Below are 111373 nucleotides of genomic sequence, written 5' to 3'. Positions count from 1 at the left end.
GCCTGATGGCGTCGGAAAGCTTCACGCTCGCCTCATCCGCCGAACTGGTCGTGGTGCCGCTCTTTATTCTGATGGGAAATGTCGCCAGCGCCACGGGCATGAGCCGCGCGCTCTACGATGCGGCCTATGCCATCGTCGGGCCGATCCGGGGCGGTCTTGCCTCGGCCACGGTGATTGGTTGCGGCGGGTTTGCGGCGCTTTCGGGGTCATCCGTCGCCTCGGCCCTGACGATGGGCAAGGTCTCGATGGCCGAGATGGAGCGGTTCGGCTATGACACACGTCTTTCCACGGGGGTCGTGGCGGCGGGCGGGACGCTCGGCATCCTGATCCCGCCATCCACCGGTTTCGTAATCTACGCGATCCTGACGCAGCAATCGATCGGACGGCTGTTCCTTGCGGGCGTTCTGCCGGGGCTGATGCTGCTGGGGCTGTTCATCCTGACGGTGACGATCCTCTGCTGGATCAAGCCGGAGCTTGGGCCGCGCGGACCGCGCAGCAGCCTGCATCAGCTTTTCACCGCGCTTGCCCGTGCGATCCCGATCCTTGCGATCATCGTGCTGACCATCGGCGGCATCTATGGCGGGATCTTTTCGCCGGTCGAGGCCGCGGCGGTGGGCGCGGGCCTTGTCGTGATCGCGGGCGCACTGATGGGTCGCCTGTCGCTGCGCGTCCTGTGGGAGGCCGGTCGCGATTCCATCATCACCACGGCGACGGTGATGCTGATCCTGATCGCGGCGCATATGATAAACCCGTTCCTTGCGCTCAGCCATATTCCGCAGGCGGTGGGCGGCTTCCTTGCGGGGCTCGACATTCCCGCGGTGGGTGTGCTGGCGCTGATCCTGCTCTGCTACCTCGTGCTCGGCTGTTTCCTCGAGGGGTTCGCGATGCTCGTCCTGACGCTGCCGATCTTCTTTCCGGTCATCATCCAGTTGGGGATCGACCCGATCTGGTTCGGCGTCCTCGTCGTGCTGACGCTGGAAATGGGCCTGATCTCACCGCCCGTGGGCGTCAATATCTTCATCGTGAAATCCGTGGCGCGCCATGTGCCGCTGGAAAAGATCTTCGTCGGCGTCGCACCCTTCTGGGTCGCCATGCTGGTGGCGCTGCTCTTGCTGGTGGCCTTCCCGCAGATTGCGCTGCTGCTTCCCAACACCATGATACGCTGAGAGGCCCGAGATGACGGAACCCTGCTACGATATCGCCCATCTGGGGCATGTGGAAATCTACACCGACCGTTTCGAGCAAAGCCTCGACTTCTTTACGCGGGTCTATGGGCTGAAGCTTTCGGCGCAGGACGGCGACAGCGCCTGGCTGCGCGCCTGGGACGATTACGAATTCCACTCGCTCAAACTGACCCGCGCCGCCACGACCGGGGTGGGCCATATCGCCTATCGCGCCGCAAGCCCCGAGGCGCTGGACCGGCGCGTAAAGGCGATCGAGGCGTCGGGCTACAAGACCCATGGCTGGGTCGAGGGCGACCTGGGCCACGGCCGCGCCTTCCGGTTCGAGGATCCGTTCGGCCATGTGTTCGAGATCTATTACGACACGAACCGCTATGTCGCCGAAGCGGCGGATCGCGCCGCGCTCAAGAACACGGCCTCGGCCTTCACCGGTGCTGCGCCCCGGCGGCTTGACCATGTGAACCTGCTGGCCGCGGACGTGACCGAGTTTCGCCGGTTCATGGAGACCTGTCTGGGCAGCCGTGTGACCGAGATGATCCAGCTCGATAACGGGCGGATCGGGGGCTGCTGGTTCACGATCAACAACAAGACCTATGATCTTGCCTGCACCGAGGAACATGGCGGCGGCAATGCCCGGCTGCACCACGTCACCTACGCCACCGACCAGCGCGAGGACATCCTGCGCGCCGCCGACATCTTTCTGCAGAACGGGGTTCATATCGAGACCGGGCCGCACAAGCACGCCATTCAGGGCACGTTCTTCCTTTATGTCTGGGAGCCCGCCGGAAACCGGGTCGAGCTTGCCAATGCCGGCGCGCGGCTGATCCTTGCCCCCGACTGGGAGCCGGTGATCTGGACCGAGGCCGAGCGTCGCAAGGGCCAGGCCTGGGGGCTGAAGACGATCGAGACATTCCACACGCACGGAACGCCGCCTGTCGCGGCAAAGGAGTAAAGACCCATGGCAAAAACCGCACTTGTCGTCAGCGCCCATTCCGCCGATTTCGTCTGGCGCTGCGGCGGCGCCATCGCCCTGCATCAGGAAAAAGGCTATGAGGTGACGGTCGTCTGTCTCTCCTACGGCGAGCGGGGTGAGAGCGCGAAGCTCTGGAAGCAGGACGGCATGACGCTGGAAAAGGTCAAGGCCGCCCGCCGGACCGAGGCCGAGAATGCCGCCGCCGCCCTGGGCGTGCATGACATCCAGTTCTTCGACTGTGGGGATTATCCGCTGGAGCTGGACCGGGAAGCGAAATACCGGCTGGTCGATGTGATCCGCAAGGTGCAGCCCGCCTTCATGATGTCGCATTCCCAGTGGGACCCCTATAACACCGACCACATGTATGCGACGACCGTCGCGCTTGAGGCACGGATGATCGCGCAGGCCTGGGGCCACAACCCGGGCGAAAAGGTTCTGGGCGCGCCGCAACTTTACCTGTTCGAGCCGCATCAGACCGAGCAGATGAAGTGGAAGCCGGACGTGTTTCTCGACATCTCTCCGGTCTGGGAAAAGAAGTGGAACGCGATCAAGTGCATGGAGGGGCAAGAGCATCTCTGGCACTATTATGAAAACGTCGGCGAGAACCGGGGCAACCATTTCATGCGCAACTCCGGCGGCCAGTCCGGCGGGCGCAAGGCCACCCACGCCGAGGGGTTCCAGTCGATCTTTCCGCGCACGGTGGATGAACTCTGATGGGGGTCGTCGTTCAGAATATCGAGCGCGCCGATGCGGAGGTGATCCGTGCCCTTGGCGAATGCGGCGTCGCGACCGTGCATGAGGCGCAGGGGCGCCGAGGGCTGATGGGGCCGTCCATGCGCCCGATCCAGATGGACCGCGCGATCGCCGGCAGCGCCGTCACGATCTCGGCCCCGCCCGGGGATAACTGGATGCTGCATGTGGCGATCGAGCAACTCCGTGAGGGGGATGTTCTGGTGCTCGCGCCGACCTCGCCCTGTTCGGACGGGTATTTCGGCGATCTGCTGGCAACTTCGGCGATGGCACGCGGCTGCGGGGCGCTGATCATCGACGCCGGCGTTCGCGATACGGCGGATCTGCGCCGGATGGGTTTCCTCGTCTGGTCGAGCGCGGTTCACGCCCAGGGCACGGTGAAAGAGACGCTGGGTTCGGTCAATGTCCCGGTTGTCTGTGCCGGCGCCCATGTGCGCCCCGGCGACGTGATCCTGGCCGATGACGATGGCGTCTGCGTGGTTGCGCGCGAGGATGCGGCCGAGGTGCTGAAAAAGGCGCAGGCCCGTATCGCCGCCGAGGGGGAAAAGCGTGACCGACTGGCGGCGGGGGAACTGGGCCTCGACATCTACAAGATGCGCGAGAGGCTGGCGGAAAAGGGCCTGAAATATGTCTGACGGCGTCCGGGCGATGTGGATGCGGGGCGGCACGTCGAAGGGCGGATATTTCCTGGCCGGGGATCTGCCCGCCGAACGCGACGCCTTTTTGCTGCGGGCGATGGGGTCGCCCGATCCGCGCCAGATCGACGGAATGGGCGGGGCCGACCCGCTTACCTCCAAGGTGGCGGTCGTGCGGAAATCGGCGCGGCCCGACGCGGATGTGGATTATCTGTTCCTGCAGGTTTTCGTCGATCAGGCCGTGGTGACGGATGCGCAGAACTGCGGCAATATTCTGGCCGGTGTCGGCCCTTTCGCGCTGGAACGGGGGCTGGTTCAGGCGCAGGACGGCCGGACCGAGGTGCGGATCTACATGGAAAACACGGGCCAGCTTGCCATCGCGACGGTGGAAACGCCGGGTGGCCGGGTGGCCTATGACGGCGCGGCGCGGATCGACGGGGTGCCGGGGACGGCGGCGCCCGTGCCCATCGTCTTTGCCGATACGGCAGGGTCGTCCTGCGGGGCGCTGCTGCCGACCGGGAATGCGGTGGATGTGATCGAGGGCGTGGCCTGCACGCTGATCGACAACGGGATGCCCTGCGTCGTGATCGCCGCGGCCGATCTGGGTGCTTCGGGGTATGAGACCCCGGCCGAGCTGGAGGCAAACGCAACGCTCCGCCAGCGGTTGGAGTCGATCCGGCTTGCGGCAGGTCCCATGATGAACCTTGGCGATGTGCGCGAAAAATCGGTGCCCAAGATGACGATGGTGGCGCCGCCGCAATCGGGCGGGGCGATCATGACACGCACCTTCATCCCGCATCGCTGCCACAAGGCGATCGGCGTTCTGGGCGCGGTCAGTGTGGCCACCGCCTGCCTTTTGCCCGAAGGTCCTGCGGCCCGGCTTGCCGTCGTGCCCGGGGGGGACGAAAAGCTCTTGTCGGTGGAACATCCGACCGGCGAGATGAGCGTGGTCGCCACAATGGAGGGCGATCAGGTCGCACGGGCCGCCGTCCTGCGGACGGCCCGCAAACTGTTCGACGGCGAGATATTCGTCTGAAAGGGGCGTGCCATGAAGATCGGGTTTATCGGGTTCGGTGAGGCCGCGCGGGCCTTTTGCGATACGCTGCGGGTTGTCGAGCCTTCGCTTCGCTTTGCCGCCTGGGACCGCTTGTCGACCGAAGACGCGATGCGCGCCGCCATGGCCGAGCGTGGGGTTGCCCCTGCATCGCCCGACGGTCTTTCCGACTGCGACTGGATCTTCAGCGCCGTGACCGCGGATCAGAGCCTTGCGGCGCTCGAGGCGCAGCGCGCGCATCTGCGCCCGGGCCAGGTGGTGATCGACATCAACTCGGTCTCGCCGGGGCGTAAACGCGACAGCGCCGCATTGGTCGCGCAGGCCGGCGCGCGTTATGTGGATATGGCCGTGATGGCGCCCGTCCATCCGCGCGGCCACCGCACGCCGGTTCTGGTCGCCGGGGATACGGGTGTGATGCCCGATCTCCTCCGGCTCGGCTTCGACTGCCGCGAGGTGGGGGCGCAGCCCGGCGACGCGACCGCGATCAAGATGGTGCGGTCGCTTTTCGTCAAGGGGTTGGAGGCGATCACGGTGGAATGTCTTCTGGCCGCCGAGGCCTCGGGATGCCGGGACGAGATCATCGCCTCGCTTTCGGCCAGCTTTCCGGGGCTGGGTTGGCCGGACTTTGCCGCCTATCAGTTCGAACGGACCCTGCGGCATGGCGCCCGCCGCGCCGCTGAAATGCGCGAAAGCGCCGAGACATTGCGCGCCCTTGGCCTGCGCGGCGCCCTCGCGGATGAGATCGCCGAAGTGCAGGAGCGCATGGCAGCCTGCGACCTGAGGGCAGGGGAGGCGCCGCTGCCTACCTTGCTTGCGCCGGTTCTGGCTGCACGACGCAGGGTCTGAGGCCCGTCTGAACGCATCGCTCTGGTTTTTGCCGCCGTCTTCTGCTTATGTATACATGACAGAGCAGGAGAGACCCCATGCAAGGCGTGGAAGCCAGAACCCATGCGCGTCGCGCGCTGACCGAACTCAGAGCCCGCATCCTGAGCGGCGAGCTGCCCGGCGGAACCCGGCTTCTGGAGGTGCCGTTGGCCGAGATGCTCCAGATCTCCCGCACGCCGGTGCGCGAAGCGATGTCGCGCCTTGCCGAAGAGGGGCTCCTGGAACGGATGGCGAGCGGTGGTTTCGCGGTCCGCAGCTTCAGCTTTGCCGATGTCACCGACGCAATTGAACTGCGTGGCGTGCTGGAGGGCACCGCCGCCCGCCTGGCGGCGGAACGGGGCGCCTCGGCCGCCGAACTGGAGGAGCTGGCCCGCGTGGTCGGCGCGCTCGACGCCTGTTTTGACGGGGCGGAGATTGATTTCGAGACCTACTCGGAGCTGAACGCCGACTTTCATGCAAGGCTCGCCGCGATGTCCGGCAGCCGTCTGGTCGAGGCCGAGGTCGCCCGCGCCACGCGGCTGCCCTTTGCCTCGCCTTCGGCCTTTCTGCCGGACAAGGCGGATATCACGGCCTTCCGCCGCTCGCTCCATATTGCGCAGCAGCAGCATCGCCTAATTCTGGAGGCGATAGGCAATCGCGAAGGGACGCGCGCGGAATTTCTGGCGCGCGAACATGCGCGGATCGCGCGACGGAACCTCGATTATATCCTTTCCGAGGATCGCAGCCTGATCGCACGGGTTCCGGGACTGGCGTTCGTCGTGGATTAGGCCCCTGCGCTGGATCATGTATGCGCAATCATGCCGAAAATCGCCGATCTGCGGGAAAACGCTTGCGTTGCGCCACAAAACCCGTAATCAATGTATACAGTCCTGATGAGTCATGGGAGGATGAACATGACGAAGAAAACCCTCGCCGAACTTTTGAAACAGCAAAACCCGGTGGAGATGCTCCGCAACTCCCGCATCGGCATGTATGTATACCCGGTCGTCGCGCCCGAGTTCACCAACTGGCGCAGCGAACAGGCTGCATGGCGCAACTCGGCCGTGCTGTTTGACCAGTCGCACCACATGGATGAGGTCGTGGTCGAAGGTCCGGACGCGGCGAAATTCCTTGAAGGCCTCGCGATCAACAGCTTTGCGAATTTCGGCACGAACCGCGCCAAGCACTTCGTCCCGGTTTCGCCCTCGGGCCATGTGATCGGCGACCACATCATGTTCCGCGAGACCGAGAACAAGTTCATCTCGGTTGGCCGCGCCCCGGTCTCGAACTGGCTGCTCTACAACGCCTCGCTGGGCAAGCATGACGTCAAACTGACCCACAGCCCCCGTTCGCCCTCGCGCCCGGATGGCAAGGCGGTTAACCGCATCCACTACCGCTTCCAGATCCAGGGGCCGGATGCGCCGAAGATCTTTGAAAAGATGAACGGCGGCCCGATCCCGGACATCAAGTTCTTCCACGTGGACTGGGTCAATATCGGCGGCCGCAAGGTGCAGGCACTGCGTCACGGGATGGCCGGCGCGCCGGGTCTCGAAATCTGGGGCCCCTATGCCGAGAAGGACGAGGTCCGCGCAGCGATCCTCAAGGCGGCCGAAGATGCCGGTGTGGACCTGCATCAGGTCGGAAGCCGCGCCTATTCCACCAACACGCTGGAATCGGGCTGGATCCCGTCGCCGCTGCCGGGCATCTACACCGATCCCGAGCTTGAGGGCTATCGTGAGTGGCTGAGCAACGAGCATTACGAGGCTTCGGGCTCGATCGCCGGCAGCTATGTCTCGGACAACATCGCCGATTACTACACCAACCCCTATGAACTCGGCTACGGCATCTACGTCAAGTTCGACCATGACTTCGTCGGTCGCGAAGCCCTTGAAAAGATGAAGGGCAACGTGAAGCGCCGCAAGGTCACGTTCGAGTGGAACGCGGAAGACGTGATGAAGGTGATCTCTTCTTCCTTCCAGCGCGACGAACTGCCCTACAAGTGGATCGACTTCCCGCAGCCGAACTATGGCTCGTCCAGCTTCGACATGGTGATGCATGGCGACAAGATGGTCGGCCTGTCGATGTTCAACGGCTACAGCTACAACGAGCGTTGCGTGCTCTCGCTGGGCATGGTGGACGAGTCGGTCAAGGAAGGCGACGTGCTGACCATGATCTGGGGCGAGCCGAATGGCGGCAGCGGCAAGACTTCGGCCGAACCGCATCGCCAGACGGAAATCCGCGTCCGTGTCTCGGCCGTGCCCTATGCGCGCGAAGCCCGCGAGAACTACGCCGAAAGCTGGCGCACCAAGAAGGCGGGCTGATCCCGCCATGCCCGCCGGGTTGGCCCCGGCGGGCAATATGCACTGATGCGCCCCCCGTCCGGGGCGCACCCGTTTCGCGGTGAAGAGGAGGATAAGCCGTGGCCCTGATGAACCTGTTCGGAGGCAAGGACCGGTCCGCGCAGCCTGCGGATTTCAGCGACGTTCTGCGCGGCTATTCCATCGAGGTCATGCCCCGCACCGCTGAGAAGGTCGAGGATTTCCGCCAGATCCTTCCGCCCGGCACGCTGGTCTACATCGCCCATATCGACGGCACCCCGATTGACGACATGGTGGCGACCGCCGCCCGCCTGCGCAACGAGGGCTTTCCGGTCATGCCGCATTTTCCCGCCCGCATCATCCGCGATGCGGCGACGCTGGAGACCTGGATCAGGCGCTACCGGGATGAAGCGGGGGTGGAAAACGCGCTCCTCCTCGCTGGGGGCGTGAAAGAGCCGCAAGGCGATTTTCACAGCTCGATGCAGTTGATGGAGACGGGGCTCTTTGACAAGCATGGCTTCCGCCGCCTGCATGTCGCGGGCCATCCCGAAGGCAACCGCGATATCGACCCGGACGGCGGAACGGCCGAGGTCGAGGCCGCGCTGAAATGGAAGCAGGCTTTTTCCGAGCGGACCGATGCCGAAATGGCCATCGTAACGCAATTCCTGTTCGAGGCAGAGCCGGCCATTGCTTGGGCGAAGGCCCTGCGCGAAGCCGGGATCACCTTGCCCGTGCATCTGGGCATCGCGGGGCCGGCCAAGCTCCAGACCATGATCAAGTTCGCGATTGCCTGCGGTGTCGGTCCGTCGCTGGGCGTTCTGCAAAAGCGGGCCAAGGATGTCACCAAGCTCTTGCTGCCCTACACGCCCGAGGAATTCCTGCACGGGATCGCCGCGCATCAGCGGCAGGATCCTGCGAGCCCGATCGCAAAGATCCACGTCTTCCCGCTTGGCGGCATCAAGACGGCAGCCGAGTGGATGGCCGAGCATGGCGCCGAGGAAGCCGCCGCACGCGCAGGCTGACGCGCCCGACACTTTGCACCCCCCGCTTTGCACCTGCGCCTCGCGCACTATGCTATTGCACTGGAAACCCGCTGCGCGCCGTGACACCCTGCGCAGCGGGGCGCGGGAAAGTGCTGGATGAAGCTTGGCGATCTCTTTGAGCGCGTGATGGAACGGATTCCGCCGCTTGGCGGGATCGGGGCCGCTGCCGAAGGCGGGGCCGCATCTGCCGATGACCCGACGCCTGCGGACCTGCCGGTGCCCGTTCTGTGGCTTCTGGGCAAAACCGGGGCGGGCAAATCGTCGCTGGTGCAGGCGATGACCGGCGAGGATGCGATCGCAGTCGGCAACGGTTTTTCTCCCTGCACCCGGACATCTTCGGTCTACGATCATCCGCCCGGCGCGCCGGTGGTCCGTTTTCTGGATACGCGGGGGCTTGCGGAAACGGGATATGACGCGGCCGAGGATCTGGAGGTCAGCGAAAGCGGCAGTCACGCCATCCTCGCCGTCGCCCGGCTTGACGATCCGGTGCAGCATGAACTGACCGCCGCGCTGCGCGAAGTGCGACGCAAGCGACCGAAATTCCCGGTGCTTGTGGTTCACACCGGCGCCGATCTTGTGCCGGATGCGGGAATGCGCGGCCGCGCGCGCGGGCAGGTGCAGCAAGCGCTGGAAAAGGCCGCCGGAGGGCCGCTGCCCTCGGTCGAGGTTGCGTTGCAGCCGGGACGGCCCGCACCCCCCGCGCTGATCGACAGCCTGGCCGGCGTTCTGCCCGAGGTCGCACTGTTTCTTGCCGCCGAAAGCGCCTCGGACGCCGAGGGGCAGCAGTTCCTGCGGCATCGCGCGCTGGTCTTTCGTTATGCCGGCGCGGCGGGGGCCAGCGATGTGGTGCCGGTGGCCGGGGCCGTATCTGTCCCGGCCCTGCAGGCGGCGATGCTGCGCCAGCTTGCCCGCGCCTATCGCGTGACCTGGGGGCGCGACGATCTGCGCCGGTTCGCGGCGGCGCTGGGGGCAGGGGCGGTGCTGCAATACGGTGCGAGCTTTGGACTGCGGCAATTGGCCAAGCTTGTGCCGGTCTATGGCCAGACGCTGGGCGCCGCTGCAGCCGCCACGCTGAGCTTTTCAACCACGCTCGCGCTCGGGCGGGCTGCGGCCTACTGGCTCTATCACCAGAGCCGGGGCAAGCCGGTCGACGCCGCCGCGCTGCGCGAGAAATATGCCGAGGCGCTGCGCCGTGCCTCGGACAAGGCGGGCTGATGGCCAACCGTCGCGCCCTGCGCCGCGCCTTCCTGCGCTGGGACAGGGTGTTCCGGCTGGCGCTCATCTCTCTCTCGGTGGCGCTGAGCGCGGTTCTGGGCCTTCTGTGGCTTTACGAACGCGGCTGGCTGCTCGGCTTCCTTGTCATCAACGTCGTGCTGATCGGTGGCTCGCTTTTGCTGATGGTGGTCCTGCGGCGGTTTGTGCCCCGGCCCGCCACGCCTGTGGTGGATCTGGAGGCGGTGCCGGCCGATCCCGACTGGGGCGAGACCGAGCGCCACGCCTATCTCTCCGCCTGTGCCCGGATCGAGACCGAGCTTTCCGAGCCGCGCGACTGGGGCGACATGCCGGCGCTTGCGCAGGATATCCTGGGCCGCGTCGCGACCGAGATTTCGGGTGGCCGCAAGGGCGCGCTCTCGTTTTCCCTGCCCGAGGCGCTCTTGCTGATCGACCGGGTCGCGATCCGCTATCGCAACTTTCTGCGGCGCAACGTGCCCTTTTCCGATCAGGTGTCGCTGCAGACGGCGGCCTGGCTCTGGCGGCACCGGATGACGATGCAGATGGGCTGGGAAAACGCGGACCTCTTGCGGCGCGCGATCCGGCTGGCGATCAACCCGCCGGTGGGGGTCGTGCGCGAGGTCGAACGCTGGATGGCGGGCGGTCTGATCGACCGGCTGACCGACGAGACCCTGATCTGGGTCCAGTCGGTGCTGCTGCAAGAGGTCGCCCATGCGGCGGTCGAGCTTCATTCGGGGCGGCTGCGCTTTACGGATGCCGAACTGATGGAGATCCGGCTGGGCAGCGAGATCGCCGACCGCCAGCGGCTTGTTCAGCCTGACAGCCCCGTGCGCATCCTGCTGGTGGGGCAGGTGAGCGCGGGGAAATCGACGCTCATCAACGCGATGATGGGCCATGACCGTGCGGAAACCGACATGGCGCCAACCACCGCCGCGCTGGCCGCCCATGAGACCGAGATCGAGGGCGTGCCCTGCCGGCTGATCGACGGTCCCGGACTTGACGGGACCGAGGCCGTGACCGCGCGCGCGCTGGAGGAAATGTCCGATTGCGATCTGGTGGTCTGGGTGTTTCGCGCCAACCGTCCTGGCCGGGCCGTGGACGCCGCGCTGAAACGGGCGTTCGAGGCGCGCTTTGCCGCCGATGCGCGGCGCAGGCAGCCCCCCGTCGTGGCCGTGGCGACCTGCGCCGATCTGCTCTTGCCGGGCTGGCCCTGGCCGGAAAACGCCCTGCCAACCGCGGCCCGCAAACGGCTGGCCGAGGCGATGGCCGCGATCGAGGCGGATACCGGCCTTGCCCCCGTGCCGGTTCAGGCCGAGGCACCGGGCTGGAACATCGACCTCGTGTATGAACGGATCGGCGATGCGCTGGGTGAGGCGCTGATGACCCAGCGCAACCGCCGCCGTGTGCAGGGCCAGCGCGAGGGCGGCATCGGCGGGCAGGTGGGCCGCGCGGCGCGTGGGCTCCGGACCGGCGTCACGGGACTTGGGCGCAACGTCTGGCGGCGTCACGGGCCGGTAAAAAAAGAATGACGCCGGATCGGCGGGAAGGTGCCTTAGCACCGGAAATCCGCAATATCTGCATGGACTTGAAACATCAGTGACATATTTTGCGGGTAGGCGCAGGAACGGCCACGTCAGGAAAGGACAGGTTGATGCGGATTGCGGTTTTGGGCGGCGACGGTTTTGTGGGTTGGCCGACCAGCCTTCACCTTTCGGATCTGGGGCATGAGGTCCATATCATCGACAACCTCTCGCGCCGCTGGATCGACGCAGAGCTTGGGGTGCAGTCGCTTACACCCATGGATTCCATTCAGGAACGCTGCCGCATCTGGCATGAGGTGACGGGCCGCAAGCTGCATTTCCACCTGCTGGACATCGCGCAGGAATATGAACGCCTGCGCGGCTGGCTGAGCGAAACCCGCCCCGATGCGATCATCCACTTCGCCGAACAGCGCGCCGCGCCCTATTCGATGAAGACCGACCGGCACAAGGTCTACACCGTCAACAACAACGTCAATGCGACGCATAACCTGCTGGCCGCGCTGGTCGAAACCGGGATCGACGCGCATCTGATCCATCTGGGCACGATGGGGGTCTATGGCTACTCGACGGTCGGCGCCGCGATCCCCGAGGGCTATCTGGAGGTCGGGATCGAGACGATGGACGGCCGCAATGTAAGCCAGGAAATCCTCTACCCCACGCGGCCGGGCTCGGTCTATCACATGACGAAAAGCCTCGATCAAATCCTCTTTCAGTTCTACGCCCAGAACGATGGGTTGCGGATCACCGACCTGCATCAGGGCATCGTCTGGGGCACCCATACGGACCAGACGCGCCGCCATCCGCAGCTTATCAACCGGTTCGATTATGACGGCGATTACGGGACGGTGCTGAACCGCTTCCTCATTCAGGCCGCGATCGGCTACCCGCTGACGGTGCATGGAACGGGCGGGCAGACCCGTGCCTTCATCCACATCAAGGACAGCGTGCGCTGCGTCGAACTGGCGCTTGGCGATGCTCCCAAGGCGGGCGAGCGGGTCAAGATCTTCAACCAGATGACCGAGACCCACCGCGTCCGCGATCTGGCCGAAATGGTCGCCCAGCGGGCAGGGGGCAGCGTCGCCTATCTGCCGAACCCGCGCAAGGAGGCCGCTGAAAACGACCTCGTGGTGCGGAATGAGCAGTTCCTCGCGCTGGGGCTGGAACCGACGACCCTTGCCGAGGGGCTATTGGATGAGATCGTCGAGGTGGCGCGCAAATTCGCCCATCGCATCGACCGCAAGCGCGTGCCGGCGGTGTCGGCCTGGACGCGAGAGCTTGCCAAGCTGGTCGATACCGACCCCGAACGGACGCGGCTGCGGTCGGTTTCCTGATGCGGCATGACGGTGCGGCGGGCGCAGGGCGCCATGCCTATGTGACGCTTGTCACCAATGCCGATTATGCCTTGGGGGCGCGGGCGCTGCTGCGCTCGCTCCGCCTTGCGGGGACACAGGCCGATCTGGTGGTGATGCATACGGGTGGGGTTGACACGGCGGCGCTCGGGCCGCTGCAGGGCTTTGGTGCGCGTCTGGTGGCCGTCGACCTGCTGCCGACCTCGGACGCGTTCAACGAACGTCACGGTCGGGCGCGGCTGCACGGGGCAGCCCCTTTCACCAAGGGGGGCAAGCCGCCGTTCCATACGCCCCTCGACAATTTCGCCAAGCTGCGACTCTGGCAGATGACCGAGTATGAAAAGGTCGTCTTTCTGGACGCCGACACGCTCGTCCTGCGGAATTGCGATCGGCTGTTCGCCTATCCCGAATTTTCGGCCGCCCCGAATGTTTATGAAGGGCTTTCGGATTTCCACCGGATGAACTCGGGCGTGTTTGTCGCGCGGCCTGACGCGGCCACCTTTGACGCGATGATGCAGGCGCTGGACCGGCCCGATGCGTTCTGGCCGCGGACCGATCAGACCTTTCTGCAGGCCTTCTTTCCCGACTGGCACGGGCTGCCGGTCTTTTGCAACATGCTGCAATATGTCTGGTTCAACATGCCGGCGCTCTGGAACTGGCAGCAGGTCAGGATCGTGCATTACCAGTACGAAAAGCCCTGGCAGGATCACGATAAGGCCGACCGGCTGCGTCCCCTGATCGACCTCTGGCGGGCCTATGCGGGGGACGGGCCGGTTCCGGATCTCGATGACTTGCCCGGCCCGCAGCCCAGCGACCCGAACACCAGCGATCCACAGCCCAGCGGTGCCCCATGAAAATCGCGCTGACGGGTGGCACGGGATATGTGGGGCAGTTCATACTGGCGGCAGCGCGGGGCGCGGGGCATGACGTCACCCTGCTGACCCGGCGAGGAACAGGCGCCGACGACCACATCCCGTGGTCGCTGGGCGAGGCGCCGCCGCTGGCCGGGTTCGATGCGCTGATCCATGCGGCCTTCGATCATGTTCCGGGCAAGTACAGGAGGGGTGAGGGCAGCGACCCTGCCGGTTTCCTTCGGCGCAATCTGAACGGCACGCAGACGCTTTTCGACGCGGCCGCGCGCGGCGGGGTGGGGCGGATCGTCTTTCTGTCCTCCCGCGCCGTCTATGGCGATTATCCCCCGGGCACCACGCTGGACGAAGACATGCCCCTGCGCCCCGATACGCTCTATGGCACCGTCAAGGCAGGCGGAGAGGCGGCGCTGGCCGACCTCGCCCCCGGTCTCGACGTTGCCGCGAGCCTCCGGGCCACGGGGGTTTACGGGCGCGCAGGCCCCGGCCTGCCGCACAAGTGGGAGGGGCTTTTCGCTGATTTCCTCGCCGGACGCCCCATCAGCCCGCGCGCCGGGACCGAGCTGCACGGCGAGGATCTTGCGCGCGCGATCCTGCTTCTTTTGACCGGGCGACACCATGGGGTGTGGAACCTCTCGGATATCCTGATCGATCGCCACGATCTGCTGCGCGAGGTCGCGCGCGTGGCCGGTCGCGACCTTCCCCTTCCTGCGCGCAGCGGTGCCCCCGTCAGCGCGATGACCACCGGGCGGATGGGCCGGCTGGGATGGGTGCCGCGCGGATGGGACGGGCTCTGCCGCACGCTGCCGGATCTTGTGTTCGCAGGATCGGGTCGTCCCGGTTGACAGCACCCGCGCGGCAGGCGAGGTGAGTGCATGAACAGCAAAGGCCATGAGAAGATGCGCGACGGCGGCGTAGACGAGGTTCCGAGCGAGCTCTGGCTCCTTCTGGGGGCGATGGCGCTGGTGGAATGTGTCCTCTTCGCCTCGGACAGCGGGTTCGCGCCCGAGGGGCTGCGCCGGCTCGCGCTGCTTTACGGGGCCTTCTGGCCGCAGCTTCTGCAGGATGTGACGCCGGTCTGGCAGGGGCAGCAATTCGCGATGTTTGTGACCCACGCCTTTCTTCATGGCGGCTTCGCGCATATGGCAATGAACGGGGTGATCCTGCTGGCGCTTGGCAAGGACATCGCCTCGCGCGTGGGGCCCGGCCGCATGCTGATCGTCTTTGCGCTCAGCGCGATTGCGGGCGGCGTGGCCTATGCGCTCCTGTCCTCGGACATGGCACCAATGATCGGGGCCTCGGGGGCCGCCTTCGGGTTTCTGGGCGCCTGGCAGTTCCGTGAGGCGCGGACGCGGCTTCGGTTCCGGCTGACGCTCCGGCCGGTGCTGGCCGCGATGGTGGCGCTGGTGGTCGCCAATATCGCGCTGACCATGGTTATGGGGGGTGCCATCGCCTGGCAGGCGCATCTGGGCGGGTTCATCGCCGGCTTTGCACTGGGTCCGATGACCGTGGGACGTGGCCTGCGCTGAGCCCCGGCAATAGTGGCAAGGGAACGATCCCGCACCCAGCTTTGTTCTTCCTGCGACAGAACATTGGAGGTTCGGACATGAGTTTCGGAAACATCATCGGCGGCCTTCTGCGCGAGGGCCGGTCGGGCCAGTTGCAGGAGCGTCTGCGTCAAGGCATCCAGAATGCCGACCCGCAGGGCGGGCTTGACCGGATGCTCGGACCGCTGCTGGGGGGCACGGCCGGATCGACCGCCGAGGGCGGGCAGGGCAGTTTTGCTGACCGCGCGCGCGCGTTTCTGGAACAGGAACAGATCGCGGGAATGAGCGGCGCCAAGATCGGCGGCATCGGCGCGGTGGTCGGTGCGCTGGCGGGCGGGGGCCTCGGCGGGGCTGCGCGAGGCGGGGCGATGGCGGTGCTCGGCACGCTCGCCTGGCAGGCGTGGAAAGGCCAGCAGGCAAGCGCCGGTCCGGGCGCCGAGGCGCCGCCGCAAGACGCGGTGGACGCGCTGACCCATCCCGAAACGGAACGGCTCGTCCTGCGAGCCATGATCGGCGCCGCGCAGGCCGACGGTCAGGTCGATGAGGCCGAGATGGGCCGGATCCTCGGGCATCTCAACCCCGATGAGGTCACCGAGGGCGAACGCGCCACCGTGATGGCCGAGATGCAGCAGCCCGTGGATATCGAGGCGCTCGCCCGCGGCGTGACGCGCCCCGAGGTTGCGACCGAGGTCTATCTCGCCGCGCTTTTGACAGTAGACGACGCGAATGAGGCAGAACGCGACTACCTGCGGCGCCTTGCCTCTGCGCTGCGGCTGGAGCCGGGCATCGTGCAACGGCTGCATCGCATGACGGGTGCGGGCAGCGCCTGATAATGGACGGCGCGGGTTTTCCGCCCGCGCCGCTATCCGCTCGGTCGAACGCTCAGTCGGCGGGCATATAAAGGTCGCCCCCCGCGCGATAGCGTTCCGCCATTTCCAGCATCCCCTTGCTCTTGGCCTCGGCCCGAATGTCGTGGGATATCCGCATCGAGCAGAATTTCGGCCCGCACATCGAACAGAAATGCGCGACCTTGTGCGCCTCTTTCGGGAGGGTCTGGTCGTGAAAGGCGCGGGCCGTATCCGGGTCGAGCGAGAGGTTGAACTGATCCTCCCAGCGGAACTCGAACCGCGCGCGTGAGAGCGCGTCGTCGCGGAGGCGGGCGGCCGGGTGGCCCTTGGCAAGGTCCGCGGCATGGGCGGCGATCTTGTAGGTGATAACCCCGGTCTTGACGTCGTCCCGGTCCGGCAGGCCCAGATGTTCCTTGGGCGTGACGTAGCAGAGCATCGCGGTCCCGAACCAGCCGATCATCGCGGCGCCGATGCCGCTGGTGATGTGGTCGTAGCCCGGTGCAATGTCGGTCGTCAGGGGCCCGAGCGTGTAGAATGGCGCCTCGGCGCAGACCTCCAGCTGGCGGTCCATGTTCTCCTTGATCTTGTGCATGGGCACATGGCCCGGCCCCTCGATCATCACCTGGCAGTCGTGCTTCCACGCGATCTGCGTCAGTTCGCCCAGCGTTTCCAGTTCCGCGAATTGCGCGGCATCGTTGGCATCGGCGATGGAGCCGGGGCGCAGCCCGTCGCCAAGGCTGAAACTGACGTCGTAGGCGCGCATGATCTCGCAGATCTCTTCGAAATGCTCATAGAGAAAGCTCTCTCGGTGGTGGTGCAGGCACCACTTGGCCATGATTGAGCCGCCGCGCGAGACGATCCCCGTCACGCGGTCCACCGTCAGCGGGATGTGGTGCAGCCGCAGCCCGGCGTGGATGGTAAAGTAATCCACCCCCTGTTCCGCCTGCTCGATCAGCGTGTCCCGATAGACCTCCCATGTCAGGTCCTCGGCCACGCCGCCGACCTTTTCCAGCGCCTGGTAAAGCGGCACGGTCCCGATGGGGACGGGCGCGTTCCGGATGATCCATTCGCGGATGTTGTGGATGTTGCGGCCGGTGGACAGGTCCATCACCGTGTCGGCGCCCCAGCGGATCGCCCAGACCATCTTTTCGACCTCTTCCGCCATCGAGGATGTGACGGCGGAATTTCCGATATTCGCGTTGATCTTCACGAGGAAGTTGCGGCCGATCACCATCGGCTCCAGCTCCGGATGGTTGATGTTGGCGGGCAGGATCGCACGGCCGGCGGCGATTTCGTCCCGCACGAATTCCGGGGTCACGAAATCGGGGATGGCCGCACCGAACGCCTCTCCATCACGGGTGGCGGCGGTGCTGCGGCCGAGGTTCTCGCGGATGGCGGCATATTCCATCTCGGCGGTGACGATCCCGGCGCGGGCATAGGCGAGCTGCGTGACCGCGCCCTTTGTCGCGCGGCGGGGGATGGGGAGCGCGGGGAATTCGGGCGTCAGCCGGTCGCCTTCGGCAAAGCCGTTATCCTCGGGGCGGACGCGCCGGCCCGCATAGGTCTCGGTATCGCCGCGCGCTGCGATCCAATCGGCGCGGGTCCGGGGCAGGCCACGGGCAATGTCGATCCGCGCCGCCGGGTCGGTATAGGGGCCAGAGGCGTCGTAGATCGTGACAGGTGGTTCCGCCGCGGTCGGGTGCAGCGCGATCCGGCGCATCGGCACCCTCAGGCCCGGATGACGTTCGCCCGCGACATGGATCTTGGTCGAGGCGGGAAGGGGGCCGCAGGTCACGGTCGGGGTGGGATGGGAAAGTTCGTTCATGGCAGGCTCCTCTGCAAGCGCATGGAGACCCAGTTCGGCAGCGGAGAATGGATGCCCTTTCGCGGAAGGCCCGCGGGCGATCGCACCGTCCCTACGCCAGTGTTAACTGGATCAGGTTCAAAGGGTCCCCTGCGCCACACGCCAAAGCGTTCAGCAGGATCTCAGCCCCTTGCCGGGGCACCCCTGGTCAGCAATCCGATGATGCGGGAGGCGGGCGTCGCCTGTCAACCGTCATTCGCGGTCCGTGGTGGCCCCGGCCGGCGCGATATCTTCCGGCGTGGCGCCAAGGTCCATGTCGGCATCGACGGCGGCGGTCTGGCTGCGATCCTGCCGGCGCGCGCGGGCCGCGCTGACCAGCGCCGCAAAGATCGCACGCTGGCGGCTTGCATAGAACAGATGCTCCGGATGCCATTGCACACCCAGCGCGAAGGGGTCCGATATCCGTTCGATCCCCTGAATCATCCCGCCTTCGTCCAGCGCAGCCACCCGCAGGTTCTCGCCCAGATCGGCGACTGCCTGACTGTGGAGCGCGTTGACCATCATCGGCGCATTGCCCGCGATTTCATGCAGGCGCGTTCCCGGGCAAAGCGTCACGCGCTTGCGCGGCAGGATCGTGCGGAACTCCCGGCTTGTCGTGAAGAATCCATAGGCGTCCTGATGCAGCGTTCCGCCAAGCGCGATGTTCAGCATCTGCGAACCCCGGCAAATACCGAGGATCGGCATGTTGCGGTTCAGTGCCCCCGTCACCAGCCGGTGTTCGAGCGCATCGCGGTCGGGGTCCAGTCGCGCCGAGGTCACGACGCTCATGCCGTAAAGATCGGGGGAAATGTCGTCGCCGCCCCCCACGATCAGCCCGTCCACCCGGTCGAGATCGGGCGGCCGCGCCGTGTCCCACCGCACCGATCGTCCACCGGCCAGCCAGACGTTGAGCGCCACGAGCGGGAAGATCCGCCAGCCGGACCGGCGCGAGGTCGTGACGGCGATCAGGGGGCGGTCCATGTGGCCTCGGCAATCCCTGCGTCGTGCAGGACTTCTTCGACATGAAGCCGCCAGTCGCGCCGCAGGCTGGTCAGATGCTGGCGATGGTCCAGCCAGTCCGACGAAAGCCGCGCCAGAAGGCGGGGGGAGGCCGCCACCCGTTCCACCATCACCCAGCGGTTATGTTCATAGGCGATGGACCATCCGGCCTCGTCTATCCGGGAATCCGGCAGGCGATAGTGATAGGCGGGGCGCGCGCTCAGCTTGCCAAGCTGGTCCTGCAGGGGCAACAGCAGCGCGGGCGCAAGTTCGGCCATGATCGGCAGCAGGTCGAGCCCCCGGTTCCGCGAGGGATTGTGATCCAGATAGGCGGGCCAGAGGTCCTCAAGCCCCCAGGCCGCCCCGTCGCGCGCCAGCGCATCGACAAAGGCGCGCGGGTAGCGGTGGACAAAGGGCAGCACGCGCCGCGTGAGGTCGATGGGATCGGCCATCCGCAACCAGTCTTCCAGCAGGGCAAAGGACCGGACCACCGGCAGGATGTCGGCGGCGCTGGTTCCCGCAAGGGCGGGGTTCAGATGCACGCCAAAGCCGTGGCCGATCCCCGTGCGGCTGCCTGCGGCGCCCCCGTCGCGAAGGGCGATCCGCAGCCGCTCGATCTCCGGCAGGCTTTCGGGTGGCAACGGGTCGGTCACGATCTCGACCGGGACGACATTGCGGGCAAGATCGACGCCGAGCCGGCCCATCCTTGCCATGCTGTCCCGGTACGCGGTATCGAGGTAGATGCGCAGCGTTCCTACGGCGCTTTGCGTCAGCCGGAACTTATGTGGCGCGCGGTGTTCGAGATCGCCGCCCAGCAGGCGCTGAGCGATTTCGGAGACCTCGGCCTCGGTCAGACCGCCCATCTCGATCTCGATACCGATCCGGCGCGGCGCCCCGTCGGGCCCGCAGGCGCGGGGCAGGGGCCAGAACCCCGTCGTGGCAATCTGATCGGTAAGCCGGGACATCGCAGGCAGAACGCGGCAATTATATGCCTGTTCCGCCTCAACTTCGGGATATCGGGCAAAATCCCGGCATCCCGCGCGAACGCGGGGCCGGGCGGGATGGACAAGCGGGGCGGTGATTGGCATAGCTTGGCGGCATCAGGCTCAGGGAACCGGGATTTTCTGCATGTTTCGATCGATCGCGCCACGTCATCCGCCATATTCATCGATGCGGACGGGACGGGGCGACTGACGATGCTGCTGCTTCACGTCGGCACCCAGAAAACCGGGTCTTCCTCGGTCCAGCACTTCCTGCGGCAGAACGCGGGCGCGCTGCGCGAACGCAGCATCAACTTCATTTCGGCGTCGCGTCCCTGGATCGACCACAATTCGGTGGCCTATGAGCTGCGCAGCGACCGGACGGATACGCCGAAGCTCGACGCGGTGGTGGCCGACATCCGGAAGTCCGAGCATGAGGTCAACATCGTTTCGGGCGAGATGCTGTTTCACCCGCGCGTGCCCGGCCGGCTGGCCGAGCGGCTGCCGCCCGAAATCCGCCAGAACGCGATGGTCGTCATCTATCTGCGCCGCCCGGACAAGTATATGGAGGCGCTCTACAAACAGCGGCTCAAGACCGGCGCGATCAATCCCAACCCGAACAAGTATCTGGAGGAGAACCAGTGGGAATGCGCCTATAAAGAGGTGATCGAGGGGTTCCGGCGCGTGTTCGGCAAGGACTCCATCGTCATCAAGCCGTATGAACGGTCGCTGCTGCAGGCCGGCGATATTGTTGCGGATTTCTGCAGCCTGCTTGGCATCACGGACCTGTCCGGCTTTCAGCGCGAAAAACCGCAGGACAACCCGACCTTTTCGGTGGCGGTGTCGGAACTCATGGGGATGGTCGCGCGGAAATCATCGCTCGAGAGCGCCAAGATCAACGAACGGATCGCGGCCGAGAACATGCCTGGCATCTTTTACGGCAACGACGTCTATCCGCTGCAGTTGCGGCGTGACCTGCTGTCGGGGATGAAGGACGATCTGGATTACATCGCCCGGGAATATAACGAGCAGCTGCACAAGGTCTTTGCTGTCGAAGATCTATACTCCGACGACCCGCCGCGGCTGCCGGGCAAGGACGAGGTCCTCAAACGCTATCGTCAGGGCGCGCGCGCGGTGATCGGCGCCGTGGCGGCCTTTGTGGAAGAGAAGAAGAAGTAACATAAGATCGCTTATGAGGTTTTTTCGTCACCAGGGATGCGCGCTATTGAAATCCGACTCCCTTGCCAGCGGGTTACGCCATAAGTGGCGACCGCTGAACCAGCCACCACCGATCCGCGGGTCCACCGCAAAATAAGGATGCCAGCCGTGGGGCGCGCGCCCTGACGGAACCCGCGGGAATTTCCGCCCGGCGGTGACGAACAAGGTTCCGCCCTTTGCACGCTTGCCGGGAAACTGTTCCGGTATCAACGCTTTTCGCATCGGTGCCGCGGCTTGCGAGGTGCCGTCGCGCGCTCTAGGTCTCGCCGGAAACGCCCCTCTGGCCCGCGCTCGTGGCCTGCGCCGTGGGGCCGATGACACGAGGGCCGGAAATGTCGATCCGCATACGCCAGATGATGAAACGCTTCGGCAGCACCGAGGTGCTCCGCGGTGTGGATCTCGACGTGGCGCAAGGTGAACTGGTTGCCCTTCTCGGCCCTTCGGGATCGGGCAAGACGACGCTTCTCAAGATCATCGCGGGGCTCGAATGGCCCGACGCGGGTGAGTTGCGCGTCGAGGGCGAGGACTGGCTTCAGCTTGAGGCGCAGCGCCGGCGGATCGGCTTTGTGTTTCAACACTACGCCCTTTTCCCCCATATGACCGTGCGCGACAACATTGCCTTCGGGCTCAGCGTCCGTCCCCGCGCGATCCGGCCCGGCAGGGACCAGATCGCGGCCAAGGTCGAAGAGCTCTTGTCCTTCCTCCAGATCGGTCACCTTGGCGGGCGCTACCCGGCCGAGCTTTCTGGCGGTCAGCGCCAGCGCGTGGCCCTTGGCCGGGCGCTTGCCATCGAGCCGAAGCTTCTGCTGCTCGATGAACCGTTCGGGGCGCTCGATGCCTCGATCCGCCGCGATCTGCGCCGCTGGCTCCGGTCGGTGCATGAGGCGACGAACTCGACGACGCTTTTTGTCACGCATGATCAGGAAGAGGCGTTCGAGCTTGCCGACCGGGTCGTCATCATGGGTGCCGGCCGGATCGAACAGGTGGGCACCGCCGAGCATATCCATGACTATCCCGCGACCCCCTTTGTCGCGCGCTTCATGGGTGCGACCGTCGAACTGCCGGTCACCCTGCGGGCCGGCCGCGCCGAACGCGCAGGCTGGGACCTGACAGCCCTGCCCCGCGCGGCCCTGCCCGAAGGGCGCGGCACCCTTTTCGTGCGCCCCGGCGATGTGGAGGTGCGCCCCGATCCGGCCGGTGAGGCGCGTATCCTTTCGGCCTTCAGCACCGGATCGACCTGGCGGCTGGAGCTGGAGGATGCGGGCGGGATGCGGATCGAGGCAGAGCTTCCGCGCCGCGGCCAGCCCGAACTGCAACAGGGCGCCTCGGCCCGGCTGCGCGCCACCGCCGGGCGGGTATTTCCCGGCGGAACCGATGATGGCGCAGCCCAACCGTCGGCACCCATTCCCCTTTCCAAGGAGATCAGACGATGAAAACCAGATTTCTGCAGGCGGCGGCGCTCGCCGGCGCGCTTGCGGCCCCTGCTGCCGCCTCGGCGCAGGATGCGATCCTGAACGTGAGCTACGATATCGCACGTGAGCTTTTCGAAGCAATCAACCCGGCTTTCGTCGAGCACTGGCAGGCCGAGACCGGTCGCAGTGTGACGATCGACCAGTCGCATGGCGGGTCTTCGCGGCAGGCGCGCGCGATCCTTGAGGGTCTGGCCGCCGATGTCGTGACCTTCAATCAGGAAACGGATGTCGACGTTCTGGCCTCTGGCGGTCTCTTGCCGGAAAACTGGCGCGAGTTGCTGCCGAACGACGCCTCGCCCTATTATTCGACGATGGCGTTTCTGGTGCGGGAAGGAAACCCGAAGAACATCCAGGACTGGGACGATCTGGCCCGGGACGACGTGGCACCGATCTTCCCGAACCCCAAGACCTCGGGCAATGCGCGCTATACCTATCTTGCCGCCTATGCCTATGCGCTGGAAACCAATGGTGGCGACGAAGAGGCCGCGCAGGAGTTCCTGCGCCAGATCTTCGCCTCGGTCCCGGTCTTCGACACCGGCGGCCGTGCCGCAACGCAGACTTTCGCGGAACGCGGGCTGGGCGACGTGCTCGTGACCTTCGAGGCTGAAACCGGCGCCATCGCGCAGGAATATGCCGCGCAGGGTCTGGAACGGGTCACGCCCTCGATCAGCCTGTTCGCGGCCTTCCCCGTCGCTGTGGTCGAGGACGTCGCCGCGCGCAAGGGCACGACCGAGGTGGCCGAGGCCTATCTCGAATTCCTCTATACGCCCGAGGCACAGCGCATCCTGGCCGAGAATTTCTATCGCGTGCATGACGAAGCGGTCGCGGCCGAATTCGCCGAGCAGACGCCCGAGGTGCGGCTTGTGACCGTGGATGAGATCTTTGGCGGCTGGGAACGGGTGAACGCGGAACATCTCGCGGACGGCGCCATCCTCGATCAGGTCTTCGTCAACCAATGACCAGCATCCCTGCCCCCATTCGGCCACGGCGCGTTCTGCCGGGCTTCAGCCTGACGATGGGCATCACGCTCCTCTATCTGACGTTCATCGTGCTGATCCCGGTTCTCGCGCTGGTGCTGCGGGGGGCAGAGATCGGGCCCGAAAGGTTCTGGGCCATCGTGACGGCGCCGCGCGCGCTTGCGGCCTTTCGGGTGACGTTGACGGCGGCGCTGATCGCCACGATCTTCAACGCGCTTTACGGCCTGCTGATGGCCTGGGTCCTGGTGCGCTATGAATTTCCGGGCAAGCGGGTGCTCGATGCGCTGATGGATGTGCCCTTTGCGCTGCCGACAGCGGTTGCGGGCCTGTCGCTGACGGCGCTCTTTTCCGCCAATGGCTGGTTCGGGGCGGTGCTGGAGCCTGCCGGGATTTCAATTGTCTACACGATATGGGGCGTCGCGCTTGCGATGGCCTTCACCTCGGTCCCCTTCGTCGTGCGCAGCGTCCAGCCGGTGCTGGAACAGCTTGACCCCGCGCTGGAACAGGCGGCGGTGACGCTGGGCGCCCGGCCCTGGACGATCTTTCGGCGCGTGGTCTTTCCGGCGATCCTGCCGTCCTATCTCGCGGGATGCACCATCGCCTTTGCCCGCAGCCTGGGAGAATTCGGCGCCATCGTCTTCATTGCCGGCAACCTGCCCTTCCGGACCGAGATTGCGGCCCTTCTCGCCTATATCCGGCTGGAGGAATATGACTATACCGGCGCCTCGGCGATTGCGCTTGTCCTTCTGCTTTTCGCACTTCTGCTGCTCGGGGTGTCGAACCTCTTGCAGGCGCGCGCCATGCGCTATCGGGGGAACCGCCCATGACGGCCCTTGCCCTGTCCGCAAATGCCGGGGCCAAGGGCGCCCGGACCGTGCCGCGCATCCTGATCGCGCTGGCGGTGGTTCTGACACTGCTCTTTGTGGTGGCGCCGCTCGTCTACATCTTCGCGCGGGCGTTCAGCATGGGATGGGCGGTCTATCGCGACAACATCCTGCATCCGATGACGCTTCACGCGATCTGGCTGACCACGATCACGGCTATCATCGTCGTCCCCATCAACATCGGCTTCGGGATCGCGGCGGCCTGGGCGATCGCCAAGCATCGCTTTCCGGGCCGCAAGCTGTTGATCACGCTGATCGAGATCCCGTTCTCCATCTCTCCCATCATCGCGGGCATCTGCTACCTGCTGCTTTACGGGCGGCAGGGACTCTTGGGGCCCTGGCTTGCGGCGAACGAGATTCAGGTTCTCTTTGCCCTGCCCGGCATCGTTCTGGTGACGCTGTTCGTCACGGCGCCCTTCGTCGCGCGGGAGGTTCTGCCGCTGATGCAGGCGCAGGGGAGCGAGCAGGAAGAGGCCGCCGTGACGCTTGGCGCAAGCGGCTGGCAGATTTTCCGGCGCGTGACGCTGCCGAATATCCGCTGGGCGCTGCTTTATGGCGCGGTGCTGTGCACCGCCCGCGCGGTGGGTGAATTCGGGGCTGTGTCGGTCGTGTCGGGCAACATCCGGGGGCAGACGAACACCCTGCCCCTGCATGTGGAGCTGCTCTTCAACGATCTGAACGCGGTCGGGGCCTTTGCCGCCGCTTCGACCCTGACGATCATCGCGGTCATCACCTTGGGCATCAAGGCCGTGCTGGAAGGCCGTCGCTAACCGAGCAGCCGGGCCGCGAGGATCAGCGTCAACGGCATCGTCGCAAAGGCCGCGATGGTCTGGAAGGTGATGATCCCCGCCATCAGCGGCGCGTCGCCGCCCAACTGCCGCGCCAGCACATAGGAAGACGAGGCCGTCGGCAGGCACTGAAACAGCATCACCACGAGCGCCGCCGTCCCTCCCAGCCCCGCCCAGAGGCAAAGCGCGAATGTCAGCACCGGCAGCAGGCCGAATTTCGCAAGGCTGGCTAAGGCGACGGGCCGCGTGCCGGTGCGCAGCGCCGACCAGTCGAGCGCCGCGCCCACGCAAAGAAGTCCTATCGGCAGCGCCGCCTGTCCCAGCGCGCGCAATCCGCCATCAAGGCCCGGCGGCAGTGGCAGGCCGGTCGCCTGCATCGCGAAACCCCCGAGACAAGAAAGGACCAGCGGGTTCACCAGAATACGCTTTACCGTGGCCCCCAGCCCCGCGCGGGCGGTGCCATAGCGGGAAAAGACAAGGATCGACAGGATGTTGACGGTCGGCACGATCACGGCGTTGGCGAGGGCCGCGATGCCGAGGGCGGCGGGGCCGAATAGCGCCGTCGCCGCGGTCAGCCCCACATAGTTGTTGAACCGCACCGATCCCTGAAAGACCGAGGTAAAGGCCGCCCCGTCCTGCCCCGATACCTCTTGTACCAGAACCAGAAGCAGTGCCGCGCCAAGCAGCCCGGCGATCAGCACACCCGCGATTGCCAGAACCGGAACGCCGGTGAAATCCGCGTTCGCCAGCGCGGAAAAGAACAGCGCGGGGAGAAGTACGAAATAGGCGAGCCGTTCTGCCTGCGGCCAGAAGGCCGGGGCGATGAAGCCGCTGCGGGCAAGGACATGGCCCAACCCGATCAGAAGCGCGATCGGAAAGAGCGAGATGAAAACCGCTGCGGCCAAAGGTGCCCCTCGTTCCCTGTTTGCCCTTGCATAACCGGCGGACGCGGGAACTACCAGACGCCGGGCGCGGGATTGCCGAGCGGACCTCGGGCCTTGGCGGCGCGGCGATCTATCCGCTCGCCTGTCTTTGCGGGCCGGGCAATGGGCCTGCCGCCGGGCGGGCGTCGCTATCCGAAAACCTCACCCGGTTCCGTCCTTCGAACTTGGCCGCGTAAAGCGCGCGGTCGGCGGCGCGCACGGCGTCGGTCAGATCGCCTTCGCCGGACCGAAAGACGCCGCCGATGCTGACCGTGACGTGCAGCGCGGCCTGCCCCGCCTCGAAGGGCCGGGCCTCGATCGCGCGCCGCAGCCGTTCCGCGATTTCGGCCGCGGCGGCGGCAGTGACGGGCGACAGGACCATGGCAAATTCCTCTCCGCCGAAACGCGCAAGGATATCGCCCCGCCGCGCCAGTTCGCCGATGCGCGCGCTCAGCCCCTGCAGGACGATATCGCCTACGGGATGGCCGAAACTGTCGTTGATCTGCTTGAAGTGATCCACATCGACGATCAGCAAGGCGCGCGGCTGGTCGGGTGGCAAAAGGTTCAGCGCGTGTTCCAGCCCGCGGCGGTTCAGAAGGCCGGTAAGCGGGTCCTTGTGGGCGGCGGCGCGCAGCACTTCTTCCCGACGTACCTGCCGGCGCGCGGCGGCCATCATCGACCCCAGCACCACACTGCCGATCATATAAAGCCCCACGGTCACAAGCCCCGTCTGCCGCAGGACTGCCGCGCGCGCATCGGCAGGAAGCAGAAGCGTGGCGCAAAGCGAAAGCGAGATCATCAGCCCCAGCAGGGCGAGCCTGCGCAGGCTGCCCCGCTGGTCGGGCGGAATGAAGGCGTGCCAGACGAGCCCCGCAGCCGTCGCGATCGACAGCACGGCGACCCCGGCGATGCTGCCGATACCGCCGATCCAGATCCGGACGGACGCGGTAATGGCAAGCGTCGCCGTCGCCCCCAGGGGCCCCAGAAAAGCGCCCGAGAGGCCCGCGAAAAGCGCCCGCGCATCGGTGATCACGCCATCGGTAATGCGGATGGGGTCCAGCATGCTCGCCGCGCCGCCGAGCCCGAAGGCTGCGCCCATCAGCAGGCGGAACTGCCAGCGCGGGACGCCCTTGCGCGACAGCCAGCCGAAAAGAAGCGTCAGCAGGGCCATCAGACCCATGCCGTTCACGAAGGGAATGATGACGTCGAGCATGCGGCCGCAAGCCTTTTGTTATCTCCTTCAGTTAATCGGCTTCTGCAGGGAATTAAATGGGGAACTCAGGCAACCCCTGCCTCGGGATCTTCTTCTTCCATACGGTCCGGGTCGGAAGGGACTTCCTTGTCGTCCGTCAGCCAATGCGCGCGCTGCGCCGCGTAGCGCCGGATCAGCGTGGCGATGGTCGCGGCGACGTCATCGCCGGGACGGAGCGCGCCATAGCCGGGCGCGTTTGTGTCCCAGGCATATTCGACCATGGGCCGGTGCGCGGCGATGGCGTCCCGCGCAACCCATGCCTTGCGCAGCGCCGCCGTCCGCAGCGCCGCGGGAACGCCCGCGCGCATGAAGACCCGGTAATCGCTGTCGGGGCCGAGCGTTTCGATGTCAGGCAGCTCGGGAAGGTTGAGTTCGGGATCTTCGGGCGTCGCCTCAGGATGCGCGGCCTCGTCCTCCTCGGCGGACGGGGTCGGAGCGGGGTGGCCGTCGGGGTCGTCCGGTGGAGGTTCGCCCGTCTCACTGGCGGCCTCCGCGCGTTTGGTGCGGGACCAGCGGGTCAGAAACGGCTCCGTCGCCATCAGACTCCGCCTTCCCGGCGCGCGGCCATGGCCTCGGGGTCAACCCGATCGCGCTGACGTTTCCAGACGGTGCGCGGCGTGTAATGACGCTGCACAAAGGCGGCAAGCGTCGCCGCGATCCCCGGCGGCATCGACAGCGCCTCGACCAGATCGGGGCCGACATCCACATAGGCATGGGCAACGGTCGGGTCCGCCGTGACGAGGTGGAGCATCAGGTCCGTTCGCGGCCCCACCCCTTGATCCGTCCCCCGCCCCGGGCGCAGGACGACCCAGACCGAGGGCTGCCGCGCCTCCAGATTTTCCTTGTAGAGCGTCGCGGCCGAAGGGTGGAATTCAAGCGGACGGTTCCCTGCGTGAAAGCGCTGCCGACCCTCTGAGTCGTGCAGCAGGGTCCAGTCGGCCAATGCTTCCTGCGGCGGAGTTATGGCGACAGGCTGCCAGACGGTCGCCTGCCAGCGGGTCCGTCCCGGCCTGCATTCGACCTCAACCCCCACAGGGATCTTTACGACCTGCCCTTCGGTCATTCGATATAGCCGTCGGGAAAGAGGTAAAGGTCCTCGGGCTGTTCCGGGGGCATTTCCAGGGCCGGTTCGCTGGCAAGGGCGTTCGGGCGCGGCATGGGGCGGCCGTCAAGACCGGGGGGCGCCATGCGCACGGCAGAGAGGATCGAATAAAGCGAGTCCTCGTTCCCGGCACCGGGGGTCGCCATCGGGTCGCGCAGGCCTTGCTCATCAGGCTCGGGCGCCTGGCTGTTTTCGATGGCGAGGGAGTCGAGATCAAGCTCTTCGGTGCTCTGGCCTTCGGTCGGCTGGTCCGTCTCGCCTTGGGCTGCGCCCTGGGTCGCGTCGTCTTGTGCGTCCCCAGCCGCGTCGTCTGCCGTCGTTGCATCGGCGCCAGTCGCCTGGGGAAGTGCGGTGGCGGGGGGTTCTGCCCCGTCGCCCTGCTGCGCGAACAGGACGGCCGGCATCGCGCCTTGCACGAACACCGCCAGGGCAAGGGCACGAAGTGACGTCATCATCATGGGAAGCTCCCCTTTCACTCCGCCTCAACCAGCCCGACGCGCCTCTGTTCCCCGGGCTATCCACTTTAGTTGCCGCTTTCGGGATCACCTGCGGGAACAAGCAGGGGCATGGGGGGTTGAGGCCCGGCACAGGAGGTCACGCATGTCGCAGGCGGAAATGCGCGTAACGCAACAGCCCGACGTGGCAGAGATCGCGCGGTCCCAGGCTTATATGCTGCTCTCGGTCCTGCTCGCGGCGCCGCCCGATGCGGATCTGCTGGCGCGGCTGCGCGGGCTGGCACCGGACGGATCGCGATGGGGTGCGCACCTTGCGGATATTGCCCGCGTCGCAGCGATGTCGCCCGCGGATGTGGAGCGTGAGTTCAACCGTCTTTTCATCGGTCTCGACCGGGGCGAGCTTGTGCCCTACGCATCCTGGTATCTGACCGGGTTTCTGCAGGATCGACCGCTGGTGGCGCTGCGGGATGACATGGCACGCCTTGGCATTGCCCGATCCGGCGGGGCCGCCGAACCGGAAGATCACGCAGCCGGCGTGCTGGAAATCATGGCGGGGCTGCTTGCCGGGCGTTTTCCGGCCGCCAGCCCATCAGACGCCGCAGCCTTTCACGCCCGCCATATCGCGCCCTGGCTGCCCCGCTTTCTCGACGACCTGCAAGGCGCCGAGGCTGCCGTTTTCTACCGCCCCGTGGCGGCGCTGGGGCGGCTGCTGATGGAAATCGAAAAGGAAACCATGGTGCCCGCGACGGCCGGCACCCGGGTCACGAAAGGAACCGCCCATGTCTGAGGCACATGAACCGAACCCTGCCGCCGAGCCGGCCAGCCGCGACGCTGATCGGACGGCCGAGCCCGGGCGCCGCCGTTTCCTCAAGCTGGGGCTGGGCGTGACGGGCGCAGCCGCAGCCGGCGGGGCGGCAGTTCTCGCGCAGGATGTGGTGCTGCAAGAGGATGAACGCGGCAAGGCCCGGTACCAGGGCGGCCCGCATGTCGAACGTTTCTACGCCCTGAACCGGCTCTGAGGGGTCCCATGCTTACCAAACGCAAACCCGCCACTGCCCAACGTCGCCGTCTTTCGGACATCGCCGCCCCGCGTGAAGCCGCAATGGACCGACGCTCGTTCCTGCAGGCAAGCGGCCTTGCGGCGGGTGGATTGGCGGGGCTTGGCGCGCTCTCGGGACGGTTCGTCAAGCCCGCCGAGGCCGCACCTCTGAACCATCAGGCGCCGAAAGAGCTGCGCAAGAACATCTGCACCCATTGCTCGGTCGGCTGCACGGTTGTGGCCGAGGTTCAGAACGGCGTCTGGGTCCAGCAGGAACCCGGCTGGGACAGCCCGATCAGCCAGGGCACCCATTGCGCCAAGGGCGCGTCGGTCCGCGAACTGACCAAAGGAGCACGGCGGGTCAAGTATCCGCTCAAGCTGGTGGACGGGGAGTGGCAGCGCGTAACCTGGGAACAGGCCATCGACGAAATCGGCGACCATCTGCTGACGATCCGCAACGAACAGGGGCCCGACAGCGTCTTCTGGCTCGGGTCGGCCAAGTTTTCGAACGAAAGCGCCTATCTGATGCGAAAGTTCGCGGCCTTCTGGGGCACGAACAACATCGACCATCAGGCCCGTATCTGCCATTCAACCACCGTCGCCGGCGTCGCCAATACCTGGGGCTACGGGGCGATGACCAACAGCTATAACGACATCCAGAACGCGCAGGCGCTGCTGATCATCGGCGCGAACCCGGCCGAGGCGCACCCGGTCGCCATGCAGCACATGCTGCGGGCCAAGGAACATAACCGTGCCCCCTGGATCGTGATCGACCCGCGCTTTACCCGCACCGCCGCCCATGCGACGCAATTCGTGCGCATCCGCCCCGGCACCGACATACCGGTGGTCTGGGGCATCCTGTGGCACATCTTCGACAATGGCTGGCAGGATGACGACTATATCGCCCAGCGGGTCTACGGCATGGATGAGGTGCGCGAGGAAATCGCGCGCTGGACCCCTGAGGAGGTGGAACGGGTCAGCGGCGTGCCGGGCGCCCAGCTGCTGGAAGTCGCGCGGGCCATTTCCCAGAACCGGCCCAGCACGCTGGTCTGGTGCATGGGCACCACGCAGAAATCCACCGGCACGGCGAATGTGCGGGCCTTTTCGATCCTTCAGCTTGCCTTGGGGAATATCGGCGTCGCGGGCGGCGGGGCGAATATCTATCGCGGCCACTGCAACGTGCAGGGCGCGACGGACATGGGCCTCGATGTGACCTCGCTGCCCTCCTACTACGGGCTGGACGAAGGGGCGTGGCGCCATTTCGCCCGGGTCTGGGATGTGGATTATGAGGTCCTGGTGAACCGCTTCGGGCTGGAAGGCATGACCTTCAACGAACGCAAGGCGCTGATGGAGGCCAAGGGCATCCCCACCACGCGCTGGTTCGACGGCGCGAATGCGAGCCGCGAGACGCTGGACCAGCCCAACCCGATCCGTGGCATGTTCGTGATGGGCCATGGCGGCAATACCGTCACGCGGATGCCCGAGATGCTGGAGGGCCTCTCCAATCTCGACCTGATGGTGGTGGTCGATGCCCATCCCACCACCTTTGCCGCCCTGCCGGAGCGCCCGAGGAATTTCTACATCCTGCCCGCCTGCACCCAGTTCGAGCAGGACGGCAGCCGGTCCTGTTCCAACCGGTCCGTCCAGTGGGGGCAGAAGGTGGTCGAACCCATCTTCGAATCCAAGAACGACCGGGAAATCCTTTATCTGCTGGCACAGAAGCTCGGCTTTGCCGACGACCTCTGCAAGCATATCCTGGTCGAGGACAACGTGCCCCTGACCGAGGATATCCTGCGAGAGATCAACCGGGGCTGCATCTCCACCGGCTATACCGGCCAGTCGCCCGAGCGGCTCAAGCTGCATATGCGCTATCAGCACACCTTTGACCGCATCACGATGCGCGCGAACGAGGGCCCGCTTGAGGGCGAATATTACGGCCTGCCCTGGCCCTGCTGGGGCTATCCCGAATGGCAGCATCCGGGCAGCCCGATCCTTTACGATACCTCCAAGCATGTAATGGAGGGCGGTGGCACCTTCCGCGCCCGTTTCGGCGTGGAACGGGATGGCGAGACGCTGCTGGCCGAGGGGAGCTATTCGCTCGGCTCCGAGATCGAGGACGGCTATCCGGAATTCACCATGGCCGTTCTGCGCACGCTTGGCTGGGACAGCGAGCTTACTCCCGAGGAACTGCGCGTGATCGAACGGATCGGCGGTGACAACGTGGACAGCGTGTCATGGGCCGCCGATCTTTCCTTCGGGATCATGCGCGTGGCGCTCAGCCATGGCTGCGTCCCTTACGGCAACGCCAAGGCGCGGGCGGTTGCGTGGAACCTGCCCGACCCGGTGCCGATCCATCGAGAGCCGGTCTACACCCCCCGACCCGATCTTGCCGCCGATTATCCGGCCATCCCGGACCGGCGCGATTTCCGGCTGCCACTGCTCAACTACTCCGTCCAGCAGGCGGCGATCGAGGCGGGCATCGCGCGAGATTTCCCCTTCGTCTACACCTCGGGCCGGCTGGTCGAATATGAGGGCGGCGGCGAGGAAACGCGGTCAAACCCCTGGCTCGCCGAGCTTCAGCAGACGATGTTCTGCGAGATCAACGTGCAGGACGCCGAACGGCTGGGCATCGCGAACGGAGAGGATGTCTGGCTATCCGGCCCCGAAGGCGGGCGGTCCCGGATGCCGGCGATGGTGACGGAACGGGTGGCGCCGGGCGTCGTGTTCCTGCCCTTCCACTTCAGCGGACACTGGAACGGCGAGGATCTGCGAGAGCTTTATCCAGCCGGCGCGGACCCGATCGTGCTGGGCGCCCCCGCCAATGCGATCACGACCTATGGCTATGACCCGATGACCCTGATGCAGGAAACCAAGGCGACCCTCTGCCGGGTCGAGAAGGCGTAAGGAGACGCAGATGGCACGCATGACCTTCCTTTGCGACTCGGAACGCTGCATCGAATGCAACGCCTGCGTCACTGCCTGCAAGAACGAGCATGAGGTGCCCTGGGGCATCAACCGCCGCCGCGTGGTTACGCTGAATGACGGCCGTCCGGGCGAACGTTCGATCTCGATGGCCTGCATGCATTGCACCGATCCGCCCTGCGCGGCCGTCTGCCCGGTGGATTGCTTCTATCCCACGGTCGAGGGCGTGGTGCTCCATTCCAAGGATCTCTGCATCGGCTGCGGCTATTGCTTTTACGCCTGCCCCTTCGGGGCGCCGCAGTTTCCGCAGGCCACCAATTTCGGCGGGCGCGGCAAGATGGACAAATGCACTTATTGTGCCGGCGGTCCCGAACAGGACAATTCCGAAGACGAATATGTCAAATACGGCACGAACCGGCTGGCCGAAGGCAAGCTGCCGCTCTGCGCCGAGATGTGTTCGACCCGCGCCCTGATGGCCGGCGATCAGGACATGCTGGTCGAGATCTACAAGGAGCGCGTGGTGCGCAGGGGCTACGGCTCGGGCGCCTGGGGTTGGTCGGTCGCCTATGCCCGGCAGCAGGGCGACAGTTTCCGCCCGCATGTCACCGCCCCGGCGGAAGGGGGTGCGTGATGCGCTGGTTTATTGTTCCGCTCCTGTCGGTAATGCTTCTCGGCCTTCCTGTTGCCGCGCAGGAGGCGCCCCCGGGGGGCGACGAAAACTATGTGACGCCGGGGATGGAGGGCCGCGCGCCCTCTGCCGCGCCACTGGAGGGGGACGACGTCCATATCTTTACCGATTATGATGGCACGGTTGCAGGGTTCGTCTCGATCCCGGATCGCCAGTCGGGGGTTCTGGTGCAGGAACAAGGGCGCGACTGGCGCGCCTTTCGGTCGGGGTGGTTCCTTTGGATCGCGGGCGGCCTGATCCTGCTCACGGTGGGTGCGCTCGCGGCGTTCTTTTTCTGGCGCGGGCGTATCCGGATCGAGAGCGGACGGTCCGGCCGCTGGGTGCCGCGCTTCAACGGGTTGGAGCGGTTCGCCCATTGGGCCACGGCGATCAGTTTTCTGGCGCTGGCGATCACCGGGCTGATCATCACCTTCGGCCGTCCCCTCCTTATCCCGCTCATGGGGCACGCCGCCTTTACGCCGCTGGCCGAGGCCTCGAAGACGCTGCATAACATTGCGGCACCGCCCTTTGTCATCGGCATCGTGATGATGCTGGTGCTGTGGCTGCGCGACAATATCCCGAACCGGACCGATATAGAGTGGCTGCGTCAGGCAGGCGGCATGTTCAGCGCCCCCGGCACCCCCCATCCCGAGGCCGAACGCTTCAATGCCGGGCAGAAGATGATCTTCTGGATCGTGACGCTCGGCGGGCTTCTTGTCTCAGCGACCGGCCTTGTTTTGCTGATGCCGTTCTTCTTTGCCGATATCGGCGGGATGCAGGTCGCGCAGGTTGTCCACGCGCTGACGGCGGCGGCCCTGATCGCGGTCATCATCGCGCATATCTACCTCGGGACCCTGGGGATGGAGGGGGCCTTCGACGCGATGGGCCGCGGTGAGGTCGATGAGAACTGGGCGCGTGAGCATCATTCTGGGTGGTACAAGACCTTGAAGAGGCCCGCGCCCGACGCCCCTGCGCCGACTGATGGCAAGGGTGTCCCCGCGGAATGAGTGCGGCTCAGCGCGGGGCAGCCTCGGCCTGAAACCAGCCCAGCCGCCCGTCAACCGGGGCGCGGTGATCGGGCATGGCGGACCGGGTGGAATAGCGGTCCGTCGATGATACCGAGGCCGCGGCATAGACCCAGCCCGTGATTGCGAAAACCGCCGTGCAGAAGACGATGGCGGCGAGGAAGGCTTTCATGACGCTGGCTCCAAGTTGGTCAGGTGATTGAGGGTCACGCTGATTGGGGAACCTGCGGCGCGCGGGGATGTTCCATCAGACGGTCTGGAGGTGCCGTGCCAGTGCCTCCTGCGCCAGCCTCCGATAGGTGGCACAGAACGCGTCATTGGTGCTGTTGGCCTGTTTACGAAGGCGCGGGCGCGCGGCCGTCCATCCTCCAAGGTCCAGATCGAGCCTGTGGGCGATGCGCTGAACGGTCGTTGCCGGATTGCGCACAAGATCTTCATAGACGATCCCCATGCGCGGCAGGCCCATGACATTGCAGGTCAGCCCGATCATCTCGTTCTCGCGGTGGATGTCGCGCAGAACCGCCTCGATCTGCGCGAGGTCAAATCGCGGCTCGGTTTCCGCCCGTGCCTGCTGCTGGCTGGTCCATTGGCCCGTCTGATGCGCCAGCGAATGGGACACCGCCTGCGCCAGCACATCGCGCCGGGTCATGTGCAGCACCAGAAGCCCCGAAAACATCGCTGGAATCCGATGGCGCAGCAGCATCGCAAGCTGTCCGGCCGATGCCTTGACCCCGAATATCTGCCCTCTGGGGCAAAGCTGCCCGGCAAGGCTGGCAAGGTGTTCCGGAAAGCTGCGGGCACTCGTGCGCGCCTGCATCGTGGCCACGACATCATGGTTCAGGAACTCGCCGAAGCCCGCGAAATGACCGGTCTGCCGCAGGTAATCCCCCAGAAGATGCGAGCCGCAGCGGTTCGTGAAGGCCAGGATGACCAGCGGCCGGTCGATCACCGCCCCGCCCTCATGCCCGCCCCCATCCGGGAAAATACGGCGGATCGCCACTTCATGCGGGTCCGGCTGCGCGAGCCTGTCGAGAAAGCTGTCCGTCATGCGGCCTCTTCGCCTGAGAATCGGGGGGCGAGTTCCCGGAGGATGGCCGCGACGACCGCGGGCGCCGGGTCCGAGGGGTCGAACGGGACGACGCGGCCATTCGGTGCCCTTGATGCAGCCTCGGCCTGCGCGCCGAGGTCCAGCACGAAGGTCGGCAGCCCGGTGGCGAGCGATTCATGCGTGGTGTAAGAAAACGTCTCGGGCCAGATCGAGGGGATGAGCCAGGCCGCGATCCGGTGGCGCCGGGCGATGCGGCCGATATCCTCGGGACGGTAGGGGCCGGTCACAGGCGTTCCCGGCGCGAGGGCGATCGCCGGGTCCACCGTACCCATCACCATGAGTGTGATGCCCCGCGCCGCCAGCGCCCGGCCAAGCGGCGCAAGAAGGCGCGCCCCCTTTTGTGCCCCGATATTGCCGGGGACGGCGACGGTGCGGCCATGGGTCGGGGGGCTGATCGCTGCGGGTGTCACCGGCAGGTCATGTGGCGTGACCGATATCGCCCCCGCGGCACCTGGGAAGGCCGCCGCGATGATATCCGCACTCGCCTGCGAGAACGCGACAAGAGTGTCGGCCCGCGCCACGAGCTTTGCCCAACGCGCCCGCCAGTCGGGCAGCGAGACCGCGCCCAGACGATGGGCGGCGTCCGGGTCCGACGGTTGGGGCACTCCGCGCCAGAGTCCGGCGCTGTCGAGCAGTGTATAGGAGGGGCTGATCGGAAAATAATCGTGAAAGAGGATCTCTGCCCCGTCCCCCTCCCGCAGAAAGGACAGGAGCGTTTCCGGGATCGCGGCAGGGTCAGGGTCGCCCACCGCACAGGAGTAAATCAGTCGCATCGCCGGCAAGAGATGCAGCAGCCGGCGGACCTGCGCCGTATCGTCGGTGCATGCCGCGGTCATTCCGGCCTCGCAATGAAGCTCGAACTGCCAGCGGCGCGGACCTCCGACACGCAGGACGACCGCAGAGGGTTCCCTGCGCAGGCGGTGGCGGAGGTAAAGCTCGGCCCCGCCGCCCAGCGAATGGGCCACGAAAACCGGGATCGGGACGCCCTGCGACCCTGCCCGGCCAAGACCCAATGCCAGCCGCGCGCCCGCCAGCGGGTCTCTGTCGATGAAACCCCGCACCTCTGCGTCATAGCGCGGGTAACGCGCCGCGACGCGTGCCCCGTTTTCCGCCAGCAGGCGCTGCTTGGCCTCGGACCCGAACGACCCGCCGCCGCGATGCTCCACGAAAAGCGAGGCTGTCCCCAGGTGGCGACCGCCGCGCTGACGCGCCTTCTGGCACCAGTCGACCTCTTCGCCATAGCCGCGCCCGAAGGCGGTGTCGAAGGCCGGGATCTGCCGCAGGAACCCTAGGTTCATCGCCATGCAGAACCCGACCCCCGTCGCCGCCTCGGCCACAGCCGCTGCGGCGCCAAGCTGCCGCGCCACGCGATCCATCGCCTCGGCCTCTCCGGCACCGAGCGGGACGGGACGGCAGATCGCGGGGGCGGTGAATATTTCGGCATCGTTGGAAAAGGGCGTCACGCTCGCCACCCCGTCATCCGCGCAGATCGGGGCAATGAGGCGCGACGCCCAGCCCCGGGGCACCAGCGCGTCGGAGTTGAGCAGGATGACATGGGCGCCGCGCATGACTGCGACCGCGAAGGCGCGGTTCACCGATCCGATGAAGCCAAGGTTCTGGTTGTTTTCCAGCAGCGTTACCCTGTCGCCCTGCCCCGCGCACCATTCGCGCAGCCATGGACGGACCCGGGGGTCGGTTGACGCATCTTCGACAACGATCAGGTGCCAGTCGAGATCGGTATGGAGGGCCAGCCGATCAAGGCAGTCCTGCAGCACGTCGAAGGCGTTATGGAACGGCAGGACAATGGTCACGGGTGTATCCGGCGGTGCCTGGCCGGGGCTGCCGAAAAGACCCGGCGGCAAGTCCGCCGCGCCCCGCCCAGGCTGCGGCCCGAGCAGCCTGTCCCGCACCGCCCGGCGCAAGGCCGGATCGCGGGTCCGGCGCCAGCGGGCGATCAGCGGCAGCGCCCGCGTCAGGTCAGCGGCGAAACGTAGCGCCAGCAACGCCCGCGCCAGCCTGCGCCTTGGCAGGGGTGGCATGGCGACAGGGTGCCATTCGCCATCGCAAAGCAGGTGAAGCCCCTCCTCCCCGCTCATTGTCAGGTCAAAGGCCCGCGCGTCGATCCCGTGCCGGGCCCTCACATCTTCGCGCAGGGTCTGCGGGATGATCCCGGGGCGGCCGGCATCTGTCCGGATCTCTTCGGCAATGGTCCAGCCTTGCAGCCGCCGTTGCACGCCGCGCGCCTCCAGCCGCTCCACATAGCCGATCAGCCGCCCCTTGGTCAGAATCGGGACATTGCGGCGCCCCCGCACGAGATGCGCATCGCTATAGCGTTCAAAGAGCCGTCCCAGCCGCTGCATGTGCCGCCCTTGTCGTTTTCCGCAGGATACAATCATAGGTTGTATTCGCGCAAGAGCTGATCTAACCTGCAGTCCAACCCGAGGGACCGATGGCAGAACACCCCCATCTGATCGACATTCGCCAGCACAGCGACGCGCGTGGTTCCCTTGGCGTGCTTGAGGGGGATGACCTGCCCTTCGCGGTCAGGCGCGTCTATTACCTGTTCGACGTGCCTGAGGGTGAGCTTCTTGGCGAACACGGGCACAAGCGGCTGGAGCAGGTCTTTCTCTGCCTCTCCGGTCAGGTGGACGTCACCCTTCATGACGGCACGCGGACGCATTCCTTTGTGCTGGACCATCCCGCCCGGGGCTTGCGCGTGCCGCCGGGGATGTGGCGCAGCCTGCGCTTCGCCCGGCCCGGAACCGTGGTCTGCGTCCTCGCCTCCCGTCCCTATGAGCCCGAAGATTACATCTACAGCCTTGATGAATTTCTGGAGTGGTCGAATGAATGTCGCGCCGCAAGCTGCTGATATAGAAACCTTCCCGTTTCTGGATGTGGGGTTCACCTATCGCGCGCTGCAGCCCGCGCTCGACGCGGCCTATCGGGATGTGATGGGATCGGGCCGCTATATCGGGGGCGAGGCGCTGACGCGGTTCGAGGCGCGCTTTGCCGCGCGTTGCGGGGTTGCGCATTGCGTGGGGCTCGGGAACGGGCTCGACGCGCTGGTGCTGCCGCTTCGTGCGCTCGGCATCGGCCCGGGGGACGAGGTCATCGTCTCGGGGCATACCTTCGTTGCGACCTGGCTCGCGGTGGCGCAGTGTGGGGCGACCCCGGTGCCGGTCGATGCCGATCCCGTCACCATGAATATCGACGTGAGCCTGGTTGCCGCCGCGATCACGCCGCGCACCCGGGCCATCCTTGCGGTGCATCTTTACGGCGCGCCGGCCGATTGCACTGCGCTGGCCGAGATCGCGCAGCGTCACAACCTATGGCTGATAGAGGATGCGGCGCAGGCCCATGACGCCCTTCACCACGGCAGACCGGCGGGGGGCCTCGGGGTCGCGGCTGGCTTCAGCTTCTATCCGGGCAAGAACCTCGGCGCCTTTGGCGACGGGGGCGCGCTGATGACCGATGACACGGACCTTGCGGACCGGGTGCGGATGCTCGCGAATTACGGCGCGCGCCGGAAATACGAACATGATCTGGCGGGCGGAAATTCGCGGCTCGACCCGCTGCAGGCCGCGTTTCTGGACGTCAAACTCGATGCGCTCGCGGACTGGACCGCGCGCCGCCGCGAAATCGCGGCCGTCTATCTGGATCGTCTGAACGGCCAGCATGACCTGCGCCTTCCGGCATATTCCCCCCACGATGACCCGGCATGGCATCTTTTTGTGGTTCGCCACGCGCGGCGCGACGCGCTTCTTGCGGCGCTCGCCGCCCGGGGGGTGGAGGCGGCGCTGCATTATCCCGTCCCCAACCATCAAAGCGGGGCGTTCCGCGCAACCCATGGCGCGCTGCACCTTCCGGTGACCGAGGCGATCTGTGCCACCTGCCTCAGCCTTCCCATCGGTCCGCATCTTTCGCCCGGCGACGCCCATGAGATCGCCGACCGGGTGATCGACGCGCTTGCCTCCATCTGATGGACGGGCAGGCCTTTTCCGCAGCGGGCATGTCCGGGCCTATGGCAGGGATCGAGGAATGTCTTACCGTGGGGAACCTGCCCCTCGCCATCGAGATACTGGCGGGGCATGCAGCGGAATGTGAGGCGGCTGACCTGCGCGCCCTCGCCCAAAGGATCGCGGCGATGGCGCCGCCGTTGCCCGACATAAGGCTGGGTTTCGATCGACCCACCAACCTTTTCATCGTGACCGAGGCGCGCGCGGCGCAGCCCTGGATCGCGGCGCTTGGGGCGGATCGCCCATGGGAACGGAATGTCGTGCTCATGACCTCCCCCTGCGATGGCGCCGCGCGGGAGGGGTTGAGCGACGCAGGCGCCACGGTCCTCGCCCCCCATTGCGCGGCATTGCATGATCGCTGGGAATGGCTCCGGGCCAGGCTTGATGCTTTTGCTGCGCGGCGCCTTTTTCTGCTGAACGCGCCCGACGACCTCGCCGCATTGCTTGCGCTGCAAGAGGCGGCCACCGGCCGGGACTGCATCGTTCCGCTTTGTGGGCCGTCCCCTTTGGCGAATGTCTGGCCGGGCGCGCTGCATCTTGCGCCGGATGGCGAAACTGCGGCGGCGTTCGCGCGGCTCTGGCCCGATGCGCGCGTGGCCAGGATCGCCGCGCCCCGGGCCGCGGCGCATCGCGGCCGATGGGCACGGTTCCGGCGACGCCTGAAAAACAAGGGTGGGCGAACGGCCCCGGCCCCGGTTTCGGCGGCCCTTTCGGCGGTTCTGGACGGCCCGCCCACGACCCACGGGACGGCCGACGGGGCCGAAGATGCCCTCTTCGACCGCACCTATTACCTTGCCCGGAACCCGGATGTCGCGGCGTCGGGCTGCGACCCGTGGGTTCATTACCTGAGGCACGGCGAGGCCGAGGGACGATGGCCCAACCCGCTCTTCGATCCGGTCTGGTATCGGCGGCGGCTTGGCCGGCCCGCGCAGGGGTCCCTGTTGGGCCATTACGCGCAGCATGGGGAAAGGATGGGCCTGTCGCCGCATCCGCTGTTCGATCCGGTCCTCGCCGCCGGCGAAGCGGATGGAGGATCGGTCCTCGCCGCCTGTCTCGCGGGCAAGATCCGCCAGCCGCATCTTTTCTTCGACCCGGACCACTATGCGCGCCAGCTGCCCGCACCCGAAACCGGCCCCCTTCTGGTTCATTTTCTTGAGGTGGGGGCCGCGGCAGGTCTGTCGCCACATCCCCTTGTGGATCTCCAAACCCTCTGGCGGGGCGCAGGCGCGCCGGAGGGCGTTTCCGCGCTGCGCATCTTTCTCGACTGGATCGGCGGCGACTGGCCGCGCCTTTCGCCCCATCTGCTGTTTGATCCCGCAGGCTTTGAGGAAGAGCGCTGGCACCGCGCCGCGCCCAATCTTTGCTGGGCCGCAATGCTCGCGGGCAATCTGCCGGACTTGCCGCCGCATCCGCTTGTCCTGCCGGGTCATGTGGAAAAACGCCGTCCCGGAACGCTGACCTCGGCCGAGCCGGTGATGCTGGCGCTCGCGCAGGACCGGCTGGGCTGCGACCCGCACCCCTTGATTGACAGCGCGCATATTGGCTCGACCGCACCATGGCTTCGCGCGAGCCGCCTGAGCGCGGCGGAACATTTCATCGCGAACGGGCGCCGCGACAACATCGACCCCCATCCGGCCTTCCGTCAGGCCTATTACAACTTTCACAACCCCGATGTGGCTGCATCGGGGCAGAACCCCTTGCTGCACTACCTGCGCCATGGCGAGGCAGAGGGGCGGCGGCCGCATCCCTCCTTCGATCCGGCGTTTTACAGGACCGCGCATCTGAAGGACCAGCCCGGCGCGCCGCTGCTCCACGCCCTGACCGAGGGGCGCGGATTCTTCCGCCCGCGTCTCGCGGTCTCGCCCTACCACGCGCGGCAAAGCATGGAGGGGGCCCGCCGCGCGCTGGACGATGGCCGGCAAAAGGACGCAGCCCGGCATCTGCACGACGCGCTGCACCCGCCCGACACGGCAGAGCCGCCCGATCTGGTGACTGCGGTGCATCCGGTCGCCGACAGTTTTCCCGGTGCGACGACCGAACTGGCGCCCGCAGCGACCCGGGCCCTGCCGCGCCCCCGGATCGTCTCGCGCCGTCCAATTCATGCGCCGTCGCTGCGTCAGGACCTTCCGCCGGTTCGGGCGGCCTGTTTAGGGGATGTGACGCTGCTGCCCGGGAATGACGGTTTTCTTCTTTCCGACGGGCGCTGGCTCGATTTCAGCCTTGAGGGGTTTGACCCTGAAACCATGTCGCTGCGGGCGAACGGGGCGCTGGCGGCGCTCGGGTCGGGTGGCGCGGCCTTACGTTATTACTCAGGTGGCGCGCCGGTCGAGGCGGGTATTCTGGCGACGGGGACTTATAGCCGGAACTACTGTCACTTCCTGCTCGAGGTTGTGCCCCGCGCCCTTGCTGCCGCGACTCTCGCGCCTGCGGGGGTGCCGCTCCTTGCCGATGACGACATGCCGGATCAGCATCATGAGGCGCTGCGCCTGCTGTTTCCCGATCGCCCGGTGTTGCGGCTCACGCGGCATCAGGCGGTCAGGGTCGGGCGGCTCTGGGCCGCGAACATGCCGAATGTGATGCAGGATGCCTATGCCACCGAGGTGCCGCCGCCCGGCACGGCGCGGTTCCACCCGGCGGCGCTGACCGGCTTGCGCAGGCTTGGCCGGATGCTGGGGCCGTCGCGGACCCCGTCCCGCCTCTTTCTTGCGCGCAAGTCCGGGGTGCGGCGCCTTCTGAACATGCCGGCGCTTTCGGCGCGGCTGGAGGCAGAGGGTTTCGTGGCCGTGGATTTCGCGACGCTTTCCTTCGCGGATCAGGTCCGGCACATGGCAGGGGCACAGATCGTGGTGGCGCCGACCGGTGCGCATCTCGCCAATCTCGTCTTTGCGGGGCCGGAATGCCGGGTCTTCCCGCTCTTTTCCAATGCGCCGGGGACGAATTTCGGCCTCTGGTCCGCGCTGGCCGCAGCGTTGGGGGACGGTCCCGAGGTCACCAACATCGCCGGATGGCGCGTTCCGGGCACCAGTCACGGCCCGGCGGCGCATGAACATTACACGGTGCCCGAGGATCTGGTGCTGCCCCATGTCGCGCGGCCCGAGTTGGAGGAGCGGATGGAGCTTTCCGCCGCGCTCGACGCGCTCTGGCGGGCGAATGACGCGGTGGGCGTGCAGGCTTCGGGCTGGTCCCTGCGCGCGCAGGCCTTCCCGCCGGATCATCTGCCCCGGCTTGCGCGGCTGCGCGACCGCGTGGCGGAGTGTCTGGCCGAGGCGGGGCAGGATGCCATTGACGCCGCCTTTGGCCACCCCTTCTTCGCCAACCCCGGGGCCAATCTTCAATCCGGCCTGATGCTGGCCCAAGGTGGCGCGACCAGAGATGCGGCCCTCGGGGCGATGCGGGCAGGGGCGGTATCGGGGCGCGATCTCCTTCTGGCAATGCTCTGGCTGCAGCCCTGGCAGGATGTGCCGCTGCTCGACCCGGAGAGTTTGCCGGATGCGCATCTGCCGGGCTATCTGGCCTGGATCACCGCGCCGCCATGGCTGTTCCGCGCGGGCGAAGATGCGATCTGGGCAGATTATGCCGGGCGGCTTTTGCACTGGTTCGCCGATGCGCTGGAACGGCCCGACCTGTCGCCCGCGCGGCGTTTCCGGCTGGCGCGCGCGGCGACGGGGCTCGATCTGGGGCAGTTCCTTCTGATCGATGGTGATTACGGCCCGCTCTCCCATGCCCGGAACCGTGTTCTTGCGCTGCTTGCGCCGCAGCACCGGCCGGTTCGTTCGGCGGTCCGCTGTGCCTCGGGTGCTGAGGGGCGGTTGCGTCTGGGGATCATCCTGCGCACCTTCGACAAGGGGCCGGACAGCGAGGCGGGGCTTTCCGCCCTGCTCGGCTTTGACCTGGGCCGGACCGAGATATTCGCCTACTCGGCGGGTTTCACCGACCGCGTCGCGACCGGCGATCCGGGGTTCGAGCGGCGCTTCGACGCGGCGGTCGCGCATCGGCGGCTCTTGCCCCCGGATGCCGCGGGCATTCGCCGGATGATCGCGGCGGACGACCTCGATGTGCTTTTGCTGGCGAATGCGACGACTTTCGGTATCCAGCCGCTCGACCTCGCGCTGTTTCACCGGCTCGCGCCGCGGCAGTTCGCGCTCAATTCGCATCTGCCATTGCCGCCGGGGTTTCCCGGCTTCGACGGGTTCTTGACGGGGCAGGACGACATCGCCCTGCCCGCCGGGCTGCCCGAGCGCGCGATGCGGCTGCCCGGCCCGGTGATCGGCTATCTGACCTCGCTGGAGCCGAGGCCGGATGCCTGTCTCACGCGGGACATGCTCGGTCTGGACGCGGGGGATGTGGTGCTGATGAATGCGGGCTCCCTGTCAAAGCTGCGCCATGGCTGCCTTTCGACGATGATGCGGGCGACCGCGGCCGTGCCCGGGGGCAAGCTTCTTCTGGCGCCGTTCAACCCCGGTTGGGCGGGCCGCCGGCTGGCCCTGCCCTTTCTCCATCAGGTCGAAGAGACCGCCGCGGAGGTCGGGCTCGATCCCGAACGTATTTCGATCCTGTCGGAGCTCACCGTGGCCGAGACCGAGGCCGTGCTTGCGCTCGCCGATCTCTATCTCGCGCCGTTTCCCCATGGCGGAGCGACGATGATGCATCTGGCGCTGATCAACGGCGTGCCGCCGGTGGTGCTGCAACGGCGATCGTCGCGATCCATCGATCAGTTTCTCTTGGCGGCGACAGGTTTTTCCGACCTCATTGCGGCGGATGAGGCAGCTTATGTCGCCCTCGCCGCACGGCTCGGCCGCGACGCCGCGGGTCGTGCAGCCCTTTCTGCGGCTCAGCGCGAGGCGGCGCGAAAACCCGTCCTTGTGGCCAACCCGAACCATTCCAGCGGCCTGCGCGATGCGATCCTGCAGGCCGTATACGATCAGGAGAACCTTTGATGAGGCACGACCTTTCCTGGCCCCGGGGCCCGAGGCTTTCGTTCCGGCCCGTGCGCCCGGGGGACGCGGCCTATATCTGCGGGTTGCGCAACGATCCGGCGATCAACCGGCACCTTTCCGGCCCGGCGGGCAGCGAAGGCGCGCAGCGGGACTGGATCGTCGCCTATCAGGCGCGGGAGGCCAGGGGGCAGGAATACTATTTCATCCTCTGCCATGCCGAGGGCGGTGCCCCCTGCGGAACGGTGCGGATCTATGGGATCGAAGGGTCGCGGTTTACCTGGGGCAGCTGGATCCTCGATGCGGCCAAACCGCCCCGGGCTGCCCTCGAAACCGCGATCCTGCTATACGACTTTGCCTTTGACACCCTTGGCCTGACCGAAGCGCGCTTCGACGTGCGGCGGGAAAACCTCCACACGCTGGCCTTTCACGACCGGTTCGGGGCCGCCCGGCTGGGGGAGGACGGGGCCGATATCTACTTTCGTCTTTCTGCCGAAGACTATGCCAAACTGCGCCCCGGCCTTGCCGCCGCGCTCTGCCCGGATGAAGCTGCATGACATCAGACACCTCGGATATCCTTTTCGTGGGCGGCGCGCCCCGCTCCGGTACGACGGTGCTTCACGCGCTGCTCTGCACCTCGGCCCGGACCTGCCGCTATCACCCGGAGGTGAGCTTCATCCGCCCGCTGGTCGAGACCTATGTGCACGGACTTTCCACCTGGGACGCCCACACCCATGCGTTTTTCGAAAAGAAGGCCCATTTCCACCACCATATGCGGCGCATGACCTCCTGGGCCTTTGACCATGTGTCGACGGTGCTGAAGAACCCGCAGCTGCTTTGCGTCAAGGACCCCTGCATGACCCCGTTCTTTGGCGCGCTGCGCGAGATCATGGGCCAGCGCATCCGCACCGTCACCTCGGTCCGCCATCCCTATGACGTGCTGCGGTCGCGTCAGACAGTGATCGAGCGGCACGGCCAGGGGATGACCGAGGCAATGGCCGACAAGCTCGCGCGGGAATATGTCACGATGTACCGGCATCTGGATGACCCGCGCCTTGAGGGCTGCAGCCTTGTGCTGCGCTATGAGGATCTGGAGCAGCCGGAGACGCTGGAACGGCTTCGGGTCTTCACGGGGCTTGACGATCTTTCGCCGGATGAGATCTGGGCCGAAACGCGCGCCCGCAGCAGCGACGCGGATCAAAGCGCCTGGGGGTCGCCCAAATACCATGCCGCGCTTGACCTGCGGCCTCGTCACACGCCGCTCGACCCGCGATGGCGGGATATTGCGCGTCCGATCTGCGGTCCGCTGATGGCGCAGTTCGGCTATGATCCGGCCTGAGGTGCGGGAATGAAGGTCATTCCTGGGCCGCTGCCGGGGTTGCTCCTGATCGAGCCGAAGCGCCATGGCGATGCGCGCGGCTGGTTCAGCGAAAGCTGGAACCGCGCGCGGCTGGCGGATGCGGGGCTCACCACCCACTTCGTTCAGGATAATGAGTCCTTCTCGCGCCACGCGGGCACGGTCCGGGGGCTCCACTTTCAGGCACCGCCCCATGCGCAGGCAAAGCTGGTGCGCGCGGTCGCGGGGGCGATCCGGGACGTGGTGGTCGATATCCGGAGGGCGTCGCCGGGCTTTGGACAATGGGCCGCGTTCAGGCTTTCGGCGGAAAACGGGCGTCAACTGTTCGTGCCCGAGGGCTTCTTGCACGGCTTTGTCACGGAAACCGACGCGACGCTGGTGCAATACAAATGCAGCGCCCCTTATGCGGCGGCGGCCGAAGGGGCGGTGCGCTTTGACGATTCCAGGCTTGGCATCGACTGGGGGCTGCCGCCCGGCCGCGCGATCCTTTCACCGCGCGATGCGGCCGCCACCCCCTGGGCGGATTTCGTCACGCCGTTCTGAGCGCTTCTCAGTCCTCGCCCTGCGCTTCGGCGCGGCTTTTGCCGGCCACGTCCAGCGCCAGGGTCGCGGCCATGAAGCGGTCGAGATCGCCATCAAGCACGCCCTGCGTGTCCGAGGTTTCGACGCCGGTGCGGAGATCCTTCACCATCTGATAGGGCTGCAGCACATAGGACCGGATCTGGTTGCCCCAACCCGCATCGCCCTTGTTCTCGTGCTGCTCCTGGATCTTTTCCGTCCGCTTGCGGAGTTCAAGTTCATAAAGACGCGATTTCAGGGCGGCCATGGCGTTGGCGCGGTTCTGGTGCTGCGACTTTTCCGAACTCGTCACCACGATCCCGGTGGGAATATGGGTGATCCGCACGGCGGAGTCGGTGGTGTTGACGTGCTGGCCGCCCGCCCCCGACGACCGGTAGGTGTCGACGCGGATCTCGTTCGGCGGGATTTCGATCTCGATATTCTCGTCCACGACCGGATAGACCCAGACCGAACTGAACGAGGTATGCCGCCGCGCCGCGCTGTCATAGGGCGAGATGCGCACCAGTCGGTGCACGCCGCTTTCGGACTTCAGCCAGCCATAGGCATTGGGCCCGCTGATCTTGTAGGCGGCCGAACGGATGCCCGCCTCTTCACCCGCTGTCTCGGACTGAAGCTCGACCTTGTAGCCCTTCTTTTCGGCCCAGCGGACATACATCCGCGCCAGCATCGAGGCCCAGTCGCAGCTTTCCGTGCCGCCGGCGCCTGCGTTGATTTCAAGGAAGGTATCGTTGCCGTCGGCCTCGCCGTTCAGCAGCGCCTCGACCTCTTTCTCGGCGGCACGGGCGGCAAGGCCACGCAGGGCGCCTTCGGCCTCGGTCACGACCTCGGCGTCGTCCTCGGCCTCGCCCAACTCGATCAGTTCGATATTGTCGGCCAGATCCTGGCGGATGCCGTTATAGGTATCCAGCGCGTCCATCAGCATCTGGCGATCGCGCATCAGTTTCTGCGCCTTTGCCGGATCGTTCCAGAGGTCCGGGTCCTCGATCATCGCGTTGAATTCCTCCAGCCGGTGGCTGGCGGTCTCCACATCCAGCCGCTGACCCAGCAGGGTCAGCGACTTTCGGATGGTCTCGACAAGATTCTGTGCCTCGGCACGCATGTCCGGCTCTCTCTTCTTCGGTATCGGCGGGTGATAGCGCGGGCAGCCCGCCCCGGCAAGGTCAGTAGAGACCGCCGGAGCTGAGCGTGCCAAAATCGGACCGTTCGGGGATGACGACATTGCGCCCGGTCGAGGTCGTGACCTCGACTGCGCCGCCACCTTCCGCATTATCCGTCTCGCCGCGCGCGAACAGCGGCAGGTTCTGCCCCATCGCAAAGCCGCCATCCACGATCGCCGCCGCGCCAAAGAGAGGCTCGGCGCCCTGACGGAAATATTCCGCGACGACATGATCGCCGGTCGCATCGTCCGGCAGGCGCGCGCCGGTAAAGCGGTCGATCTTGACGAAATAGCCGCCCGGGGGCACTGCAAAGCGGGTGCCGCCGTATTTCTGGACCGCCTCGGTCATGAAGCTCTGGAACACCGGGCCGCACATGCTGCTGCCATAGGCGCCCTGACCAAGGCTGCGCGGCTGGTCGTAGCCGATATAGCAGCCCGCGACGATGTTCGAGGAATAGCCGATGAACCACACGTCCTTCGCATCGTTCGTGGTGCCGGTCTTGCCCGCGATCGGAACGGGGACGTTGATGCCGCGCCCGGTGCCGCGGGTCATCACGCCCTCCATCATCGAGGTGAGCTGATACGCCGTCACCGGGTCCATCACCCGCTCGCGCTCGGCCACAATATTCGGCGCCTCGCCGGCGGGGATATCGGGCGTGCGGCAGTCGATGCAGCGCCGCTGGTCGTGGCGGTAGATCGTGCGGCCCCAGCGGTCCTGCACCCGGTCGACAAGCGTCGGCTCCACCCTCTCGCCGCCGTTCGCGAACATCGCATAGGCGGCCACCATCTTGAAGAGCGTCGTTTCCTGCGCGCCAAGCGCATTCGACAGGAAGGTACGCATGGGCGAATAGACACCGAAACGCTCAGCATAGTCGCCGACGGTTTCCATGCCGATTTCCTGTGCCATCCGGATGGTCATCAGGTTCCGCGACTGCTCGATCCCGGTGCGGACCGGCGTCGGCCCGTAGAACTGGTTGGTAGAGTTGCGCGGCCGCCACAGACCCTGCGGCGTGTTCACCTCAATGGGCGCGTCGACGACGATCGTCGCTGGCGAATATCCCCGGTCAAGCGCCGCGGCATAGACGAAGGGCTTGAAGCTCGACCCCGGCTGGCGTTGTGCCTGCGTCGCCCGGTTGAAGACCGAATGCTGGTAGGAGAATCCGCCCTGCATGGCGATGACCCGGCCGGTGTTCACGTCCATCGCCATGAAGGCGCCCTGAACCTCGGGCACCTGCCGCAGCGACCAGCGGCGGAAGCTGCCGTCGTCATTCGTGACCTCCCGGACCAGAACGACCTCACCCACCGATACCAGATCGGACGGAACGGTCGCGCGCGGGCCAAGACGTCCGTCAGCCTGCCGCTTGCGCGCCCAGGTCACGTCATCGGCCGGGATGAAATGGCCTTCATCGGTTTCGTCCACGCCCTCGATCCCGATCCGGGCGCGGTTCCCTTCGGTCGAAAGGACGACAGCCGCGTGCCAGCCCGCGACATCGCGCGGCACGTTCGCCGAGGCGAGAGCCGCGCGCCATGTCTCTTCGCTGGCCAGCAACTCGGCGTCGATCATCTGCCGCGTGCCGCGCCAGATCCCCTGCTGCCGGTCAAAACGTTCCAGCCCGTCGCGCAGCGCCCGCGCGGCGACCTCCTGCAACTCGGGATCGACGGTCGCGCGGATCGTCAGGCCGCCGCCAAAGAATTCCTGCTCGCCAAAGGTGCCGGAAAGCTGGCGCCGGATCTCGTCCGAGAAATAGTCGCGCGGCGGAAGGGTGTTGCGGAAGGCGGGGTAATCGCCGTTCTGAACCGTCAGCAGCGGCGCCTCGGCGGCGCGGTCATGCTGTTCCTGGGTGATATAGCCGTTTTCCAGCATCTGGGCCAGAACGTAGTTCCGGCGCGCGATCACGCGGTCGCGGTTGCGCACGGGGTGAAAGTTCGACGGCTGGGTCGGCAGGCCGGCAAGAAACGCAACCTCCTCCAGGCTGAGCTGCGAGAGCGTCTTGTTGAAATAGGTCTGCGCGGCGGCGGCAACGCCATAGGAATTCTGGCCGAGGAAGATCTCGTTCAGGTAGATTTCAAGGATCTTGTCCTTGGGCAATGTCTGCTCGAACCGGGCGGCCAGGATGATCTCCTTGACCTTGCGTTCGGCCGAGCGTGACCCGTCGAGCAGGAAGTTCTTCATCACCTGCTGCGTGATCGTCGAGGCCCCGCGCATGGTTTCGCCGCGCGTCTGAATCGCCTCGACGATGGCGGCGCCGATGCCGCGCACGTCATAGCCGTGATGCGTGTAGAAATTCTTGTCTTCCGCCGAGATGAACGCCTCTTTGACGATATCGGGGATTTCCTCGATCGGCAGGAAGATGCGACGTTCCTGGGCGAATTCGTCCATGAGCGCGCCTTCGCCGGAATAGATCCGGCTGATCGTGGGCGGGGTATACTGGGCCAGCTGTTCATGGCTGGGCAGGTCGCGGCTGTAGATCCAGATTACCGCGCCCGCGGCTACTGCCGCAAAGAACAGGCCGATCGTGATCCAGCTGAAGATCGCCCCCAAGAAGGACAGGATGAAGCGTAGCACGGATTCCCCCGGGTCAATGTCGGCACTATATAGCCCCCGCCCGCGCCGGGGTCAAAGCCGCAGGGTCGCGCAACCGGCGCTTTCAGGGTCCGGCCCGGTCACAATCAGCGGCGCAGCCCCTCCTGCGCGGCGGCGTCTTGCACCCGCCAGTCCTGCAATCCGGCGATGATACCCTCGGCCATCTGGGCGCGCCAGCTGGGGCTGCGCAGGCGCGCAAGGTCGGCATCGTTCGACATGAAGCCCAGTTCGATCAGGACTGAAGGGATATCCGCTGCCCGCAGAACCGAGAAATTCGCCTGCAACAGCGGGCGTTTGTGCATGGGGCCGGCATGGGCCTCGATCCGCGTCGCGAGCGCATCGGCCAGCCGGTCGGTCCGGGGCGAGGTCTCGGTCCGGGCCATCGACAGAAGAACCTGCGCGACCAGATCGTCATGCGCGCCCAGATCGAGCCCCGCCAGAAGGTCCGCCCGGTCGTGCCGTTCCGCGAGGCTCGCCGATGCCGCGTCCGAGGCATCCTCGGCAAGTGTATAGATCGTGGTCCCGGACGCATCGCCATCGGCCAGCGCATCCGCATGGAGCGACAGGAACACATCTGCGCCGGCGGCGCGTGCGATGCTCTGCCGGGCCTCCAGCGGGACAAAGACGTCGGCTTCCCGGGTCAGCACCACGCGGAAATCGCCCGCGCGCAGCATGTATTCCTTCAGTTCCCGCGCGAAGGTCAGCATCAGATGCGCCTCGCGCAGGCCGCCACGCTCGGCCCCCGGGTCGATCCCCCCATGGCCGGGGTCGAGCGCCACGACAAGCGGGCGCCCGCCGTGCTGGCGCGAGACGGCCCGCCCCTCGGTCACGGCGCGGCGCGGCAGGCCCCACAGGACTTCCTCGGCCGTGCCGGCATTGGCCAGAAACTCCGGCAGGGGCACGGGGCGCAGTTCAAGGTTCAGCCGTGCAAGATCGCCCTCGCGCTGCGTCGCCGCGGTTCGCACGCCCCAAGGGCCGTCAAGCTCAATGACCATGCGCGCCCAGCCGTCCGGCGCCTCGCCGATCCGCAGGCCGGTCACACCGCGGCTGACGCCGTCCATCAGCAGGGCCGGGTCAAGCCCGTTCCAGTCGAGCCCCTCCAACTCGACCACCAGACGGGGCGGGTCCTGGACCGTGCGCAGGCGATAGGCCACAGGCGCGCCAAGGCCGAGCGTGAGCCGGATCGCCCTGCGCCCGGCGTCGAGCGTGCTTGCGGCGGGCTCTGCTCTGACGGTGGCCGGTGCCTGGGCCAGCGAGGGCGCCGCCCAGACAGTAAGCGCCGCGATCAGCGCCGCGCGCCGGAATATCCGCAAACTGCTCATCAACACTGCCTCATTGGCCACTCGCGGGCCTTTGGGAGAAGGATAGCCGTTCGGGACTGCGCTGCAAAGGCCCGTCAGCGCCGCGCCATGAACTCGGTCAGCCGCCGCAACCCTTCGGCAATGTCGGCCGTCGCCCGCGCATAGGAAAAGCGCAGCGTTCCTGCCCCGCGATGGGGATCGAAGTCGAGCCCGGGGGTAACGGCCACCCCGGCCTTCTCAAGGATCTCCGCCGCCAGCGCCCGGCTGTCATGCGTCAGCTCCGACACATCGGCATAGACGTAAAACGCCCCGTCGGGCGGCGCGATCCGGGTAAAGCCGGCTTTCGGCAGCCCGTCGAGCATCAGGCGCCGGTTCTCGGCATAAACGGCGCGGTTGGCTTCAAGCTCCGCGGTGCAATCGAGCGCCGCCAGCGCGGCGATCTGGCTGGCATGGGGCGGGCAGATGAACATGTTCTGCGCCAGTCGTTCGACCGTGCGGATATGATCCTCGGGCACCACCATCCAGCCGATCCGCCATCCCGTCATGGAGAAATACTTGGAGAAGGAGTTGATGACATAGACGTCGTCGCTGATTTCCAGCGCGCTGACGGCGCGGCCTTCGTAGTGCAGGCCGTGATATATCTCGTCCGAGATGAAGCTGATCCCGCGTTCGGCGCAAGTTTGGATCAGGGCCGACAGCGCATCATGGCCCAGCATCGTGCCGGACGGGTTGCCGGGCGAGGCGACGATAAGGCCGTCCAGACCGTCCGGCAGATCGGCGGGCGTCGGCTGGAGCCGGTTCGCGGCCGAGGTCGCGATCCCGACCGGGGAAAGCGACAGCGCGCGCAGGATCTGCCGGTAGGACGGATATCCCGGCTCCCCCAGTCCCACCCGGGCGCCCGCATCGAAAAGCGCGGTGAAGGCCAAGAGAAACGCGCCCGATGACCCCGAGGTCACGACGACACGCGCCGGGTCGAGATCGACGCCATACCAGGTCTTGTAAAGCGCGGCGATCCCGGCGCGAAGTTCTGGCAGACCCAGCGCGACCGTATATCCCAGCGGTCCGCGCGCCATCGCGGCGGTCAGTGCTTCGCGGGCGGCGGCGGGTGCAGGCGTGCCGGGTTGTCCCACCTCCATGTGGATGATGTGGCGGCCGGCCTCTTCGGCGCGGCGGGCGGCCTCCATTACATCCATCACGATAAAGGGATCGACTGTCCCACGGCTTGATCGTTTCATGCCCGGTCTCCTATCCTGCCGCGACCTCTTGGCAGCCCCTCTGCCAGAGGTCAACCTTGCGCCCCGGGCGTTTTGCCGCGATGGTGCCGCCGGACCCGGACGGGAGAGATGATGATGAAACGGACTTGGCTGACACCCCGCGCGGCGGCTGCGGCGCTTTCGGGGGTATTGCTGGCGGCGCCCGCCGGAGCCTTCGACATCGGGGCCATGACCGAGGCCGAACGCGATGCCTTTGGCGAGGCGGTTCGCGGCTATCTGATGGAAAACCCGGAGGTGCTGGTCGAGGCGATCACCGTGCTCGAACAGCGCCAGTTCGAGCAGCAGGCCGGCGACGATCAGGCGCTGATCGCGATGAATGCGGAACAGATCTTTACCGATGGCCATTCCTGGGTCGGGGGAAATTCGGACGGCGATGTGACGGTCGTGGTGTTCATGGATTACCGCTGCGGCTTTTGTCGTCAGGCGCATCCGGAAACCGAGGCGCTGGTCGCGGGTGACGGCAATATCCGCTATGTGCTCAAGGAGTTTCCGATCCTTGGCGAACAGTCGCTCCTTGCATCGCGCTTCGCCATCTCCGTGCATCAGATGGAGGGGGACGAGGCCTACAAGCGCGCCCATGACGCGCTGATGGAGATGCGTGGCGATGTGACTATCGAGTCGCTGCAGCGGCTTGCGACCGAGCTGGGGCATGACGGCCCCTCGCTCGTTTCCCACATGAACACCGAGGCGGTGAACCGCATCCTGCGGGAAAATGCCCAGCTTGCCGAACAACTCCGCATCAGCGGGACGCCGACCTTCATCGTCGACGACCAGATGGTGCGTGGCTACGTGCCGCTGGAGGGGATGGAGCAGATCGTGGCCGCGGCGCGGGAGGAATAGCCCGCCGGGGAATTTCCCCGGCCCCAATTTTCCTGCCATCTCGCGGCGGATCGAGAGATCGGCTCTTGCGCCCCGTTATTCCGCCGCGTGGCTCGGCTGGTCCTCGCTGGCTTCGGCCTCGATCCGGGCGGCGCGTTCTTCCACCAGTTCCACGATGTGGTCGATCATCTGATCGTTGGTCATCTTGTGGCTTTGCTTGCCCGCGAGATAGACCATCCCCGACCCTGCCCCGCCGCCGGTAAAGCCGATATCGGTCATCAGCGCCTCACCCGGCCCGTTCACGACGCAGCCGATGATCGACAGGCTCATCGAGGTGGTGACATGGGCCAGCCGGTCCTCCAGCGCGGAAACGGTCTTGATCACGTCGAAGCCCTGACGCGCGCAGGACGGGCATGAGATGATCGTGACGCCGCGGTGGCGCAGACCCAGCGATTTCAGGATCTCATAGCCGACCTTGACCTCTTCCACCGGATCGGCCGAGAGGCTGACGCGGATCGTGTCGCCGATCCCCATCCACAAGAGGTTCCCCAGACCGATTGCCGATTTGACGGTTCCCGAGACGAGGCCCCCGGCCTCGGTGATGCCCAGATGGATCGGTGCGTCGGTCGCCTCGGCAAGCTGCTGATAGGCGGCGGCGGCAAGGAACACGTCGCTCGCCTTCACGCTGATCTTGTATTCGTGGAAATCGTTGTCCTGCAGGATGCGGATATGGTCGAGCCCACTTTCGACCATTGCCTCCGGGCACGGCTCGCCGTATTTCTCCAGCAGATGCCGTTCAAGACTGCCCGCGTTCACGCCGATGCGGATGGAACAGCCGTGGTCCTTTGCCGCACGGATGACCTCGCGCACACGGTCGGCGCTGCCGATATTGCCGGGGTTGATGCGTAGGCAGGCGGCACCGGCCTCGGCGGCCTCGATGGCGCGCTTGTAGTGGAAATGGATGTCCGCGACGATCGGCACCGGGCTTTCGGCGACGATCTCGCGCAGGGCGCGGGTGCTCGATTCATCCGGAGTCGAAACGCGGACGATATCGGCGCCCGCGACGGCACAGCGCTGCACCTGCTCGATCGTCGCCTTGACGTCCGAGGTGTCGGTGTTCGTCATGGTCTGGACCGAGATCGGCGCGTCCCCGCCCACCGCGACCTTGCCCACATGGATCTGCCGCGACGGGCGGCGATGAATGCTGCGCCAGGGGCGCACCGGGTTCAGCGACATGGATCAGCCTTCAAGGTTGCAGCCCCGACCGGGGCAGTCCGGATTCGACAAGAACAGAGATAATGCAGCAGGCGCGCGGGAACAACCGGGCGAACCATCACGCCCACCCCTGAGCGCTCATTCGGCTGGCTGCGCCTCGGCCAGCGCGATGAACCGCGCGAGTTCGGGATCGGCATTCAGATCGGCGACCTCATAGCGTTCGGTCAGTGCATCGACCGACAGCACCACGCTGCGCGCCACATTCGCGCCGGGCGCCGAGGGGCCATAGGTTTCGCCGTTCACTGCAAAGAAGACGGACCCGGAATTGCCCGCGCGCAGGATCGGCGGCTCTTCGGTCGCGGGGACGACAAAACGTTCACCCGCATCGAGGATCTTTTCCAGCAGAATCGTGCCATTGGCCGCCTGCACCCGGACCCATGCGGGGCGGATCGCAAAGATGGCGAGTTCGGGCGGCGGCGGCTCGACCACCTGCGGCGGTTCCGGTTCATCGGGCTCGACGTTGAGGCCCGCGATCTGCACCGCCTCGGCCAAGGTTCCATAGCGGTTCGGGTCGATGGAGGCGATCGGCCCGTCGCGCGACACCACGACCGGCACATCAAGCGCCTGCGGACGGTAAAGACGGTCAAGCGCGTCGGGATTGGGCAGAGCCAGTTGTTCCTCATCCGAGGTGACGTCCGGCAGCCGGATCGCGGCGGCAAGCGGATCGAGTTCCGCGATCACCCCCGGCGCCTGTTCGACCGGCGCAAGCTGAACGCGCTGGACCTCTTGCAGGACGGACCAGCCGCCATAACCGATCGCCCCGATCAACAGGAGCAGGACGAGCACCGACCCGATTGCACCCGGTTGAAGCCCTGCGAAAACCCGTTCCTTGCGGGGAACGAAGACGGTGCGCGAGTTGGTGAAGGGATCATGTTCCCGTGGCGTACTGCGCTGCTGCACCGACCCGAGCGGCGACGGGCTGGCGGACCGCGGCGCGGCGATATTCGCCTCGGCGCAGAACTTGGCATAGGCCCATTCGGGGTCCATCCCCAGATAGCGGGCATAGGACCGCACGTAACCCGCGACAAAGCCGGGGGTCGCAAAGGCGCCGATATCGCAATTCTCGATTGCGGCGACATGCGTGGCCTTGATCTTGAGTTCGCGCTGAACGTCGAGCAGCGATTTTCCCAAGGTGGCGCGCTCACCGCGCATGAGGTCGCCAAGCCGCAGGTCGAAATCGTCAAAGCCCTTCGGCTTTTCGTCTTTCGCCGCGGGAGGTTCCACCTTCCACCGGATCATATATTCTGCCCCACGCTTGCCGTTATTCGCGGCGAAGAGGTCGAGAATCGGACCACACCAGCCGCGCTTGGTCCATGCCTAACACACGCAAAGGTGTTTTGCACCTGCGAGAACGGTTATGCGGACAATTCGGCGCGATTTAGCGCACAATGGGACCAGAGCCTGTCCATGGCGCGGACAAGGTGGTCGGTCATCGGTCCGTCATGCACCGGCGAGGGCGTGAACCGCAGCCGTTCCGTGCCACGCGGAACGGTGGGGAAGTTGATCGGCTGCACGTAGATCCCGAAGTCTTCCAGCAGCCTGTCCGACAGCATCTTGCACTTGACCGGGTTGCCCACATGCACCGGCACGATATGCGACCCATGGTCGATGATCGGCAAACCCAGCGCCCGGAGCCGCATCTTGAGCGTCTTTGCCCGCTGCTGGTGCAGATCGCGCAGGGCGCCATCGGTCTTCAGATGCCGGACCGAGGCCGCCGCCCCGGCTGCAACCGCCGGTGGAAGCGAGGTGGTGAAGATGAAGCCGGGCGCATAGGACCGGATCGCATCCACCATCCGCGCGCTGGCGGCGATATAGCCGCCAAAGACGCCGTAGGCCTTGCCCAGCGTTCCGTTGATGATATCCACCCGCTGCATCAGCCCGTCACGTTCCGCGACGCCGCCACCGCGCGGCCCATACATCCCGACCGCGTGAACCTCATCCAGATAGGTGAGCGCGCCGAATTCCTCGGCCAGATCGCAGATCTCGCGGATCGGGCCGAAATCGCCATCCATCGAGTAGATCGATTCAAAGGCGATGACGATCGGGCGGCCGGGCGTGATCCCCTCAAGGATCTCGCGCAGATGAGCGACATCGTTATGGCGGAAGATGTGCTTCTCGCAGCCGCCCCGGCGAATCCCCTGGATCATCGAGGCGTGATTGAGCGCATCCGAAACGATCACCAGATCGGGGAAAAGCAGCGGAAGCGTCGAAAGCGTCGCATCGTTGGCGATATAGGCCGAGGTAAAGACCAGCGCGGCCTCCTTGCCATGCAGGTCGGCCAGTTCGGCCTCCAGCCGCTTGTGATAAACCGTGGTGCCCGAGATGTTGCGCGTCCCGCCCGACCCGGCGCCCGTGGCCTCGATCGCCTCCTTCATCGCGGCAAGGACGACCGGGTGTTGCCCCATCCCCAGATAGTCGTTGCCGCACCAGACGGTGATCTCCTGCTCGGACCCGTCGGGTTTGCGCCAGACCGCGCGGGGAAAGGCCCCTTTCCGCCGCTCGATATCGATGAAGGTGCGATAGCGCCCTTCCTCGTGCAGGCGGTTGAGGGCGGTGTCGAGCGCGTTCACATAGTCCAAGTTCGTTCTCCCTGGCCGGGTCGCTGGGGCATAGGGCCTTCGCAAGCTGCTGGGGCAAGGTAAGCCGCATTTTTATCTCTGTGCCTTGATATGTGTCAAATACGTCAAAGCAAAGGCGCAAATTGCCGCGTCCACCAAAAGGACGGGCGAAAGGAAGGGGTTGTGGCGGCTCTGGACAGTGCGGCCGGGGCTGATAGGCTCTGGCGCTGACATGCCACCCGAAGGAATTCGCCATGACCGACAGCCGCCTTGACCCCGTCCTCGCCCGGATCGACGAGACCCTGCCCGAGGCGACGGACCGGCTGATGGAGCTGCTGCGCATCCCCTCGATCTCGACCGATCCGGACTACAAGGCCGAATGCCGGCGCGCGGCGGACTGGCTGGTCGAGGATCTGAAGGGCATCGGGTTCGATGCCGCGACCCGCCCTACCCCGGGGCATCCGATGGTGATGGGCAAGGCCGGCGCCGGCGACCGGCATCTTCTGTTCTATGGCCACTACGATGTGCAGCCGGTCGACCCGCTGTCGCTCTGGGATCGCGACCCGTTCGATCCGCAGATCGATGAGACGGCAAAAGGCCGGGTGATCCGTGGCCGCGGCGCATCGGACGACAAGGGACAGCTGATGACCTTTGTCGAGGCCTGCCGCGCCTGGAAGGCAGTCCATGGCAGCCTGCCCGCGCGGATCACCCTTTTCTTCGAGGGGGAGGAGGAATCCGGTTCGCCGAGCCTCGTGCCCTTCATGAAGGAACATGCCGCCGAGCTGCAGGCCGATGTCGCGCTGATCTGCGACACCGGGCTTTTCGGCGACAGCACGCCCGCCATCGTCACCATGCTGCGCGGCCTTCTGGGTGAGGAGATCACGATCACCGGCCCGTCCAAGGACCTTCATTCCGGCATGTATGGCGGTATCGCGATGAACCCGATCCGGGTCCTCTCGCGGATCATCGCCGCCCTGCATGACGAAAACGGGCGCGTCACGGTCCCGGGCTTCTACGACGGCGTTCCGGAACTGCCGGCCGATGTCGCGGCGCAGTGGCAGGCGCTCGATTTCGACGCGGGTGGCTTTCTGGGCGAGGTGGGGCTGGGCAATCCCGCAGGGGAACAGGACCGCTCGCCGCTCGAAATGATCTGGTCGCGCCCGACTTGCGAGGTGAACGGGATCACCGGCGGCTATACCGGCGCGGGGTTCAAGACCGTTCTGCCGTCGAAGGCCAGCGCCAAGATCAGCTTCCGCCTGGTGGGCCAGCAGGATCCGGCGCGCATCCGTGAAAGCTTCCGCGCGCTCGTCCGGTCGATGCTGCCCCCCGATTGCACGGTGGACTTCGCCGACCATTCCGCCTCGCCCGCCAGCCAGATGGAGATATCGGGCCCGATGTTCGAGGCGGCCCGTGGCGCGCTGTCGGATGAATGGCCAAAGCCCGCCGCCTATGTGGGTTGCGGCGGGTCGATCCCCATTGCCGGGTATTTCAAGACGCTGCTCGGAATGGATGCGATGCTGATCGGTTTCGGCAAGGATGACGACCAGATCCATTCCCCGAACGAGAAATACGATCTGGAGAGCTTTCACAAAGGCATCCGCAGCTGGGCGCGCGTTCTCGACGCGCTGTCACGCTGAGGCCGGTCCGCTGAACGGGTCGCTATCCCCCGAGGATGGCGACCACATAGGCGGTGGTTTCCTGATAGGGCGGGATATCGCCATAGCGGTCCACGGCCCCCGGCCCGGCATTGTAGGCCGCAAGCGCAAGCCGCCAGGTGCCGTAGCGGTCATACATCATGCGCAGATAGCGCGCGCCGCCATCGAGGTTCTGGTGCGGGTCCTCGGCCGTCACGCGCAAAAGCCGCGCCGTGTCGGGCATGAGTTGCGCAAGACCGATCGCCCCCTTGTGCGACACGGCCGAGGGGTTCCAGCCACTTTCGCGATGCACGAGGCGCAGATAAAGATCCTCAGGGACGCCGTGGCGGCGGGCGGCGGCGCGGGCGATCTCCAGATATTCGCCCTGATAGCTGCCGGCATAAAGCGGGATGACCGGCGCCGAACTGGGCGGCTGCAACCGCACCGAATTGTTGTATTGCGAGGCGCCGCGCGTATCGAGCACCCGTGCCGCATGCTCGAAACTGCCGGGCCGCGATTTCGTCGAGGTCGAGAGCAAAAGCGGCTCTGCCCGGACTGGCCCGGCTGTCAGACCCACGGTAAGAACCGCCGTCAGAACCATTGGCAGACCCGCAGTCAAAGACGCCAGTCGCAGCGCCAGAAGAACATGTCGCATGTCACGGTCCCATGAATTTTCTGCGCGACACTATACCCGGACCCGCCGCCTGATCCAGATGCTCCGGTGCCGCTGGCGGGGCGTCAGGCAATTTTTAACCTATACGACGGTCAATGCGGCCCTGCGGGAGTTTCAATGATCCGCCCTTGGTGGTTTAAGGTCTGATCAGATTCGCACCGCGCATAGCGGTCATGGAGAAGGAGAGGCGCATGGCAGGATCGGTCAACAAGGTGATCATCGTGGGAAATCTGGGGCGCGACCCGGAGGTGCGCAGCTTTCCGAACGGCGGCAAGGTCTGCAACCTGCGTATCGCCACCTCAGAGTCCTGGCGCGACCGGAATACCGGAGAAAAGAAGGAGCGCACGGAATGGCATTCGGTCGCGATCTTTTCCGAACCGCTCGCCAAGATTGCCGAGCAGTATCTGCGCAAGGGCTCCAAGGTCTATATCGAGGGGCAGCTGGAAACCCGCAAATGGCAGGACCAGAGCGGGGCGGACCGCTACACCACCGAGGTCGTGCTGCGACCCTATCGTGGGGAACTGACGCTGCTTGATGGCCGCGGCGAAGGTGGTGGCGGTGGTCCGGGCTATGATCAGGATCAGGGCGGCTATGGTGGATCGTCCTATGGCGGCGGCGGCTATGGCGGCGGATCGGGCCAGGGCGGTGGCGCTGGCGGCGGACGCGCCAACCTCGACGACGAAATTCCGTTCTGATGAGACGCCCCCGCCCGGGGGCGTTTTCTTTGCAGGGGTGATGCGATGACCTGGTCCTTTCCCATCGGACGGCTGCTCGGATCAGAGCTTCGGGTCCATGCGACCTTCTTTCTGCTGCTTTTGTGGATCGGGGCGGCGGCATGGATCGCCGGCGGGCCGGGGGCGGCTGTCGCGAACATCGCCTTTATCGCGGCGCTTTTCGCCTGCGTCGTCGCTCATGAATATGGTCACGCACTGATGGCCCGCCGGTTCGGCATCGCCACACCCGATATCACGCTGCTGCCGATCGGCGGCATGGCGCGGCTGGAACGGATGCCGGAAAAGCCGGGGCAGGAAATCGCGGTTGCGCTGGCGGGGCCGGCGGTGAACGTGGTGATCTGGGCGGTTCTGGTGCTCGTGACAGGGGTCGAGACCCGGATGCAAAGCCTTGAACAGGTCGAAAATCCGGCGATGGGCTTTCTGTCGCGGCTTGCGGCGGTGAACCTGTTCCTCGTGCTCTTCAACATGCTACCGGCCTTTCCCATGGATGGCGGGCGGGTGCTGCGGGCGTTGCTCAGCTATCGGATGGACCGGGTGCGCGCCACGCGGATCGCCGCCTGGGGTGGACAGGCGCTGGCCTTCGTCTTTGGCTTTCTGGGGCTGAGCACCGGAAACCCGCTTTTGATCCTGATCGCGATCTTCGTGTTTATCGCGGCTTCGGCGGAAAGCTCCGACGTCGCAGCCCGGGCCGTGGCGCGGCAGATGCAGGCCCGTGACGCGATGATCACCACATTCGAGACGCTGGGCGAAGACGATACGATCGAGGCTGCGGCGCAGGCGCTGATCCGGACAACCCAGCACGAATTTCCCGTGCTGGATGCGCAGGGGGCGTTGTCGGGTTTCCTCACGCGGCAGGCGCTGTTCCGTGCGCTGGCCGAGGACAGGCGGACCGACCCCATCGCGCCGATCATCCAGCGCGATGTGCCGCAGGTTTCGCTTGCCGCCCCGCTGGAGGATGTCCTGCAGGCGATCCAGACGGGCGCGCCGGCAGTTGCGGTGAATTCGCCTTCGGGCGGCTTGCTTGGCTATATCACAACCGAGAATATCGGTGAGCTGATGGTGATCCGGCAGGCACGGTCTCGGCCCCAGGGTTGAGCCATGGGTCAGCCGCGCGCCGCCAGCGCCTCGGCCAGCACCGCGCGCACGACGCCCGCATCCACATCATCGGCGACGAAGGCCGCGCCGATATCGCGGGCAAGGATGAAGCGCAGCCGGCCATCCTGCACCTTCTTGTCCTGCGCCATCAGGGCCAGCAGCGCCTCGGCATCCGGCAGGTCGCCGGGAATATCGGCCAGTGACACCTTCATCCCCATCGCGGCAAGATGCGCCCGGACCCGCCCGGGGGTCTCCTGCGAACAAAGACCCAGCCGCTGCGAAAGCTCGAAGGCGAGCGCACAGCCGATCGCAACGCCCTCGCCGTGCAGCAGCCGGTCGGAATAGCCGGTCGCGGCCTCCAGCGCGTGGCAGAAGGTATGACCAAGGTTCAGAAGCGCGCGGTCGCCTTCCTCGGTCTCGTCCCGGGCGACGATCTCGGCCTTCATCTCGACCGACCGCCGCACGGCATGGCGGCGCAGCGCCTCATCCCCGTCCCGCAGCGCCGGCCCGTTCTGTTCGAGCCATGCGAAAAAGCCCGCGTCCCCCAAAAGGCCGTACTTCACCACCTCGCCGTAGCCCGACAGAAACTCCCGCCGGCCGAGGGTCGCGAGCAACCCGGTATCCGCGAGCACCAGCGCCGGCTGGTGGAATGCCCCCACAAGGTTCTTGCCATGGGCGGTGTTGATCCCCGTCTTGCCGCCCACGGAACTGTCCACCTGCGCCAGCAGCGTTGTCGGCACCTGCACGAAGCGCACCCCGCGCCGCAGGATCGCGGCGGCAAACCCCACAAGATCGCCGATCACCCCGCCCCCAAGAGCGATGACCATGTCCTTGCGCTCGACCTTTTCCGACAGGAGCCAGTCCACCACCTGCGCAAGATGCGCCCAGCTTTTCGTGCCCTCACCCGCGGGAAGCGTCAGCGCGACCGAGGCGATGCCGCCCTCTTCAAGCCCCGCGCGGAACGCTTGCAGATGCAGTGCGGCCACATTGGCATCCGTCACGATTGCCACGCGGGGACGGCGCAACAGGGGCCGGATCGCCTCCGCTGCCCCGGCGGTCAGTCCGGGGCCGATCCGCACCTCGTAGCTTCGCGTCCCAAGCGCGACCTGCACCGTATCCATCATCACCTCGTCTCCAGCACGTCGGGGCGGGTTTCCAGCGCGGCGAGAACCTGCCGCGCCATCGCCTCCACGGTATATTCGGGCCGCGCGTCCACGATCAGGTCGGCCTTGGAATAGGCCGGTTCGCGCCCGGCAAGCAGTTCGGCCAGCGTCGCACGCGGATTGGCGGTGCGCAGCAGCGGCCGGGTCGTCTTGTGCCGGACCCGCTGCCACAAGAGGTCCAGATCGGCCCGCAGCCAGACCGCCAGCCCCTGTTCCGAAATCGCCGCGCGGTTGGCCGGCGAAAGATAGGCCCCGCCCCCGGTGGACAGGACGCAGGGCCTGCCGCCAAGCAGCCGCAACAGCACCTCGCTTTCGCGGGCGCGGAAAAACGGCTCACCGTCCCGGGCAAAGATCTCGGCCACCTTCATGTTGGCGGCTTTCTCGATCTCTTCGTCCGAATCAAGGAACGGGGCGCCGAGGAGCCGGGCAAGTTGCGTCCCGACAGCCGTCTTCCCCGCGCCCATCATGCCGACGAGCACGACGGTTTTCCTCAGTTTCCGCGCCACGCCCCGACTTTGCCCCGTCTTTCGTCAATTTGTTGCCACCCTGAATGGCGTCATACGAAAACAAATGACATATATAAACCACATAAACGCAGCACCGCCGGACGCGGGGATGCGATAAACAAAAGACGGAACGGATAAGGGGCAAGATATGGGGCGGCTGCTGAAACTCGTGCTTTTCCTGCTGGTGCTCGGTTTTGTCGGGCTGGTGGGATATGCCTATCTGGGCGATCTGAGCCCGGAGCAGCGCGAGATCACGCTGCCGGTGGGACTCAATGTCGAATAGACGTTCGACCCTCTTGAAGCTGGGCCTCTTGCACGGGGCGCTCAGCCTCTCGCTTCTGGCGCTCGCCGATGAGGCGCGGGCCGAGGCGCCGCTTTCGGCCATCGACTGGCTGTCCGAATCCGTGGCGGCCCCGGTTCCGCCGCCCGTGCCGCCGGAAGAGCCCGCCATCACCTCGGGCGGGATGCCCGAGGAAATCACCATCGCCCCGATCGACGGGCCAAACCCGGATGCGACGGGTATTCTTTCCTCATCGACCACCGGTTTGCCCCGCGACCTGTGGGGCGAGACGGAAAGCGAGGTGATCGTCGGACGGATCGCGGCGCTGCGCCCGGCGGGGCTGCCGGCGATCCAGGACCTGATCTACACCCTGCTGCTGGCGGAACTCGACCCGCCGCGTGCCTCGGACGGGCGGCTTTTCCTGGCGCGGGTGGACAAGCTGCTGGAATTCGGCGCGCTCGACCCCGCGATGACCCTGCTGGAACAGGCGGGTTATGAACAGCCCGAGTCGTTCCGGCGCTTCTTCGATGTGGCGCTGTTGACCGGGGATGAGGATCGGGCCTGCGACAAGCTGCGGGTGACGCCCGATATCGCCCCCACCTTCCCCGCGCGGATATTCTGTCTGGCGCGGGGCGGCGACTGGAACGCGGCCGCGCTGAGCCTGCGCACCGGCCACGCCCTTGGCCATATCAGCACCGCCGAGGAAGACCTGCTGGCGCGCTTTCTCGACCCCGAGCTTTTCGAGGGCGAGCCGCTGTTGCCGCCCCCGTCCCGCCCCTCGCCTCTGGTCTGGCGGATGTTCGAGGCGATCGGCGAACCCATTCCGACGCAGACCTTGCCGGTCGCCTATGCGCAGGCCGACCTGCGGTCCAACACCGGCTGGAAGGCGCAGCTTGAGGCGGGCGAAAGGCTCGCGCGGCTCGGCGCGATCGCCCCGAACCGGCTGCTGGGCCTATACATGGAACGTGTCGCTGCGGCCTCGGGCGGGGTTTGGGACCGGGTGCGCACGCTTCAGCGACTGGACCGCGCGATGCGCGAGGGCGATACGGCTGCGGTTGCCGCAGCCCTCCCCCCCGCATGGGAGGCGATGGGGACCGCTGAGCTGGAGACGGTTCTGGGGCAGCTTTTCGGCGAGGCGCTGCTGGAGATGGAGCTGACAGGCCCGGCCGCGCCGCTCGCCTTTCGGCTGGCCCTTTTGTCCCCCGCCTATGAGACCGCTGCGGCGCAACGGGGTCCGGCGGCGGGTGAGGACGGGTTCCTTGCCGCGATCGCCCAAGGCAACGTCTCGGCCGCCGCCGCGCCGGGTTCGATGGCCGCCGCCATCCGCGAAGGTCTGGCGGCCAGCGCCGCGCCGGATGAAATCGCAGCGCTGGTCGATGAGAACCGGATGGGCGAGGCGCTGCTGACCGTCATCGGACGGCTTGAGGACGCCGCGGGCGGCGATCCTCGCGCGGTAACCGACGGGCTGGCCGGTCTGCGGGCGCTGGGGCTTGAGGATGTCGCCCGGCGCAGCGCGCTGCAACTGATGATCCTGGAACGGCGGGGCTAGGGTGGAGCGCTGGATATCGGCCTTTCTCGAAGCGCAGGCGGCCGAGCTCGACGCGGCGCGCAACACCCGTCTGGCCTACGGCCGTGACCTCAAGGACTTCGCCGGTTGGGCCGCCCGTCAGGGGCTGGATTTCGCGACCCTGGGGCGCGGCGACGTGGAGGCCTATCTGATTCATTGCGACGCGCAGGGCCTGTCGCAGGCGACGCGCGCGCGGCGCCTTTCGTCGATCCGGCAGCTTTACCGTTTCGCCTATGACGAAGGATGGCGCAGCGATAACCCGACCCTGCAGATCCGGGGGCCCGGCAAGACCCGCAGCCTGCCGAAAACGCTCAGCGTCGAAGAGGTCGAGCGCCTGTTGCAGGCCGCCCGCCAACGGGGCCGCACCATCGAGGACCGGCTGCGCAACACCTGCCTCCTGGAACTGCTCTACGCCACCGGGATGCGCGTCTCGGAGCTTGTGAGCCTGCCTGTCGCCGCCGCGCGGGGCGATCCGCGGATGCTTCTGGTGCGGGGCAAGGGAGGCAAGGAACGGATGGTGCCGCTATCGCCCCCAGCCCGGACGGCGTTGCGCGCATGGCTCGGCGCCCGGGATGAGGCCGAGGATGCGGCGCGCGCCAAGGGCAAGCCCGTCTCGCGGTTCCTGTTTCCGTCGCGGGGCGCCGAGGGCCACCTGACCCGCCACCGCTTCTATGTTCTCATCAAGGAGCTTTGCGTGGAGGCCGGTATCTCGCCTGCCCGCGTCACGCCCCACACGCTGCGCCACGCCTTCGCGACGCATCTTCTGGCGAATGGCGCCGATCTGCGGGTGATCCAGACCTTGCTGGGCCATGCGGATCTTTCGACCACCGAAATCTACACCCATGTGCTGGAAGACCGGCTGCGAGATCTGGTGCTGACGCATCATCCGCTGGCGCGCAATGACCAAGCGACTTGATCGGGATAGGGTCGTGCCCTAATATGACCGGATATCTAAAGGATAGTCGCCCCGATGGACGAAAGTTCCAGTCTGCTTGATGCCGCCTTCTGGGTGACGTCGGCAGCCATTCTAGCACTTCTTGTGCTTTCCGCCTTTTTCTCCGGATCAGAAACAGCCCTCACCGCCTCGTCCCGGGGCAAGCTTCGGGCGCAGGCCGACCGCGGGTCGGGCGGGGCCGCCACCGCGCTGCGGATCACCGAGGACAGCGAACGGCTGATCGGCTCGGTCCTTCTGGGCAACAACCTCGTCAACATCCTTGCGACCTCGCTCACCACAGCGCTGTTCACGCGCTTGCTGGGCGAAGGCGGCGTCGCGCTTGCGACGCTTGTAATGACGCTTTTGGTGCTGATCTTTGCCGAGGTTCTGCCCAAGACCTATGCGATCACCAACCCCGAATCCGCCGCCTCGCGCGTGGCGCCGGTGATCCGCGTCCTGATCTTCATCTTTGCCCCCGTAGTCTCGGCGGTGCGCCTTCTCGTGCGTGGAATCCTCTGGGTCTTCGGCGTGCGGACCGACCCGAACAGCCAGATCCTGTCCGTGCGCGAGGAAATCGCCGGCGCCATCGCGCTTGGCCATTCCGAAGGCGCGGTGCAGAAAGAGGATCGAGACCGCCTGCTGGGTGCACTCGACCTGGGGGATCGCACGGTTGAAGAGATCATGCGCCACCGCAGCCAGATCGAGATGGTCGATATCGACAATCCACCCGAGGCGATCATCACCCAATGCCTTGCCTCGCCCCATACCCGCCTGCCCGCCTACAAGGGTGAGCGGGAAAACATCGTCGGCGTGATCCATGCCAAGGATCTGCTGCGAGAGGTGGACCGCCTGCTGCGCGGCGCGAACGGCCGTCTGCGGGCGATTGGCGATCTCAAGGTGATGAACATCGCGCGCAAGCCGTATTTCGTGCCGGAAACGACGCCGCTCGATGAACAGATGCGGCAGTTTCTGCGGCGCAAGGCGCATTTCGCGCTGGTCGTCGATGAATATGGCGCGCTGCGCGGCCTGATCACGCTTGAGGACATTCTGGAAGAGATCGTCGGCGAGATCGCGGATGAATTCGACCAGGATGAGGGCGCGCCGCTCAAGCGATCGGAGGCGGGCGATTACCTTGTGGACGGGGCGATGACCATCCGTGACCTGAACCGGGCGATGGACTGGCATCTTCCCGACGAAGAGGCGAACACGGTGGCCGGCCTCGTCATCCATGAGGCGCAGATGATCCCGAGCGAGGGCCAGGTCTTTTCCTTCCACGGCTTCCGGTTCGAGGTCGCGGCGCGGCAGGAAAACCGGCTCACCATGCTCAAGGTCCGCCCCGAGGCGAAAACCCGCCCCGAGGCCGCGCGCGATTAACCAACTGGCAAGGGGATGCGTCCATGATCGGCCTGTCGGGTCATGGCAGGCCTGCGCTTCCTCCCTCTTGTCTCGGCCGCACCTTCGGGTGCGGCCTTTTTCGCAGCCGGGCACCATGCGTCAGCGGGACGCAGCGCCCGTCAGGAACCGGCGAAAAGCCGCCAAGAAATGCGTTGACGCCCCTGTCATAACTTCGTAGCTTTTCATTAATGAGCAAGTCGGCCCGTCCGACGGGGAGCGCAATTTGAAAAGGGCCTTTCCAAGGCCCTTTTTATTTCGCGCGACCTTTTCCAAAGTCCCTCATCCGTCACAGAGATCATCCGTCACAGAGAGTTGCGCGCCGCGGCTTGTGTTTCAGGCTTTTGACCTGACACCCGTTTCGCGCCGTGCTAGACGGATGTGAGGCAATACCACACCAAAACCCACAACAAAGCGTGGAATGACAGAATGCAAAACGACACCGCCCAAGTGAGGAAGATCAGCGGACTGGCCGCAGCGATTCTCTGCGCGATGGCCCTGCCGCTCGCCGCGCAGGACGCGCCGGCCGAACCCGCCACCCCGGCCGAAACGACCGAGGCTCCGGCCGCCCCCGCCCCCGTTCCGGGCGATCTGTCGCTGGGCGAGGAAATCGGCGGGGATGAGATCGGCGATGCCTATGTGGCCGAAACCTTCGGCGACTGGGAAATGCGCTGCATCCGCGCCCCGGAAGGTCAGGACCCCTGCCAGCTCTATCAGCTGCTCGACGATGCCGAAGGGAACTCGGTGGCAGAGATCAGCCTCTTTTCCCTGCCCGACGGTCAGCAGGCCGCCGCCGGGGCAACGATCGTGACGCCGCTGGAAACGCTGCTTACCCAACAGATCACCCTTCAGGTCGATGGTGCGACCGCGAAACGCTATCCGTTCACCTGGTGCAGCATGGCCGGTTGCGTGGCCCGCGTGGGCTTTACCCAGGCCGAGGTCGATGCATTCAAGCGGGGCAACCGCGCGACCATGACCATCGTTCCCGTGGTGGCGCCCGACCAGCAGGTGGCGCTCGATATCTCGTTGCAGGGGTTCACCGCCGGCTATGACGCCGTGGCCGCGCATAACGACGAACTGCCGGAAGAATGATCAGGGCGTGACCCGGATCCAGCGCCGCCCATGACGGGCGGCGTTTTCATATGCGGCGCAGGGCCAGCACCGCGTTCAGCCCGCCAAAGGCAAAGGCGTTCGACAGCACAGCCGTCACCTTGGCGTCCCGCGCGGTATTCGGCACCACGTCGAGCGCACATTCCGGGTCCGGTTCCTCATACCCGATGGTTGGGGCGATCACCCCGTCCCGCAGCGCCATGATACAGGCGAGCAGTTCGACCGCGCCCGTGCCCCCGATCAGATGCCCGTGCATCGACTTGGTCGAAGAGATCATCAACGCATCGGCATGGTGGCCAAACGCATGGGCCACTGCGGCGCACTCGGTCTTGTCGTTGGCGGCCGTGCCGGTGCCATGGGCGTTGATATAGCCGACCTCCTCGGGGTTCATGCGCGCATCGGCGAGGGCGCCGGTAATCGCCCGTTCCGCACCCTGGGCCGAGGGCATCACGATATCGCCCGCATCTGCCGTCATGGCGAACCCCACCACTTCGGCAAGGATCTCGGCGCCCCGGGCGCGGGCATGTTCATATTCCTCAAAGACGAAGATCGCCGCGCCCTCGCCCTGCACCATTCCGTTGCGGTTCGCGCTGAACGGCCGGCAGGCATCCCGCGACATGACGCGCAGCCCTTCCCACGCCTTGACCCCGCCGAAACAGAGCATCGCCTCGGACCCGCCGGTCAGCATCGCCTTGCACATCCCGCCCCGGATCATGTGGAACGCCTGCCCCATTGCGTGGTTCGACGAGGCGCAGGCAGTGGCGACCGTAAAGCTCGGGCCCTTGAGGTTGAATTCCATGCTGATATGGCTGGCGGCCGCGTTGTTCATCAGCTTTGGCACGACGAAGGGGTGAACGCGGTTCTTCCCTTCCTCATAGACCGTGCGGTAATTCTCGTCCCAGGTGTTGACCCCGCCCCCCGCCGTACCCAGGATCACGCCGCTCTCGAACGACAGCGGATCGTCAAAGCTCAGCCCCGACTGGGCGACGGCCTCTTTCGCGGACAGGAGGACGAATTGCGTGAACTTGTCGTAAAGCGCAATCTGCTGGCGGTTGAAGTGAACCTCGGGGTCCCAGTCGTGGACCTGCGCGCCGATCCGCACCTGAAGCCGTTCCACATCGCGGAAATTCAGCTCGGTGATGCCGGAACGCCCCTCGCGGAACGCGGCGAGCGTTCCGGGCACGTCATGGGCCAGCGCGTTGATCGTTCCCGCGCCGGTGATGACGACACGCCTCACTTCTTCTGATCCTCCAGCAGCCCCTCGACGGCGCGCACGATGGCTGCCACCGAAGAAATGTCGAAATCGCTCTGGCTGGGCTCGTTCGCGTTGAACGGGACGCTGATGTCAAAGGCTTCCTCGATGGCAAAGATGCTCTCGACCAGGCCGAGGCTGTCGATGCCCAGATCCTCCAGCGTCGACTCCATCCTGACATCCGCCGGGTCCAGCACCGCCTGTTCCGCGATGATCGCGATGACCCGGTCCTGTACGCTCTGCGTCATGCTGCTCTCCTGCCCCGTGTGCCTGTCCGGTTTAGTCGGCGTCGCCGCGCTTGAAAACCGCTTTCTGCAACTCGGCCACCTGCGAGAAAAGCCGTGGCAGCCGGCGGACGGCCTTGTTGATCTCGATCTGCGTTTCCATCTTCACCGCCGGAGAACCCAGAAGAACCCGCCCCGCCGGCGCGTTGGTGAATATCTTGGTGGCCCCACCCGCGATCACGTCATCGCCGATGAAGATGTTGTCGCTGACGCCCACCTGCCCGCCCAACACCACGCGATTGCCGATCCGGGCGGACCCCGCGACGCCCACAAGCCCGCAGAGCAGGCAGTTTTCGCCGATCCGGGTGTTATGGCCGATCTGCACGAGGCTGTCGATCTTGGTCCCCGACCCGACCTCGGTGTCGCGGATCGTGCCCCGGTCGATGGTGGCGTTCGCACCAACCTCCACATCGTCGCCGATCCGGACCGAGCCGAGGCTGTGAATGCGGGTCCAGCTTTGCGCCTGTGCGGCGGCGCGGGCGCCCAGCGTCGCCCGGATCTCCTCGACCCCCGATTTTTCCGGCGTGACGAACGAAAAGCCGTCGCCGCCGATCGCCGCGCCGGGCTGCGCGATGAAACGGTCGCCGATCCGCACCCTCGCCCCGATCCGGACGCCCTGCATCAGCAGAAGATCCGCGCCGATCACCGCACCTTCGGCCACGCTCGTATGGCTGGCGATGCGGGCGCGGGGGCCGATCACCGCGCCGGGACCGATGGTGACAAAGGGGCCGATGGCGGCGCCCTCGCCGATCTCTGCGGTGGGATCGACGATGGCCATGGGGTGGATGCCCGGAGCGATGGCGGGACCCGGGTCCATGAGCCGCGTCAGCCCTGACATGGCATAACGCGGGCGCGGGACGAAGATCGCGGCGCGCAGCCCCATCGCATGCCAGTCGGCCCCGTCCCAGAGGATGGCGGCCTCGGTCCCCTGGGCCATGTCGGCGGCGTATTTCGGGTCCATTGCCAGCGCGAGCGCCCCGCGCCCCGCGGCCGCAGGTTCGGCCGCGCGCAGGATCTCGATGCTTGCGTCCCCCTCGCTCCGGGCGTCAAGCGCGCGGGCGATTTCGGCGATGGTAAAGCTGCGTTGCATCAGGCCCTCCCTGTCAGGATGGGCCAGACTTAACCCTGAACCCCGCCCAAGACCACCCCAGCCCCGGTCAGCGCCTCAAAGATGCGGGCGTCGCGGCCATAGACATCGCGGCGATAGACAACCTCGCCCCGCGGATTGGCAAACGCGGTCCGATAATCGAGATGGATGGTGATGGGACGCTGGAGCGTCACGTTCGTTTCGCGCCCGGTGGACAGGATACGCTGGAAAAACCCCTGCGGGTCGGCCTCTTGCCCCTCAAGAAGCGCGAAGGCAAAGGCGTGGGGGTCGGCCAGACGAATGCAGCCGTTGGAAAATGCCCGCAGGTCACGCCCGAACAGGCTTTTCTGTGGTGTATCATGCAGATAGATCGCGTACTTGTTCGGAAACATGAACTTTACGCTGCCCAGGGCGTTTTCCGGCCCCGGAGCCTGCCGCATGTGGAACGGAAAATTGCGGGGGGTGAATTGCCGCCAGTCGACGGCATCACGGGGCACCACGCGCCCCTGCGAATCCACGACCTGCAGATGCGCGACCGAATGGGGGTTTGCCTGCAGCGCCGGCAGATATTCCCGCCCGATGATCGAGCGCGGGATGCTCCAGCTCGGGTTGATCACCATATAGGTCATCGTGTCGGAAAATTCGGGCGTCCGCTGGACCGCCACATCACGCCCGACCACCGACCGCGTTGAAAAGGTGACGCGCCCGTTCTCGACGATCTGCGTGGTAAAGTCGGCAATGTTGACCCAGACATGGCGCGCGCCGCGGTCACCCAGCCAGCGTTCCCGCTCCATCGCGACGATGACCGACTGAAGGCGTTCCTCCGGGCTTTGGTTGACCTGCGACAGGGTGGCGGGGCCGGCGACCCCATCCTCGGCCAGCCCATGGGCGGCCTGAAAGGCGATCACCGCGTCGGTCAGCGCAGCGTCATAGATCGGCGACGCGCTGCGCGGCAGATAGCCCATCGCCATCAGACGGTCCCGCAGCGCGATGACTGCGCCGCCACTGTCGCCGGGGCGCAGCGTCGCGTCCTGCGGTACGGGCGCCCCCCAGCCGTGCCCCATAACATGATGTTCCAGTCGAAGCTTTTCATGCAGAAGTGCCGAATATTCAGTAGATTGCGGCGCGAGGCTGCGAAGGAAGGTGAGCGGATCACGCTCCAACCCCTGCAAGAGCGCCTGCGGATCGGGGCGCCTGATCTCGCGCACGATGCCGCTGTCTATGTCCGATGGCGTCAGGACGCCCGAGGAGATGTCGCGCGCCCATTGCAGATAGGCCCTGCTCATCCGCACTTCGAGCGCGCCGAGATCGCGGTCCGACTGCATGGCGGCAAGCGCCGCGTTTATCCCGGCCAGATCATAGCGGCTCGCGGGCAGCCCATGTGCCGGCGCCTGTGCCAGCGCCGCGAGAAAGGCGCGCCGAAGCTCTGCCGCGTCCGGTGCCGTCCAGAGAGGGGCGTGATTGCGCGCCTCATAAAACGCCCGCAGCGCCGGAGAATCGCCCACCGCCTCTGCCAGCGCGGCCCGGTAGGATGGCGTCGGTTCAAGCGCCGCCAGGGGCGCTGCGGCGACCATGGCCGTTCCCACGCAAAGCGCCGCGATCCACGGGCGCACCCGGATTGTGCCTGACATGCTCTTGCCCCTCATTCTTTTTCTGCCCCATCATCCGGCGGCGGGGGCTGATACGTCCATTCACAATTCTGCCAGAGCTTTCAGAAGACTGCCAGAGCGTGGCCTTTTTGCTGACCCCGCCTGCCGACTGCGGCCTTTCCGCGCCCCGGCAGGAATACCACACCCGCCGCGTAAAGTTTAGGCAAGATTTTGCCGATGGTCCGGGGCGCGGCGGAACCGATCCAGTTCCGTCTTTGGGAAAATGACGGTTTGTGTCATAAACCCTCTCAACGCGATAACCAAAAGGCCCTGAAACAGGGCAGGAACTACGGGACAGGCGTTCAGGCATGACAGAGACGACGGACAAGGGCCTCACACGGCGCGCCCTTCTTGGTATTTTTGCGGCAACGACCGTCGCAGCGGCACCAACATATTCGCACGCCTTCGGGCTTTTGCGCAGTGCGGGCGATTTTCGCCGGATCCGGATGTATTCGGGCCGGACGGGCGAGAGCATCGACACGATCTACTGGATCGACGGGAACTATATCCCCGAGGCGATGAACGAGATCAGCCATTTCATGCGCGACTGGCGATCCAATGCCGCCCGTTCCTACGATCCGCGGGCCATCGACATCATGGCCGCGGCGCATCGGATGCTCGATGTGAACGAACCCTACATGATGCTGTCGGGCTACCGGTCGCCGCAGACGAACGCGATGTTGCGCTCTCAGTCGAGCGGCGTCGCCCAGAACTCGCTTCACATGCAGGCAAAGGCTGCGGACCTGCGGCTCCGCTCACGCAGTGTCGCGCAGATGTACCGTGCAGCGGCGGCCTGCAATGCGGGCGGCGTGGGGCGCTATTCCCGCTCGAACTTCGTGCATATGGATTGCGGCCCGATCCGCACCTGGGGTGCCTGAGGGGCGCCCGAGCCCCAACCGGTTTCAATAAAGGCCTTCGGCCTGATCTTTGTGCGGCAACGCACCGCCTGCCCCGCCTTCCCGGCGGGGCTTTTTCATTCCTGATCGTCAGCGCCCGTCTCGTCGTCAGCGCCGGTATTGCGGCGGCCCCGGAACCCGGTCGCGACGACGAACTTTTCCGAACTGTCGGACCGGCTCGCGGGCGGTTTCACATTCGCGACCTTCTGGAAATTCTGCTTCAGGATCGCCTGAAGGCTGTTTTCCGCACCGCCCGCCAGCACCTTCGCGACGAATGTCCCGCCCTCCTCCAGCACGTCGAAGGCGAATTCCGCTGCAGCCTCGCATAGCGCCACGATCCGCAGGTGATCGGTCTGCTTGTGGCCGCTCGACGCGGCGGCCATGTCGGACATCACCACATCCGCCTTGCCGCCCAGCCATTCCTTCACCTGCTCATCTGCACCATCGGAAAGGAAGTCGAGCTGATGCACCTCGGCCCCGGCAATCGGCTCGACCTCTTGCAGGTCGACGCCCAGCACGCGGCCCACCTTCTTGCCGCCCTTTTCGCCCAACGCGTTGACCCTGGTGACGGCCACCTGGCACCAGCCGCCGGGCGCACAGCCCAGATCGACCACCCGCGCGCCGGGCACGAGAAACCCGAACCGGTCGTCGAGTTCGAGGATCTTGAACGCCGCACGGCCCCGATACCCTTCACGCCGCGCGCGCTGGACATAGGGGTCGTTCAACTGCCGTTCGAGCCAGCGCGTGGACGAAAGCTTGCGCCCGCGCGCCGTCTTGACCCGCACGCGCAAGTCCCGCTGTCCGCGGCCCGAGGTATTCCCCGTTCCGCCAGATTTTCCACCGCTTTTGGTCATTCAGAAAGGTCCGTCCTCAAGCACGCCATCGGCGCACATCTGCGCGTAAAGCAGCCCCTCGCGCAAGCCCCGGTCGGCCACCGAGAGCCGGTCGGTGGGCCAGATCCGCATCAGGGCCTGCAATATCGCCGCCCCCGACATGATAAGGGTATGCCTGTCCCAGCCGATGCGAGGGTCGCTGCGGCGCCCTTCGGGGCCCAGCAGCAGGTATTCGCGGATCACCTTGTCGATCTGATCGCTCGTCATCCGGAGCCCGTCGACCTTGTTGCGGTCATAACGCTTGAGGTTCAGGAATGAGGCCGCGACCGTCGTGACCGTGCCCGAGGTCCCGATGATCTGGAACCCCTCGCGCGGCTGCTGATGACTGTAGGGCGAGAAATTCGCGAGGTTTTCCTCGAAGAACCAGCTCATGAGGGCAAAGCGCGCGGCGTCATCCTCGACGTCTTGGAACTGATCCTTGAGGGTGGCGACACCAAGCGGCACGCTGATCCAGTCCACCACCTTTGCGGCCGGAAAGGGGCTTTCGGGCGGGTGGAACCCGGCGTGAAGCCGCATGATCGCGCGCGGACGGTCGTGCCGGGGAACCGACGAAAGGTCGATCCACACTAGCTCGGTCGAGCCGCCGCCGATATCGACCACCAGCAACTGTTCCGTCCGGGTCGAAACCAGCGGCGCGCAGGATACGACGGCAAGGCGCGCCTCCTCCTCGGGCTGGATGATTTCCAGCGGCAGGCCGGTTTCCCGCTGCACATGGCGGATGAAGTCGCGTGCATTCCGCGCACGGCGACAGGCTTCGGTCGCGACCAGCCGCATCCGGCGCACGTCATGCTGCTCGATCTTGCGCTGGCAGATCCGCAACGCCTGGATCGTTCGCGACATCGAGGCACGCGAAAGCCGGCCGGTCGCCTCGAGGCCCGCGCCCAGGTGGACGGTCTTGGAAAAGCTGTCGACGACGTGAAACTGGCTGCCCTTTGGCTGGGCAATCAACATGCGGCAGCTGTTCGTCCCGAGGTCCAGCGCGGCGTAAAGCTCTGCCGGGTCGGGTTTGGGGGTGGCGGAAGGCTCTACCGGTTTCGGGAACGCGCCCGCACCCCGGGGACGCCTGGGCGTCATCGTGTCGCCCTCCATTCAAAGTTATCCCAAGCCTAGCTGGCGCATTGCCCTGACGCAAGCATTGTCGGCGAGCCGTTCACAAAGCCGTTCATAATCAAGTTGCAAAGTTTTCACGGCGCGGCGCCCCGGCGGGGATGGGCCGGCGTGCCGGGTCCGACTATGGTGCCCAAGGTCGCTTGTGCCTCGCCTTGTGTCGAAATCCCGCCCTCCGTCGCAGGGGCCTGCCCCTATTCAGGAAGAAACAGAGGAATCACGCCATGCCCGCAGTCACCATCGTTTTCTGGCGCGATATCCCGGCGCAGGTCATCGTGGGCGCTGGCCGGCGCGCGGCCAAGGTCCAGTTGTCGGAACGGTTCGAGCAGGCCATCGACCGTTGCGCGATGAAGACCGGGGCGCGCGACAGCGACGCCTATCTGGCCGAATGGCGCAAAGAGCCGCAGCCGGAGCAGGAGGGCGAGGACATGGCGGTCGCCCGTGCCATCGCCGACCGGCTGGAGGCCGAATATGACACGGCGCGGTTGCGCGCCCTGATCGACAACGACGGCCGGGCATGACGCCCGCCCGCATCTGGGGAGGCATGATGGCGCTATTCGGTTTCCGGCGCGCAGAGGCGGTCGCGGACTCTGCCCCCCTTCGGGATTTCCTGAAGGGCTATTCCATCGAGGTGATGCCGCGCACCGCCGCCAAGGTCGAGGATTTCCGCAAGCTTTTGCCGGCGGGAACGCGCGTCTACATCGCGCATCTGGACGGTACCCCGATCGAAGAAATGGTGGCGACGGCCGCGCGCCTGCGCCGCGAGGGATATGACCCGATGCCCCATTTCCCGGCCCGGATCATCCCCGACCGGGCGGCGCTGGCCGACTGGATCGCGCGCTATCGCGGCGAGGCCGATGTGCGCGGCGCGTTGCTTCTGGCAGGGGGTGTGCCGAGCCCGGCGGGTGAGTTTCATTCGTCGATGCAGTTGATGGAAACCGGGCTCTTCGACGGGTTCGAGCGGCTTCATGTGGCGGGCCACCCCGAGGGCAATCGCGACATCGACCCGGACGGATCGGACCGGATGGTGGCCGAGGCATTGCGGTGGAAGCAGGCCTTTGCAGACCGCAGCGACGCCCGCATGGCCATTGCGACCCAGTTCTGTTTCGAGGCGCAGCCCGTCATCGCCTGGGCTGACCGGCTGGCTGCCGAGGGCATCCGCCTGCCGATCCATATCGGCGTGGCGGGCCCGGCCAAGCTGCAGACCCTGTTGAAATTCGCGATTGCCTGCGGCGTCGGCCCCTCGCTTTCCGTGCTGCAGAAACGCGCAAGGGACGTGACCAAGCTTCTGTTGCCGTTCGAGCCGACCGAGTTCCTGAACGGGCTTGCGGCCCACAAGCAGGCACATCCCGGCTTCGGCATCGAGGCCGCACATTTCTTTCCGTTGGGCGGCATCGGGGCCACGGCGGACTGGATCATCGAACATGGCGGCAGCGATGTCGCCCCCGCACTTCATGAAAAGGATTGACGATGACGCGCACTGTATTGGAATCAAAAACGAAAACTGTCGTCATCGGCTTTGACGAACCGTTCTGCGTGATCGGGGAACGGATCAACCCCACGGGTCGCAAAAAGCTCGCGGCCGAGCTGGAGGCCGGCGATTTTTCCACCGTTGAACGCGACGCGCTGGAACAGGTCGCCTGCGGGGCGATGGTGCTCGATGTGAACGCGGGCGTGGTCTACAACTCCAACCCCAACCCGAACGAGACCGAGCCGCCGCTGATGCGCCGCATGATCGAGCTGGTGCAGGGGCTGGTGGATGTGCCGCTTTGCATCGACAGTTCGGTGCCGGGGGCGCTGGAGGCCGGGCTTGCGATCTGCGAGGGGCGGCCGCTTCTGAACTCTGTCACCGGCGAGGAAGAACGGCTGGAGGCGATCCTGCCGCTGGTCAAGAAGTACAACGTGCCGGTCGTCGCGATCTCGAACGACGACACCGGCATCTCGGAAGATCCGGATGTGCGGTTCTCCGTCGCAAAAAAGATCGTGGAACGCGCCGCCGATTTTGGCATTCCCGCGCATGACATCGTGGTCGATCCGCTGGTGATGCCGGTGGGCGCGATGGCGAGCGCGGGCCAGCAGGTCTTTGCACTGGTCCGCCGCCTGCGCGAGGAGTTGGGGGTGAACACGACCTGCGGCGCCTCGAACATCTCGTTCGGTCTGCCCAACCGGCATGGCGTGAACGCGGCCTTTTTGCCGATGGCGATCGGGGCTGGCATGACCAGCGCGATCATGAACCCCGTGCGCGCCGTCGAGATGGAGGCGATCCGGGCTGCGAACCTTCTGATGAACAACGACGCGAATGGCGGCGAGTGGATCAGGTTCTCCCGCGTGCTCGACGCGGTGAAAGAGGGCAAGGGCTTTGCCGAGGCGAGCGCCGAAGTGGGCGCGAGCCGCGCGGGAGGCCGGTCGGGCCGCGAGGGGCGTCGCCGCCGGGGTTAAGGGGCCGGGGGCGTCAACGAAACCCGCCCCCGCCCGCTCGCCTGCCTGGTGCCTAGCCGATCGCCTTGCGAACCTCTGGCGCGACCTTGGTCGCAAAAAGCTCGATACTCCGCAGCAGGTGTTTGTGGTCATAGACTCCGATCGCCATCTGGATCAGGAACCGGTCGAACCGCATCTTTTCATGCGCGGCAAGGATCTTGTCCGTGACCTCGGCCGGACTGCCGGCAAAGATCGCGCCCCGGGGGCTGCGCGCCGCCTGATAATGGGCGGGGCTGGTCGGTGACCAGCCGCGTTCCCGCCCGATCCGGTCCATCACGGCCGCCTGGGGGGCATAAAAGATCTCGTCGGCCTGCTGGCTCGTCTCACCCACGAAGCCATGCACGTTGATCGAGGTCCGCAGCTGCGCTGCATCCTGCCCGGCCCGGTCGGCCGCCTGCCGGTACAGATCGAAGAGCGGCGCAAAGCGTGCCGGCTCCCCACCGATGATCGCCAGCGCCATCGGCAGGCCGAGCGCGCCCGCCCGTGCCACCGACTGGGGCGTGCCGCCGACCGCGATCCAGACCGGCAGCGTCCCGTTGACGGGCCGCGGATAGACGCCGCGCCCGTCCACCGCGGGGGTATGCTGGCCGCCCGGCCATGTCAGATGCTCTGCCTCGTTCAGTTGCAGCAGCATGGCGAGCTTTTCGGCGAAAAGCGTATCGTAGTCGTCGAGCGCGTGACCGAAGAGCGGGAAGGACTCGATGAACGAGCCCCGCCCCGCCATGATCTCGGCCCGCCCGCCGGTCAGGTTGTCGAGCGTCGCGAATTGCTGCCAGACGCGGATCGGGTCGTCGGAGCTCAGAACGCTCACCGCACTAGACAGACGGATGCGGCGGGTCTGAAGCGCCGCCGCCGCAAGGGCAACCGCAGGGGCCGAGACCGCATAATCCGGCCGGTGATGTTCCCCAAGGCCAAAGACATCCAGTCCCGCCTCGTCGGCGAAGGTGATCTCCTCGACCAGTTGGCGCAGGCGCAGGGCCGCATCGACCTTTGCCCCCGTGGCGGGGTCGGTCCCGACATCGCCGAAAGTATAAAGCCCGAATTCCATGACGCCCCCTGCCTTTTCGCGGTTCACGCACAGACCTAGGCATCGGAAAGCGTGCTGTCGAGCCACCGCAAGGGGATCAGGATGCGCAAGCGTCTGTGAACCAGCGCACGGAACATCGCCCTGGGGCACGGGTTGAGGCCGCGAACGAAACCAGAGAATGGAGGCTATCATGGCCGATATCGGTGGAAAGCGCGTCGCGATCCTTGCGACCAACGGGTTTGAACAATCGGAACTGGAAGTCCCCCGGGACAAGCTGCGTGAAGCCGGCGCAGAGGTACATGTGATTTCGCTCGAGTCCGGCGAGATCAAGGGCTGGGACCTGAAGGACTGGGGCCGGACTGTCCCGGTCGATCGCGTCCTCTCGGATGTCAGCGCGGACGATTACGACGCGTTGGTGCTGCCGGGCGGGCAGATCAACCCGGACATCCTGCGGGCAGAGCCTGCCGCAATCGACTTCATCAAGGCGTTCTGGGCCGACAAGAAGGTCATCGGCGCCATCTGCCACGCGCCTTGGCTCCTGGTCGAGGCCGGAATCATCGAGGGGCGCAAGGTGACGTCCTACCACTCGATCAAGACCGACGTGGTGAATGCCGGGGGCAAATGGGAAGACAGCGAGGTCGTCACCGACCAGGGCCTCGTGACCAGCCGCAAACCCGACGATCTGCCCGCCTTCTGCGCAAAGGTCGTGGAGGAGATCGGGGAGGGCCGGCACGAGCGTCGCGCGGCCTGAGCGCCGGTAGTGACGGTTGGGGCGCCCGGGTGGCGCCCCTTTTTCATGCGGGTCTTCCCGCGCCGACGGGTGGCCCGCCTGTCCCGCAAGCGCTTGCCGAGCCTGACCATTCGCCCAAGGCCGCCGCCGCGCGGCTTAACACTTGCAGCATCCGCCGCCTGCGCCTATCAGCAAGGGCAGTCACGCCGGCGCGCGCCGGTCCCAGTGCCGGAGCGCCCCATGACCGACGCCGCCTCCCTCGACGCCGCTTCCCTCTCTGTGGTCGCCGATATCGGCGGAACGAATACCCGCGTCGCCCTTGCCCATGGTGACGCGCTGCAGATCGAGACGATCCGCCGCTATCGCAACGCCGACCACGCCGATCTGGAAACGGTTCTGCGCCAGTTCCTGTCGGATATGGGGATGGACCGCTGCGGCGGCGCCTGTGTCGCGCTGGCCGGTCCCGTGCGCGATGGCGTGGGACGGATGACAAACCTCGACTGGGAAATCAGTGAGGACGGGCTTGCTGCGGCGACGGGCGCGAACCGGGTGTCCCTGCTCAACGATCTGCAGGCGCAGGGTCATGCGCTCGGTCGTATCGCCGCCGAAAACCTGCGGGCGGTGCTTCCGGGCCAACCCGCCCCGGACGGCGCCGCGCGGCTTGTCGTAGGCCTCGGCACCGGGTTCAACGCCGCCCCCGTGCACGACGCCCCGGGCGGGCGGATCGTTGCGCCGTCGGAATGCGGGCATGTGACGCTGCCCGCGCGTTCGGCAGAAGAGTTGCGGCTGGCCCGCCATATCGAGGAAGAGCATGAATTCGCCGCCGTCGAGGATGTCCTGTCGGGGCGCGGGCTGGCCGGTCTTCATGCCTGGCACAGCGGGCAGCACGGACTTTCCCCTGCGGATGTGATGACGGCCATTGGTGCGGGTGAACCCCTGGCCAAGGAAACGGGCCGCATCTTTACGGGGCTTCTCGGCCGGGTGATGGGGGATCTTGCGCTGATCCACCTGCCCTTTGGCGGCATCTACCTGATCGGCGGGGTGGCGCGCGCGCTTGCTCCCTGGTTCGACGCCTTCGGATTTGAGGCCGCGTTCCACGACAAGGGGCGGTTTTCCGATTTTCTGCGCGCCTTCCCCGTCTGGCTGGTCGAGGATGATTATGCAGCGCTTCAGGGCTGTGCCGCACATCTTTCGCGGATCAGGGACTGAGCGCTTCATCGCGCTGGTCTTGAGGCCGCGGTCGGGCTAATCTCGGATCATGAAAACGTCTCCGGATGATCAGGCGATACGGCTTGCAGCGGCGCTCGACGGTTTCGCCCGGCGGTTCAAGCTCGCTGCCGCAGGTGCGGGCAAGCCCCTTGCCGAGATCGACCGGCAGATCCTGCATCATGTGGCGGCCAACCCCGATTGTGGACCCACGGAACTTGCCCGGCATTTTGCCATGCCGATGACGACCATTTCCTCGGCGACCGACCGGCTGGCCAAGCGTGGCCTGCTGCTGCGCCTGCGCCCGGCGGAAGATCGCCGCGCGGTCGCGCTCCGGCTCAGCGATGCGGGCGCGGCCTTTGTCGCGGCGCAGACCGAGGCCTATACGGCCATGTTCCGCGCCATGCTCGACCGTCTCACGCCGCAGGAAAGAACATCGCTTGTGGCGATGATGGAGAAGATTCACAAATACGAAACTTGAATATTCCGAGTTTCGTATCAATATGACTGCCACGACATTCACGACCCAGCACGACAACACTCGCCGCAAGGGGATGAAGACATGGCCATATCCATCAACGGAAGAAATGTTCCTGTGCCGGAGGACCCGCGCGTCTCGCTTGCGGATCTGCTGCGGGAAGGGCTGCACCTGACCGGAACCAAGGTCGGCTGCAATCAGGGCGCCTGCGGGGCCTGCACGGTTATCCTCGACGGCGAGCGTGTGCTGTCCTGCCTGACGCTCGCCGTGCAGGCGGACGGGTGCCGCGTGACTACGATTGAGGGACTGGGCGAGGGACTGGGCGAGGGGCTGGCCGAAGGGCCGGCGGGGGACGCGGCGATGCACCCCATGCAGGAGGCGTTCATCGAACATGACGGCTTTCAATGCGGCTACTGCACGCCGGGCCAGATCTGTTCCGCCGTCGCGATGCTGGAGGAGATCGAGCGCGGCATCCCCAGCTACGTCTCGGGCGACCTGAACAGCACGGCCCCCCTCACGGCCGAAGAAATCCGCGAGCGGATGAGCGGCAATCTCTGCCGCTGCGGCGCGCATAACGGGATCGTCGCGGCCATCGTCTCGGTCGCCGAGAGCAGGGTCACGCAGGACCGGACCGCGCGGGAGACGGTGGCATGAACCCGTTTTCCTACACCCGCGTCGCGACGGTGCAAGAGGCTACGGCCCTTGCCGCTAACGAAGGGTATCGCCTGCTGGGGGGCGGCACCAACCTTGTCGATCTGATGCGCAAGGGGGTGGAACACCCCGTGACGCTGGTGGATGTGACGCGGCTTTCGGATGAGATCACCGGGACGGACGGCGGCGGGCTGATGATCGGCGCCGCGGTGCGCAACACGGCGCTTGCTGCGCATCCGCTGGTGCGGGATCGGTTTCCGGTCCTGTCGCGGGCCATTCTGGCGGGCGCGTCGGCCCAGATCCGGAACATGGCGACAGTCGCCGGCAATATCATGCAACGGACCCGCTGCGCCTATTTCAACGACGCTGCGGCATCGCGCTGCAACAGGCGTGCGCCCGGCAGCGGCTGCGATGCAAGGGACGGCTTCAACCGCTATCATGCGATCATCGGCGGCTCATCCGCCTGCGTCGCCACACATCCCTCGGACATGTGCGTGGCGCTGGTGGCGCTCGATGCGCGGGTTCACCTGCAGGGGCCCGAGGGGGGCCGTATCGTGGCGCTGTCCGATTTTCATCTGCTACCCGGCGATACACCCCATGTTGAGACGGTCCTTGCGCCGGGTGAGGTCATCACCGCGGTCGAAATTCCCCCTGTCCCCGTGGCCGCGCGATCCGGCTACCGCAAGGTGCGCGAGCGGGCGAGCTATGCCTTTGCGCTGGTCTCGGTCGCGGCCTGTGTGCGGGCGGAGGGCGACGTGATCACGGACCTGCGCCTTGCCTTTGGCGGGGTCGCGCCGCGTCCGTGGCGCGCGCTGCGGGCCGAAGGGGCCCTGATCGGGGCGCCCTTTTCGACTGAACGTGTCCGCGCGGCGGTCGCGTTGGAGTTCAGCGAGGCGGAGCCCCTGTCGGGCAACGGCTTCAAACTGGAACTTGCAGGGCGGACCGCTGCGGCCGTTCTTGCCGAACTGACAGGATTGCCGGGATGAGCAGGGTTCAGAACGTCGTCATCGGGTCCGTGCGCACCGTCATCGGATGGGTGCCCGAACGCTGGTTGCCGGGCGGCAGCCCCGATCCGCTGATCGGCCGGCACGGGGCTGTCGGGCGCCAGACCGCGCAACTCGACGGACCGCTCAAGGTCCGGGGAGAGGCGAAATTCGCGGCCGAGGTCGCGGTCGAGGGGCTGTGTTATGGTGCCCTTGTGAACAGCACGATCACGCGCGGGCGGATCGCCCGGCTGGATACCCGCGCGGCCGAGGCGGCGCCGGGCGTCGTCGCGGTGCTGACGCACCGGAACATGCCCCGGATGGACCCCGTCCCCCTGATGAGCGTGACCAATATCGGCGCGGCGGGGAACAGCGGCCTGCCCATCATGCAGGACGACCAGGTCCGCTATAACGGGCAGGTGATCGCCTTTGTCGTGGCCCAAACGCAGCAAGAGGCCGACCACGCCGCCACGCTGATCGAGATCGACTATGAGGAGCTGCCGGCCCGCACCCGGTTCGACGACGCGAAACCCACGGCCCGCACCCCCGCCTCGATCCTGGTCGAGAAAAACGACGTCTCGGTCGGGAATGCGGAACAGGAACTGCGGCAGGCGGCCTATCGGGTGGACAACGTCTATCACACCCCCGGCCACAATCATAATGCGATCGAGTTGCACGGCCTGACCGTGATCTGGGAGGGGAACAAGCTCACGGTCCATGACGCGACCCAGGCCATCGGACCGACGGCCAACACACTTGCAAAGCTTTTCGGGATCAAGCGCGAAGACGTGCGCGTTCTGTCGCCCTTTGTCGGCGGCGGGTTCGGCGTCAAGGCGTTCTGGGATCATCAGGTCGTGGCGGTAGCGGCCGCGCGGTTGGCCGGCCGCCCCGTCCGGCTGATGCTGAGCCGCGAGGCCGTCTATCGCATGATCGGCGGGCGGTCCCCGACTGAACAGCGCGTCGCGATTGCCGCCGATGCCGAGGGGCGGTTCACCGCGCTTGTTCACACGGGCTATTCAGTCATGCCGCCCTATGCGGTCGCGCCGGAGCAATATACGCTTGGCAGCCGCTCGCTCTACAAATCGAAGACCTGTCGCTTTCTCCAGCAGCATCTCGACCTCGACGTCGTGCCGAACACCTATATGCGCGCGCCCGGCGAGGCGGTGGGCAGCTTTGCCCTCGAAAGCGCGGTGGATGAGCTGGCCCATCAGATGGGGATCGACCCGATCGAGCTTCGGCGGCGGAATGAACCCGAGGTTCACCCGCTGTCGGGGACGCCGTTCTCCCAGCGGGCGCTGACCGAGGCCTACCGGCGCGGCGCGGAACGTTTCGGCTGGGATCGCCGCAACCCCGAGCCCGGCGCGCGGCGCGAGGGCGAATGGCTGATCGGGATGGGTTGCGCGACGGGCAGCTTTCCCTATGTGCGGATGCCGATGGGCTCGGCGCGGATCACCCTGTCGCAGGACGGGCGGGCGACCATTGCGTCGGCCGCGCAGGACATGGGCATGGGCACATCGACGGTGCAGAGCCAGCACGCGGCGGACCGTCTTGGCCTGCCCCTCGACGCAATCACCTTTGAGCTGGGCGATTCCGATCTGCCGGTGGGGCCGGTTGCCGGCGGTTCGGCGCAGACGGTCTCGCTGATTGCCGCGGTGGCGGCGGCGGCGGAAAAGCTGGTCGGCGAATTGCTGCGCCTTGCGGGCAATGACAGCCCCCTTGCCGGTCTGCGCGCGGGCGAGGTGCGGATGATCGACGGCGCGCTGGTCGGGATCGAGGACCCGTCGCGGCGGGAGAGCTACGTCTCGATCCTGTCCCGGTCGGGTCGCCCCTCGGTTTCGGTCACGGCCGCGGGCGCGGCGCCGCTCGAGATGTTCAAGTTCGCGATGATCAGCACCTCGGCCATCTTCTGCGAGCTTCGTGTGAGCAGCGTGACCGGAGAGGTCCGGCTGGACCGGCTGCTCGGCTCGTTTGATTGCGGCACCATCCTCAACCCCCGCACGGCCTCGGGGCAGTTCCGCGGCGGGATGATCATGGGCATCGGGCTCGCGCTCAGCGAAGAGACGCTGTTCGACCAGCGCAGCGGCAGGATCATGAACGCGACACTGGCCGATTATCACGTTCCGGCGCATCTGGACGTGCCCGATATCGACGTGATCTGGAACGGCATCCCCGATCCGCGCACCCCCCTCGGCGCAAGGGGCATCGGCGAGATCAGCATCACCGGCGTGGGCGCGGCCATCGCAAACGCGGTCTTCAACGCGACGGGAAAACGGGTGCGTGACCTGCCCCTGACGCCGGACAAGCTGCTCTGAGCGCCCCGGCTATTTGCGCTGCTGTTGTCAGCGGCGCAGATGGTCGATCATGGCGCACAGCTTTGCCGGCATGTTTCGTCGTTGCGGAAAATAGAGGTAGAACCGGCCAGATGCCCTGGCTGACGGCGGACCGGCTGAACCCAAGCCAGTCCGCCGCTTCTCGGAAATTCGCCCCCCACCGACGAGGTGGAAAATCGGCAAGAGGTTCAGTTCGTCACGTCAGGCCCTTCCTTCGACGATCTGGGGGCAGCAGGAAACCCGGCACAACTGACCGACGGTCAAGGTCGGGGGGTGGCGGAAGCTCACATGACCCGCAACCGCTGTGCCGATAGTGCGCTGAGGCACCGGACCCACGCAGATGGGCCAAGCTGCAACAGCGAAGGCGGTTCTCCGAAATCGGATGCCGCTCGCCCGCGGCCGATAGAACCAGAGAACCCGCAAAGGCCGGATTTGCAAGTTTCCCGCCGCCCTGACCGCGTGCAGGGCGCCGGGTTGTGCGACTGACGTGGATCGCGGTGCCACGTTCCTGACACCGTGGGCTTCGCCTGTATCAAAGTAAAAAGATGCTACGGGCTTCCCGGATCCCGATGCAGCCGGCTGGTCGGCCCTTTAATCCCCTAGTTTCGAGAGCTTGGACTGAAGCGCGGCAAGCTGTTTCTTGATCTCGGCAAGCTCACGCGCGGGCGTCGTCTCATCGCGGGACTCGTCGTCCTGCGCCTCTGGTGTGGGCCATGTGCCCATTCCGCCCATCATCGTCTTGAGGAAGGCCTGCTGCTGGCGCTGCATCGCCTCGAAGCCGGGGACGCCGGCCATCGGGTTCGGCACCTTGGTCAGGTTCTCCATCATCTTGGACTGGCTCTCACGCAGCATCTGGAACGACGCCGCCAGGAACTGCGGAACGACGCTTTGGGCCTGCGAGGTATAGCTGCGGACAAGATCGGTCAGAACGTCCAGCGGCAGGACGCTTTCGCCCCGGCTTTCATGTTCGGCCACGATCTGGAGAAGATACTGGCGGGTCAGGTCGTCACCGCTCTTGAGGTCGACGATCTGCACCTCGCGCCCCGCACGGATGAAGGCGGCGATATCGTCCAACGTGACGTAATCGCTCGTCTCGGTGTTATAAAGACGCCGGCTGGCATACCGCTTGATCAGCAGTGGCTTTGCGCTCTCGGTCATTCGACCCACCTCCCCTTTTATGCGGTGCAGCAAAGCTTAGGGCAGGTGTTTACAAAAAGGAAGAGCGGGCATCGGCTGCCCGCCCTGTCAGGGTCTCAAAGCTGAAGTGCCCGGTCCCCCCGGGTCGATATCAGACCGGGGCGGCGCCGCTCGCTGGTTTCTTGGCGACTGCGGTCGCGCTTTCGGTCGCCTTTTTCGCGGCTGCGGCGGCGTCCTCGGACATGTCCTTGCCGGCGGCGAGCATCAGCTCGACCGTTTCCATCTGAACCTTCTTCGCCACTTCGGCAAAGGCGGCCATGTGTTCGGCGGACATTTCGGCCGAGGCGGCGGCGAAATCGCTGATCGCCTTGGTGTATTCCGAGGGCTCATCCTTGGCCTTGGCCATCTCGCCGACGCGGCCGAGCATGTCCTTGGTCCATTTGCCGGAAATCTCGGTCGATTTCTCGGCGGCTTCCAGGGCCACGCGGGTCATCTTTTCGCCAAAGCTGGCCGAGGTCTTGAATGCTTGTTGCATGGCGGTCGCGTCCATCGGGAAGGCCGACATCATGTCCTGCATCATCTTGCTGTAGTCTTGGGTCATCGCCATGGAGTCTCTCCTCGCTTGGGGGCAGCGGTTATGGTGAACGACATATACATGCTGCAGTGCAGAAAATCAACCCCTGATGCTGCAGTGCAGCATAAACGTTTGCGGGAAATTCACCTTTGGGTGATTGCGCAGCTTCATCAAGCGTTTGGGGCAGATCGGACATAGCTTCCGGGTGCGGAACCCAGAAGCGGGCGCCCCGAATCCCCCGGCTTTCGTGCGGGCACCATGGCCCCTGCCCTCTTCGACAGCCAATCGGCCCAGCGGGGCCACCAGGACCCGGGCGTGAACTCTGCCCCGTCCCGCCAGGCATCGGGGTCAAGGCTCAGGTCGGGGTTCACATAGTGGCCGTATTTCTTCTTTTCCGGCGGGTTCACGATGCCCGCGATATGGCCCGACTGAGACAGGATGAAGGTCTTGTCCCTGGCGCCCATCGCGGCGATGCCGGTATAGCTCGATTTCCAGTTGGCGATGTGATCCGTCTCGCAGGCAATCGCACAGAGCGGCACCCGCACATCGCGCAGGCGCAGCGTCTCGCCGCAGATATCATAGCCATCGCGTGCAAAGGCGTCGTGCTGGCAGAGCCCGCGCAGGTATTCCACCGCCATCCGGCCGGGCAGGTTCGTCCCGTCCCCGTTCCAGTAGAGCAGATCGAAGGCCGGGGGCGCATCGCCCATCATGTAGCTGCGGATCGCGGGCTTGTAGATCAGATCGTTGGACCGCAAATAGGAAAAGGTCCGCGACATATAAAGAGAGTGCAGGAAACCTTTGTTGCCGCATTCCCGCTCGATCCCCGCCAGAAAGTCCTCTTCCAGAAAGACCGCCATTTCTCCCTGATCGGAAAAATCCGTGAGCGTGGTAAAGAACGTGGCCGAGCGGACGGATTTGTCGCGCCGCTTTTCAAGCAGGGCAAGCGTCAGGGCAAGCGTCGTGCCGCCGATGCAATAGCCCGTGACATTCACCCGGTCTTCGCCCGTGATGGCCTTGGCCTGGGCGATGGCCTCCAGATACCCCTCTTCGATATAGGTATCGAGTCCCACATCGCGATACGAGGCATCGGGGTTCACCCAGCTCACGACAAAGAGCGTGAAGCCCTGATCGACCATCCAGCGGATCAGGCTGTTGCGGGGGCTGAGATCGAGCACATAGAACTTGTTGATCCAGGGCGGAAAGATGATGAGCGGCGTGCGGCGTACCTTGTCCGTCGTGGGCGCATACTGGATCAGCTCGAACATCCGGTTGCGGAAGACGACGCTGCCTTCGGTGCAGGCGATGTTCTCGCCCAGATGAAACGCCTTGCGGTCGGCAAGCGTGACCAGAAGGTCGCCCTCATTCGCCTCGATATCCCGCACAAGGTTCTCCATGCCCCGCACAAGCGACTCTCCGTCCGTCTCGACCGCGCGGGCCAGCGCCTCGGGGTTGGTGCCAAGGAAATTCGTGGGCGAGAACATGTCGATGATCTGCCGCGTGAAATAGTCGATCCGGCGCTTTTCCCGCGGGTCCACATGATCGAGATCCGAGACGGCGTTCTGCATCGCCTCGGCCGAGAGCAGATACTGTTGCTTGAGATAGTTGAAATAGGGATGCGTCTGCCAGGTCGGATCGGCAAAGCGAGGATCGGCGGGCGTGCGGTCTTCGGGGGCGGCGAGCTTGCCCGTGGCCAGCGCCTGCTGCGCCTCGATATAGTGCTTGAGCGATTTGCCCCAGTAAGAGATCTGATGCTCGAATATCTTGGCGGGGTTGTGCATCATCTCGGTCACATAGGCCATGGCGGCCTTCATGAAGATGTCCTGCGACGGCCCCTGCAGCCCCGGATCGCCGGCCTTGCGCCGGCCAAGCGCCGCAACCAGACGTTGCGACAGTTCCTCGATCTTAACCAGGTTGGCATTCAGCCGCTCAAGCTTTGCCGCACCTGCATCATCGTCTGTTGTCACAGCGCGAATTCCCCCCTACCTTCCTTCAGAACATAGCGTCGCCGCACTGGGGGGGAAAGCGACGATTTCCCGGATACGTCCGGCAGGAGCGCGAAAAAATGAAGCACATGGCCACCTACGACCTCATGGAAACGGCCCGCAACACCAACGAATGGCTGGGGGCGACGGCGCGGGCCTATGCGGCCTATCCCTGGTGGGGCATGATGCCTCATCCGGCGTTCAACGTGATGGATGCCTGGGGGCGGGTGACGGAACGCGCCTTTGCGCGGATGGTGGTCAAGCCGGACTGGGGCATCCACTCGGTCGTGGGCGCGGACGGGCGCGATCATCTCGTGTCCTGCGAGACCGTGTTGCGGCGCGACTTCGGCAATCTGGTGCATTTCTCGGCCACCGGGCGTGGGCCGCTGGCGCGCAAGGTTCTGGTCGTGGCGCCCATGTCGGGCCATTACGCCACCTTGCTGCGCCCCACGATCGCGAGCCTTCTGCCCGACTGCGATATCTATGTAACCGACTGGCACAATGCGCGCGACATCCCGGTCTCGGCCGGCAAGTTCGATATCGAGGACTACACCCTTTATGTGGCCGAGTTCATGCGCCGTCTGGGGCCGGATACGCATGTGGTCGCGGTGTGCCAGCCCGTTCCGCTGGTGCTTGCGGCTGCGGCCTGGCTGGCGGCGGAAAGCCCCGGTGCGCAGCCGCGCAGCCTGATCCTGATGGGCGGACCGGTCGACCCCGATGCCGCCGCGACCGAGGTGACCGATTTCGGCCGTCGCGTCACGATGGGCCAGCTGGAACAGACGGCGATCCAGCGCGTGGGCTTCAAATATGCGGGCGTCGGGCGGCTGGTCTATCCGGGCCTTCTGCAACTCGCCTCGTTCATCTCGATGAACCTCGAACGGCACGGCACCGCGTTCTTTGAACAGATCATGCGCACGGCAAAGGGTGAGGCCGGCGATAATGACAAGCATAACCGCTTCTACGACGAATACCTTGCCGTGATGGACATGACCGCCGAGTTCTACCTTTCGACGGTCGAACGGATCTTCAAGAACCGCGAAATCGCACGGAACGCCTTTACGATTGCCGGGACGCATGTGGATATCTCGCGCATTACCGATACGGCGGTGATGGTGGTCGAGGGCGCCGAAGACGATATCAGCGCGCCCGGTCAGTGCCTTGCCGCGCTCGACCTGCTGACGGGCCTGCCCGATGAAAAGAAGGCCGCGCATCTGGAGCCGGGCGCGGGCCATTACGGTATTTTCGCGGGGCGCAGCTGGCGCAACAACATCCGCCCGTTGGTGCTGAACTTCATCGACCGCAACGCCGCAAGCGCAGAGACGGAACCGGCGCCGCGCAAGGCAAAGATCGCGCTGGCCGCCTCGCAGACTGCGAACTGAAGCCGCGGCCGCCGGTCAGATGCGGCCGAGAACTTCGGTAACGGCCGCTTCGATCAGGCGCAGGCAGTCGGGTGACGAAAACCGATGGTCCGCCCCCTTGACCAGCGTCAGCCGGATATCGTCGCCCGACGCGTGATCCAGCAGCCGCAGCGCGACCGAGGGCGGGACGTCTACATCCGCCGTCGCCTGAAGGAAACGCACAGGAAACGGCAGCGGCAGTTGGCTGCGCAGCACCAGATTGTCGCGCCCTTCCTCGATCAGGCGGCGCGTGATGATATAGGGCTCGTCGGAGTAGTCCGAAGGAAGCGCGACCTGCCCTTCCTCCAGCAGCGCCTTGCGCTGGCCCGCATCGAACCCTCCCCACATGCTGTCTTCGGTGAAATCGGGCGCGGCGGCGATGCCCACCACCCCCGCTACGCGGTCCGGTATGCGTTGCGTCAGCAGAAGCGAAATCCAGCCGCCCATGCTCGACCCGACCAGAACCTGCGGCCCCGTGGTCAGCGCCTCGACCGCCGCCTGCGCATCTGCGGCCCAGTCGCCGATGGCCCCGTCCAGAAACGCGCCGGAGGACTGCCCATGCCCGGAATAATCGAAACGCAGGAACGCCCGCCCCTGCCCGCGCGCCCAGTTTTCCAGATGCAGCGCCTTGGTGCCCTGCATGTCCGACCGGAACCCGCCCAGAAAGACCACCCCCGGCCCCTGCCCCTCGGTGCGGACATAGGCGATCCGCCGTCCGGTGGCTGTCGTCAGGTATTGCGTTCCGGTGTTGCTCTCGGTCATGAACCTCTCCTTGATCTCGGGCAGAGTGCAACGCCCGCCGCCCGACTGCAACCTGCCCTTGACTTGGGATCACGCCGCGCTCATTCAGGGGCCGACAAACCCGCAACCGGGCGTTCCGTGGGCGCCAAAATGACGAGGATGCCGATATGGCCCAGATCTCCCTTACCTTTCCCGATGGCAATTCGCGCAGCTATGATGCCGGCGTGACCGCAGCCGAGGTCGCCGAGAGCATCTCCAAATCGCTTGCGAAGAAGGCGATCTCGGCCACGGTGAACGGCCGCCATCATGACCTGCAATGGCCGATCGAGACGGACGCGACGATCGCCATTCACAGCCTGCAGGACGAAGGCCCGGCGCTGGAACTCATCCGCCACGATCTGGCCCATATCATGGCCCGCGCCGTGCAGGAGCTTTGGCCGGATGTGAAGGTAACCATCGGCCCGGTCATCAAGGACGGCTGGTATTACGATTTCGACCGTGTCGAACCCTTCACCCCCGAAGATCTCGGCGCCATCGAGAAGAAGATGAAGGAAATCATCAACCTGCGCGACCCCGTCCGGACCGAGGTCTGGGACCGCGCGCGGGCCATCGCGCATTACGAGGCGGCGGGCGAACCCTTCAAGGTCGAGTTGATCGAGGCAATTCCCGGCGACCAGCCGATCCGCATGTATTGGCACGGGTCCTGGCAGGACCTCTGCCGCGGGCCGCATCTGCAGCATACGGGCCAGGTGCCCGCGGACGGCTTCAAGCTGATGAACGTGGCCGGCGCCTATTGGCGCGGGGACAGCCGCAACAAGCAGCTTCAGCGCATCTATGGCGTGGCCTTCCGCAACCGCGACGACCTCAAGGCGCATCTGACGATGCTGGAAGAGGCGGCAAAACGCGACCATCGCCGGCTGGGGCGGGAAATGGACCTTTTCCACATGCAGGAAGAGGCGCCCGGCCAGGTCTTCTGGCATCCGAATGGCTGGCGCATCTACACGACGTTGCAGGATTACATGCGCCGTCGCCAGACCGAGGGCGGCTATGTCGAGGTCAACACCCCGCAGGTCGTCGACCGCAAGCTGTGGGAGGCGTCGGGCCACTGGGAAAAATACCAGGAGAACATGTTCATCGTCGAGGTCGATGAGGAACATGCAAGGGAAAAGGCAGTCAACGCGCTCAAGCCGATGAACTGCCCCTGCCATGTGCAGATATTCAACGTGGGGCTGAAATCCTATCGTGACCTGCCGTTGCGGATGGCGGAATTCGGGTCCTGCAACCGGTATGAGCCGTCAGGCGCGCTGCACGGCATCATGCGCGTGCGCGGCTTTACCCAGGACGACGCGCATATCTTTTGCCGCGAGGACCAGATCGAGGCGGAAACGAAACGGTTCATCGACTTTCTTTCGGCAATCTATCGCGATCTCGGGTTCGAGAAGTTCCGCATCAAGTTCTCCGACCGCCCGGAGACCCGCGCGGGCTCGGACGATGTGTGGGACAAGGCCGAGGGCGCGCTGAAATCCGCGACCGATGCCGCCGGCTACAGCTATGAAATCAACCCGGGCGAGGGCGCCTTCTATGGGCCCAAGCTGGAGTTTGTGCTGACCGACGCCATCGGGCGCGACTGGCAATGCGGCACCCTGCAGGTGGACTTCGTCCTGCCGGAACGGCTCAACGCGAATTATGTCGGCGAGGACGGGGCAAAGCACCGCCCCGTGATGCTGCATCGCGCGGTGCTCGGGTCGTTCGAGCGGTTCATCGGCATCCTGATCGAGAACTTCTCGGGCCGCCTGCCCTTCTGGCTTGCGCCGCGGCAGGTCGTGGTCGCCTCGATCGTGTCGGATGCGGATGATTATGTGCGCGAGGTGGTTGCCGCCCTGCAAAAGGCCGGTGTCCGCGCCGAGGCGGACCTGCGCAACGAAAAGATCAACTACAAGGTGCGCGAACACTCGCTGGGCAAGGTGCCTGTCCTGCTTGCGGTCGGCATGAAAGAGGTCGAGGAGCGGACGGTCTCCGTCCGTCGTCTTGGGGATAATCGCACCGAGACGGCCGCGCTGGACGCAATTGTCCCGGAACTCGGTGCCGAGGCACTGCCCCCCGACCGGCGCGCATAAGGGCTTTCCGGCCATCCTCTGCCCTCGTTTTCGGCGGCCTGATCGTCTGCGTGGCAAAGCCGCAAGCCTTGCCGGGCAGGCGTTTGCGTTACACAGTTGTCGCTTGATTTTTTACAAGGATTGGTAATCCTTTTTTCGTGAAGACAGACTTTCTTGACGACCGCCTCCTGGACTCTCAGGCAGCCGGAGCAGTGCAAGACCCTGGCTGAGCGACCCGGTGGCAATACCGCACCGGTGAACATCGAGAGGAGAGCGGACATGCCGACCGGCACCGTGAAATGGTTCAACACGACAAAGGGTTACGGCTTTATCGCGCCGGACACCGGCGGCAAGGATGTGTTCGTGCACATCTCTGCGGTCGAGCGTGCCGGACTGAAGGGCCTGAACGACAACCAGAAGATCGCATATGAGCTTCAGTCGGGTCGCGATGGCCGCGAATCGGCTGGCGATCTCAAGCTGCTCTGACGCGGCCTGGCGGCCCGCCGCCTGCGGGCCGCATCACGCCAGAAGCGCCGCCTGAACGTCCTTTCCCCAACCGAGAAACAGCTCCTCGCCGCGCGCGATCACCGGGCGTTTCATGAGCGTTGGGTGTGCGCCCAGCAACTCGGCCGTGGGCCGGGCACGTTCCGCCTCCGGCAGATTGCGCCATGTGGTCGAGGCACGATTGACGATCCGGTCGCCGAATTGCGCCTCCAACCGTAAGATTTCCGCCGCCGACAGGGGTTCTGCGCGCACATCACGGAAGGTGACATCCTGCCCCGCATCCTCAAGCGCGCGACGCGCCTTGCGGCAGGTGTCACAGGTGGCAATTCCGAACAGCGTGAGGCCGCTCACTCCGGCGCCCCCAGCATCTCCTGGAACTCCCGCCATTCGCCCTTGCTCATGCCCGAGCTTTCCTGCGTCACCGTCTCACCCCGGATCATCCGGCGCAGGCAGTCGAGCCCGCGGGCAGATACCGTCGCGCCGCCCAGGCGGTAATCCTCGAACGCGCCATAGGCGGCGGGAACCCAGTCCGCCACCACCCGGGCGATTGCCTCGGCATAGACCCGGATTTCATATTGCGCATGAGCATCGGCCCGCAACCGCAGGAAATGAAACAGGTTGTGCAGGTCGGTCTTCCAATACCACTGGGTGTAGATATTCGCCGGCAGGTTCATCCGGGCCAGTTCCCGCGCAAGGCCCTTTTGCCCCTCCTGGCTCAGCATTTCCTCATAATGATCATAGCTGCGCGCGGCGTCGGCTTTCAGCACCTCGAGCACACGCGCGGCCTCACCGCCTTCCAGAACCTCGCCCCGGCCCTGATTGTTCACGCGGCTCTGTGCCGCCAGATGTTCGGGCGCGGGGATGTAGAACTCGCGGTCCATGATCGAATAGCGCGCCGAATACTCGTTCACATTGGCGGTGCGATGCCGGATCCACTGCCGCGCGACGAAGATCGGCAGCTTCACATGCAGCTTGATTTCGCACATCTCGAAAGGGGTCGAGTGCCAGTGCCGCATCAGATAGCGGATCAGCCCCGCATCGTCCCGCGCCGCCCGCGTGCCTGCCCCATAGCTCACCCGAGCGGCCTGCACGATGGCCGCGTCGTCGCCCATGTAATCCACGACGCGGATAAAGCCGTGGTCCAGAACCTCATGCGCCTTGTAAAGATGGGCCTCCATCCCCTCGCTCACCGCGCGCAGGGTCTGGCGGGGAGTGGCGCGGGCGGCCTCGATCTCGGCGATCTGGTCTGGCGAGAGCGGCATGAAACCTCCGGTACGGCTGAAAACGCGTTTTGAAAACCTGCGCAAGGGCTACGCGATCTTTGGACGGAAGCCAACTACATCTGGCCGCGCCTGGGGCATTGCAAAGAATTTTGCGCCCCTGCTTGCCGGCAGGGCTGGTCAGACGGGCCAAAGCGCCTATGATTTTTCTGCAACGCAAGGGAGAATGACTTGAAGATCCGCTATCTCCACACAATGGTCCGCGTGCTGGACCTCGACCGCTCCATCGCCTTCTACCGCCTGCTCGGCCTGACCGAAAAGCGGCGGATAGAGAATGAACAGGGGCGCTTTACGCTCGTGTTCCTTGCTCCGCCGGAACAGCAGGAATGCCCGGTCGAGCTGACCTATAACTGGGACGGCGACGATGGCCTGCCCTCGGACAGCCGCCATTTCGGCCATCTCGCCTATGAGGTCGAGGATATCTATGCCATGTGCCAGCACCTCATGGACAATGGCGTGACGATCAATCGCCCGCCCCGGGACGGCCGCATGGCCTTCGTGCGCAGCCCCGACAACGTTTCCATCGAGATCCTGCAGATGGGGGACGCCCTGCCCCCGGCAGAACCCTGGGCCAGCATGCCCAACACGGGGCATTGGTAGGCGCGCGCCCCCTTTTCCTTCTGGCAGGGCTGGTTTCAGCCAGTCCCGCCGCTGCGGCCTGCCGACAGGCGCTTATCCTCGCCCTTGACGTGTCGGCCTCGGTCGATGCGCAGGAATACCGGCTTCAGACTGACGGGTTGGCGCAGGCCCTGATCGCGCCCGCCGTGACCGAGGCGTTTCTTTCCCTGCCCGAGGCACCGGTCGCGCTGGCCATATTCGAATGGAGCGGGCAGAATTTTCAGGAAACGGTGCAGCCCTGGACGATGATCGAGAGCGAGGACGATCTGGCCGCGCTTTCGGCGCTTTTGCACGGACGTCCCCGCAGCCCCGGCCATGGGACCACCGCAATCGGGGCGGCGATGGGCTATGCGGCGGGTCTTTTCGCCGAAGGTCCTGCCTGTGCGCGGATGGTGCTCGATATCTCGGGTGACGGGGAAAACAACGACGGTCCCTCACCGGGCGAACGCCGGGACCGGCCCGATCTGGCGGGGGTGACGATCAACGGCCTTGCGATCGTCAGCGAGCTTTCCGCCGAAGAAGAGCGCCTGACCCCAAGCGGCGGGCGGCTGGTCGATTATTATACCAACCATGTCATCAAGGGCGCGGATGCGTTTGTAGAGATCGCCCGCGACTTCTCGGATTTCGAGACGGCGATGATCCGGAAGCTCTTGCGGGAGCTTGAGACGATCATGGTCGGCGAGGCCGCCGTGCCGCGCCAAGCCGTGCCGCCCCCGCCGTACCGTCAGTAGATGAACCGGATCTGGTCCGCCCAGTAGCGTTCCAGCTTGCGCAGCCGGCGGGCCATCGCCTCCGGTCCCTCTTCCCCCAGAGTGAGGTTTTTCTGGAGCGCCATGGCATGACGTTCGAAAAGCGTGCCGACGATCTTCCGCACCTCCTGCCCGCGGGGGGTCAGCCTGACCCGCACTGACCGCCGGTCGATGGCGCAGCGCTGGTGGTGCATGTAGCCGAGTTCCACCAGCTTCTTCAGGTTGTAGGAGACATTGGAGCCCTGATAGTAGCCACGGCTTTTCAGCTCGCCCGCCGTGACCTCATTCTCGGCGATATTGAAGAGGAGCAGCGCCTGCACCGCGTTGATTTCCAGAAGGCCCAGACGCTCGAACTCATCCTTGATGACATCGAGCAGCAGGCGGTGCAGCCGTTCCACGAGCGAGAGCAGATCGAGATATTCCGCCATGAAGGTGGCGGGCTCTGCCTGCGGCAGCGGTGCATGGATGCTCATCCCCGGTCTCCGTTTCGTTGATCCGGGGCTCAATCTGCGGCGAAAAGACCAATTTTCTGTTAATCGCGCCGAGTTTCCGCTGGAACCTCCCCGACCTCCGGCGAAAGACGGCCGCGCGCGTGATCCCCGATCTGCGACAAGAGCGGCCCAAGGGCCTCCGGCGCCGGGCGCGCGCCTGTGACCCAAAGGTAAAGATCCTGGTCGTTTTCCTCCAGCAGCAGGTCAAAGAGGTCGAGCTCGGCGCCCGACATTCCGGCCAGCCGCGCGTCCGCGTAGGGGCCGAGGATCAGGTCCATCTCCTTGGTGCCGCGGCGCCAGGCCCGCATCCGCATCCGCTTCAGCCGCGCCTCGGATGCCGGGATCATGCGCCCGCGCCTTTCAGAAGACCGCGCAGCCCCTTCTCGATGCGTCCGATACGGTCCGCAAGGGCGCTCGTCTCGGCCCGCAGCTGCCGCAGTTCGGCCATGAGGCGCGCGGCATCCGCGGGCAGCGCCGTTGCCTCGGCACCCGGCGGGTCCACCCCGTCGCCGCGCCCGGTCAAAAGCCACATCACCGAAACGCTGAGCATCCCGGCCAGCATCTGAAGCTTGTTCGCGCGCGGTTCGGCGACGTCGTCTTCCCAGGCGATCACGGTCTTGAGCTTGACGCCCAGCCGACGCGACAGTTCATCCTGCGAGAGGTTGGCTGCCTCGCGCGCGGCGGCAAGCCTGTCGCCGAAGGTCGCGGCCTCTTCGCTGAACCAGTTCTCGGTGATGTCGTCGGGGCTTTCGTCTGTCACGTGCCGTTCCTTCTGCAAATTCCCTTGAACGCCTCTGGCGCCGACCCTATGACATGGGTCCGGCAAGTTCAAACCGGAGTTCCCCAAATGCCCTTTCTGTCCGACACGCTGGCCCGGGTCAAACCCTCGCCGAGCATCGCTGTCACCAACAAGGCGCGCGAGCTTAAGGCCGCCGGGAAGGACGTGATCGGCCTTGGCGCGGGCGAACCGGATTTCGACACGCCGCAGAACATCAAGGACGCGGCCAAGCGGGCAATCGACGAGGGCAAGACGAAATACACCGCCGTCGATGGCATCCCCGAGCTGAAACAGGCGATCTGCGACAAGTTCCGGCGCGAGAACGGGCTGAGCTACAAGCCCTCGCAGGTCACGGTGGGGACGGGCGGCAAGCAGGTTCTCTATAACGTGCTGGTCGCGACGCTGAATGCCGGGGACGAGGTGATCATTCCGGCGCCCTACTGGGTGTCCTATCCGGACATGGTGCTTCTGGCGGGGGGGGAGCCGGTGGTGGTCGAATGCCCCATCGAGACGAATTTCAAGCTGACGCCCGCGCAGCTCGAGGCCGCGATCACGCCACAGACCAAATGGTTCATCTTCAACTCGCCCTCGAACCCGACCGGTGCGGGCTACACCTGGGATGAGCTCAAGGGCCTGACCGATGTGCTGATGCGTCATCCGCATGTCTGGGTGCTGACCGACGACATGTATGAACATCTCGTCTATGGCGATTTCGAGTTCTGCACCCCCGCGCAGGTCGAGCCCGGGCTGTACGACCGCACGATCACCTGCAACGGCGTCTCCAAGGCTTATGCGATGACGGGCTGGCGGATCGGCTATGCGGCGGGGCCGGAAACCCTCATCAAGGCGGTGGGCACGGTCCAGTCGCAGACGACGTCGAACCCCTGTTCGATAAGCCAATGGGCGGCGCTCGAGGCACTGACCGGTCCGCAGGATTATATCGCTGAAAGCCGTGCGGCGTTCCAGCGCCGGCGCGATCTGGTCGTATCGATGCTGAACGAGGCGCCGGGCATCGACTGCCCCACCCCCGAAGGTGCGTTCTACGTCTATCCGAACATCGCCGGCTGCATCGGCAAGACCAGCGCGTCCGGCGCGGTGATTTCCGATGACGAGGCCTTTGCGACCGCCCTGCTGGAAGAAACCGGCGTGGCGGTGGTCTTTGGCGCGGCGTTCGGCCTCTCGCCCAACTTCCGCATCAGCTACGCCACCTCGGACGAGGTTCTGGCCGAGGCCTGCCGCCGCATCCAGACCTTCTGCGCCGGCCTGCGCTGAAGGGGTTTCACGCGACCCCGTTCGGTCCGGTCCGGGCGGGGTCCTGCCGCAGGAAGTGCCACAGCCGGAGGCTGAGCATCACGGCGGCCGCGACCAGTCCGATCACCAGACCGCCCCAGATGCCGACCCCGCCAAAGCCCAGCGTGAAGCCGAGGACATAGCTCGCCGGGATGCCGATCAGCCAGTAGCTGACCGAGGCCATGATCATCGGCACCCGCGTGTCCTGCAAGCCGCGCAGAAGGCCCAGCACCATCACCTGCCCCGCATCGGCGAACTGAAACAGCGCCGACATCACCAAAAGCGCCGTACCGATCGCGATAATCGCGGCGCGCTGCGGTTCGTCCGGCGACAGGAACAGGCTGATGATGAACTCGGGCAGCGTAAGGTAGATCACGATCACCACGATCCCCACCGCGAGCGACAGAAGGATCGCCGCCGCCGCCGCCCGCCGCAGATGCGGCATGTCGCCTTCGCCATGGGCGCGGCCGGCGCGCACCGTCGCGGCGTTCGAAAGGCCCAGATGCACCATGAAGGTCAGCGCCGAGATTTCGAGCGCGATCCCGTGTGCGGCAAGCTCCTGCGTGCCGACCCAGCCCATCATGATGGCCGAGGCGGTGAACAGGCCGCTTTCCGCCAGCCCGGTCAGGCCAATGGGCCAGCCCAGCCGGAAGACGCGGCCAAAGGCGGGCCAGTCGGGGCGCCACATCCGCTGGAACAGCGCGTATTGGCGCAGCGCGGGCAGCCGGTGCGCATAGTTGGCCAGCACGATCAGCGTCGCCATCTGCACCACCACCGATGCGATGGCGGCACCCTGCAACCCAAGCTCGGGCGCGCCCCAGTTGCCGAAGATCAGCGCCCAGTTCACCACGATGTTCAGCCCCACCGCCGCCACCGTGGTCCAAAGCACGGCCTGCGTACGTTCCAGTGCGGCAAGGTAGCTTTTGAGCACCATGACCAGCAGCGCCGGGATCATTCCCAGCCCCGCGATGCGCAGATAACCCTGGGCAAGCTCGGCGATGTCCGGCGCCTGACCCAGCGCGCGCAGCAGCCCGCCCGACCACCACATTGCCGGATAGGTGCAAATTCCGAAGAGGACCGACAACCACAGCCCCATCCGGGCGACGCGGCGGACCTCGGTCGGCTGACCCGCGCCGATCGCCCCCGCGACCATCGGCATGACCGCGAGCGCAAATCCCGAGCCGAGGATGAAGATCGAAAAGAAGGTCGAAGCCGCGAGAACGACCGCCGCAAGCGCCGGGACGGAATACCAGCCAAGCATCACCGTGTCGGTGACATGCAGACCGAACTGCGCGATGTTGCTGCCGATCAGCGGCAGCCCCAGTGCGAGCGTGGCCCGGAAATGGGAGGAATAGGACTGCTGCGTCATCATGCCGCTGCCTTAGCCGGGCGCGCCTGTCGCGGCAAGGCTCGGCACGCGCGGGATCAGAGCGTGCGCAGCAAGAGTGCCCCGGCGGCCACAGCGACCGTGGCCCCGGCGGCAAGTTCCAGCAGCGGAAAGGCCGCGCGCAGACGCCCCGCCCGGTCCATCCATTGCAGCGCCCCGTCCCGCGCCAGAACCGCGAGCCCCGCGACCGCCAGCGTCACCGTCGCGGTGCCCAGCCCCATGACATAGGCGCCTGCGATCCCGGCCCCCTCCAGACCCATCCGCCAGGTGAGGATCAGGAGAAAGAGCGCCCCGGTGCAGGGCCGCAACGCGATCCCCGCGATCAGCGCCGCACCGTCGCGCCAGCCGCGCAGGGCCTCGACCTCTTGCATCGTGGGGCCGTGGCGATGGCCGCAGGTTTCGCAGTGGCCGTCATCATGGTGGTGATGGCCGTGGTCGTGTCCGTGAACCTGATTGTGGCTATGGTGGCCGTGGCCCGCGTGGGAATGACCGCGGCCATGGGCCAGAGGCGTCGCGGACCGCAGCCGGACCAGCCCGCGCGCCCCGCGCCAGGCAAGCCACATCCCGATTGCCGCCACCGCCGCATAGCCAAGCGCGGTCATCGGACCCTCGGCCGTGCCCACCAGCTGTTCGCGCGTCCAGCCAAGGATTGCCACGCCGCCATAGACCAGAACCACCGCCGTCGTCGCCTGTGCAAGGCTCGACAGCAGCGCGATGATCAGCATCGGACCCAGCCGCTGGCGGCTCGCCACCCCGTAGCCGCCGATCAGCATCTTGCCATGGCCCGGCCCCACGGCATGAAAGAATCCGTAGGCGAAACAGAGCGACATCAGGGCCATCAGCGCCCCGGTTTCCCCCGCCCGGAGGCTGCGCAGCCCGTCGGCCATCGCATTCTGGAACTGGCGCTGCCATTCCGCGGCCCGGGAGGCGAGCGGGTCGAACGCCCCCGTGGCCCATAAAAGGACCGCCGCCAGCCCGAGAGCCAGCGCAAGGGTCGGGATCACGCGCCGCATGTCAGCCGGATTTCATCGGCAAAGGCGGCGCCGACGGCGGGAAAATCCTCCAGCTCGTCATAGCCGGGCTGGGCGAGCATCTCTGCCAGCGCGGATTCGAGGATCTCGCTCGCGGCGCTGAAATCGGGCTCGAAGATGCGGGCGTCGCAATCGGTGCGCCCCTCGATCACCGGGTCGATGGCGATGGTATAGGCGGTGTAGTAGGTCGGGTCATAGGCTTGCAGGATCACCGGTTCCGGCCCCGGCTCCACCCGTTCCTGCAGGGCACGGATATGGGTCGAGATGATGCGCCCGTCCTGCACATCCGCCGTCCAGTCCATCGGGCCGGACAGGGCCAGCGCACGTTCCCCCTGGAGCAGGTAGAGGTCGCCCTCATACCCCTCGATCCAGTCCATGTCGAAACCTGCCAGCGTCGCACGCTCTTCCTCGGTCACGGTGCCGGTGAAGTCGGGATCAAGCCCCATCTCTTCCAGCAGCAGCATCGAGTAGAACGCATCATAGACCCAGACCACCCGGATGGCGGCCAGGCGGCCCTCATCGTCGAACTGCATCTGAAGGCCGGTGTCGATATAGATATGCGGATGCGCGACCGCAGGGGCCGAGATCAGCACCGACAGCCCGACGCAAAAGAAACCCACGGCCCGCTGCAAGACGCGCAATTCATCCCCTCCTGACGCTTTCGCCTGAATAGAACCTATGGCGCCCGCCCTCAAGTCCGGCCCGATCAGCAAGCGGTGATCGGCGATCAGCCGCGCAGGATCAGCGCCAGACCCGCCGCCATCAGGCCAAGCCCCCCGACCCGCATCAGGCTGAGCGGCTTCATCACCGCGCCGAACAGGCCGAAATGGTCGATGACCGCGGCCGAGATCATCTGTCCGATCAGCACGAAGAAGATCGCGTTTCCCACCCCGAACCGCGGCGCGATCCATGTGACGGCCAGCACGTAGAAGGCGACGAAAAGGCCCGCGAACCAAAGATGCCGGGGCTGCGCGGGGATCGCCGCCAGCGCCCGGGTGCTGCCGGTCAGCACCATCACGAGGGTCGCACCCAGAAAGGCCACGGCAAAAAGCAGGCTTGCCGCAGCGGCCGGGGCACCGATGCGCCCGCCGAGCTGCGCGTTCAGCGCCGCCAGCAGCGGGATGCCTATTCCTGCGGCCAGCATGATGATGGCGTAGCGGATTGTTTCGGCCATGTGGATCGTCCCCCTGCCCCCGGGTCGCGGCGCTGCCGCTGTCTTAGCATCTGGTGATGCGCGCGAAAGGAGATTTTCGGTCTTTTCTTTTCAGGTCCGGCGCGTATAGTCCCCGCCATGGCACGGTTCGCGCATATCATCGCATCCAACGGGGCAATTCTGCCCCTGAACCGCCGTGGCCTCCTTCTCCTTAGCTGCCTCTGAGCGTGCCTTTGGGCGCGACCGCTCGGAGGTGACCAGCGCCCGGACCCAGAGCCAAGGAAGAAGCGAGAATTACCATGACGAACACCATCCCCGAACAGGATCAGGTCCTGATCTTCGACACCACCCTGCGCGACGGCGAACAATCGCCCGGTGCCACGATGACCCATCAGGAAAAGCTGGAGATCGCGGCGCTTCTGGATGAAATGGGCGTCGATATCATCGAGGCGGGCTTTCCCATCGCCTCCGAAGGGGATTTCGCCGCCGTTTCCGCGATTGCGCAGCAGACGCAGCGCGCCTCGATCTGCGGGCTGGCGCGTGCGTCCTTCGGTGATATCGACCGCGCGTGGGAAGCGGTGAAACACGCACGCCGCCCCCGCATCCACACCTTCATCGGCACCTCGCCCCTGCATCGCGACATCACCAAGCTGTCGCAGGACGACATGGCCGAAAAGATCCACGCGACCGTCAGCCATGCCCGCAACCTCTGCGCCGATGTGCAATGGTCGCCGATGGACGCGACACGGACGGAACACGACTACCTGTGCCGCGTGGTCGAAATCGCGATCAAGGCCGGGGCGAGCACGATCAACATTCCCGATACGGTCGGCTACACCGCCCCGCGCGAAAGCGCCGATCTGATCCGGATGCTGCTGGAACGTGTGCCGGGCGCCGACAGCATCGTCTTTGCGACCCATTGCCATAACGACCTGGGCATGGCGACGGCCAACTCGCTGGCGGCGGTCGAGGCCGGGGCGCGGCAGATCGAATGCACGATCAACGGCCTTGGGGAACGCGCCGGCAACACCGCGCTGGAAGAGGTGGTGATGGCGCTCAAGGTGCGCAACGACATCATGCCCTACCGCACCGGCATCGACACCACACGCATCATGAACATCAGCCGCAAGGTCGCGACCGTTTCCGGCTTTCCGGTCCAGTTCAACAAGGCGATCGTGGGCAAGAACGCCTTTCTGCACGAAAGCGGCATCCATCAGGACGGCGTGCTGAAAAACGCCGAGACGTTCGAGATCATGCGCCCGGCGGATATCGGGCTCAATGAGACGAACATCGTCATGGGCAAGCATTCCGGCCGGGCGGCGCTGCGCACCAAGCTGCGCGACCTGGGCTATGAACTGGCGGACAATCAGCTCAACGACGTGTTCGTGCGGTTCAAGGCGCTCGCCGACCGCAAGAAAGAGGTCTATGACGACGACCTGATCGCGCTGATGCAGGACAGCACGACCCATGCCGAGCACGATTTCATCCAGGTGCGTCGCCTGCGGGTGATCTGCGGTACCGACGGCCCGCAAGAGGCCGAGCTGACGCTGAGCATCGACGGCGAGGAGAAATCCATCGACGCGACCGGCGACGGCCCCATCGACGCGGCATTCAACGCGGTCAAGATGCTCTTCCCGCACAAGGCGCGGCTGCAGCTTTATCAGGTTCACGCGGTGACCGAAGGCACGGATGCGCAGGCCACGGTTTCCGTCCGGATGGAAGAGGACGGCAAGATCGTCACGGGCCAGTCGGCGGATACCGATACGGTGGTCGCCAGCGTCAAGGCCTATGTCAACGCGCTCAACAAGCTGCTGACGCGGCGGCAAAAGACCAAACCGGCGGCGGAAACGCGCAGCGCCTGAGGCCGCAACTCCCCTGGCGCACGCCTGCCGGGCAGGCTGCGGCAGAAATGCGCTGAATGGAAATGATGCGGGCCTTTGCGGCCCGCAACCTTTTCCCTATAAGAGCCGGAGGCCCGCGTCCGAGAGTCGCGGGCCATCCAGTTAGAGGCACAATCGGAAAGTCGGCAGGATGGTAGGGTTTGGTGGTCTGTTTTCGTCTGACATGGCGATCGACCTGGGAACGGCGAATACGCTCGTCTATGTAAAAGGCAGGGGCATCATCCTGAACGAGCCTTCGGTCGTCGCCTATCACGTCAAGGACGGCCGCAAGCAGGTGCTCGCGGTGGGTGAGGATGCCAAGCTCATGCTCGGGCGGACGCCGGGCAGCATTCAGGCGATCCGGCCCATGCGCGACGGCGTGATCGCCGATTTCGACGTGGCCGAGGAAATGATCAAGCATTTCATCCGCAAGGTGCACCGGCGCACGACCTTTTCGAAACCCAAGATCATCGTCTGCGTGCCGCATGGGGCGACGCCCGTGGAAAAGCGCGCGATCCGTCAGTCGGTGCTGTCGGCGGGCGCACGCCGCGCCGGGCTGATCGCCGAACCGATTGCCGCGGCCATCGGCGCGGGGATGCCCATCACCGACCCTACGGGGAACATGGTTGTGGATATCGGCGGCGGCACGACCGAGGTCGCGGTGCTCTCGCTCGGGGATATCGTCTATGCGCGGTCGGTCCGCGTGGGCGGCGACCGGATGGACGAGGGCATCATCAGCTACCTGCGCCGCCAGCAGAACCTCCTGATCGGTGAGGCGACGGCGGAACGCATCAAGACCTCGATCGGCACGGCACGGATGCCCGATGACGGGCGCGGCGCTAGCCTTGTGATCCGCGGTCGCGACCTGATCAACGGGGTTCCCAAGGAAATCGAGATCAGTCAGGCCCAGGTGGCCGAGGCGCTGGCCGAACCCGTGCAGCAGATCTGCGAGGCGGTGATGATGGCGCTGGAGGCGACGCCACCCGACCTTGCCGCCGATATCGTGGACCGTGGCGTGATGCTGACCGGGGGCGGCGCGCTTCTGGGCGATCTGGACCTTGCGTTGCGCGAACAGACCGGCCTCGCGATCTCGGTCGCCGACGAGACACTGAATTGTGTTGCGCTCGGCACCGGCAAGGCGCTGGAATACGAAAAACAACTGCGGCATGTGATAGACTACGACAGTTGACGACCCGTGGCTGCAAGCGCGCCACGCGATGAGGGGCTGCTGTGGCAAGCGACCGTATAGCGCATGATCAATATGTCCGTCCCGTCAGGCGTATCCTGATCGGGGCGCTCGCGCTTGCGCTGCTGGCGCTCTTCCTGATCTGGCGGATCGACAATCCGCGGGTCGAGAGTTTCCGCGCGGCCCTTGTCGACCGGATCGTGCCCAACATGGAATGGGCGATGGCGCCCGTCACCCGCGCCTATGGGCTGGTCGAGAATCTGCGCGCCTATGCCCGCATCCACGAACAGAACCAGGAACTGCGGCGCGAACTGCAGCAGATGCGCGCCTGGCGCGAAGCCGCGCTGCAACTGGAACAGAAGAACGCCAAGCTGCTCGATCTGAACAATGTCCGGCTCGACCCGCGCCTGACCCATGTAACCGGGGTGGTGCTGGCCGACAGCGGATCGCCCTTCCGGCAGTCGGTCCTGCTGAACGTGGGGGCGCGCGACGGCATCCGCGACGGCTGGGCCACGATGGACGGGCTGGGTCTGGTCGGGCGGATTTCCGGGGTCGGGAATACCTCGTCCCGGGTGGTGCTGCTGACCGATTCCGCAAGCCGTATCCCGGTGACGATCCAGCCCTCGGGGCAGCGGGCGCTGCTTTCGGGCGATAACAGCGCGGCGCCGGTGCTCGAATTCCTCGAGAAACCGGAACTGGTCCGGCCCGGCGACCGGATCGTATCCTCGGGCGATGGCGGGATGTTCCCGTCGGGGCTGTTGGTGGGCCAGGTCGCGCAGGGCACAGACCGGCGGCTGCGGGCGCGTCTTGCGGCGGATTACGAACGGCTCGAATTCCTGCGCGTTCTCCGCAGCCCGGGGATCGAGCGGATCGAGGACCCGGGAACGCTGGTCGCGCCGCCCCTTCTCGGCACGCTTCCCTTTCCCTTCCCGGACGCGAACAACAGCGCCGCCGGCAGCGGGGACATCGCCGATGGTTGATCCGCTTGTTGCGCGCCGCTGGTCCTATCGGGGGCTTTATCTCCTGCTTGCGCTGACGGTCTTTTTCTTCAAGCTCTTGCCGGTGACGCCCATGCCGCGCGGGGTTCCAGGCCCAGACCTGATGCTCTGCCTCACCTTCGTCTGGGTGCTGCGGCGTCCGGATTTCCTGCCGGCGCTCTTCATCGCGGCGGTCTACCTGCTGGAAGACCTCTTGTTCCTGCGCCCGCCGGGGCTTTGGGCGGTGATCGTCCTGCTGGCCTGCGAATTCCTGCGCGGGCGGGTCATCCTGATGCGGGAAATGAGCTTTCTGATGGAATGGGCGCTGGTCGCCCTGGTCCTGATCGGTATGCTGGTCCTGAACAGGACGGTGCTTGCCATAGCCGTGGTGCCGCAGGTGGGCCTTGGTCCGGCGGTGGCGCAGGTGGTGCTGACAGCGCTGGCCTATCCGCTGGTCGTGGCCGCATCGACGCGGCTATTGGGGGTGCGGCGGCCGGTATCCGGGACGATCGACAGCATGGGGGCGCGCCTGTGAAACGAACCCAGAAGGACACGGCCGAAAGCAGCCGCCGCATCACCCGCCGCGCGTTGTTGCTGGGCGTCGGCCAGGCGGCGATCGTCGCGGCGCTCGGAATCCGGCTGCGCCACATGCAGGTCGAGGAAGCCGACCAGTACCGGATGCTGGCCGAGGAAAACCGCATCAACATCCGCCTGATCCCACCCGCGCGGGGTCTGATCCATGACCGGAATGGCGTGGTGGTGGCCGGCAACGAACAGAACTACCGCGTCGTGATCGTGCGCGAGGATGCGGGCGACGTGCCCGAGGCGCTGGCTCAGCTGCGCCGCGTCATGACCCTGACCGATGAGGATATCGAACGGACCCTGCGCGAGGTCAGCCGCCGCAGCGCCTTTGTCCCCATCACCGTGGCCGAGCGCCTTGCCTGGGAGGATGTGGCGCGTGTCGCGGCCAACGCGCCGGCCCTGCCCGGCATCACGCCCGAGGTCGGGCTGTCGCGTCACTATCCGTTCGGCGGGGATTATGCGCATGTCGTGGGCTATGTCGGCCCGGTGAGCGAGAACGACCTCGCCCAGTTGCAGAACCCGGACCCGGTGCTCCAGATCCCGCGGTTCCAGATCGGCAAGGTCGGCGTCGAAACCCGGCTTGAGGATGCGCTGCGCGGCAAGGCCGGGTCGCGCCGGATCGAGGTCAATGCCGTGGGCCGCGTCATGCGCGAGCTCGACCGGCAGGAAGGTGAGCCGGGGGCGAGCGTTCAGCTGACCATCGACGACCGCCTCCAGAACTTTACCCAGGCCCGTCTGGGCGAGGAAAGCGCGGCCTGCGTCGTCATGGATGTGCATAACGGCGACCTTCTGGCCATCGCCTCGGCCCCTTCGTTTGATCCGAACCTGTTCGTCCGGGGGATCGGGGTCGCCGATTACCGCGCCCTGATGGAAAACGATCACCGGCCGCTTGCGAACAAGACGGTGCAGGGCGCCTATCCGCCCGGCTCGACCTTCAAGATGGTGACGGCCCTTGCGGCGCTGGAAGCGGGCGTAGTCGGCCTGAACGACACGGTCTATTGCCCCGGTTACATGGACGTCGCGGGCCGCCGGTTCCATTGCTGGAAACGGGGCGGGCACGGGCGCGTGGCACTGGTCGCGGCGCTGGCCGAAAGCTGTGACTGCTATTTCTACGACGTCGCGCAGCGCTGCGGCATCGACCGCATCGCCGAAATGTCGGTGCGGCTGGGGCTTGGGCAGCGCCACGATCTGCCGATGTCCGCCATCTCCGAGGGGCTGAACCCCAACCGCCAATGGAAGCGGGAACGCCACGGGCAGGAATGGCGGGTGGGCGACACGGTCAACGCCTCGATCGGACAGGGCTATGTGCTGTCGACCCCGCTCCAGCTTGCGGTGATGTCGGCGCGGCTGGCCGCGGGCACGACCATTTCGCCCCGGCTCATCAAGTCGATCAACGGGGTGGAGGAGCCTGTCCACCATGGCGAGGCCCTGGGCCTGCGCCCCGAATTCCTGCGCGAGGTCCAGCGCGGGATGATTGCCACCGTCAACAGCCAGCGCGGGACCGCCTATGGCAGCCGGATCGAGGAAGCCTCGATGCGCATGGCGGGCAAGACCGGGACCAGCCAGGTGCGCAACATCACGGCGGCCGAACGGGCGCGCGGGGTGGTGCGGAACGATCAGTTGCCGTGGAACCGGCGCGACCATGCGCTTTTCGTCGCCTATGCCCCGGCCGAGGCGCCCAGGATCGCCGTTTCCGTCGTGGTGGAACACGGCATGGGCGGCAGCAGCGCCGCCGCGCCCATCGGGCGGGATGTGGTCCTTGCTGCCCTGAATGGCGGGCTGCCGCCGCTCTCGGCCTATCCCTCCTCGCAGCGCGGCCGGATCGAGAGCGAGCTTCAGATGCTGAACCTCCGCCTCCCCGACCCGGCCCCCATCGGCCAGACCGCCCAGAGCCGCGCGTGAGACCGGCCCGATGAGCTATCTTGCCTATAACGTCAAGACGATCCCCACGGGCATCCGCAAGGTGCTCTATGTCAACTGGGCGCTGGTGATCCTGCTGACCGCCATCGCCTCGGTCGGGTTCCTGATGCTCTATTCCGTCGCGGGCGGCAGGCTTCATGTCTGGTCCGAACCGCAGATGGAACGCTTCGCCTTCGGCATGGCCGCGATGTTCGTCGTCGCCTTCGTCCCGATCTGGTTCTGGCGAAACGTGGCCGGGGTGGCCTATCTCGTCTCGTTTCTCCTGCTGCTCGCGGTCGAATTCGTGGGGTCGGTCGGCATGGGCGCGCAACGCTGGATCGACCTGGGGGTGATCCGTCTGCAACCGTCCGAACTGATGAAGATCGCGCTCGTGATGGTGCTGGCGGCCTATTACGACTGGCTCGACATCAACCGCACGTCCCGGCCTCTCTGGGTGCTGATCCCTGTGCTGCTGATCCTGCTGCCGGTCGGGCTTGTGCTGACGCAGCCGGACCTTGGAACGGCGGTGCTGCTGATGTTCGGCGGTGGGGTGATGATGTTCCTCGCCGGGGTGCATATCCTCTATTTCGTCGTGGTGATCGCGGCGGGGGTTGGGCTCGTGGCGCTCGTCTTCATGTCGCGCGGGACCGAATGGCAGTTGCTCAAGGACTATCAGTTCCGCCGGATCGACACGTTTCTCGACCCCTCCACCGATCCCTTGGGCGCGGGATATCACATCAGCCAGGCCAAGATCGCGCTGGGGTCCGGCGGCTGGTCGGGGCGCGGTTTCATGCAGGGCACGCAAAGCCGGCTGAACTTTCTGCCGGAAAAGCACACCGACTTCATCTTTACCACGCTGGCCGAGGAATTCGGCTTTATCGGGGCGATGTCGCTGCTTGCGCTTTATGTCGCGCTGATCGTCTTTACCGTCGGCGCGGCGCTCAGCAACCGGGACCGGTTTTCGTCGCTCCTGACGCTGGGGGTGGCGGCGACGCTCTTTTTCTATGTTGCCGTGAATATGGGCATGGTGATGGGTCTGGCGCCGGTCGTGGGCGTTCCGCTGCCCCTTGTGTCCTATGGCGGGTCTGCGATGCTTGTCCTTCTGCTCGCCTACGGGCTGGTGCAGAGCGCGCATATCCACCGCCCAAGAGGACGTTCATGACCACGACAGCCTATTTCGCCGCCGGTGCCCGGCTCTGGCCGGATTACAAGCCGCATCTGGAACGGGCGATCGCCGAAACGGGGCTGGATCTGGACCTCATCACCACCGCGCCGGACCCGGAAAAGGTCGATTTCATCATCTTTGCCCCCGGCGGCGACATCACCGATTTCAGCCTTTACCCCAATGCACGGGCGGTCCTGAACCTCTGGGCCGGGGTGGAACGGATCGTGACGAACCCCACCCTGACGCAACCGCTGTGCCGGATGGTCGATCCCGCGCTGACACAGGGCATGGTCGAATGGGTCACGGGGCATGTGCTGCGCTATCATCTGGGGATCGACCAGTTCATCCTCAATCAGGATGGCATCTGGCGCGAAGGCGTCGCGGCCCCACCCGCGCGGCTTCGTCCCGTCGCGATGCTTGGGCTCGGGGAGCTCGGGCGGGCCTGCGGTCAGGCGCTGGCCGGGCTCGGCTTTCCCGTGCTCGGCTGGGGGCGCAGCCCGCGCGAGGTTCCGGGCATCGATTGCCATTCCGGCGAAGAGGGGTTGGAGACGGTGTTGCGGCAGGCGCAGATCGTCGTCACGCTGCTGCCGCTGACGCGGGACACCGAAAACCTGCTCGACGCCCG

At 65.9% G+C, this 111373-nt stretch carries 106 protein-coding genes and 1 riboswitch (2 of these 107 running past the window's edge); of the genes, 65 read left to right on the top strand and 41 right to left on the bottom strand.

Annotated features, from left to right (window positions below; genetic code table 11):
• From ACFSGJ_RS12255 to ACFSGJ_RS12180, 16 genes are all read left to right on the top strand, one after another.
• Positions 1 to 1166: the 3' portion of a TRAP transporter large permease gene (locus ACFSGJ_RS12255; protein WP_390262069.1), read on the top strand. Its footprint begins 139 nt before the window's first position; the window shows 1166 of its 1305 coding nt (coding positions 140-1305); its start codon lies off the left edge, out of view; its stop codon occupies positions 1164 to 1166.
• 10 nt (positions 1167 to 1176) lie between these two features.
• Positions 1177 to 2133: a VOC family protein gene (locus ACFSGJ_RS12250; protein WP_390262066.1), complete on the top strand. Its 957-nt coding sequence runs from the start codon at positions 1177 to 1179 to the stop codon at positions 2131 to 2133.
• Positions 2134 to 2139: 6 nt separating this feature from the next.
• Complete coding sequence (locus tag ACFSGJ_RS12245; RefSeq protein WP_390262063.1) at positions 2140 to 2868, top strand: PIG-L deacetylase family protein; 729 nt, start codon at positions 2140 to 2142, stop codon at positions 2866 to 2868.
• On the top strand, positions 2868 to 3539 hold the full coding sequence (locus ACFSGJ_RS12240) for a 4-carboxy-4-hydroxy-2-oxoadipate aldolase/oxaloacetate decarboxylase (protein ID WP_390262060.1): 672 nt from the start codon (positions 2868 to 2870) through the stop codon (positions 3537 to 3539). Before ACFSGJ_RS12245 ends, ACFSGJ_RS12240 begins: the two co-directional genes overlap by 1 nt.
• Positions 3532 to 4575 (top strand): 4-oxalomesaconate tautomerase, encoded by a 1044-nt coding sequence (locus tag ACFSGJ_RS12235; RefSeq protein WP_390262057.1) that lies wholly within the window; start codon positions 3532 to 3534, stop codon positions 4573 to 4575. The genes ACFSGJ_RS12240 and ACFSGJ_RS12235 overlap by 8 nt, the downstream gene beginning before the upstream one ends.
• A gap of 12 nt (positions 4576 to 4587) precedes the next feature.
• Positions 4588 to 5439, top strand: coding sequence for an NAD(P)-dependent oxidoreductase (locus ACFSGJ_RS12230; protein ID WP_390262055.1), 852 nt, complete (start codon positions 4588 to 4590; stop codon positions 5437 to 5439).
• Between the two features lie 77 nt (positions 5440 to 5516).
• Positions 5517 to 6245 (top strand): GntR family transcriptional regulator, encoded by a 729-nt coding sequence (locus ACFSGJ_RS12225; RefSeq protein WP_390262052.1) that lies wholly within the window; start codon positions 5517 to 5519, stop codon positions 6243 to 6245.
• Positions 6246 to 6371: 126 nt separating this feature from the next.
• Positions 6372 to 7778 (top strand): vanillate/3-O-methylgallate O-demethylase, encoded by a 1407-nt coding sequence (gene ligM, locus ACFSGJ_RS12220; protein ID WP_390262050.1) that lies wholly within the window; start codon positions 6372 to 6374, stop codon positions 7776 to 7778.
• Between the two features lie 98 nt (positions 7779 to 7876).
• Positions 7877 to 8797 (top strand): methylenetetrahydrofolate reductase, encoded by a 921-nt coding sequence (locus ACFSGJ_RS12215; protein WP_390262047.1) that lies wholly within the window; start codon positions 7877 to 7879, stop codon positions 8795 to 8797.
• A 117-nt stretch (positions 8798 to 8914) separates the two neighbouring features.
• Positions 8915 to 10033: a YcjF family protein gene (locus ACFSGJ_RS12210; protein WP_390262045.1), complete on the top strand. Its 1119-nt coding sequence runs from the start codon at positions 8915 to 8917 to the stop codon at positions 10031 to 10033.
• Positions 10033 to 11580: a GTPase family protein gene (locus ACFSGJ_RS12205; RefSeq protein ID WP_390262042.1), complete on the top strand. Its 1548-nt coding sequence runs from the start codon at positions 10033 to 10035 to the stop codon at positions 11578 to 11580. The genes ACFSGJ_RS12210 and ACFSGJ_RS12205 overlap by 1 nt, the downstream gene beginning before the upstream one ends.
• 122 nt (positions 11581 to 11702) lie before the next feature.
• Complete coding sequence (locus ACFSGJ_RS12200; RefSeq protein WP_390262040.1) at positions 11703 to 12923, top strand: NAD-dependent epimerase/dehydratase family protein; 1221 nt, start codon at positions 11703 to 11705, stop codon at positions 12921 to 12923.
• Entirely contained in the window at positions 12923 to 13795 is an 873-nt protein-coding gene (locus tag ACFSGJ_RS12195; protein ID WP_390262037.1) for a glycosyltransferase, read from the top strand. Before ACFSGJ_RS12200 ends, ACFSGJ_RS12195 begins: the two co-directional genes overlap by 1 nt.
• Complete coding sequence (locus ACFSGJ_RS12190; RefSeq protein ID WP_390262034.1) at positions 13792 to 14655, top strand: NAD-dependent epimerase/dehydratase family protein; 864 nt, start codon at positions 13792 to 13794, stop codon at positions 14653 to 14655. Before ACFSGJ_RS12195 ends, ACFSGJ_RS12190 begins: the two co-directional genes overlap by 4 nt.
• 30 nt (positions 14656 to 14685) lie before the next feature.
• Positions 14686 to 15339 carry a rhomboid family intramembrane serine protease gene (locus ACFSGJ_RS12185; RefSeq protein WP_390262031.1) on the top strand — a complete coding sequence of 218 codons (654 nt, stop codon included), beginning with the start codon at positions 14686 to 14688 and terminating at the stop codon, positions 15337 to 15339.
• A 77-nt stretch (positions 15340 to 15416) separates the two neighbouring features.
• Positions 15417 to 16187, top strand: coding sequence for a tellurite resistance TerB family protein (locus ACFSGJ_RS12180; RefSeq protein ID WP_390262029.1), 771 nt, complete (start codon positions 15417 to 15419; stop codon positions 16185 to 16187).
• Positions 16188 to 16239: 52 nt separating this feature from the next.
• Here ACFSGJ_RS12180 and thiC read toward each other — a convergent pair whose 3' ends face one another.
• The 3 genes from thiC to ACFSGJ_RS12165 form a co-directional block, all read right to left on the bottom strand.
• Positions 16240 to 18030 carry a phosphomethylpyrimidine synthase ThiC gene (gene thiC, locus ACFSGJ_RS12175; RefSeq protein ID WP_390262027.1) on the bottom strand — a complete coding sequence of 597 codons (1791 nt, stop codon included), beginning with the start codon at positions 18028 to 18030 and terminating at the stop codon, positions 16240 to 16242.
• A gap of 70 nt (positions 18031 to 18100) precedes the next feature.
• Positions 18101 to 18225, bottom strand: a riboswitch (TPP riboswitch).
• Between the two features lie 36 nt (positions 18226 to 18261).
• Positions 18262 to 19029: a gamma-glutamyl-gamma-aminobutyrate hydrolase family protein gene (locus ACFSGJ_RS12170; protein WP_390262025.1), complete on the bottom strand. Its 768-nt coding sequence runs from the start codon at positions 19027 to 19029 to the stop codon at positions 18262 to 18264.
• On the bottom strand, positions 19014 to 20012 hold the full coding sequence (locus ACFSGJ_RS12165; RefSeq protein WP_390262022.1) for an amidoligase family protein: 999 nt from the start codon (positions 20010 to 20012) through the stop codon (positions 19014 to 19016). Before ACFSGJ_RS12165 ends, ACFSGJ_RS12170 begins: the two co-directional genes overlap by 16 nt.
• A 231-nt stretch (positions 20013 to 20243) precedes the next feature.
• Here ACFSGJ_RS12165 and ACFSGJ_RS12160 point away from each other — a divergent pair, with 231 nt between their 5' ends.
• The 5 genes from ACFSGJ_RS12160 to cysW all read left to right on the top strand — a co-directional run bounded on the left by ACFSGJ_RS12160 (position 20244) and on the right by cysW (position 25348).
• Complete coding sequence (locus ACFSGJ_RS12160) at positions 20244 to 21206, top strand: hypothetical protein (RefSeq protein ID WP_390262020.1); 963 nt, start codon at positions 20244 to 20246, stop codon at positions 21204 to 21206.
• A 371-nt stretch (positions 21207 to 21577) separates the two neighbouring features.
• A complete protein-coding gene (locus ACFSGJ_RS12155; protein WP_390262018.1) occupies positions 21578 to 22678 on the top strand; it encodes a sulfate/molybdate ABC transporter ATP-binding protein in 1101 nt (366 codons plus the stop codon).
• On the top strand, positions 22675 to 23676 hold the full coding sequence (locus tag ACFSGJ_RS12150) for a sulfate ABC transporter substrate-binding protein (protein ID WP_390262016.1): 1002 nt from the start codon (positions 22675 to 22677) through the stop codon (positions 23674 to 23676). Before ACFSGJ_RS12155 ends, ACFSGJ_RS12150 begins: the two co-directional genes overlap by 4 nt.
• Complete coding sequence (gene cysT / locus ACFSGJ_RS12145) at positions 23673 to 24521, top strand: sulfate ABC transporter permease subunit CysT (protein ID WP_390262013.1); 849 nt, start codon at positions 23673 to 23675, stop codon at positions 24519 to 24521. The genes ACFSGJ_RS12150 and cysT overlap by 4 nt, the downstream gene beginning before the upstream one ends.
• Positions 24518 to 25348 carry a sulfate ABC transporter permease subunit CysW gene (cysW, locus tag ACFSGJ_RS12140; RefSeq protein WP_390262010.1) on the top strand — a complete coding sequence of 277 codons (831 nt, stop codon included), beginning with the start codon at positions 24518 to 24520 and terminating at the stop codon, positions 25346 to 25348. Before cysT ends, cysW begins: the two co-directional genes overlap by 4 nt.
• Here the strand turns inward: cysW and ACFSGJ_RS12135 are convergent.
• The 5 genes from ACFSGJ_RS12135 to ACFSGJ_RS12115 form a co-directional block, all read right to left on the bottom strand.
• Positions 25345 to 26271 (bottom strand): AEC family transporter, encoded by a 927-nt coding sequence (locus ACFSGJ_RS12135; RefSeq protein WP_390262007.1) that lies wholly within the window; start codon positions 26269 to 26271, stop codon positions 25345 to 25347. The genes cysW and ACFSGJ_RS12135 overlap by 4 nt on opposite strands.
• Positions 26272 to 26380: 109 nt before the next feature.
• The gene (locus tag ACFSGJ_RS12130; protein WP_390262004.1) at positions 26381 to 27502 is read right to left on the bottom strand and encodes a GGDEF domain-containing protein; all 1122 of its coding nucleotides are present in this window, start codon (positions 27500 to 27502) and stop codon (positions 26381 to 26383) included.
• Between the two features lie 65 nt (positions 27503 to 27567).
• Positions 27568 to 28080, bottom strand: a complete 513-nt coding sequence (locus ACFSGJ_RS12125) for a DUF3306 domain-containing protein (RefSeq protein WP_390262001.1) — start codon at positions 28078 to 28080, stop codon at positions 27568 to 27570.
• Positions 28080 to 28604 carry a DUF3305 domain-containing protein gene (locus ACFSGJ_RS12120; RefSeq protein WP_390261999.1) on the bottom strand — a complete coding sequence of 175 codons (525 nt, stop codon included), beginning with the start codon at positions 28602 to 28604 and terminating at the stop codon, positions 28080 to 28082. The genes ACFSGJ_RS12125 and ACFSGJ_RS12120 overlap by 1 nt, the downstream gene beginning before the upstream one ends.
• Positions 28601 to 29101 carry a hypothetical protein gene (locus ACFSGJ_RS12115; protein WP_390261996.1) on the bottom strand — a complete coding sequence of 167 codons (501 nt, stop codon included), beginning with the start codon at positions 29099 to 29101 and terminating at the stop codon, positions 28601 to 28603. The genes ACFSGJ_RS12120 and ACFSGJ_RS12115 overlap by 4 nt, the downstream gene beginning before the upstream one ends.
• A 142-nt stretch (positions 29102 to 29243) precedes the next feature.
• Between ACFSGJ_RS12115 and ACFSGJ_RS12110 the strand changes: the two genes are divergently transcribed.
• Genes ACFSGJ_RS12110 through ACFSGJ_RS12090 form a run of 5 tightly spaced genes read left to right on the top strand, consistent with a single transcriptional unit; the run spans position 29244 to position 34733 of the window.
• Positions 29244 to 29885, top strand: coding sequence for a TorD/DmsD family molecular chaperone (locus ACFSGJ_RS12110; protein ID WP_390261994.1), 642 nt, complete (start codon positions 29244 to 29246; stop codon positions 29883 to 29885).
• Positions 29878 to 30117, top strand: a complete 240-nt coding sequence (locus ACFSGJ_RS12105) for a twin-arginine translocation signal domain-containing protein (protein ID WP_390261991.1) — start codon at positions 29878 to 29880, stop codon at positions 30115 to 30117. Before ACFSGJ_RS12110 ends, ACFSGJ_RS12105 begins: the two co-directional genes overlap by 8 nt.
• Before the next feature lie 8 nt (positions 30118 to 30125).
• Positions 30126 to 33041: a formate dehydrogenase subunit alpha gene (locus ACFSGJ_RS12100; protein ID WP_390261988.1), complete on the top strand. Its 2916-nt coding sequence runs from the start codon at positions 30126 to 30128 to the stop codon at positions 33039 to 33041.
• Positions 33042 to 33051: 10 nt separating this feature from the next.
• The gene (gene fdh3B, locus ACFSGJ_RS12095; RefSeq protein WP_390261985.1) at positions 33052 to 33690 is read left to right on the top strand and encodes a formate dehydrogenase FDH3 subunit beta; all 639 of its coding nucleotides are present in this window, start codon (positions 33052 to 33054) and stop codon (positions 33688 to 33690) included.
• Positions 33690 to 34733: a formate dehydrogenase subunit gamma gene (locus ACFSGJ_RS12090; RefSeq protein ID WP_390261982.1), complete on the top strand. Its 1044-nt coding sequence runs from the start codon at positions 33690 to 33692 to the stop codon at positions 34731 to 34733. The genes fdh3B and ACFSGJ_RS12090 overlap by 1 nt, the downstream gene beginning before the upstream one ends.
• Positions 34734 to 34740: 7 nt before the next feature.
• Here ACFSGJ_RS12090 and ACFSGJ_RS12085 read toward each other — a convergent pair whose 3' ends face one another.
• From ACFSGJ_RS12085 to ACFSGJ_RS12075, 3 genes are all read right to left on the bottom strand, one after another.
• Positions 34741 to 34923 carry a hypothetical protein gene (locus tag ACFSGJ_RS12085; RefSeq protein ID WP_390261980.1) on the bottom strand — a complete coding sequence of 61 codons (183 nt, stop codon included), beginning with the start codon at positions 34921 to 34923 and terminating at the stop codon, positions 34741 to 34743.
• 75 nt (positions 34924 to 34998) lie between these two features.
• The gene (locus ACFSGJ_RS12080) at positions 34999 to 35799 is read right to left on the bottom strand and encodes a Stf0 family sulfotransferase (RefSeq protein WP_390261977.1); all 801 of its coding nucleotides are present in this window, start codon (positions 35797 to 35799) and stop codon (positions 34999 to 35001) included.
• Positions 35796 to 38219: a glycosyltransferase gene (locus tag ACFSGJ_RS12075; protein ID WP_390261974.1), complete on the bottom strand. Its 2424-nt coding sequence runs from the start codon at positions 38217 to 38219 to the stop codon at positions 35796 to 35798. Before ACFSGJ_RS12075 ends, ACFSGJ_RS12080 begins: the two co-directional genes overlap by 4 nt.
• Before the next feature lie 89 nt (positions 38220 to 38308).
• Here ACFSGJ_RS12075 and ACFSGJ_RS12070 point away from each other — a divergent pair, with 89 nt between their 5' ends.
• The 6 genes from ACFSGJ_RS12070 to rfbC are packed head-to-tail and all read left to right on the top strand — an operon-like array spanning position 38309 to position 46709.
• Entirely contained in the window at positions 38309 to 38728 is a 420-nt protein-coding gene (locus ACFSGJ_RS12070; protein ID WP_390261971.1) for a sugar 3,4-ketoisomerase, read from the top strand.
• Positions 38703 to 39839, top strand: coding sequence for a DegT/DnrJ/EryC1/StrS family aminotransferase (locus ACFSGJ_RS12065; RefSeq protein ID WP_390261969.1), 1137 nt, complete (start codon positions 38703 to 38705; stop codon positions 39837 to 39839). The genes ACFSGJ_RS12070 and ACFSGJ_RS12065 overlap by 26 nt, the downstream gene beginning before the upstream one ends.
• 29 nt (positions 39840 to 39868) lie before the next feature.
• Entirely contained in the window at positions 39869 to 44812 is a 4944-nt protein-coding gene (locus ACFSGJ_RS12060) for a glycosyltransferase 61 family protein (protein ID WP_390261967.1), read from the top strand.
• Entirely contained in the window at positions 44812 to 45366 is a 555-nt protein-coding gene (locus ACFSGJ_RS12055; protein ID WP_390261964.1) for a GNAT family N-acetyltransferase, read from the top strand. The genes ACFSGJ_RS12060 and ACFSGJ_RS12055 overlap by 1 nt, the downstream gene beginning before the upstream one ends.
• Positions 45363 to 46148 (top strand): sulfotransferase family protein, encoded by a 786-nt coding sequence (locus ACFSGJ_RS12050; protein ID WP_390261961.1) that lies wholly within the window; start codon positions 45363 to 45365, stop codon positions 46146 to 46148. Before ACFSGJ_RS12055 ends, ACFSGJ_RS12050 begins: the two co-directional genes overlap by 4 nt.
• Positions 46149 to 46157: 9 nt before the next feature.
• A complete protein-coding gene (gene rfbC, locus ACFSGJ_RS12045) occupies positions 46158 to 46709 on the top strand; it encodes a dTDP-4-dehydrorhamnose 3,5-epimerase (protein ID WP_390261958.1) in 552 nt (183 codons plus the stop codon).
• A gap of 7 nt (positions 46710 to 46716) precedes the next feature.
• On the opposite strand, the gene prfB is transcribed toward rfbC, so the two are convergent.
• The 4 genes from prfB to ACFSGJ_RS12025 form a co-directional block, all read right to left on the bottom strand.
• Entirely contained in the window at positions 46717 to 47844 is a 1128-nt protein-coding gene (gene prfB / locus ACFSGJ_RS12040) for a peptide chain release factor 2 (RefSeq protein WP_390261956.1), read from the bottom strand.
• 61 nt (positions 47845 to 47905) lie between these two features.
• Positions 47906 to 50467: a penicillin-binding protein 1A gene (locus ACFSGJ_RS12035; RefSeq protein WP_390261953.1), complete on the bottom strand. Its 2562-nt coding sequence runs from the start codon at positions 50465 to 50467 to the stop codon at positions 47906 to 47908.
• A gap of 104 nt (positions 50468 to 50571) precedes the next feature.
• The gene (locus ACFSGJ_RS12030) at positions 50572 to 51807 is read right to left on the bottom strand and encodes an N-acetylmuramoyl-L-alanine amidase (RefSeq protein ID WP_390261950.1); all 1236 of its coding nucleotides are present in this window, start codon (positions 51805 to 51807) and stop codon (positions 50572 to 50574) included.
• Between the two features lie 74 nt (positions 51808 to 51881).
• Positions 51882 to 53021, bottom strand: coding sequence for a pyridoxal phosphate-dependent aminotransferase (locus tag ACFSGJ_RS12025; protein ID WP_390261947.1), 1140 nt, complete (start codon positions 53019 to 53021; stop codon positions 51882 to 51884).
• A 111-nt stretch (positions 53022 to 53132) separates the two neighbouring features.
• Here ACFSGJ_RS12025 and ACFSGJ_RS12020 point away from each other — a divergent pair, with 111 nt between their 5' ends.
• Positions 53133 to 53900, top strand: coding sequence for a DsbA family protein (locus tag ACFSGJ_RS12020; RefSeq protein ID WP_390261945.1), 768 nt, complete (start codon positions 53133 to 53135; stop codon positions 53898 to 53900).
• Between the two features lie 75 nt (positions 53901 to 53975).
• Here the strand turns inward: ACFSGJ_RS12020 and ispG are convergent, their stop codons facing one another.
• From ispG to hemA, 3 genes are all read right to left on the bottom strand, one after another.
• Positions 53976 to 55115, bottom strand: coding sequence for a flavodoxin-dependent (E)-4-hydroxy-3-methylbut-2-enyl-diphosphate synthase (ispG, locus tag ACFSGJ_RS12015; protein ID WP_390261942.1), 1140 nt, complete (start codon positions 55113 to 55115; stop codon positions 53976 to 53978).
• A 117-nt stretch (positions 55116 to 55232) separates the two neighbouring features.
• The gene (locus ACFSGJ_RS12010) at positions 55233 to 56393 is read right to left on the bottom strand and encodes a helix-turn-helix domain-containing protein (RefSeq protein WP_390261939.1); all 1161 of its coding nucleotides are present in this window, start codon (positions 56391 to 56393) and stop codon (positions 55233 to 55235) included.
• Positions 56394 to 56509: 116 nt separating this feature from the next.
• The gene (hemA, locus tag ACFSGJ_RS12005; RefSeq protein ID WP_390261936.1) at positions 56510 to 57733 is read right to left on the bottom strand and encodes a 5-aminolevulinate synthase; all 1224 of its coding nucleotides are present in this window, start codon (positions 57731 to 57733) and stop codon (positions 56510 to 56512) included.
• A gap of 233 nt (positions 57734 to 57966) precedes the next feature.
• On the opposite strand from hemA, the gene ACFSGJ_RS12000 reads away from it, so the two are divergent.
• Positions 57967 to 59349 carry a M20/M25/M40 family metallo-hydrolase gene (locus tag ACFSGJ_RS12000; RefSeq protein WP_390261934.1) on the top strand — a complete coding sequence of 461 codons (1383 nt, stop codon included), beginning with the start codon at positions 57967 to 57969 and terminating at the stop codon, positions 59347 to 59349.
• A gap of 22 nt (positions 59350 to 59371) precedes the next feature.
• Here ACFSGJ_RS12000 and ACFSGJ_RS11995 read toward each other — a convergent pair whose 3' ends face one another.
• The gene (locus tag ACFSGJ_RS11995; RefSeq protein WP_390262385.1) at positions 59372 to 59947 is read right to left on the bottom strand and encodes a lytic transglycosylase domain-containing protein; all 576 of its coding nucleotides are present in this window, start codon (positions 59945 to 59947) and stop codon (positions 59372 to 59374) included.
• Positions 59948 to 60210: 263 nt separating this feature from the next.
• On the opposite strand from ACFSGJ_RS11995, the gene ssb reads away from it, so the two are divergent.
• Together ssb and ACFSGJ_RS11985 are read left to right on the top strand one after the other, a co-directional pair.
• Complete coding sequence (gene ssb / locus ACFSGJ_RS11990) at positions 60211 to 60714, top strand: single-stranded DNA-binding protein (protein ID WP_390261931.1); 504 nt, start codon at positions 60211 to 60213, stop codon at positions 60712 to 60714.
• Between the two features lie 45 nt (positions 60715 to 60759).
• Positions 60760 to 61848: a site-2 protease family protein gene (locus ACFSGJ_RS11985; RefSeq protein ID WP_390261928.1), complete on the top strand. Its 1089-nt coding sequence runs from the start codon at positions 60760 to 60762 to the stop codon at positions 61846 to 61848.
• An 8-nt stretch (positions 61849 to 61856) separates the two neighbouring features.
• Here the strand turns inward: ACFSGJ_RS11985 and aroB are convergent, their stop codons facing one another.
• Entirely contained in the window at positions 61857 to 62972 is a 1116-nt protein-coding gene (aroB, locus tag ACFSGJ_RS11980) for a 3-dehydroquinate synthase (RefSeq protein WP_390261926.1), read from the bottom strand.
• Positions 62972 to 63517, bottom strand: coding sequence for a shikimate kinase (locus ACFSGJ_RS11975; RefSeq protein ID WP_390261923.1), 546 nt, complete (start codon positions 63515 to 63517; stop codon positions 62972 to 62974). Before ACFSGJ_RS11975 ends, aroB begins: the two co-directional genes overlap by 1 nt.
• A 148-nt stretch (positions 63518 to 63665) precedes the next feature.
• Between ACFSGJ_RS11975 and ACFSGJ_RS11970 the strand changes: the two genes are divergently transcribed.
• The 5 genes from ACFSGJ_RS11970 (at position 63666) to ACFSGJ_RS11950 (ending at position 68782) form a co-directional block, all read left to right on the top strand.
• Positions 63666 to 63800 (top strand): hypothetical protein, encoded by a 135-nt coding sequence (locus ACFSGJ_RS11970; protein ID WP_390261920.1) that lies wholly within the window; start codon positions 63666 to 63668, stop codon positions 63798 to 63800.
• Positions 63790 to 65346, top strand: coding sequence for a hypothetical protein (locus tag ACFSGJ_RS11965; RefSeq protein WP_390261917.1), 1557 nt, complete (start codon positions 63790 to 63792; stop codon positions 65344 to 65346). Before ACFSGJ_RS11970 ends, ACFSGJ_RS11965 begins: the two co-directional genes overlap by 11 nt.
• Before the next feature lies 1 nt (position 65347).
• Complete coding sequence (locus ACFSGJ_RS11960) at positions 65348 to 66280, top strand: site-specific tyrosine recombinase XerD (RefSeq protein ID WP_390261914.1); 933 nt, start codon at positions 65348 to 65350, stop codon at positions 66278 to 66280.
• Between the two features lie 54 nt (positions 66281 to 66334).
• Positions 66335 to 67672, top strand: coding sequence for an HlyC/CorC family transporter (locus ACFSGJ_RS11955; protein ID WP_390261912.1), 1338 nt, complete (start codon positions 66335 to 66337; stop codon positions 67670 to 67672).
• Positions 67673 to 68149: 477 nt separating this feature from the next.
• A complete protein-coding gene (locus ACFSGJ_RS11950) occupies positions 68150 to 68782 on the top strand; it encodes an invasion associated locus B family protein (protein WP_390262382.1) in 633 nt (210 codons plus the stop codon).
• Positions 68783 to 68828: 46 nt separating this feature from the next.
• On the opposite strand, the gene ACFSGJ_RS11945 is transcribed toward ACFSGJ_RS11950, so the two are convergent.
• From ACFSGJ_RS11945 to ACFSGJ_RS11930, 4 genes are read right to left on the bottom strand one after another with little or no spacing between them, the layout of a single operon-like run.
• Positions 68829 to 70037 carry a beta-ketoacyl-[acyl-carrier-protein] synthase family protein gene (locus tag ACFSGJ_RS11945; protein ID WP_390261909.1) on the bottom strand — a complete coding sequence of 403 codons (1209 nt, stop codon included), beginning with the start codon at positions 70035 to 70037 and terminating at the stop codon, positions 68829 to 68831.
• Entirely contained in the window at positions 70034 to 70300 is a 267-nt protein-coding gene (locus tag ACFSGJ_RS11940; RefSeq protein WP_390261907.1) for an acyl carrier protein, read from the bottom strand. The genes ACFSGJ_RS11945 and ACFSGJ_RS11940 overlap by 4 nt, the downstream gene beginning before the upstream one ends.
• 31 nt (positions 70301 to 70331) lie before the next feature.
• Complete coding sequence (gene lpxD / locus ACFSGJ_RS11935; RefSeq protein WP_390261904.1) at positions 70332 to 71426, bottom strand: UDP-3-O-(3-hydroxymyristoyl)glucosamine N-acyltransferase; 1095 nt, start codon at positions 71424 to 71426, stop codon at positions 70332 to 70334.
• Between the two features lie 29 nt (positions 71427 to 71455).
• Positions 71456 to 73054, bottom strand: a complete 1599-nt coding sequence (locus ACFSGJ_RS11930) for a L,D-transpeptidase family protein (RefSeq protein ID WP_390261901.1) — start codon at positions 73052 to 73054, stop codon at positions 71456 to 71458.
• A 326-nt stretch (positions 73055 to 73380) separates the two neighbouring features.
• Here ACFSGJ_RS11930 and mepK point away from each other — a divergent pair, with 326 nt between their 5' ends.
• Positions 73381 to 73950: a peptidoglycan L,D-endopeptidase MepK gene (mepK, locus tag ACFSGJ_RS11925; protein ID WP_390261899.1), complete on the top strand. Its 570-nt coding sequence runs from the start codon at positions 73381 to 73383 to the stop codon at positions 73948 to 73950.
• A gap of 95 nt (positions 73951 to 74045) precedes the next feature.
• Here mepK and ACFSGJ_RS11920 read toward each other — a convergent pair whose 3' ends face one another.
• Complete coding sequence (locus tag ACFSGJ_RS11920) at positions 74046 to 74822, bottom strand: RlmE family RNA methyltransferase (protein WP_390261896.1); 777 nt, start codon at positions 74820 to 74822, stop codon at positions 74046 to 74048.
• Positions 74823 to 75935, bottom strand: coding sequence for a Ppx/GppA phosphatase family protein (locus tag ACFSGJ_RS11915; RefSeq protein ID WP_390261894.1), 1113 nt, complete (start codon positions 75933 to 75935; stop codon positions 74823 to 74825).
• Positions 75936 to 76192: 257 nt separating this feature from the next.
• On the opposite strand from ACFSGJ_RS11915, the gene ACFSGJ_RS11910 reads away from it, so the two are divergent.
• Genes ACFSGJ_RS11910 through ACFSGJ_RS11900 form a run of 3 tightly spaced genes read left to right on the top strand, consistent with a single transcriptional unit; the run spans position 76193 to position 78407 of the window.
• On the top strand, positions 76193 to 76489 hold the full coding sequence (locus tag ACFSGJ_RS11910; RefSeq protein ID WP_390261891.1) for a virulence factor: 297 nt from the start codon (positions 76193 to 76195) through the stop codon (positions 76487 to 76489).
• Positions 76490 to 76515: 26 nt separating this feature from the next.
• Positions 76516 to 77436 (top strand): methylenetetrahydrofolate reductase, encoded by a 921-nt coding sequence (locus ACFSGJ_RS11905; RefSeq protein ID WP_390261888.1) that lies wholly within the window; start codon positions 76516 to 76518, stop codon positions 77434 to 77436.
• 2 nt (positions 77437 to 77438) lie between these two features.
• Complete coding sequence (locus ACFSGJ_RS11900; protein WP_390261885.1) at positions 77439 to 78407, top strand: methyltetrahydrofolate cobalamin methyltransferase; 969 nt, start codon at positions 77439 to 77441, stop codon at positions 78405 to 78407.
• A gap of 52 nt (positions 78408 to 78459) precedes the next feature.
• Here the strand turns inward: ACFSGJ_RS11900 and ACFSGJ_RS11895 are convergent, their stop codons facing one another.
• Positions 78460 to 79494 (bottom strand): Atu2307/SP_0267 family LLM class monooxygenase, encoded by a 1035-nt coding sequence (locus tag ACFSGJ_RS11895; protein WP_390261883.1) that lies wholly within the window; start codon positions 79492 to 79494, stop codon positions 78460 to 78462.
• Positions 79495 to 79663: 169 nt separating this feature from the next.
• Here ACFSGJ_RS11895 and ACFSGJ_RS11890 point away from each other — a divergent pair, with 169 nt between their 5' ends.
• From ACFSGJ_RS11890 to ACFSGJ_RS11865, 6 genes are all read left to right on the top strand, one after another.
• Positions 79664 to 80224 (top strand): type 1 glutamine amidotransferase domain-containing protein, encoded by a 561-nt coding sequence (locus ACFSGJ_RS11890; protein WP_390261881.1) that lies wholly within the window; start codon positions 79664 to 79666, stop codon positions 80222 to 80224.
• Positions 80225 to 80443: 219 nt separating this feature from the next.
• Positions 80444 to 81412 carry a glucokinase gene (locus tag ACFSGJ_RS11885; protein WP_390261878.1) on the top strand — a complete coding sequence of 323 codons (969 nt, stop codon included), beginning with the start codon at positions 80444 to 80446 and terminating at the stop codon, positions 81410 to 81412.
• A gap of 49 nt (positions 81413 to 81461) precedes the next feature.
• Positions 81462 to 81890, top strand: coding sequence for a MarR family winged helix-turn-helix transcriptional regulator (locus ACFSGJ_RS11880; protein ID WP_390261875.1), 429 nt, complete (start codon positions 81462 to 81464; stop codon positions 81888 to 81890).
• Between the two features lie 81 nt (positions 81891 to 81971).
• Positions 81972 to 82541, top strand: coding sequence for a 2Fe-2S iron-sulfur cluster-binding protein (locus ACFSGJ_RS11875; protein ID WP_390261872.1), 570 nt, complete (start codon positions 81972 to 81974; stop codon positions 82539 to 82541).
• Entirely contained in the window at positions 82538 to 83524 is a 987-nt protein-coding gene (locus tag ACFSGJ_RS11870) for an FAD binding domain-containing protein (protein ID WP_390261869.1), read from the top strand. Before ACFSGJ_RS11875 ends, ACFSGJ_RS11870 begins: the two co-directional genes overlap by 4 nt.
• Positions 83521 to 85833, top strand: coding sequence for a xanthine dehydrogenase family protein molybdopterin-binding subunit (locus tag ACFSGJ_RS11865; protein WP_390261866.1), 2313 nt, complete (start codon positions 83521 to 83523; stop codon positions 85831 to 85833). The genes ACFSGJ_RS11870 and ACFSGJ_RS11865 overlap by 4 nt, the downstream gene beginning before the upstream one ends.
• A 609-nt stretch (positions 85834 to 86442) precedes the next feature.
• Here the strand turns inward: ACFSGJ_RS11865 and phaR are convergent.
• The 3 genes from phaR to ACFSGJ_RS11850 form a co-directional block, all read right to left on the bottom strand.
• Positions 86443 to 87009 (bottom strand): polyhydroxyalkanoate synthesis repressor PhaR, encoded by a 567-nt coding sequence (phaR, locus tag ACFSGJ_RS11860; protein WP_390261863.1) that lies wholly within the window; start codon positions 87007 to 87009, stop codon positions 86443 to 86445.
• Between the two features lie 130 nt (positions 87010 to 87139).
• Positions 87140 to 87595, bottom strand: a complete 456-nt coding sequence (locus ACFSGJ_RS11855) for a phasin family protein (protein WP_390261860.1) — start codon at positions 87593 to 87595, stop codon at positions 87140 to 87142.
• A gap of 137 nt (positions 87596 to 87732) precedes the next feature.
• Positions 87733 to 89526, bottom strand: a complete 1794-nt coding sequence (locus tag ACFSGJ_RS11850) for a PHA/PHB synthase family protein (RefSeq protein WP_390261857.1) — start codon at positions 89524 to 89526, stop codon at positions 87733 to 87735.
• A 98-nt stretch (positions 89527 to 89624) separates the two neighbouring features.
• On the opposite strand from ACFSGJ_RS11850, the gene phaZ reads away from it, so the two are divergent.
• Complete coding sequence (gene phaZ, locus ACFSGJ_RS11845) at positions 89625 to 90923, top strand: polyhydroxyalkanoate depolymerase (protein WP_390261853.1); 1299 nt, start codon at positions 89625 to 89627, stop codon at positions 90921 to 90923.
• A 15-nt stretch (positions 90924 to 90938) separates the two neighbouring features.
• Here the strand turns inward: phaZ and ACFSGJ_RS11840 are convergent, their stop codons facing one another.
• Complete coding sequence (locus ACFSGJ_RS11840) at positions 90939 to 91703, bottom strand: alpha/beta hydrolase (protein WP_390261850.1); 765 nt, start codon at positions 91701 to 91703, stop codon at positions 90939 to 90941.
• 146 nt (positions 91704 to 91849) lie between these two features.
• On the opposite strand from ACFSGJ_RS11840, the gene thrS reads away from it, so the two are divergent.
• The gene (gene thrS / locus ACFSGJ_RS11835; protein ID WP_390261847.1) at positions 91850 to 93799 is read left to right on the top strand and encodes a threonine--tRNA ligase; all 1950 of its coding nucleotides are present in this window, start codon (positions 91850 to 91852) and stop codon (positions 93797 to 93799) included.
• A gap of 258 nt (positions 93800 to 94057) precedes the next feature.
• Complete coding sequence (locus ACFSGJ_RS11830) at positions 94058 to 94264, top strand: cold-shock protein (RefSeq protein ID WP_390261845.1); 207 nt, start codon at positions 94058 to 94060, stop codon at positions 94262 to 94264.
• 33 nt (positions 94265 to 94297) lie between these two features.
• Here ACFSGJ_RS11830 and ACFSGJ_RS11825 read toward each other — a convergent pair whose 3' ends face one another.
• Together ACFSGJ_RS11825 and thyX are read right to left on the bottom strand one after the other, a co-directional pair.
• The gene (locus tag ACFSGJ_RS11825) at positions 94298 to 94633 is read right to left on the bottom strand and encodes an ArsC/Spx/MgsR family protein (protein ID WP_390261843.1); all 336 of its coding nucleotides are present in this window, start codon (positions 94631 to 94633) and stop codon (positions 94298 to 94300) included.
• Complete coding sequence (thyX, locus tag ACFSGJ_RS11820; protein ID WP_390261840.1) at positions 94630 to 95544, bottom strand: FAD-dependent thymidylate synthase; 915 nt, start codon at positions 95542 to 95544, stop codon at positions 94630 to 94632. The genes ACFSGJ_RS11825 and thyX overlap by 4 nt, the downstream gene beginning before the upstream one ends.
• Here thyX and ACFSGJ_RS11815 point away from each other — a divergent pair.
• Genes ACFSGJ_RS11815 through ACFSGJ_RS11805 form a run of 3 tightly spaced genes read left to right on the top strand, consistent with a single transcriptional unit; the run spans position 95543 to position 96911 of the window.
• The gene (locus tag ACFSGJ_RS11815) at positions 95543 to 95737 is read left to right on the top strand and encodes a hypothetical protein (RefSeq protein ID WP_390261837.1); all 195 of its coding nucleotides are present in this window, start codon (positions 95543 to 95545) and stop codon (positions 95735 to 95737) included. The genes thyX and ACFSGJ_RS11815 overlap by 2 nt on opposite strands.
• Complete coding sequence (locus tag ACFSGJ_RS11810) at positions 95734 to 96162, top strand: VOC family protein (protein WP_390261835.1); 429 nt, start codon at positions 95734 to 95736, stop codon at positions 96160 to 96162. The genes ACFSGJ_RS11815 and ACFSGJ_RS11810 overlap by 4 nt, the downstream gene beginning before the upstream one ends.
• Positions 96156 to 96911 (top strand): DUF1194 domain-containing protein, encoded by a 756-nt coding sequence (locus ACFSGJ_RS11805; RefSeq protein WP_390261832.1) that lies wholly within the window; start codon positions 96156 to 96158, stop codon positions 96909 to 96911. The genes ACFSGJ_RS11810 and ACFSGJ_RS11805 overlap by 7 nt, the downstream gene beginning before the upstream one ends.
• Here ACFSGJ_RS11805 and ACFSGJ_RS11800 read toward each other — a convergent pair.
• The 3 genes from ACFSGJ_RS11800 to ACFSGJ_RS11790 are packed head-to-tail and all read right to left on the bottom strand — an operon-like array spanning position 96905 to position 98180.
• Complete coding sequence (locus ACFSGJ_RS11800; protein WP_390261830.1) at positions 96905 to 97402, bottom strand: MarR family winged helix-turn-helix transcriptional regulator; 498 nt, start codon at positions 97400 to 97402, stop codon at positions 96905 to 96907. The two genes, ACFSGJ_RS11805 and ACFSGJ_RS11800, sit on opposite strands and share 7 nt — an antisense overlap.
• A gap of 59 nt (positions 97403 to 97461) precedes the next feature.
• A complete protein-coding gene (locus tag ACFSGJ_RS11795) occupies positions 97462 to 97767 on the bottom strand; it encodes a succinate dehydrogenase assembly factor 2 (RefSeq protein WP_390261827.1) in 306 nt (101 codons plus the stop codon).
• Entirely contained in the window at positions 97764 to 98180 is a 417-nt protein-coding gene (locus tag ACFSGJ_RS11790) for a helix-turn-helix domain-containing protein (protein ID WP_390261825.1), read from the bottom strand. Before ACFSGJ_RS11790 ends, ACFSGJ_RS11795 begins: the two co-directional genes overlap by 4 nt.
• An 87-nt stretch (positions 98181 to 98267) precedes the next feature.
• On the opposite strand from ACFSGJ_RS11790, the gene ACFSGJ_RS11785 reads away from it, so the two are divergent.
• Positions 98268 to 99470, top strand: a complete 1203-nt coding sequence (locus tag ACFSGJ_RS11785; RefSeq protein ID WP_390261823.1) for a pyridoxal phosphate-dependent aminotransferase — start codon at positions 98268 to 98270, stop codon at positions 99468 to 99470.
• Between the two features lie 7 nt (positions 99471 to 99477).
• Here ACFSGJ_RS11785 and ACFSGJ_RS11780 read toward each other — a convergent pair whose 3' ends face one another.
• The 4 genes from ACFSGJ_RS11780 to ACFSGJ_RS11765 all read right to left on the bottom strand — a co-directional run bounded on the left by ACFSGJ_RS11780 (position 99478) and on the right by ACFSGJ_RS11765 (position 103080).
• On the bottom strand, positions 99478 to 100860 hold the full coding sequence (locus tag ACFSGJ_RS11780) for an MATE family efflux transporter (RefSeq protein ID WP_390261821.1): 1383 nt from the start codon (positions 100858 to 100860) through the stop codon (positions 99478 to 99480).
• Positions 100861 to 100913: 53 nt separating this feature from the next.
• Positions 100914 to 101888: a nickel/cobalt transporter gene (locus ACFSGJ_RS11775; protein ID WP_390261819.1), complete on the bottom strand. Its 975-nt coding sequence runs from the start codon at positions 101886 to 101888 to the stop codon at positions 100914 to 100916.
• The gene (locus tag ACFSGJ_RS11770; protein WP_390261816.1) at positions 101876 to 102547 is read right to left on the bottom strand and encodes a DUF1007 family protein; all 672 of its coding nucleotides are present in this window, start codon (positions 102545 to 102547) and stop codon (positions 101876 to 101878) included. Before ACFSGJ_RS11770 ends, ACFSGJ_RS11775 begins: the two co-directional genes overlap by 13 nt.
• Positions 102548 to 102633: 86 nt before the next feature.
• Positions 102634 to 103080 (bottom strand): DMT family transporter, encoded by a 447-nt coding sequence (locus tag ACFSGJ_RS11765; RefSeq protein WP_390261813.1) that lies wholly within the window; start codon positions 103078 to 103080, stop codon positions 102634 to 102636.
• A 278-nt stretch (positions 103081 to 103358) separates the two neighbouring features.
• Between ACFSGJ_RS11765 and ACFSGJ_RS11760 the strand changes: the two genes are divergently transcribed.
• The 7 genes from ACFSGJ_RS11760 to ACFSGJ_RS11730 all read left to right on the top strand — a co-directional run.
• Entirely contained in the window at positions 103359 to 104921 is a 1563-nt protein-coding gene (locus ACFSGJ_RS11760; RefSeq protein WP_390261810.1) for a 2-isopropylmalate synthase, read from the top strand.
• Between the two features lie 169 nt (positions 104922 to 105090).
• On the top strand, positions 105091 to 106128 hold the full coding sequence (locus ACFSGJ_RS11755; protein ID WP_390261807.1) for a rod shape-determining protein: 1038 nt from the start codon (positions 105091 to 105093) through the stop codon (positions 106126 to 106128).
• A 41-nt stretch (positions 106129 to 106169) separates the two neighbouring features.
• Positions 106170 to 107105 (top strand): rod shape-determining protein MreC, encoded by a 936-nt coding sequence (gene mreC / locus ACFSGJ_RS11750; protein WP_390261804.1) that lies wholly within the window; start codon positions 106170 to 106172, stop codon positions 107103 to 107105.
• On the top strand, positions 107098 to 107637 hold the full coding sequence (locus ACFSGJ_RS11745; RefSeq protein WP_390261800.1) for a rod shape-determining protein MreD: 540 nt from the start codon (positions 107098 to 107100) through the stop codon (positions 107635 to 107637). The genes mreC and ACFSGJ_RS11745 overlap by 8 nt, the downstream gene beginning before the upstream one ends.
• Positions 107634 to 109586: a penicillin-binding protein 2 gene (mrdA, locus tag ACFSGJ_RS11740; protein WP_390261797.1), complete on the top strand. Its 1953-nt coding sequence runs from the start codon at positions 107634 to 107636 to the stop codon at positions 109584 to 109586. The genes ACFSGJ_RS11745 and mrdA overlap by 4 nt, the downstream gene beginning before the upstream one ends.
• 10 nt (positions 109587 to 109596) lie before the next feature.
• The gene (gene rodA, locus ACFSGJ_RS11735) at positions 109597 to 110745 is read left to right on the top strand and encodes a rod shape-determining protein RodA (protein WP_390261795.1); all 1149 of its coding nucleotides are present in this window, start codon (positions 109597 to 109599) and stop codon (positions 110743 to 110745) included.
• Positions 110742 to 111373, top strand: the 5' portion of a protein-coding gene (locus ACFSGJ_RS11730; RefSeq protein ID WP_390261792.1) for a 2-hydroxyacid dehydrogenase. The gene runs 307 nt beyond the window's last position; the window shows 632 of its 939 coding nt (coding positions 1-632); the start codon lies at positions 110742 to 110744; the stop codon falls past the right edge of the window. Before rodA ends, ACFSGJ_RS11730 begins: the two co-directional genes overlap by 4 nt.

This window comes from Halodurantibacterium flavum, assembly GCF_042681825.1.
GTDB classification, from domain to species: Bacteria; Pseudomonadota; Alphaproteobacteria; order Rhodobacterales; family Rhodobacteraceae; genus Halodurantibacterium; species Halodurantibacterium flavum.
Note: the sequence above shows the minus strand (reverse complement) of the source record. Positions and strands in the feature narration are given on the sequence as shown.

Bases quoted from the DNA above. Each gene is read 5' to 3' on its own strand.
- prfB (WP_390261956.1), bottom strand. From the start codon at position 47,844: ATGCGTGCCGAGGCACAGAATCTTGTCGAGACCATCCGAAAGTCGCTG.
- ACFSGJ_RS11875 (WP_390261872.1), top strand. From the start codon at position 81,972: ATGGCCATATCCATCAACGGAAGAAATGTTCCTGTGCCGGAGGACCCG.
- ACFSGJ_RS12070 (WP_390261971.1), top strand. From the start codon at position 38,309: ATGGCAGAACACCCCCATCTGATCGACATTCGCCAGCACAGCGACGCG.
- ispG (WP_390261942.1), bottom strand. From the start codon at position 55,115: ATGTCGCTGAACCCGGTGCGCCCCTGGCGCAGCATTCATCGCCGCCCG.
- ACFSGJ_RS12205 (WP_390262042.1), top strand. From the start codon at position 10,033: ATGGCCAACCGTCGCGCCCTGCGCCGCGCCTTCCTGCGCTGGGACAGG.
- ACFSGJ_RS11930 (WP_390261901.1), bottom strand. From the start codon at position 73,054: ATGTCAGGCACAATCCGGGTGCGCCCGTGGATCGCGGCGCTTTGCGTG.
- ACFSGJ_RS11995 (WP_390262385.1), bottom strand. From the start codon at position 59,947: ATGGTTCTGACGGCGGTTCTTACCGTGGGTCTGACAGCCGGGCCAGTC.
- ACFSGJ_RS11780 (WP_390261821.1), bottom strand. From the start codon at position 100,860: ATGATGACGCAGCAGTCCTATTCCTCCCATTTCCGGGCCACGCTCGCA.
- ACFSGJ_RS12025 (WP_390261947.1), bottom strand. From the start codon at position 53,021: ATGAAACGATCAAGCCGTGGGACAGTCGATCCCTTTATCGTGATGGAT.
- ACFSGJ_RS12055 (WP_390261964.1), top strand. From the start codon at position 44,812: ATGAGGCACGACCTTTCCTGGCCCCGGGGCCCGAGGCTTTCGTTCCGG.
- ACFSGJ_RS11855 (WP_390261860.1), bottom strand. From the start codon at position 87,595: ATGGCGATGACCCAAGACTACAGCAAGATGATGCAGGACATGATGTCG.
- ACFSGJ_RS12105 (WP_390261991.1), top strand. From the start codon at position 29,878: ATGTCTGAGGCACATGAACCGAACCCTGCCGCCGAGCCGGCCAGCCGC.
- ACFSGJ_RS11915 (WP_390261894.1), bottom strand. From the start codon at position 75,935: ATGACGCCCAGGCGTCCCCGGGGTGCGGGCGCGTTCCCGAAACCGGTA.
- rodA (WP_390261795.1), top strand. From the start codon at position 109,597: ATGAGCTATCTTGCCTATAACGTCAAGACGATCCCCACGGGCATCCGC.
- ACFSGJ_RS12190 (WP_390262034.1), top strand. From the start codon at position 13,792: ATGAAAATCGCGCTGACGGGTGGCACGGGATATGTGGGGCAGTTCATA.
- ACFSGJ_RS12130 (WP_390262004.1), bottom strand. From the start codon at position 27,502: ATGCTCGACGTCATCATTCCCTTCGTGAACGGCATGGGTCTGATGGCC.
- ACFSGJ_RS11965 (WP_390261917.1), top strand. From the start codon at position 63,790: ATGTCGAATAGACGTTCGACCCTCTTGAAGCTGGGCCTCTTGCACGGG.
- ACFSGJ_RS11840 (WP_390261850.1), bottom strand. From the start codon at position 91,703: ATGACCGAGAGCAACACCGGAACGCAATACCTGACGACAGCCACCGGA.
- ACFSGJ_RS12230 (WP_390262055.1), top strand. From the start codon at position 4,588: ATGAAGATCGGGTTTATCGGGTTCGGTGAGGCCGCGCGGGCCTTTTGC.
- ACFSGJ_RS12165 (WP_390262022.1), bottom strand. From the start codon at position 20,012: ATGTCCCGGCTTACCGATCAGATTGCCACGACGGGGTTCTGGCCCCTG.
- ACFSGJ_RS11830 (WP_390261845.1), top strand. From the start codon at position 94,058: ATGCCGACCGGCACCGTGAAATGGTTCAACACGACAAAGGGTTACGGC.
- ACFSGJ_RS12120 (WP_390261999.1), bottom strand. From the start codon at position 28,604: ATGACCGAAGGGCAGGTCGTAAAGATCCCTGTGGGGGTTGAGGTCGAA.
- ACFSGJ_RS11910 (WP_390261891.1), top strand. From the start codon at position 76,193: ATGCCCGCAGTCACCATCGTTTTCTGGCGCGATATCCCGGCGCAGGTC.
- ACFSGJ_RS12000 (WP_390261934.1), top strand. From the start codon at position 57,967: ATGACCGACAGCCGCCTTGACCCCGTCCTCGCCCGGATCGACGAGACC.
- ACFSGJ_RS12170 (WP_390262025.1), bottom strand. From the start codon at position 19,029: ATGGACCGCCCCCTGATCGCCGTCACGACCTCGCGCCGGTCCGGCTGG.
- ACFSGJ_RS11920 (WP_390261896.1), bottom strand. From the start codon at position 74,822: ATGACCAAAAGCGGTGGAAAATCTGGCGGAACGGGGAATACCTCGGGC.
- ACFSGJ_RS12195 (WP_390262037.1), top strand. From the start codon at position 12,923: ATGCGGCATGACGGTGCGGCGGGCGCAGGGCGCCATGCCTATGTGACG.
- ACFSGJ_RS12125 (WP_390262001.1), bottom strand. From the start codon at position 28,080: ATGGCGACGGAGCCGTTTCTGACCCGCTGGTCCCGCACCAAACGCGCG.
- ACFSGJ_RS12245 (WP_390262063.1), top strand. From the start codon at position 2,140: ATGGCAAAAACCGCACTTGTCGTCAGCGCCCATTCCGCCGATTTCGTC.
- ACFSGJ_RS12240 (WP_390262060.1), top strand. From the start codon at position 2,868: ATGGGGGTCGTCGTTCAGAATATCGAGCGCGCCGATGCGGAGGTGATC.
- ACFSGJ_RS12030 (WP_390261950.1), bottom strand. From the start codon at position 51,807: ATGAGCAGTTTGCGGATATTCCGGCGCGCGGCGCTGATCGCGGCGCTT.
- ACFSGJ_RS11755 (WP_390261807.1), top strand. From the start codon at position 105,091: ATGGTAGGGTTTGGTGGTCTGTTTTCGTCTGACATGGCGATCGACCTG.
- cysT (WP_390262013.1), top strand. From the start codon at position 23,673: ATGACCAGCATCCCTGCCCCCATTCGGCCACGGCGCGTTCTGCCGGGC.
- ACFSGJ_RS11880 (WP_390261875.1), top strand. From the start codon at position 81,462: ATGAAAACGTCTCCGGATGATCAGGCGATACGGCTTGCAGCGGCGCTC.
- ACFSGJ_RS12020 (WP_390261945.1), top strand. From the start codon at position 53,133: ATGATGAAACGGACTTGGCTGACACCCCGCGCGGCGGCTGCGGCGCTT.
- ACFSGJ_RS11815 (WP_390261837.1), top strand. From the start codon at position 95,543: ATGAAACCTCCGGTACGGCTGAAAACGCGTTTTGAAAACCTGCGCAAG.
- ACFSGJ_RS11760 (WP_390261810.1), top strand. From the start codon at position 103,359: ATGACGAACACCATCCCCGAACAGGATCAGGTCCTGATCTTCGACACC.
- ACFSGJ_RS12235 (WP_390262057.1), top strand. From the start codon at position 3,532: ATGTCTGACGGCGTCCGGGCGATGTGGATGCGGGGCGGCACGTCGAAG.
- ACFSGJ_RS11745 (WP_390261800.1), top strand. From the start codon at position 107,098: ATGGTTGATCCGCTTGTTGCGCGCCGCTGGTCCTATCGGGGGCTTTAT.
- ACFSGJ_RS11870 (WP_390261869.1), top strand. From the start codon at position 82,538: ATGAACCCGTTTTCCTACACCCGCGTCGCGACGGTGCAAGAGGCTACG.
- thyX (WP_390261840.1), bottom strand. From the start codon at position 95,544: ATGCCGCTCTCGCCAGACCAGATCGCCGAGATCGAGGCCGCCCGCGCC.
- ACFSGJ_RS12115 (WP_390261996.1), bottom strand. From the start codon at position 29,101: ATGATGATGACGTCACTTCGTGCCCTTGCCCTGGCGGTGTTCGTGCAA.
- ssb (WP_390261931.1), top strand. From the start codon at position 60,211: ATGGCAGGATCGGTCAACAAGGTGATCATCGTGGGAAATCTGGGGCGC.
- phaR (WP_390261863.1), bottom strand. From the start codon at position 87,009: ATGACCGAGAGCGCAAAGCCACTGCTGATCAAGCGGTATGCCAGCCGG.
- ACFSGJ_RS12200 (WP_390262040.1), top strand. From the start codon at position 11,703: ATGCGGATTGCGGTTTTGGGCGGCGACGGTTTTGTGGGTTGGCCGACC.
- ACFSGJ_RS11885 (WP_390261878.1), top strand. From the start codon at position 80,444: ATGACCGACGCCGCCTCCCTCGACGCCGCTTCCCTCTCTGTGGTCGCC.
- ACFSGJ_RS11900 (WP_390261885.1), top strand. From the start codon at position 77,439: ATGACGCGCACTGTATTGGAATCAAAAACGAAAACTGTCGTCATCGGC.
- ACFSGJ_RS12080 (WP_390261977.1), bottom strand. From the start codon at position 35,799: ATGACGGACAGCTTTCTCGACAGGCTCGCGCAGCCGGACCCGCATGAA.
- cysW (WP_390262010.1), top strand. From the start codon at position 24,518: ATGACGGCCCTTGCCCTGTCCGCAAATGCCGGGGCCAAGGGCGCCCGG.
- ACFSGJ_RS12075 (WP_390261974.1), bottom strand. From the start codon at position 38,219: ATGCAGCGGCTGGGACGGCTCTTTGAACGCTATAGCGATGCGCATCTC.
- aroB (WP_390261926.1), bottom strand. From the start codon at position 62,972: ATGATGGATACGGTGCAGGTCGCGCTTGGGACGCGAAGCTACGAGGTG.
- ACFSGJ_RS11905 (WP_390261888.1), top strand. From the start codon at position 76,516: ATGGCGCTATTCGGTTTCCGGCGCGCAGAGGCGGTCGCGGACTCTGCC.
- ACFSGJ_RS12010 (WP_390261939.1), bottom strand. From the start codon at position 56,393: ATGATCCGGTGGAAGGTGGAACCTCCCGCGGCGAAAGACGAAAAGCCG.
- ACFSGJ_RS11955 (WP_390261912.1), top strand. From the start codon at position 66,335: ATGGACGAAAGTTCCAGTCTGCTTGATGCCGCCTTCTGGGTGACGTCG.
- ligM (WP_390262050.1), top strand. From the start codon at position 6,372: ATGACGAAGAAAACCCTCGCCGAACTTTTGAAACAGCAAAACCCGGTG.
- ACFSGJ_RS11795 (WP_390261827.1), bottom strand. From the start codon at position 97,767: ATGATCCCGGCATCCGAGGCGCGGCTGAAGCGGATGCGGATGCGGGCC.
- ACFSGJ_RS12185 (WP_390262031.1), top strand. From the start codon at position 14,686: ATGAACAGCAAAGGCCATGAGAAGATGCGCGACGGCGGCGTAGACGAG.
- ACFSGJ_RS12100 (WP_390261988.1), top strand. From the start codon at position 30,126: ATGCTTACCAAACGCAAACCCGCCACTGCCCAACGTCGCCGTCTTTCG.
- ACFSGJ_RS11940 (WP_390261907.1), bottom strand. From the start codon at position 70,300: ATGACGCAGAGCGTACAGGACCGGGTCATCGCGATCATCGCGGAACAG.
- ACFSGJ_RS12225 (WP_390262052.1), top strand. From the start codon at position 5,517: ATGCAAGGCGTGGAAGCCAGAACCCATGCGCGTCGCGCGCTGACCGAA.
- ACFSGJ_RS11985 (WP_390261928.1), top strand. From the start codon at position 60,760: ATGACCTGGTCCTTTCCCATCGGACGGCTGCTCGGATCAGAGCTTCGG.
- ACFSGJ_RS11775 (WP_390261819.1), bottom strand. From the start codon at position 101,888: ATGCGGCGCGTGATCCCGACCCTTGCGCTGGCTCTCGGGCTGGCGGCG.
- ACFSGJ_RS12065 (WP_390261969.1), top strand. From the start codon at position 38,703: ATGAATGTCGCGCCGCAAGCTGCTGATATAGAAACCTTCCCGTTTCTG.
- rfbC (WP_390261958.1), top strand. From the start codon at position 46,158: ATGAAGGTCATTCCTGGGCCGCTGCCGGGGTTGCTCCTGATCGAGCCG.
- ACFSGJ_RS12060 (WP_390261967.1), top strand. From the start codon at position 39,869: ATGTCCGGGCCTATGGCAGGGATCGAGGAATGTCTTACCGTGGGGAAC.
- ACFSGJ_RS11970 (WP_390261920.1), top strand. From the start codon at position 63,666: ATGGGGCGGCTGCTGAAACTCGTGCTTTTCCTGCTGGTGCTCGGTTTT.
- phaZ (WP_390261853.1), top strand. From the start codon at position 89,625: ATGAAGCACATGGCCACCTACGACCTCATGGAAACGGCCCGCAACACC.
- ACFSGJ_RS12090 (WP_390261982.1), top strand. From the start codon at position 33,690: ATGCGCTGGTTTATTGTTCCGCTCCTGTCGGTAATGCTTCTCGGCCTT.
- ACFSGJ_RS11785 (WP_390261823.1), top strand. From the start codon at position 98,268: ATGCCCTTTCTGTCCGACACGCTGGCCCGGGTCAAACCCTCGCCGAGC.
- ACFSGJ_RS12250 (WP_390262066.1), top strand. From the start codon at position 1,177: ATGACGGAACCCTGCTACGATATCGCCCATCTGGGGCATGTGGAAATC.
- thiC (WP_390262027.1), bottom strand. From the start codon at position 18,030: ATGAACGAACTTTCCCATCCCACCCCGACCGTGACCTGCGGCCCCCTT.
- ACFSGJ_RS12160 (WP_390262020.1), top strand. From the start codon at position 20,244: ATGCTGCTGCTTCACGTCGGCACCCAGAAAACCGGGTCTTCCTCGGTC.
- mepK (WP_390261899.1), top strand. From the start codon at position 73,381: ATGACAGAGACGACGGACAAGGGCCTCACACGGCGCGCCCTTCTTGGT.
- ACFSGJ_RS12155 (WP_390262018.1), top strand. From the start codon at position 21,578: ATGTCGATCCGCATACGCCAGATGATGAAACGCTTCGGCAGCACCGAG.
- ACFSGJ_RS12110 (WP_390261994.1), top strand. From the start codon at position 29,244: ATGTCGCAGGCGGAAATGCGCGTAACGCAACAGCCCGACGTGGCAGAG.
- ACFSGJ_RS12150 (WP_390262016.1), top strand. From the start codon at position 22,675: ATGAAAACCAGATTTCTGCAGGCGGCGGCGCTCGCCGGCGCGCTTGCG.
- ACFSGJ_RS11865 (WP_390261866.1), top strand. From the start codon at position 83,521: ATGAGCAGGGTTCAGAACGTCGTCATCGGGTCCGTGCGCACCGTCATC.
- fdh3B (WP_390261985.1), top strand. From the start codon at position 33,052: ATGGCACGCATGACCTTCCTTTGCGACTCGGAACGCTGCATCGAATGC.
- ACFSGJ_RS12050 (WP_390261961.1), top strand. From the start codon at position 45,363: ATGACATCAGACACCTCGGATATCCTTTTCGTGGGCGGCGCGCCCCGC.
- ACFSGJ_RS11765 (WP_390261813.1), bottom strand. From the start codon at position 103,080: ATGGCCGAAACAATCCGCTACGCCATCATCATGCTGGCCGCAGGAATA.
- ACFSGJ_RS12210 (WP_390262045.1), top strand. From the start codon at position 8,915: ATGAAGCTTGGCGATCTCTTTGAGCGCGTGATGGAACGGATTCCGCCG.
- ACFSGJ_RS12180 (WP_390262029.1), top strand. From the start codon at position 15,417: ATGAGTTTCGGAAACATCATCGGCGGCCTTCTGCGCGAGGGCCGGTCG.
- lpxD (WP_390261904.1), bottom strand. From the start codon at position 71,426: ATGCAACGCAGCTTTACCATCGCCGAAATCGCCCGCGCGCTTGACGCC.
- thrS (WP_390261847.1), top strand. From the start codon at position 91,850: ATGGCCCAGATCTCCCTTACCTTTCCCGATGGCAATTCGCGCAGCTAT.
- ACFSGJ_RS11895 (WP_390261883.1), bottom strand. From the start codon at position 79,494: ATGGAATTCGGGCTTTATACTTTCGGCGATGTCGGGACCGACCCCGCC.
- ACFSGJ_RS11800 (WP_390261830.1), bottom strand. From the start codon at position 97,402: ATGAGCATCCATGCACCGCTGCCGCAGGCAGAGCCCGCCACCTTCATG.
- ACFSGJ_RS11890 (WP_390261881.1), top strand. From the start codon at position 79,664: ATGGCCGATATCGGTGGAAAGCGCGTCGCGATCCTTGCGACCAACGGG.
- ACFSGJ_RS12085 (WP_390261980.1), bottom strand. From the start codon at position 34,923: ATGAAAGCCTTCCTCGCCGCCATCGTCTTCTGCACGGCGGTTTTCGCA.